At 64.7% G+C, this 105314-nt stretch carries 133 protein-coding genes and 3 pseudogenes (1 of these 136 running past the window's edge); 45 read left to right on the forward strand and 91 right to left on the reverse strand.

Annotated elements, in window-relative coordinates; all coding sequences use genetic code 11:
- The coding region (locus tag AUC70_RS18965; protein ID WP_193427326.1) for a zinc-ribbon domain-containing protein at positions 1-299 on the reverse strand (299 nt) is incomplete at its 3' end.
- Positions 300-436: 137 nt separating this feature from the next.
- Here AUC70_RS18965 and ftsE point away from each other — a divergent pair.
- The gene (ftsE, locus tag AUC70_RS14620; RefSeq protein ID WP_069445538.1) at positions 437-1114 is read left to right on the forward strand and encodes a cell division ATP-binding protein FtsE; all 678 of its coding nucleotides are present in this window, start codon (positions 437-439) and stop codon (positions 1112-1114) included.
- A gap of 11 nt (positions 1115-1125) precedes the next feature.
- Positions 1126-1275, forward strand: a complete 150-nt coding sequence (locus tag AUC70_RS17260) for a hypothetical protein (RefSeq protein WP_158007468.1) — start codon at positions 1126-1128, stop codon at positions 1273-1275.
- Positions 1276-1336: 61 nt separating this feature from the next.
- On the opposite strand, the gene AUC70_RS14625 is transcribed toward AUC70_RS17260, so the two are convergent.
- Positions 1337-1651, reverse strand: coding sequence for a hypothetical protein (locus AUC70_RS14625; RefSeq protein WP_069445539.1), 315 nt, complete (start codon positions 1649-1651; stop codon positions 1337-1339).
- A gap of 132 nt (positions 1652-1783) precedes the next feature.
- Between AUC70_RS14625 and AUC70_RS14630 the strand changes: the two genes are divergently transcribed.
- From AUC70_RS14630 to AUC70_RS14650, 5 genes are all read left to right on the forward strand, one after another.
- Positions 1784-2119: a cell division FtsX domain-containing protein gene (locus AUC70_RS14630; RefSeq protein WP_069445540.1), complete on the forward strand. Its 336-nt coding sequence runs from the start codon at positions 1784-1786 to the stop codon at positions 2117-2119.
- Between the two features lie 89 nt (positions 2120-2208).
- Entirely contained in the window at positions 2209-2661 is a 453-nt protein-coding gene (locus tag AUC70_RS18220; RefSeq protein WP_069445541.1) for a hypothetical protein, read from the forward strand.
- Positions 2634-2924: a YdcF family protein gene (locus AUC70_RS18225; protein ID WP_069445542.1), complete on the forward strand. Its 291-nt coding sequence runs from the start codon at positions 2634-2636 to the stop codon at positions 2922-2924. The genes AUC70_RS18220 and AUC70_RS18225 overlap by 28 nt, the downstream gene beginning before the upstream one ends.
- A gap of 6 nt (positions 2925-2930) precedes the next feature.
- Complete coding sequence (locus AUC70_RS14645; RefSeq protein ID WP_069445543.1) at positions 2931-3656, forward strand: lysophospholipid acyltransferase family protein; 726 nt, start codon at positions 2931-2933, stop codon at positions 3654-3656.
- A 180-nt stretch (positions 3657-3836) separates the two neighbouring features.
- Positions 3837-4235 (forward strand): hypothetical protein, encoded by a 399-nt coding sequence (locus tag AUC70_RS14650; RefSeq protein WP_141702161.1) that lies wholly within the window; start codon positions 3837-3839, stop codon positions 4233-4235.
- 63 nt (positions 4236-4298) lie between these two features.
- Here AUC70_RS14650 and phaR read toward each other — a convergent pair.
- Positions 4299-4909: pseudogene (gene phaR / locus AUC70_RS14655) on the reverse strand (polyhydroxyalkanoate synthesis repressor PhaR).
- A gap of 227 nt (positions 4910-5136) precedes the next feature.
- Here phaR and AUC70_RS14660 point away from each other — a divergent pair.
- Together AUC70_RS14660 and phbB are read left to right on the forward strand one after the other, a co-directional pair.
- The gene (locus tag AUC70_RS14660) at positions 5137-6318 is read left to right on the forward strand and encodes an acetyl-CoA C-acetyltransferase (RefSeq protein ID WP_069445545.1); all 1182 of its coding nucleotides are present in this window, start codon (positions 5137-5139) and stop codon (positions 6316-6318) included.
- A gap of 155 nt (positions 6319-6473) precedes the next feature.
- A complete protein-coding gene (phbB, locus tag AUC70_RS14665; RefSeq protein ID WP_069445546.1) occupies positions 6474-7196 on the forward strand; it encodes an acetoacetyl-CoA reductase in 723 nt (240 codons plus the stop codon).
- Here phbB and AUC70_RS14670 read toward each other — a convergent pair.
- From AUC70_RS14670 to gloB, 3 genes are all read right to left on the reverse strand, one after another.
- Positions 7193-8284, reverse strand: a complete 1092-nt coding sequence (locus tag AUC70_RS14670; RefSeq protein ID WP_069445547.1) for a linear amide C-N hydrolase — start codon at positions 8282-8284, stop codon at positions 7193-7195. The genes phbB and AUC70_RS14670 overlap by 4 nt on opposite strands.
- A gap of 87 nt (positions 8285-8371) precedes the next feature.
- Positions 8372-8815: a cupin domain-containing protein gene (locus tag AUC70_RS14675; protein ID WP_244505656.1), complete on the reverse strand. Its 444-nt coding sequence runs from the start codon at positions 8813-8815 to the stop codon at positions 8372-8374.
- Positions 8815-9585 carry a hydroxyacylglutathione hydrolase gene (gloB, locus tag AUC70_RS14680; protein WP_069445548.1) on the reverse strand — a complete coding sequence of 257 codons (771 nt, stop codon included), beginning with the start codon at positions 9583-9585 and terminating at the stop codon, positions 8815-8817. The genes AUC70_RS14675 and gloB overlap by 1 nt, the downstream gene beginning before the upstream one ends.
- A 143-nt stretch (positions 9586-9728) precedes the next feature.
- On the opposite strand from gloB, the gene AUC70_RS14685 reads away from it, so the two are divergent.
- The gene (locus AUC70_RS14685) at positions 9729-10514 is read left to right on the forward strand and encodes a methyltransferase domain-containing protein (RefSeq protein ID WP_244505657.1); all 786 of its coding nucleotides are present in this window, start codon (positions 9729-9731) and stop codon (positions 10512-10514) included.
- Here AUC70_RS14685 and metW read toward each other — a convergent pair.
- Complete coding sequence (metW, locus tag AUC70_RS14690; RefSeq protein ID WP_083241630.1) at positions 10461-11099, reverse strand: methionine biosynthesis protein MetW; 639 nt, start codon at positions 11097-11099, stop codon at positions 10461-10463. The two genes, AUC70_RS14685 and metW, sit on opposite strands and share 54 nt — an antisense overlap.
- 2 nt (positions 11100-11101) lie before the next feature.
- Complete coding sequence (gene metX, locus AUC70_RS14695; RefSeq protein WP_069445550.1) at positions 11102-12304, reverse strand: homoserine O-acetyltransferase MetX; 1203 nt, start codon at positions 12302-12304, stop codon at positions 11102-11104.
- Between the two features lie 230 nt (positions 12305-12534).
- Between metX and hisC the strand changes: the two genes are divergently transcribed.
- From hisC to AUC70_RS14710, 3 genes are read left to right on the forward strand one after another with little or no spacing between them, the layout of a single operon-like run.
- Complete coding sequence (gene hisC, locus AUC70_RS14700) at positions 12535-13665, forward strand: histidinol-phosphate transaminase (protein WP_069445742.1); 1131 nt, start codon at positions 12535-12537, stop codon at positions 13663-13665.
- The gene (locus AUC70_RS14705) at positions 13662-14588 is read left to right on the forward strand and encodes a prephenate/arogenate dehydrogenase family protein (RefSeq protein ID WP_069445551.1); all 927 of its coding nucleotides are present in this window, start codon (positions 13662-13664) and stop codon (positions 14586-14588) included. The genes hisC and AUC70_RS14705 overlap by 4 nt, the downstream gene beginning before the upstream one ends.
- The gene (locus tag AUC70_RS14710; RefSeq protein ID WP_069445743.1) at positions 14572-15144 is read left to right on the forward strand and encodes a gamma-glutamylcyclotransferase; all 573 of its coding nucleotides are present in this window, start codon (positions 14572-14574) and stop codon (positions 15142-15144) included. Before AUC70_RS14705 ends, AUC70_RS14710 begins: the two co-directional genes overlap by 17 nt.
- Here AUC70_RS14710 and AUC70_RS14715 read toward each other — a convergent pair.
- The 4 genes from AUC70_RS14715 to mtgA all read right to left on the reverse strand — a co-directional run bounded on the left by AUC70_RS14715 (position 15141) and on the right by mtgA (position 18270).
- On the reverse strand, positions 15141-15785 hold the full coding sequence (locus AUC70_RS14715; RefSeq protein ID WP_342022755.1) for an EAL domain-containing protein: 645 nt from the start codon (positions 15783-15785) through the stop codon (positions 15141-15143). The two genes, AUC70_RS14710 and AUC70_RS14715, sit on opposite strands and share 4 nt — an antisense overlap.
- A complete protein-coding gene (locus AUC70_RS14720; protein ID WP_069445553.1) occupies positions 15674-16801 on the reverse strand; it encodes a diguanylate cyclase domain-containing protein in 1128 nt (375 codons plus the stop codon). The genes AUC70_RS14715 and AUC70_RS14720 overlap by 112 nt, the downstream gene beginning before the upstream one ends.
- A gap of 359 nt (positions 16802-17160) precedes the next feature.
- Positions 17161-17346, reverse strand: coding sequence for a 50S ribosomal protein L32 (rpmF, locus tag AUC70_RS14725; RefSeq protein WP_069445554.1), 186 nt, complete (start codon positions 17344-17346; stop codon positions 17161-17163).
- Positions 17347-17448: 102 nt separating this feature from the next.
- Positions 17449-18270: a monofunctional biosynthetic peptidoglycan transglycosylase gene (gene mtgA / locus AUC70_RS14730; protein WP_244505658.1), complete on the reverse strand. Its 822-nt coding sequence runs from the start codon at positions 18268-18270 to the stop codon at positions 17449-17451.
- A 77-nt stretch (positions 18271-18347) separates the two neighbouring features.
- Between mtgA and AUC70_RS14735 the strand changes: the two genes are divergently transcribed.
- The gene (locus AUC70_RS14735) at positions 18348-19289 is read left to right on the forward strand and encodes a polyprenyl synthetase family protein (RefSeq protein ID WP_342022599.1); all 942 of its coding nucleotides are present in this window, start codon (positions 18348-18350) and stop codon (positions 19287-19289) included.
- On the forward strand, positions 19286-19978 hold the full coding sequence (locus AUC70_RS14740) for a DUF1345 domain-containing protein (protein ID WP_069445555.1): 693 nt from the start codon (positions 19286-19288) through the stop codon (positions 19976-19978). Before AUC70_RS14735 ends, AUC70_RS14740 begins: the two co-directional genes overlap by 4 nt.
- A 3-nt stretch (positions 19979-19981) precedes the next feature.
- On the opposite strand, the gene ispG is transcribed toward AUC70_RS14740, so the two are convergent.
- From ispG to AUC70_RS14780, 8 genes are all read right to left on the reverse strand, one after another.
- Positions 19982-21274, reverse strand: a complete 1293-nt coding sequence (ispG, locus tag AUC70_RS14745; RefSeq protein WP_069445556.1) for a flavodoxin-dependent (E)-4-hydroxy-3-methylbut-2-enyl-diphosphate synthase — start codon at positions 21272-21274, stop codon at positions 19982-19984.
- A 63-nt stretch (positions 21275-21337) separates the two neighbouring features.
- Positions 21338-21688 (reverse strand): hypothetical protein, encoded by a 351-nt coding sequence (locus AUC70_RS14750; RefSeq protein WP_069445557.1) that lies wholly within the window; start codon positions 21686-21688, stop codon positions 21338-21340.
- Between the two features lie 7 nt (positions 21689-21695).
- Complete coding sequence (locus tag AUC70_RS14755) at positions 21696-22709, reverse strand: metal ABC transporter substrate-binding protein (protein WP_069445558.1); 1014 nt, start codon at positions 22707-22709, stop codon at positions 21696-21698.
- Positions 22710-22744: 35 nt separating this feature from the next.
- Positions 22745-23611 (reverse strand): metal ABC transporter permease, encoded by an 867-nt coding sequence (locus tag AUC70_RS14760; protein WP_069445559.1) that lies wholly within the window; start codon positions 23609-23611, stop codon positions 22745-22747.
- On the reverse strand, positions 23608-24363 hold the full coding sequence (locus AUC70_RS14765; protein ID WP_069445745.1) for a metal ABC transporter ATP-binding protein: 756 nt from the start codon (positions 24361-24363) through the stop codon (positions 23608-23610). Before AUC70_RS14765 ends, AUC70_RS14760 begins: the two co-directional genes overlap by 4 nt.
- Positions 24364-24398: 35 nt before the next feature.
- The gene (locus AUC70_RS18460; protein WP_256385619.1) at positions 24399-24521 is read right to left on the reverse strand and encodes a hypothetical protein; all 123 of its coding nucleotides are present in this window, start codon (positions 24519-24521) and stop codon (positions 24399-24401) included.
- Between the two features lie 62 nt (positions 24522-24583).
- Positions 24584-25018, reverse strand: a complete 435-nt coding sequence (locus tag AUC70_RS14775) for a Fur family transcriptional regulator (RefSeq protein ID WP_069445561.1) — start codon at positions 25016-25018, stop codon at positions 24584-24586.
- 33 nt (positions 25019-25051) lie between these two features.
- Positions 25052-25879, reverse strand: coding sequence for a helix-turn-helix domain-containing protein (locus AUC70_RS14780; RefSeq protein WP_244505659.1), 828 nt, complete (start codon positions 25877-25879; stop codon positions 25052-25054).
- A 59-nt stretch (positions 25880-25938) separates the two neighbouring features.
- On the opposite strand from AUC70_RS14780, the gene AUC70_RS14785 reads away from it, so the two are divergent.
- The 3 genes and pseudogenes from AUC70_RS14785 to AUC70_RS14795 all read left to right on the forward strand — a co-directional run bounded on the left by AUC70_RS14785 (position 25939) and on the right by AUC70_RS14795 (position 28935).
- Positions 25939-26922: an MBL fold metallo-hydrolase gene (locus tag AUC70_RS14785; RefSeq protein WP_069445562.1), complete on the forward strand. Its 984-nt coding sequence runs from the start codon at positions 25939-25941 to the stop codon at positions 26920-26922.
- 50 nt (positions 26923-26972) lie between these two features.
- Complete coding sequence (locus tag AUC70_RS14790; RefSeq protein WP_069445563.1) at positions 26973-27494, forward strand: O-acetyl-ADP-ribose deacetylase; 522 nt, start codon at positions 26973-26975, stop codon at positions 27492-27494.
- Positions 27491-28935 (forward strand): annotated as a pseudogene (locus tag AUC70_RS14795) (cryptochrome/photolyase family protein). Before AUC70_RS14790 ends, AUC70_RS14795 begins: the two are co-directional and overlap by 4 nt.
- A 3-nt stretch (positions 28936-28938) precedes the next feature.
- Here AUC70_RS14795 and AUC70_RS14800 read toward each other — a convergent pair.
- Positions 28939-29145: a hypothetical protein gene (locus AUC70_RS14800; protein ID WP_069445564.1), complete on the reverse strand. Its 207-nt coding sequence runs from the start codon at positions 29143-29145 to the stop codon at positions 28939-28941.
- Complete coding sequence (locus AUC70_RS14805) at positions 29090-30127, reverse strand: glycoside hydrolase family 3 N-terminal domain-containing protein (RefSeq protein ID WP_069445565.1); 1038 nt, start codon at positions 30125-30127, stop codon at positions 29090-29092. Before AUC70_RS14805 ends, AUC70_RS14800 begins: the two co-directional genes overlap by 56 nt.
- A 148-nt stretch (positions 30128-30275) precedes the next feature.
- On the opposite strand from AUC70_RS14805, the gene AUC70_RS14810 reads away from it, so the two are divergent.
- Positions 30276-30863 carry a hypothetical protein gene (locus AUC70_RS14810; protein WP_069445566.1) on the forward strand — a complete coding sequence of 196 codons (588 nt, stop codon included), beginning with the start codon at positions 30276-30278 and terminating at the stop codon, positions 30861-30863.
- Positions 30864-30928: 65 nt separating this feature from the next.
- Positions 30929-31423: an anthrone oxygenase family protein gene (locus AUC70_RS14815; protein WP_069445567.1), complete on the forward strand. Its 495-nt coding sequence runs from the start codon at positions 30929-30931 to the stop codon at positions 31421-31423.
- A gap of 10 nt (positions 31424-31433) precedes the next feature.
- Here AUC70_RS14815 and AUC70_RS14820 read toward each other — a convergent pair whose 3' ends face one another.
- The 6 genes from AUC70_RS14820 to AUC70_RS14845 form a co-directional block, all read right to left on the reverse strand.
- Positions 31434-32090 (reverse strand): lysophospholipid acyltransferase family protein, encoded by a 657-nt coding sequence (locus tag AUC70_RS14820; RefSeq protein ID WP_206599409.1) that lies wholly within the window; start codon positions 32088-32090, stop codon positions 31434-31436.
- Between the two features lie 20 nt (positions 32091-32110).
- A complete protein-coding gene (locus AUC70_RS14825; protein ID WP_083241633.1) occupies positions 32111-33067 on the reverse strand; it encodes a phosphatidate cytidylyltransferase in 957 nt (318 codons plus the stop codon).
- On the reverse strand, positions 33064-33672 hold the full coding sequence (locus AUC70_RS14830) for a CDP-alcohol phosphatidyltransferase family protein (RefSeq protein WP_069445569.1): 609 nt from the start codon (positions 33670-33672) through the stop codon (positions 33064-33066). The genes AUC70_RS14825 and AUC70_RS14830 overlap by 4 nt, the downstream gene beginning before the upstream one ends.
- 24 nt (positions 33673-33696) lie before the next feature.
- Positions 33697-35268, reverse strand: coding sequence for an inorganic phosphate transporter (locus tag AUC70_RS14835; protein WP_083241634.1), 1572 nt, complete (start codon positions 35266-35268; stop codon positions 33697-33699).
- Positions 35269-35372: 104 nt separating this feature from the next.
- The gene (locus AUC70_RS14840) at positions 35373-35798 is read right to left on the reverse strand and encodes an NUDIX hydrolase (protein ID WP_069445570.1); all 426 of its coding nucleotides are present in this window, start codon (positions 35796-35798) and stop codon (positions 35373-35375) included.
- Positions 35795-36463: an arylesterase gene (locus AUC70_RS14845; protein WP_141702178.1), complete on the reverse strand. Its 669-nt coding sequence runs from the start codon at positions 36461-36463 to the stop codon at positions 35795-35797. Before AUC70_RS14845 ends, AUC70_RS14840 begins: the two co-directional genes overlap by 4 nt.
- Positions 36464-36567: 104 nt before the next feature.
- On the opposite strand from AUC70_RS14845, the gene AUC70_RS14850 reads away from it, so the two are divergent.
- The 3 genes from AUC70_RS14850 to AUC70_RS14860 all read left to right on the forward strand — a co-directional run bounded on the left by AUC70_RS14850 (position 36568) and on the right by AUC70_RS14860 (position 40783).
- Entirely contained in the window at positions 36568-37281 is a 714-nt protein-coding gene (locus AUC70_RS14850) for an ABC transporter ATP-binding protein (protein WP_069445572.1), read from the forward strand.
- Positions 37278-39854 carry an ABC transporter permease gene (locus AUC70_RS14855; RefSeq protein ID WP_083241636.1) on the forward strand — a complete coding sequence of 859 codons (2577 nt, stop codon included), beginning with the start codon at positions 37278-37280 and terminating at the stop codon, positions 39852-39854. Before AUC70_RS14850 ends, AUC70_RS14855 begins: the two co-directional genes overlap by 4 nt.
- 170 nt (positions 39855-40024) lie before the next feature.
- Positions 40025-40783 (forward strand): Bax inhibitor-1/YccA family protein, encoded by a 759-nt coding sequence (locus AUC70_RS14860; protein ID WP_069445573.1) that lies wholly within the window; start codon positions 40025-40027, stop codon positions 40781-40783.
- A 279-nt stretch (positions 40784-41062) separates the two neighbouring features.
- On the opposite strand, the gene AUC70_RS14865 is transcribed toward AUC70_RS14860, so the two are convergent.
- The 52 genes from AUC70_RS14865 to AUC70_RS15110 all read right to left on the reverse strand — a co-directional run bounded on the left by AUC70_RS14865 (position 41063) and on the right by AUC70_RS15110 (position 77485).
- Positions 41063-41446 (reverse strand): DUF2794 domain-containing protein, encoded by a 384-nt coding sequence (locus AUC70_RS14865; protein ID WP_083241665.1) that lies wholly within the window; start codon positions 41444-41446, stop codon positions 41063-41065.
- A 336-nt stretch (positions 41447-41782) separates the two neighbouring features.
- Positions 41783-42574: a DNA adenine methylase gene (locus AUC70_RS14870; RefSeq protein WP_069445575.1), complete on the reverse strand. Its 792-nt coding sequence runs from the start codon at positions 42572-42574 to the stop codon at positions 41783-41785.
- A 146-nt stretch (positions 42575-42720) separates the two neighbouring features.
- A complete protein-coding gene (locus AUC70_RS14875; RefSeq protein WP_069445576.1) occupies positions 42721-43515 on the reverse strand; it encodes a DUF4376 domain-containing protein in 795 nt (264 codons plus the stop codon).
- On the reverse strand, positions 43515-44993 hold the full coding sequence (locus AUC70_RS14880) for a hypothetical protein (protein WP_069445577.1): 1479 nt from the start codon (positions 44991-44993) through the stop codon (positions 43515-43517). Before AUC70_RS14880 ends, AUC70_RS14875 begins: the two co-directional genes overlap by 1 nt.
- A 9-nt stretch (positions 44994-45002) precedes the next feature.
- Positions 45003-45518, reverse strand: coding sequence for a hypothetical protein (locus AUC70_RS14885; RefSeq protein ID WP_069445578.1), 516 nt, complete (start codon positions 45516-45518; stop codon positions 45003-45005).
- Positions 45519-45535: 17 nt separating this feature from the next.
- The gene (locus AUC70_RS14890; protein WP_069445579.1) at positions 45536-45994 is read right to left on the reverse strand and encodes a hypothetical protein; all 459 of its coding nucleotides are present in this window, start codon (positions 45992-45994) and stop codon (positions 45536-45538) included.
- A gap of 15 nt (positions 45995-46009) precedes the next feature.
- Positions 46010-47032: a hypothetical protein gene (locus tag AUC70_RS14895; protein WP_069445580.1), complete on the reverse strand. Its 1023-nt coding sequence runs from the start codon at positions 47030-47032 to the stop codon at positions 46010-46012.
- A gap of 27 nt (positions 47033-47059) precedes the next feature.
- On the reverse strand, positions 47060-49264 hold the full coding sequence (locus tag AUC70_RS14900; protein WP_069445581.1) for a phage tail protein: 2205 nt from the start codon (positions 49262-49264) through the stop codon (positions 47060-47062).
- A complete protein-coding gene (locus AUC70_RS14905; RefSeq protein ID WP_069445582.1) occupies positions 49261-50214 on the reverse strand; it encodes a hypothetical protein in 954 nt (317 codons plus the stop codon). The genes AUC70_RS14900 and AUC70_RS14905 overlap by 4 nt, the downstream gene beginning before the upstream one ends.
- Before the next feature lie 4 nt (positions 50215-50218).
- Positions 50219-50617 (reverse strand): DUF6950 family protein, encoded by a 399-nt coding sequence (locus tag AUC70_RS14910; RefSeq protein WP_069445583.1) that lies wholly within the window; start codon positions 50615-50617, stop codon positions 50219-50221.
- Complete coding sequence (locus AUC70_RS14915) at positions 50614-51207, reverse strand: hypothetical protein (protein ID WP_069445584.1); 594 nt, start codon at positions 51205-51207, stop codon at positions 50614-50616. The genes AUC70_RS14910 and AUC70_RS14915 overlap by 4 nt, the downstream gene beginning before the upstream one ends.
- Positions 51208-51867, reverse strand: coding sequence for a hypothetical protein (locus tag AUC70_RS14920; RefSeq protein ID WP_069445585.1), 660 nt, complete (start codon positions 51865-51867; stop codon positions 51208-51210).
- Positions 51867-53759 (reverse strand): phage tail length tape measure family protein, encoded by a 1893-nt coding sequence (locus tag AUC70_RS14925; RefSeq protein ID WP_069445586.1) that lies wholly within the window; start codon positions 53757-53759, stop codon positions 51867-51869. Before AUC70_RS14925 ends, AUC70_RS14920 begins: the two co-directional genes overlap by 1 nt.
- A gap of 3 nt (positions 53760-53762) precedes the next feature.
- On the reverse strand, positions 53763-54083 hold the full coding sequence (locus AUC70_RS14930; protein ID WP_206599410.1) for a DUF1799 domain-containing protein: 321 nt from the start codon (positions 54081-54083) through the stop codon (positions 53763-53765).
- 62 nt (positions 54084-54145) lie between these two features.
- The gene (locus AUC70_RS14935; protein ID WP_069445587.1) at positions 54146-54475 is read right to left on the reverse strand and encodes a phage tail assembly chaperone; all 330 of its coding nucleotides are present in this window, start codon (positions 54473-54475) and stop codon (positions 54146-54148) included.
- Between the two features lie 8 nt (positions 54476-54483).
- Positions 54484-55419 carry a phage tail tube protein gene (locus tag AUC70_RS14940; RefSeq protein WP_069445588.1) on the reverse strand — a complete coding sequence of 312 codons (936 nt, stop codon included), beginning with the start codon at positions 55417-55419 and terminating at the stop codon, positions 54484-54486.
- Between the two features lie 2 nt (positions 55420-55421).
- Positions 55422-55580: a hypothetical protein gene (locus AUC70_RS17265; protein WP_158007470.1), complete on the reverse strand. Its 159-nt coding sequence runs from the start codon at positions 55578-55580 to the stop codon at positions 55422-55424.
- A complete protein-coding gene (locus tag AUC70_RS14945; RefSeq protein WP_069445589.1) occupies positions 55577-56023 on the reverse strand; it encodes a phage tail terminator protein in 447 nt (148 codons plus the stop codon). The genes AUC70_RS17265 and AUC70_RS14945 overlap by 4 nt, the downstream gene beginning before the upstream one ends.
- Positions 56013-56513 carry a phage virion morphogenesis protein gene (locus tag AUC70_RS14950; RefSeq protein ID WP_069445590.1) on the reverse strand — a complete coding sequence of 167 codons (501 nt, stop codon included), beginning with the start codon at positions 56511-56513 and terminating at the stop codon, positions 56013-56015. The genes AUC70_RS14945 and AUC70_RS14950 overlap by 11 nt, the downstream gene beginning before the upstream one ends.
- Positions 56513-56941 carry a gp436 family protein gene (locus AUC70_RS14955; protein ID WP_069445591.1) on the reverse strand — a complete coding sequence of 143 codons (429 nt, stop codon included), beginning with the start codon at positions 56939-56941 and terminating at the stop codon, positions 56513-56515. Before AUC70_RS14955 ends, AUC70_RS14950 begins: the two co-directional genes overlap by 1 nt.
- Positions 56942-56948: 7 nt before the next feature.
- A complete protein-coding gene (locus AUC70_RS14960; RefSeq protein WP_069445592.1) occupies positions 56949-57275 on the reverse strand; it encodes a hypothetical protein in 327 nt (108 codons plus the stop codon).
- Entirely contained in the window at positions 57272-57652 is a 381-nt protein-coding gene (locus tag AUC70_RS14965; RefSeq protein ID WP_069445593.1) for a hypothetical protein, read from the reverse strand. The genes AUC70_RS14960 and AUC70_RS14965 overlap by 4 nt, the downstream gene beginning before the upstream one ends.
- Before the next feature lie 129 nt (positions 57653-57781).
- Positions 57782-58225, reverse strand: coding sequence for a hypothetical protein (locus AUC70_RS14970; protein ID WP_069445594.1), 444 nt, complete (start codon positions 58223-58225; stop codon positions 57782-57784).
- Between the two features lie 48 nt (positions 58226-58273).
- Entirely contained in the window at positions 58274-59179 is a 906-nt protein-coding gene (locus AUC70_RS14975) for a Mu-like prophage major head subunit gpT family protein (protein WP_069445595.1), read from the reverse strand.
- On the reverse strand, positions 59173-59643 hold the full coding sequence (locus tag AUC70_RS14980) for a hypothetical protein (protein WP_206599411.1): 471 nt from the start codon (positions 59641-59643) through the stop codon (positions 59173-59175). The genes AUC70_RS14975 and AUC70_RS14980 overlap by 7 nt, the downstream gene beginning before the upstream one ends.
- Positions 59644-59686: 43 nt before the next feature.
- Positions 59687-60751: a phage protease gene (locus AUC70_RS14985; RefSeq protein ID WP_069445596.1), complete on the reverse strand. Its 1065-nt coding sequence runs from the start codon at positions 60749-60751 to the stop codon at positions 59687-59689.
- A gap of 292 nt (positions 60752-61043) precedes the next feature.
- Positions 61044-61577, reverse strand: coding sequence for a phage head morphogenesis protein (locus AUC70_RS14990; protein ID WP_069445597.1), 534 nt, complete (start codon positions 61575-61577; stop codon positions 61044-61046).
- A gap of 105 nt (positions 61578-61682) precedes the next feature.
- Positions 61683-63227, reverse strand: coding sequence for a DUF935 domain-containing protein (locus tag AUC70_RS14995; protein ID WP_069445598.1), 1545 nt, complete (start codon positions 63225-63227; stop codon positions 61683-61685).
- Positions 63227-63358: a hypothetical protein gene (locus AUC70_RS18465; protein ID WP_280138264.1), complete on the reverse strand. Its 132-nt coding sequence runs from the start codon at positions 63356-63358 to the stop codon at positions 63227-63229. The genes AUC70_RS14995 and AUC70_RS18465 overlap by 1 nt, the downstream gene beginning before the upstream one ends.
- Before the next feature lie 56 nt (positions 63359-63414).
- Entirely contained in the window at positions 63415-65109 is a 1695-nt protein-coding gene (locus AUC70_RS15000) for a terminase large subunit domain-containing protein (RefSeq protein ID WP_069445599.1), read from the reverse strand.
- Positions 65106-65375 (reverse strand): hypothetical protein, encoded by a 270-nt coding sequence (locus AUC70_RS15005; protein ID WP_141702162.1) that lies wholly within the window; start codon positions 65373-65375, stop codon positions 65106-65108. Before AUC70_RS15005 ends, AUC70_RS15000 begins: the two co-directional genes overlap by 4 nt.
- Positions 65363-65524, reverse strand: a complete 162-nt coding sequence (locus AUC70_RS17270) for a hypothetical protein (protein ID WP_158007471.1) — start codon at positions 65522-65524, stop codon at positions 65363-65365. The genes AUC70_RS15005 and AUC70_RS17270 overlap by 13 nt, the downstream gene beginning before the upstream one ends.
- Positions 65521-65715: a hypothetical protein gene (locus AUC70_RS15010; protein WP_069445601.1), complete on the reverse strand. Its 195-nt coding sequence runs from the start codon at positions 65713-65715 to the stop codon at positions 65521-65523. The genes AUC70_RS17270 and AUC70_RS15010 overlap by 4 nt, the downstream gene beginning before the upstream one ends.
- A gap of 619 nt (positions 65716-66334) precedes the next feature.
- Positions 66335-66913, reverse strand: coding sequence for a DUF3486 family protein (locus tag AUC70_RS15015; protein WP_069445602.1), 579 nt, complete (start codon positions 66911-66913; stop codon positions 66335-66337).
- A gap of 3 nt (positions 66914-66916) precedes the next feature.
- Complete coding sequence (locus AUC70_RS15020) at positions 66917-67216, reverse strand: VpaChn25_0724 family phage protein (RefSeq protein ID WP_069445603.1); 300 nt, start codon at positions 67214-67216, stop codon at positions 66917-66919.
- Between the two features lie 2 nt (positions 67217-67218).
- The gene (locus AUC70_RS15025) at positions 67219-67608 is read right to left on the reverse strand and encodes a hypothetical protein (RefSeq protein WP_141702163.1); all 390 of its coding nucleotides are present in this window, start codon (positions 67606-67608) and stop codon (positions 67219-67221) included.
- A 10-nt stretch (positions 67609-67618) separates the two neighbouring features.
- On the reverse strand, positions 67619-67924 hold the full coding sequence (locus tag AUC70_RS15030; protein WP_141702164.1) for a hypothetical protein: 306 nt from the start codon (positions 67922-67924) through the stop codon (positions 67619-67621).
- A complete protein-coding gene (locus AUC70_RS15035) occupies positions 67902-68357 on the reverse strand; it encodes a hypothetical protein (RefSeq protein ID WP_069445606.1) in 456 nt (151 codons plus the stop codon). Before AUC70_RS15035 ends, AUC70_RS15030 begins: the two co-directional genes overlap by 23 nt.
- Positions 68350-69075 carry a glycoside hydrolase family protein gene (locus AUC70_RS15040; protein WP_069445607.1) on the reverse strand — a complete coding sequence of 242 codons (726 nt, stop codon included), beginning with the start codon at positions 69073-69075 and terminating at the stop codon, positions 68350-68352. Before AUC70_RS15040 ends, AUC70_RS15035 begins: the two co-directional genes overlap by 8 nt.
- Before the next feature lie 31 nt (positions 69076-69106).
- Entirely contained in the window at positions 69107-69553 is a 447-nt protein-coding gene (locus tag AUC70_RS15045) for a hypothetical protein (protein ID WP_069445608.1), read from the reverse strand.
- A 1-nt stretch (position 69554) separates the two neighbouring features.
- Positions 69555-69914, reverse strand: coding sequence for a hypothetical protein (locus tag AUC70_RS15050; protein WP_206599412.1), 360 nt, complete (start codon positions 69912-69914; stop codon positions 69555-69557).
- A gap of 19 nt (positions 69915-69933) precedes the next feature.
- Positions 69934-70524 carry a regulatory protein GemA gene (locus AUC70_RS15055; protein WP_069445610.1) on the reverse strand — a complete coding sequence of 197 codons (591 nt, stop codon included), beginning with the start codon at positions 70522-70524 and terminating at the stop codon, positions 69934-69936.
- Positions 70521-70781, reverse strand: coding sequence for a hypothetical protein (locus tag AUC70_RS15060; protein WP_069445611.1), 261 nt, complete (start codon positions 70779-70781; stop codon positions 70521-70523). Before AUC70_RS15060 ends, AUC70_RS15055 begins: the two co-directional genes overlap by 4 nt.
- Positions 70772-71077 carry a hypothetical protein gene (locus AUC70_RS15065; protein WP_069445612.1) on the reverse strand — a complete coding sequence of 102 codons (306 nt, stop codon included), beginning with the start codon at positions 71075-71077 and terminating at the stop codon, positions 70772-70774. Before AUC70_RS15065 ends, AUC70_RS15060 begins: the two co-directional genes overlap by 10 nt.
- Complete coding sequence (locus AUC70_RS17630) at positions 71074-71940, reverse strand: host-nuclease inhibitor Gam family protein (RefSeq protein WP_083241638.1); 867 nt, start codon at positions 71938-71940, stop codon at positions 71074-71076. The genes AUC70_RS15065 and AUC70_RS17630 overlap by 4 nt, the downstream gene beginning before the upstream one ends.
- Positions 71941-71942: 2 nt before the next feature.
- Positions 71943-72620 (reverse strand): GcrA family cell cycle regulator, encoded by a 678-nt coding sequence (locus AUC70_RS15080; RefSeq protein ID WP_069445614.1) that lies wholly within the window; start codon positions 72618-72620, stop codon positions 71943-71945.
- Positions 72607-72861, reverse strand: coding sequence for a hypothetical protein (locus AUC70_RS15085; RefSeq protein ID WP_069445615.1), 255 nt, complete (start codon positions 72859-72861; stop codon positions 72607-72609). Before AUC70_RS15085 ends, AUC70_RS15080 begins: the two co-directional genes overlap by 14 nt.
- 3 nt (positions 72862-72864) lie before the next feature.
- Positions 72865-73881, reverse strand: coding sequence for an AAA family ATPase (locus AUC70_RS15090; RefSeq protein ID WP_069445616.1), 1017 nt, complete (start codon positions 73879-73881; stop codon positions 72865-72867).
- 57 nt (positions 73882-73938) lie between these two features.
- The gene (locus AUC70_RS15095; protein WP_069445617.1) at positions 73939-75888 is read right to left on the reverse strand and encodes a transposase domain-containing protein; all 1950 of its coding nucleotides are present in this window, start codon (positions 75886-75888) and stop codon (positions 73939-73941) included.
- Entirely contained in the window at positions 75885-76388 is a 504-nt protein-coding gene (locus tag AUC70_RS15100; protein WP_083241639.1) for a hypothetical protein, read from the reverse strand. The genes AUC70_RS15095 and AUC70_RS15100 overlap by 4 nt, the downstream gene beginning before the upstream one ends.
- Positions 76389-76394: 6 nt before the next feature.
- On the reverse strand, positions 76395-77204 hold the full coding sequence (locus AUC70_RS15105; protein ID WP_069445618.1) for a ParB/RepB/Spo0J family partition protein: 810 nt from the start codon (positions 77202-77204) through the stop codon (positions 76395-76397).
- Complete coding sequence (locus AUC70_RS15110) at positions 77201-77485, reverse strand: hypothetical protein (RefSeq protein WP_141702166.1); 285 nt, start codon at positions 77483-77485, stop codon at positions 77201-77203. Before AUC70_RS15110 ends, AUC70_RS15105 begins: the two co-directional genes overlap by 4 nt.
- A gap of 546 nt (positions 77486-78031) precedes the next feature.
- Here AUC70_RS15110 and AUC70_RS15115 point away from each other — a divergent pair.
- Both AUC70_RS15115 and AUC70_RS15120 read left to right on the forward strand, forming a co-directional pair.
- Positions 78032-78718 carry a S24 family peptidase gene (locus AUC70_RS15115; RefSeq protein WP_069445751.1) on the forward strand — a complete coding sequence of 229 codons (687 nt, stop codon included), beginning with the start codon at positions 78032-78034 and terminating at the stop codon, positions 78716-78718.
- Positions 78719-78721: 3 nt separating this feature from the next.
- The gene (locus tag AUC70_RS15120; RefSeq protein WP_069445620.1) at positions 78722-78961 is read left to right on the forward strand and encodes a hypothetical protein; all 240 of its coding nucleotides are present in this window, start codon (positions 78722-78724) and stop codon (positions 78959-78961) included.
- Between the two features lie 496 nt (positions 78962-79457).
- On the opposite strand, the gene AUC70_RS15125 is transcribed toward AUC70_RS15120, so the two are convergent.
- Positions 79458-80276 carry a DUF1223 domain-containing protein gene (locus AUC70_RS15125; protein ID WP_083241641.1) on the reverse strand — a complete coding sequence of 273 codons (819 nt, stop codon included), beginning with the start codon at positions 80274-80276 and terminating at the stop codon, positions 79458-79460.
- A 141-nt stretch (positions 80277-80417) separates the two neighbouring features.
- The gene (acnA, locus tag AUC70_RS15130) at positions 80418-83120 is read right to left on the reverse strand and encodes an aconitate hydratase AcnA (RefSeq protein ID WP_244505660.1); all 2703 of its coding nucleotides are present in this window, start codon (positions 83118-83120) and stop codon (positions 80418-80420) included.
- A gap of 305 nt (positions 83121-83425) precedes the next feature.
- On the opposite strand from acnA, the gene ccmA reads away from it, so the two are divergent.
- The 5 genes from ccmA (at position 83426) to AUC70_RS15155 (ending at position 86518) form a co-directional block, all read left to right on the forward strand.
- Complete coding sequence (gene ccmA, locus AUC70_RS15135) at positions 83426-84103, forward strand: heme ABC exporter ATP-binding protein CcmA (RefSeq protein WP_069445623.1); 678 nt, start codon at positions 83426-83428, stop codon at positions 84101-84103.
- A complete protein-coding gene (ccmB, locus tag AUC70_RS15140; protein WP_069445624.1) occupies positions 84058-84768 on the forward strand; it encodes a heme exporter protein CcmB in 711 nt (236 codons plus the stop codon). Before ccmA ends, ccmB begins: the two co-directional genes overlap by 46 nt.
- 93 nt (positions 84769-84861) lie before the next feature.
- Positions 84862-85605 carry a heme ABC transporter permease gene (locus AUC70_RS15145; RefSeq protein ID WP_069445625.1) on the forward strand — a complete coding sequence of 248 codons (744 nt, stop codon included), beginning with the start codon at positions 84862-84864 and terminating at the stop codon, positions 85603-85605.
- Between the two features lie 14 nt (positions 85606-85619).
- Positions 85620-85850, forward strand: a complete 231-nt coding sequence (gene ccmD / locus AUC70_RS15150; protein WP_069445626.1) for a heme exporter protein CcmD — start codon at positions 85620-85622, stop codon at positions 85848-85850.
- Complete coding sequence (locus tag AUC70_RS15155; RefSeq protein WP_069445627.1) at positions 85847-86518, forward strand: DsbE family thiol:disulfide interchange protein; 672 nt, start codon at positions 85847-85849, stop codon at positions 86516-86518. Before ccmD ends, AUC70_RS15155 begins: the two co-directional genes overlap by 4 nt.
- On the opposite strand, the gene AUC70_RS15160 is transcribed toward AUC70_RS15155, so the two are convergent.
- The 7 genes from AUC70_RS15160 to AUC70_RS18670 all read right to left on the reverse strand — a co-directional run bounded on the left by AUC70_RS15160 (position 86515) and on the right by AUC70_RS18670 (position 92247).
- Positions 86515-86958: a MarR family winged helix-turn-helix transcriptional regulator gene (locus tag AUC70_RS15160; RefSeq protein WP_069445628.1), complete on the reverse strand. Its 444-nt coding sequence runs from the start codon at positions 86956-86958 to the stop codon at positions 86515-86517. The two genes, AUC70_RS15155 and AUC70_RS15160, sit on opposite strands and share 4 nt — an antisense overlap.
- A gap of 251 nt (positions 86959-87209) precedes the next feature.
- Positions 87210-87836: a septation protein A gene (locus AUC70_RS15165; protein ID WP_083241643.1), complete on the reverse strand. Its 627-nt coding sequence runs from the start codon at positions 87834-87836 to the stop codon at positions 87210-87212.
- Positions 87820-88785, reverse strand: a complete 966-nt coding sequence (gene ftsY, locus AUC70_RS15170) for a signal recognition particle-docking protein FtsY (RefSeq protein WP_069445629.1) — start codon at positions 88783-88785, stop codon at positions 87820-87822. Before ftsY ends, AUC70_RS15165 begins: the two co-directional genes overlap by 17 nt.
- Positions 88782-90056 (reverse strand): tRNA (N(6)-L-threonylcarbamoyladenosine(37)-C(2))-methylthiotransferase MtaB, encoded by a 1275-nt coding sequence (gene mtaB / locus AUC70_RS15175; protein WP_069445630.1) that lies wholly within the window; start codon positions 90054-90056, stop codon positions 88782-88784. Before mtaB ends, ftsY begins: the two co-directional genes overlap by 4 nt.
- 50 nt (positions 90057-90106) lie before the next feature.
- Positions 90107-90979 (reverse strand): diaminopimelate epimerase, encoded by an 873-nt coding sequence (gene dapF / locus AUC70_RS15180; RefSeq protein ID WP_069445631.1) that lies wholly within the window; start codon positions 90977-90979, stop codon positions 90107-90109.
- A gap of 69 nt (positions 90980-91048) precedes the next feature.
- On the reverse strand, positions 91049-91915 hold the full coding sequence (locus tag AUC70_RS15185; protein WP_342022673.1) for an MFS transporter: 867 nt from the start codon (positions 91913-91915) through the stop codon (positions 91049-91051).
- The gene (locus AUC70_RS18670; protein ID WP_342022675.1) at positions 91912-92247 is read right to left on the reverse strand and encodes an MFS transporter; all 336 of its coding nucleotides are present in this window, start codon (positions 92245-92247) and stop codon (positions 91912-91914) included. The genes AUC70_RS15185 and AUC70_RS18670 overlap by 4 nt, the downstream gene beginning before the upstream one ends.
- Before the next feature lie 112 nt (positions 92248-92359).
- Here AUC70_RS18670 and AUC70_RS15190 point away from each other — a divergent pair, with 112 nt between their 5' ends.
- The 14 genes and pseudogenes from AUC70_RS15190 to AUC70_RS15255 all read left to right on the forward strand — a co-directional run bounded on the left by AUC70_RS15190 (position 92360) and on the right by AUC70_RS15255 (position 104344).
- Positions 92360-93556 carry an amidase gene (locus AUC70_RS15190; protein ID WP_069445632.1) on the forward strand — a complete coding sequence of 399 codons (1197 nt, stop codon included), beginning with the start codon at positions 92360-92362 and terminating at the stop codon, positions 93554-93556.
- A gap of 40 nt (positions 93557-93596) precedes the next feature.
- Positions 93597-93938, forward strand: coding sequence for an SMR family transporter (locus tag AUC70_RS15195; protein ID WP_069445633.1), 342 nt, complete (start codon positions 93597-93599; stop codon positions 93936-93938).
- Positions 93939-94172: 234 nt separating this feature from the next.
- Entirely contained in the window at positions 94173-94583 is a 411-nt protein-coding gene (locus tag AUC70_RS15200; RefSeq protein ID WP_069445753.1) for a hypothetical protein, read from the forward strand.
- Positions 94583-96090, forward strand: a pseudogene (gene ffh, locus AUC70_RS15205) (signal recognition particle protein). The gene AUC70_RS15200 and the pseudogene ffh overlap by 1 nt, the downstream one beginning before the upstream one ends.
- 52 nt (positions 96091-96142) lie before the next feature.
- Positions 96143-96610, forward strand: coding sequence for a 30S ribosomal protein S16 (rpsP, locus tag AUC70_RS15210; RefSeq protein ID WP_069445634.1), 468 nt, complete (start codon positions 96143-96145; stop codon positions 96608-96610).
- Positions 96611-96625: 15 nt separating this feature from the next.
- Entirely contained in the window at positions 96626-97159 is a 534-nt protein-coding gene (gene rimM / locus AUC70_RS15215; RefSeq protein WP_069445635.1) for a ribosome maturation factor RimM, read from the forward strand.
- Between the two features lie 41 nt (positions 97160-97200).
- Complete coding sequence (locus tag AUC70_RS15220; protein ID WP_069445636.1) at positions 97201-98499, forward strand: adenylate/guanylate cyclase domain-containing protein; 1299 nt, start codon at positions 97201-97203, stop codon at positions 98497-98499.
- Between the two features lie 13 nt (positions 98500-98512).
- Entirely contained in the window at positions 98513-99217 is a 705-nt protein-coding gene (gene trmD, locus AUC70_RS15225) for a tRNA (guanosine(37)-N1)-methyltransferase TrmD (protein WP_069445637.1), read from the forward strand.
- Between the two features lie 61 nt (positions 99218-99278).
- A complete protein-coding gene (locus AUC70_RS15230) occupies positions 99279-99602 on the forward strand; it encodes a c-type cytochrome (RefSeq protein WP_141702167.1) in 324 nt (107 codons plus the stop codon).
- Between the two features lie 139 nt (positions 99603-99741).
- Complete coding sequence (gene rplS / locus AUC70_RS15235) at positions 99742-100491, forward strand: 50S ribosomal protein L19 (RefSeq protein ID WP_425283614.1); 750 nt, start codon at positions 99742-99744, stop codon at positions 100489-100491.
- A 183-nt stretch (positions 100492-100674) separates the two neighbouring features.
- Positions 100675-102078 (forward strand): 3-isopropylmalate dehydratase large subunit, encoded by a 1404-nt coding sequence (gene leuC / locus AUC70_RS15240; RefSeq protein ID WP_069445638.1) that lies wholly within the window; start codon positions 100675-100677, stop codon positions 102076-102078.
- Positions 102079-102119: 41 nt separating this feature from the next.
- On the forward strand, positions 102120-102878 hold the full coding sequence (locus AUC70_RS15245; protein ID WP_069445639.1) for a class I SAM-dependent methyltransferase: 759 nt from the start codon (positions 102120-102122) through the stop codon (positions 102876-102878).
- A 347-nt stretch (positions 102879-103225) separates the two neighbouring features.
- A complete protein-coding gene (locus AUC70_RS15250; protein ID WP_069445640.1) occupies positions 103226-103633 on the forward strand; it encodes a metallopeptidase family protein in 408 nt (135 codons plus the stop codon).
- A gap of 135 nt (positions 103634-103768) precedes the next feature.
- Positions 103769-104344: a hypothetical protein gene (locus AUC70_RS15255; protein WP_069445641.1), complete on the forward strand. Its 576-nt coding sequence runs from the start codon at positions 103769-103771 to the stop codon at positions 104342-104344.
- Between the two features lie 28 nt (positions 104345-104372).
- Here the strand turns inward: AUC70_RS15255 and AUC70_RS15260 are convergent, their stop codons facing one another.
- On the reverse strand, positions 104373-104693 hold the full coding sequence (locus tag AUC70_RS15260; RefSeq protein ID WP_069445642.1) for a hypothetical protein: 321 nt from the start codon (positions 104691-104693) through the stop codon (positions 104373-104375).
- A 38-nt stretch (positions 104694-104731) separates the two neighbouring features.
- Positions 104732-105127, reverse strand: a complete 396-nt coding sequence (locus AUC70_RS15265; RefSeq protein WP_069445643.1) for a PH domain-containing protein — start codon at positions 105125-105127, stop codon at positions 104732-104734.
- Positions 105128-105250: 123 nt separating this feature from the next.
- Here AUC70_RS15265 and leuD point away from each other — a divergent pair, with 123 nt between their 5' ends.
- Positions 105251-105314, forward strand: the beginning of a protein-coding gene (gene leuD, locus AUC70_RS15270) for a 3-isopropylmalate dehydratase small subunit (protein WP_069445644.1). The gene runs 542 nt beyond the window's last position; the window shows 64 of its 606 coding nt (coding positions 1-64); it begins with the start codon at positions 105251-105253; its stop codon lies beyond the right edge, outside the window.

A 105314-nucleotide genomic window follows, 5' to 3' on the forward strand; every position in this document is an offset into this window, starting at 1 on the left:
GCCTGCGGGGGCATTGGCGCACTCGAAGGCGCGGCCTGAGGCGGCGGCGGCGCGGCGGCGCCCGGAGGCGGTGGCGGCGGGGACTGTGGCGCGGGCGCGGGCTGTGGCGCGGGGCGCTGAGGCGCGGCCGCTGGCTGCGGCGCGGCTGCAGGCTGCGGCGCTGCGGCTTCCGCCTCCGCAGGCTGCGCCTGCCAGACGTGACTACATTTTGCGCAGCGGACCTTCCGGCCTTCTGGCGGGAAGGCCGCCTTGATCTGGTAACGCGTTCCGCACGCGGGACAAATAATTAGTGTCGCCATTTTGATTGCCGCAATCGCCCACTACACAATGAATATGTGGGACGCCCCATCTGGTTACCCTATACCATTGATACAGGACGGGGAGTTCAGCATAAAGTGCCAGTATTCCGCAATGTTAAGAGGCGCAAGGAAGTCGGGTGATCCGCTTTGACAATGTTGGGCTACGCTATGGCTCCGGACCGGAAATCTTGCGCGATGTCACCTTTCACGTGCACCCAGGCTCCTTTCACTTTCTGACAGGACCTTCCGGTGCTGGAAAGACATCATTGCTGCGTCTTCTTTTTATGTCGATACGCCCCAGCCGGGGCTTGATCTTTGTTTTTGGTGAGAATTTAGCCGATCTAGCGCCTGCGGGACGGGCCGCCCTCCGGCGCCGAATCGGTATTGTGTTTCAGGATTTCCGGCTTCTGGACCATCTGACGACCTGGGAAAACGTAGCCTTGCCGCTCCGCGTCATGGGCAAGACTGAGAGCGACTATGCCGACGACGTGACCGATCTTCTCCATTGGGTGGGCCTCGGAAATCGTATCCACGCCTACCCAGAAACTCTCTCGGGCGGGGAAAAACAGCGCGCGGCGATCGCCCGAGCGGTCATCGGCCGCCCCGAATTGCTGCTGGCCGACGAGCCGACCGGCAATGTGGATCCGGCGATCGGCAACCGATTGCTCCGTCTTTTCGTTGAGCTCAACCGGCTCGGAACGTCCGTAATCATTGCAACGCACGACTATGGTCTGATGGAGCAGCTCGAGGCCCCGCGACTGATGCTCCAGGAAGGCCGCCTTCAGGTCGGCGCCCCTCAACTCAGCGTCCGGTAGGTGAACGCTCCGTGACGTTCCTCAGCGACATCAAGGACTATCCCTGGACGAGCCTGCTCGCAGGCATTCTTCCGGCACGGCTCGCCGCGCGTCTTCCCAAGCGCTTCCAGCGCCCGCCTCCCAAATCGTCCCGCCAGCCTCCGTCGCAGGCCGGGCACTGACGATGGTTATCGCCATCATGACGTTTCTCGCCTGTCTCACAGCCGGTGGGGTCTACATGGTTCACCAATCGGCAAGCGCATGGGTGGACGACATCGCCAGCGAGATCACCATCGAACTCAACCCGCTGGAGACCACGGACATCGAGAAAAAGATGACCTTGGTCTCCCTGTTTCTGGCGAAACAGTCGGGCATCAGCCGCGTCAAACCGATGAGTGCTGACGATTCGGCCAAACTGCTCGAGCCGTGGATCGGGTCGACCGAGGCGCTTTCGGCACTGCCCGTGCCGCGCTTGATCGCGGTGGAAATCGATCGCTCGAACCCGCCCGATATCGAGGCGATCCAGAAAGCGCTCGGCGAAAACTTCGAAGGCGTCACGCTCGACGATCACAGGCGCTGGCAGTCGGAAATCAAACTCATCACGCGATCGACGGCACTTGGCGGCATCGCGGTTCTGGCGCTCGTCGCGGCCGCGACGTCGCCGTCATCATCTCGGCCACCCGCAGCGCCATGGCGACGAATCGCGAGATTATCGAGGTGTTGCATTTCGTCGGCGCCAACGACCGCTTCATTTCTAGCGAGTTCGAGCGGCAAGTTAGGGCTTGGGGTCAGGGCGGGCTCGTCGGCGCGATCGCTGCGGCAATCACCTTTCTGCTCATGCCCCTGCTGGTCAGCCTCCTCGGCGGAGGGGCCGTTACCGAAGCGGAAACCCGCCGTCTGCTAGGAAGCGGCGAACTCGACATCGGCGGATATTTCCTCCTGGCGCTGATTGTCGTGGTCGTCGCGGCGCTCTGCATGGTCACTTCCCGGCTTGGGGTCTTTCGCGTCCTGAAAACCTATGCTTGAACGCGACTGAGCAGGACGTTTCCGATCGGCTCGGTCCGGTCTAGAACCTCCCTGTGCTGCGTGGCGCAATGCCGTATCCGGAGTAGTCGTTGAACGAGACCATCAACATAGACGGCAGCGAGGATGCCAATCCGCGCCCGAAGCACTTCCATCGCTTCCGCGGCCCGCTCGGATTCGTCCGTCTCGTGTTCGACGGAACGATCCTCCTGCTGGTCATGCTGATCATCGGCTTCATCGTCTTCGCCAACGGGCTGGCCCGGGAGCCAAAAGATCCCCCGCATGCCACGGACGGAATCACCGTGCTGACGGGCGGCGTCTCCCGTATCGACGAGGCCATGAAGCTGATGGCCAAGAAAAAAGCCCGGCGTATGCTGATCACGGGCGTAAATCGCGAAACCACGCTCGAGCAGCTCAAGCTCCTCACCCCGGAGGCACTCGCTATTTCGACTGCTGCGTCGATATCGACAAGGCGGCGCTCAACACGATCGACAACGCGACGCAAACGGCCCGTTGGGTGGCGGAGAACGGCTATGGGTCCGTGATCGTGGTCACCTCCAACTATCACATGCCGCGCGCGCTGGCCGAGCTGGAGCGTGCGATGCCGGGAATCGTGCTCGTTCCCTATCCCGTTGTGGACAACAATGTCGAAGTGGCACGCTGGTGGGAATTTCCAGGTACGACCAAGCTGCTTCTGTCGGAGTACCTGAAATATCTACCGGCTCTCGGCCGGCTTTGGGCGACCAACCTCGCCCGTGTCGCGCTGCCGGGAACCTCGGTGCCGCCGGCCGACGAACCTGAACCGTAGGCCTCGATGTTTCGCTCCGTCGTTTTCGGAATTCTGTTTTACGTCACGACCGCGCTGTTCGTGGTGTTCGGATTTCCGTTCTTCTTCACACCGCGCCGGTGGTCCATGGCAGCCTTGAAGGTCCATGCCCGGACCGAACTCTGGCTCCTGAAACATATCGTCGGTCTCGATTTCGAAATCCGGGGTCTCGACAAACTGCCCGAGCCGCCGTTCCTCGTCGCGTCAAAGCACCAATCGGCCTGGGAAACTTTCGCGCTCATTCCGCTTTTTCACGACCCGGCGCTTCTGATGAAACGCGAATTGTTCTGGATCCCGTTTCACGGTTGGTTCTCCTACAAATTCGGGATGATCCCCGTCGACCGGGACAAAGGCCCCGCCGCGCTGCGCAACATGCTGCGCCATGCCAAGGATCGCATCGCCAAAGGCCGGGAGATCATCATCTTCCCCGAAGGCACCCGCCGTCCGCCCGGCGCGCCGCCCGCCTACCACACGGGGATCGTGCTCCTCTACAACGCGTTGGACGTGCCGTGCGTCCCCATCGCCTTGAATTCAGGGGTATTTTGGCCCCGCCGCACCTGGCGGCGAAAGCCGGGCACCGTCATTGTGGAGATCCTCGATCCCCTGCCGCCGGGCCTGCCCAAGGCCGAGTTCATGAGCCGTCTGCAAGAGGCTGTCGAGACCGCTTCGGACCGCCTCCTGGCCGAAGCCAACGCCAAGACCAAAATCCGTTAACCCCTTGTTAACACTTAAAAGCTTGCGCCCCAGGCCGCCAAGTTCATATTTTGTTCTACCTACACATTGAGGCGGCGAAAAGCTTGAATTTTCGATCGCTCAACCCATTTGAGTTAGAGTCGCCAAGGTTAACGGGACAAGATGTCGATGTGGACGAATTCTTCAGACGCTTCCGAGTTTGTGTCTTCCGAAAACGGGACCTACGGCCCGTCGGACGAGCCGGCACTCGTTTGCGCGGAAGCAGCTTTCGACCAAGCCTTCCACTATTGGCGCGGGGCATCGGGACGCCGTTATCTTCACAGCGTTTATTCGCTCGTGGGGTGTCCGGCGCTGCCGCAGGCCAATTTCATCTTGGTCCGCCGTCATGACGACGGGTCGCGTGAGGCGCTGGCCTTCGGTAACACGAAGGACGACGCGATGTCGCTCAATCTCGCCCGCCTGCGCCATGAAGGCGCGAAGATCGGTGCGAATGAGGTGCATATCCATCTTCTGGCCGACACGGCCCGGGCCCGCAGATTCGTCGAGGCGGACCTGACCGCGGCGCATCTGCACCAGCCTGCTACGTCCGAAGCGGCGTAGGCTTTGTAGCTGCCCAGCCCCAACTCATTTCCGGATTCGTGTTTCGTGGAAGACTACGACGCGCTAGGTGCGCGATAGTTTCTCCAGCCGCTCCTGCATGGCCTGTAGCTCGGCCTTAAGCGTATCGATGTCGTCTTCGCTGCTCTCAGACTCGGAAGAGGACTTGGTGGCGCTTTCGTCGGATATCTGTTCCACGCGCGTTCCAACCGCATCGGTGCTGAAGGGCGTGAACATCCCGAGCGCCTTCTCGAGGCCGCGAAGTTCTTGCGCACCTGCTCCTGCATCACATCGAAGGCCACGGTCCCGAACGTATCGGCAAAGTTGCGCCGGTACTTCTCCTGCTGCTTGGTGAGGGAGTCGAGACTGAATTCGAGATAGGAGGGAACCAGCATCTGCATGCCGTCGCCGTAGAACCGGATGAGCTGACGCAAGAAGCCGATGGGCAAGAGGTTGGTCCCGCGGCTCTCCTGTTCGACGATGATCTGGGTCAGCACGGCATGGGTCAGATCCTCGCCGGTCTTCGCGTCGTAGACCACGAAGTCGCGCTCGGCGCGCACCATCTCGGCCAGATCTTCCAAGGTCACATACGTGCTTGTATCGGTGTTGTAGAGCCTCCGGTTGGCGTATTTCTTGATGATGACCGGCCGGTTCTCCTGGTTCGCATCCCTAGCCACGTGTCGTTTTCTCCTTAACCCCAAGGGTGCCCGGAATTCCCGCGGACGGTTCGAAGACCACCCCCTGGTAGTTGACGCTATGTCGCACGTGCGAAAATAAGTACCACGTTAGGCGTATTCCGCACCAGAGACTTTGACGGAAGCCTTAATTCGAGGGGCTTGTTTGTCTTTCCAGCCGCACTGCGCTGCGGTATGACCCAAGGGCGAGTTTCAGTCGGGAGGACAGAATGAAAGACGCAGATATCGTGATTGTCAGCGCGGCGCGGACGCCCGTCGGAGCTTTCGGCGGTTCCCTTTCCAGCGTTCCGGCCCACACACTGGGCGAGACGGCCATTCGGGCCGCCCTTGAACGTGCTGGCGTCGATGCCAGTGACGTGGACGAAGTGATCATGGGCCAGGTGCTCACGGCCGGCGAAGGTCAGAACCCGGCGCGGCAGGCGGCGATTGCCGCGGGCGTGCCCAAGGAGGCCACCGCGTTCGGCATCAACCAGGTCTGCGGTTCGGGCCTGCGCTCAGTCGCCCTCGGCGCTCAGCAGATCGCCACGGGCGATGCGGAGGTCGTGGTTGCGGGCGGTCAGGAAAACATGAGCATGGCCCCCCATGTCGCGAACCTGCGCAACGGCTACAAGATGGGCGACGTCAAGTTCATCGACTCGATGATCAAGGACGGCCTGTGGGAAGCCTTCAACGGCTACCACATGGGCAACACCGCCGAGAACGTCGCCAAGCAGTGGCAGCTGACCCGCGACGAGCAGGACGCCTTCGCCGTTGCGTCGCAGAACAAGGCGGAAGCGGCCAAGAAGGGCGGCAAGTTCAAGGACGAGATCGCGCCTGTGACCATCCAGACCCGCAAGGGCGACGTGGTCGTGGACGAGGACGAGTACATCCGCGAAGGCGCCACCATCGACAGTGTCGCCAAGCTGCGGCCGGCCTTCGACAAGGAAGGCACCGTGACCGCGGGCAACGCCTCGGGCATCAATGACGGTGCTGCCGCGGTGGTCCTGATGTCCGCTGAAGAAGCCAAGAAGCGCGGTCTGACCCCGCTTGCCCGCATCGCCTCCTGGGCGGTCGCCGGCGTCGATCCCACCATCATGGGCACCGGCCCCATCCCCGCCTCGCGCAAGGCGCTGGAGAAGGCCGGCTGGAAGGTCGCCGATCTCGACCTCGTCGAAGCGAACGAGGCCTTCGCCGCGCAGGCGCTGGCCGTCAACAAGGACATGGGCTGGGACGGCGACAAGGTGAACGTCAATGGCGGCGCCATCGCCATTGGCCACCCGATCGGCGCATCGGGCACGCGCGTCCTCGTCACGCTCCTGCACGAGATGCAGAAGTCGGACGCGAAGAAGGGCCTGGCCACGCTGTGCATCGGCGGCGGCATGGGCGTAGCTATGTGCCTGGAGCGCGACTAACCCAACGCTCTTGAGCTTTGAGACGAATTCGTGTGGGGTGGCCTAGGCTGCCCCACACGTCGATTTGGCCTTTGCCCAAATTGGTCCTTGTCTAAATCGGGCTCGGGATCGGCCGTTGAAGAAACAAGCGCCAAAGTGCGCAAAGGGAGGATGCTATGGGAAGGGTGGCTCTGGTCACTGGTGGTACGCGCGGCATTGGCGCAGCATGCAGCAAGGCGCTGAAAGACGCGGGCTACAACGTCGCCGCCAGCTATGCGGGCAATGACGACGCCGCGAACGCGTTCAAGGCCGAAACCGGTATCCCGGTCTTCAAATGGGATGTCGGCGACTATGCCGCCTGCGAGAAGGGCGTTGCCGCTGTCGAGGCCGAAGTGGGCCCGGTCGAAGTGCTGGTGAACAACGCCGGCATCTCCCGCGACGCGATGCTGAATAAGATGACCCCTGAGCAATGGTCGGAGGTCATGCGCACCAATCTCGACTCCGTGTTCAATGTCACCCGGCAAGTCATCAACGGCATGCGCGACCGCAAGTTCGGCCGCATCATCTCGATCTCCTCGATCAACGGCCAGCAGGGCATGTTGGGCCTGTCCAATTACTGCGCCGCCAAAGCCGGCATGATCGGCTTCACCCGGACGCTTGCCCTGGAAGGCGCGCGCAAGGGCATCACCGCCAACGCCATCGCACCGGGCTACGTGGCCACCGAATTGCTTTCGGGCGTTTCCGAAAAAGTGATGGAAGCGATCGTCGGCCAGATCCCGGTCGGACGCCTCGGCGAGGCCGAAGAGGTCGCCCGCTGCGTCGTGTTCCTGGCTGCGGACGAAGCCGCCTGGATCACCGGCTCGACGCTCACCATCAATGGCGGTCAGCTCGCGGACTAATTGCTAGGCGCTGATTCCGCTTCGAGAAGTTGCGCGCTCCCGTCCTCGGCCATGCGGTCGAGGACGGTGAGTGGCATCACCCTCACCCCGCCCGCAGCCGATAGGCTGCCAAGATCGAATGCCGTGTAGTTGATGCCGGCATAGGTCCGCAAGAGAAGCTTCTTCCTGCCAAGGTCGGTCAAAGCCGTCCACGACGTATATTCACTTGCGGCCAGCCCGGCGCTTGCCGCGCCGCCGCCAGCCTCGATACCGCCGCTCCCGCCGCGCACATCGACCGTGATCCCTTTCGGCCTGTCGAAATTGTTCATGACATGAGCGAGCGTCATGATGGCATCGTTCGGGGCCGACACCTTGTCGGCAAATTGCGCGTAGTAGGCCGCGCGCACGAAGCGCCCCACCGACGTATTGGACGCCGGCAACCCCTCCGTTGCGATGCCCGAATCCGGCTGGGCGACCTGAAGCGCGCCGAACTGGCTTTCGGACCGGTCGACATTCGAGAGAAAGGTGTAGTTGTTGAGGTTGGTGAGGTGCCACGAAAACGCCGGGCCGTTCGTCATGACCCCCACGGGATTGTCGTAGACGGACTGCGCGCCGCCTGAGAACTCGACCACGATCGAGGCACCGGTCCGGTCGTGCAGAACGTAGTGGAACGGCGTCATGGCCCCGCCGAGGATCGCGAGCGGCGCCAGGAGAACGGGCTGGTTCGCAAGGGCCTCCTTGACGTCCGCGACCGTCGCGAACTGACCGAGAGTCCAGGAGCCGAGATCGACGGCCGACAAGGCCGCCTTGGTCTTCTCGAACGCGGCCTGCGTCCCCGCCGCCCCCGGATAGGACAACGCGCTGAAGGTCAGGCCTTCGCTGTTCAACCCCTCGACGATCTTCAGATCATCGGGCGCGAACGGAACCGTGACCGCAAGAACAGGATAGACCGTCTTGTATTGCAGCGGCGCACTGCCCTGGACCGTGGATTCGTAGCCTTGGCCCGCCGGCAGGTACGCGATCTGGTAGGGCATCTCCATGGGTAGTTCGAGCGTGCGTCCTGCATAGGCGTTGCCGTTCGCGTCCCGATAGAGAAGAGCCGTGCACATACGTGATTTCCTTTCGTCGTCGGTCGGCGTTCGGCTACGCATACGCCGGAGCGGGGCGCGCGACCGAACATCAACCTGTTGGGTCGTTTACGGCTCCCAGCCTTCGGGGGCCAGTTCGAAACCCTCGAACTGAAAGCCGGGCGCGACGGTGCAGCCCACGAGCGTCCACGGCCCAAGACTTCGCGCACTCTGCCAGGCATGAGCCGGCACGATGCCTTGCGGATGCTCGCCGGCGAACAGATCCGGCCCCAGAGTCAGGTCCCGCACCGCACCGTTCTCGTCGGCGATCTTGAGCGCCAGAGGCGCGCCGGCGTACCAGTGCCAGGTCTCGACCGCATCCACCCGATGCCAATGAGAGACGTCACCCGCGGCCAGAAGAAACAGGATCGCCGTCGAATGGGCGCGGCCGTTGGTCCCCACCTCGTCGCGGAAGGTCTCCTTGTACCAGCCGCCTTCCGGGTGCGGTTCGAGTGCGAGATGGGCGATGATCTCTTCGGCGCTCGGCACGCGCGACACGGACGCCTCGGCCACTAGAACATGTCCTTGCGGTCGCGCACCTCGGCGAAGACGGCCTCCAGCGGCGCGCCTTCCATTCCGAGCCGGGCTTGGATCTCGGGGCTCGAGGCCCGCAGGAACGGGTTGGTGGCAAGCTCCTGCCCGATCGTGGTGGGTAGGGACGGACGGCCATTGGCGTCGTTCTGCGCGACTTCGGCGGCACGAGCCTGCAGGGCCTCGTTCTCCGGCTCGATGGTCAGCGCGAACCGGCAATTGGCGCCGGTATATTCGTGGCCGCAGAAGACCTTCGTCTCCGGCGGCAATCCCGCGAGCTTCGACAAAGAGGCCCACATGGTCGGCGCATCGCCCTCCAGAAGCTTGCCGCAGCCGACGGAGAACAGCGTGTCGCCGACAAAGACCGCACCCTCATTCGGGAAATAGTAGCTGACGTGGCCGCGCGTATGCCCCGCCGTGTCGATTGACCGTCGCGTCCGCGTGGCGACCGAGACCGTATCGCCTTCCTTGACCTCCACGTCGAGCCCCGGGATCAGACCAGCCTCCCGCGCGGGTCCATAGACGGTGCAGCCGGTCTTGTTCTTCAACGGCCCGATGCCCGCGGTATGGTCCCCGTGATGATGCGTCACCAGGATGTCGGTGAGGGTCCAGCCCTTCTGCGCGAGCGCGGCCTGGATCGGGCCGGCCTCGGGCGCATCGATCGAGGCGGTCGCGCCCGTCTCGGGGTCGTGGATGAGCACCCCATAGTTGTCGGCGCGGGTGGGAAACTGGAAAATCTCGAGCTTGGCCATGTTGGTCTCTTGGATGTCGGTCTCTTGGATTCTAGTCGAACGGGCCGGGTCGTTTCGCCGGGGACCCTACTCCGGCACCGGCACGATTGAAACCGCCCGGCGCGCGAACCAAGTCTAAACGCACCAAGGATAGACTGGACGCCATGCATCTCGACGCGATCGACCTTCGGAATTTCTATGCCCGCCGCATCGGCCTGATGGTGCGGCGTCTGTTGCGCCCGCGATTCCGGGCTTTTTGGCCCGATGTCGAAGGCTTGCGCGTCTTCGGCCTCGGCTATGCTTCGCCCTATCTTGCCGAATTCAGGACGCAAGCCCTGTGCACGGGCGCGCTCGCCCCCGTCCGCCTCGGCGCCCTGCCCTGGCCCGAGCGGGCCGCGTCGCATACGGCCCTCGTGGACGAGACCGAACTGCCTTTGGACGACGAAGCCGCCGACCGCATTCTCCTGGTGCACATGCTGGAGTGGTCCGAGCATCCCCATGCCTTGCTTCGCGAGATCTGGCGGGTGCTCGCTCCCAACGGCCGCATCCTCGTGGCGGTGCCGAACCGGCGGGGACTTTGGGCACGCATGGATTCCACGCCCTTCGGCTATGGCAGCCCGTTCAGCCGCAGCCAACTCACCCGACTCCTGAAAGACGCCATGTTCCAGCCCGAGAGCTGGCACTACGTCCTCCACCTGCCGCCCTTCAACTGGCGCCTCTTGACCCGCTGGCCTGACTTCTGGGAGCGGGCAGGCGATCTGCTCTTGGCCTGGCCTTTTCGGGGGTCATCGTGGTGGAGGCCACGAAGCAGGTCTATGCGGCGCGCTGCGCGCGAGCCGGTCCGCAGGATGCGGCGGCGCGTGATTCCCGTCCCGGCCGGCGCGGTGACGCCGCGCCTAACGCGAGAGCAGGAAGACGGCTTGCTCGCCGAAGAGATTCTGCGCCGATAGAGGCATCGACACGAGCTTCGTGCCGTTGGCGTTGAGCGCGACGACGCGCTCGACCTTCGCGCCCATATCCTCGCACAGCGCGAGGAAGTCCTTGATCGTGCAAAGATGGATATTAGGCGTGTTGTACCAGGTCTCCGGCAGCGTGTCGGTTTGCGGCATATGTCCGCCGAACATGAGCTGTGCCCGCACGCTCCAATGACCGAAATTCGGAAACGAGACCACGACCCGTTTGCCAATCCGCAAGAGCTGCTCGAGCACGTGCCGCGGGTTGCGGGTGGCCTGGATGGTCCGCGACAGGATCGCATAGTCGAAGGCCATGTCCGGATAATAGGCGAGGTCCGTATCCGCATCACCCTGGATTACCGAAAGGCCTCGGGCCACGCATTGGTTCACGCCGGCCTGGCTCAACTCGATGCCGCGGCCGTCGACGCCATGCTTCTCGGACAGGATGCGCAGCAGCGTGCCGTCGCCGCAGCCGATATCGAGCACCCGGGAACCGGGCGCGATCATCTCCGCGATGAGTAGAAGATCGACGCGGGCCGTGTCGGCGGACCGCAATGCCGGCGGATTGACGGGCGCGTCCATCGTCATGACCCCGTGCTTGCGTCGTCGAGCCCGCGCCTGCGGGCGGCCGCGCTCAAGAAGCCGCGCACCGTGTCGAACAGCTCGGGCTCGTGCAGCAGGAAGGCATCGTGCCCTTTGTTCGACTCGATCTCGACGAAACTGACATTGGCCGCCACCGCGTTGAGCGCATGCACGACCTCGCGGCTCTCCTCCGTCGGAAACAGCCAGTCCGACGTGAAGGAGATCAGGCAGAAGCGCGTCTTCGTCCCGGCAAAGGCGTTTGCGAGCACGCCGCCGTGGTCCGCGGCGAGATCGAAATAGTCCATGGCCCGCGTGATGTAGAGATAAGAGTTCGCGTCGAACCGGTCGACGAAACTCATCCCCTGATGGCGAAGATAGCTCTCTACCTGGAAGTCCGCGTCGAAGCCGAAGGTGACTTCCTCGCGGTCCTGCAGATTGCGGCCAAACTTCGTGTGCAAGGCGCGATCCGACAAATAGGTGATGTGCGCGGCCATGCGCGCAACGGCGAGACCCTTGCGCGGGTTCTTACCCTCTTCGAGATAGTGGCCGCCGCACCAATCGGGATCGGCCATCACCGCCTGGCGGCCGACTTCATGGAAAGCGATATTCTGCGAGGAATGGCGCGCGGCACAGGCGATCGGGATCGCGGAGAACACACGGTCCTTATAGGTCGCGGCCCATTCGAGCACCTGCATGCCGCCCATGGAGCCGCCGATGACGCTCAGCGCCTGCTCGACGCCGAGATGATCCAAGAGGCGCGCCTGGGCCCGCACCATGTCGCGCAGCGTGATCACCGGAAAATCCGGGCCATAGGGGCGCCCCGTCACGGGATTGAGCGAGCTCGGCCCCGTCGAGCCCATGCACCCGCCAATCACGTTGGGGCACAGCACGAAATAACGGTCCGTATCGATGGGCTTGCCGGGCCCGACCATGGTCTCCCACCAGCCCGGCTTGCCCGTGACCGGATGCGGATTGGCCACGTGCTGGTCGCCCGTCAGTGCATGACAGACGAGCACGAGGTTCGACTTGTCGGCGTTCAGCGTGCCGTAGGTCTGGTAGGCGACGGAAAAGGGCGCAAGCACAGCTCCGCTGTCGAGTGGGAGGCCCTCACTCGCCGGGAAATGCACCACTTCGCTATGGGGATCGGTAACCTGCTGCCGCCGTTTGAGTTCGGCGAAGCTGTCCGCTCCCGGAGTCTCGTTCATCGTCGTAATGGCCTAAACAGAACGGTTTCGACGCAGGCAGACAAAAGACCGTGCGCCCACCCTGACAAGGTGACCTGGAATTATACAATGCCGGGTTAGTTATGGCGTCATGAGAGTCAATCTTTTCTTTGCCTTGCTTAAGAAATCGCCGTATGACAAGCCCTTCGCAGGGTTTTGAGGCCCCAATAAGGAGCAGACTTATGGCTGCCGAACCGATGGCTGCCAAACGCATGGCCGCGAAAATTACGCGCGCGACGACCGCTCCGGCCCCACGGCCGGGCATTCTCGACATCGCACCCTACGTGCCGGGTACGAGCGCGCTGCCTGGTGCCGGGCCGATCGTGAAGCTGTCGTCCAACGAGACACCGCTCGGGCCGAGCCCGCAGGCGGTGGAGGCTTACCTCAACGAAGCGCCGCATCTGTCGCGCTACCCCAACGGCTCGGCGCAGCCCTTGCGCGAAGCGCTGGCCGCCGAGCATGGCCTCGATGCGGCACGGATCGTGTGCGGCGCGGGCTCCGACGAACTCCTGAACCTGCTGGCGGCTGCCTATCTCGGCCCGGGAGAGGCAATCTACACGGAGCATGGCTTCCTGGTTTACAAGATCGCCATCATGGCCCGTGGCGCGACGCCGGTTGTCGCCCCGGAGACAAACCACACCGCGGACGTGGACGCGATTCTTGCCCGGGTGACTCCGTCGACGCGCATCGTGTTCCTGGCGAACCCGAACAATCCCACCGGAACCTACCTCCCCTACGCGGAGATAGAGCGGCTGCACGCGGGCCTGCCCGACGACGTGCTGCTGGTGCTGGACGCTGCCTATGCGGAATACGTTCGGAAGGACGATTACGAGGCCGGCGCCGCGCTCGTTTCGGCAAACGACAACGTGGTCATGACGCGGACGTTCTCCAAGATCTACGGCCTCGCCTCCTTGCGGATCGGTTGGGCCTACTGTCCCGACGCCATTGCCGACACGCTGAACCGCATTCGCGGGCCCTTCAACCTGACGGGCCCCTCGATCGCGGCCGGAGTCGCGGCCGTCGGCGATCGCGCGCATCTGGCGGCGGCGATCGCGCACAACGAGGCGTGGCTCGGCGACACGGCTGCAAAACTTGAAAGTCTCGGCCTCAAGACGACGCCGAGCGTTGCCAATTTTCTGCTGGTCCATTTCCCGGACGTGGCGGGCAAGACGGCGCGTGAGGCCGATGCGTTCCTGCACGAGCGCCGCATCATCCTGCGCCGCGTGGAGGAGTATGGATTCCCCCATGCCCTGCGCATGACCATCGGAACCGAAGCCGAAAACGCGGCCGCGCTCGAAGCGCTGAGCGCGTTCATGGGCGCCGAATCCACAGGCGCTTCATGACGGAGCCTCTTTTCGACAAGGTCGCCATCGTGGGACTGGGTCTGATCGGCTCGTCCCTTGCGCGCGGCATCAAGAAGCACGGTCTTGCCACGACCGTCACCGGCTTCGACGGGTCGGCGGACGTGCGCGCGCGGTCGCGCGATCTCGGATTCTGCGATTCCATCGCCGAGACCGTCGACGAGGCAGTTACAGGAGCACAGCTCGTGATCCTCGCCGTGCCCGTAGGCGCCATGGCGGCGGCGGCGCAATCCGTTGCCCCACATCTCGCCGACGGCGCGATCGTCACCGACGTGGGCTCCGTGAAGGCCGCCGTCGTGCGCCAGGTCGCGGACGCTCTCCCCGACCACGCCGCGTTCGTTCCGGGCCATCCGGTGGCGGGCACGGAACACTCCGGCCCCGAGGCCGTTTTTGCGGATCTGTTCGATGGACGCTGGTGCGTCGTCACGCCCTGCGCGCGCTCGACCGACGCAAGCGTCAAGAAGGTCGTCGCGCTTTGGACGGCGCTCGGTTCGACCGTCGAGACGATGACACCCGAGCATCACGACATCGTCCTCGCGATCACGAGCCACATTCCGCATCTGATCGCCTACAACATCGTCGGCACGGCCGCCGACCTGGAAGACGTCACGCAGTCCGAGGTCATCAAGTTCTCCGCCGGCGCTTTCCGCGACTTCACGCGTATCGCCGCCTCCGACCCGGTCATGTGGCGCGACGTGTTCCTCAACAACAAGGAAGCGGTCCTCGAAGTTCTCGGCCGCTTCTCCGAAGACCTCGCCGCGTTGCAGCGCATGATCCGCTGGGACGACGGGCAATCTCTGCAGGGTCACTTCGCCCGCACGCGTGCCATCCGGCGCAGCATCATCGATGCGGGCCAAGATACCGCCGACGCCGATTTCGGCCGGCCGCATGGGCATGACGACTGAGGCCGACAAAAACGCTCTCTGGGTTTTCGGCTATGGGTCGCTGATGTGGCGTCCCGGCTTTCCATTCGATGCACATAGCCCCGCGCGCCTCGAGGGAGCGCATCGGGCCCTGTGCATCTATTCGGTCCTGCACCGGGGTACACCGAGCGAGCCTGGTCTCGTCCTCGGTCTTGACGAGGGCGGCCGATGCGAGGGCGTGGCCTTCCGCGTCGAGCCAGGCGCCGAGAACGACACGATCGCCTATCTGCGCCAGCGCGAGCAGGTGACAGACGTGTACGTGGAGACCTATCGCGAGATTGCGCTGGCAAACGGGTCGGGCCAAAGCGTCAGGGCGCTCACCTTCGTAGCCGATCCGACCCACGCCCAATATGCAGGCGCACTCGACCTCGAGGCGCAACTGCGCATCGTCCGGGCCGGCAGGGGGCAGGCCGGGCCGAATATCGACTATGTCCTAAACACGGTCGAACATCTGGAGAGCTTGGGCACGCACGACCCGCTGCTGTTCGCGCTCGCCGAACGGCTTCGGAAAGAGATCGACGAGGAGCCTGGCGGCTAGCCGGCAGATTTTCTCGGCGAGGCCGTCTTGTCGTCGTGCAGTTCGGGCGCTCCGAAGAAATCGCCCTGCAGATAGGACACCCCGGCCTTTTCGAGGAGATCGACGGCACGCTCGTCGCCGACCCACTCGCCGACAGTCTCGACGCCGAAGCGATGGGCCAAATCCAGAAGTGTCTGAACGAATGTCTCGTCATTCGAATTTTTGCCGATGTTCTCGATGAACGATCCATCGATCTTGACCATGTCGACACCGAGGTTGCGCAGCGAGCGGAACGAGGCGTATCCGGCCCCGAAATCGTCAAGCGCGACCCTGCAGCCCGCCCGCTTCAATGCGGTGACGAAATTGGCCGTCGCCTCCATGTCCGAAACGGCGGCCGTCTCGGTGATCTCCACGGTCAGGCGCTCCGTGAGCTTCCGGTCCTTGCCTGTAAGCGCCTCGAGTGCATCGATCCAATGCCGGTCGGTCGTGGACAGAGCCGAGACATTGAGGGCGAGTTTACGGGTCGGCACGGAACGTAAGAGATCGATTGTCAGCTCCAGCGCGCGATGATCGATGAGCTTCGCCAATCCAAGCTCCTCCGCTGCCGGAACGAACTCGCTCGCGTCCAGAACCGATCCGTCCGGCAGCCGCAGCCGCAGCAGACATTCGTAGATTCCGGATCGTGGCTGCCCGAGGTCACGACCGGCTGAAGGGCGATGGCAATGCGGCGATCGTTCAGAGCGCGTATGACTTCGTCGGCCATGGCGATGGTGCGCTTGCGCTCGGCCTCGCGCGGTGACGACGGATCGTAGATATAGAATCGGTCGCGGGGATTGACGCGGGCCATGTCGGCCGCCTGCATCGCGCGCCCGATCGCGTCTTGCGTGGACTGCGCATGGTCGGGCAGCAAGATGACGCCCACGAACACGGCAACGGCAACGGCGCCGGAGCGGGTGCTCGCGATGTCCCGCTCCACGCAGGCGATCATGCGCCTGGCGACGGCAACGGCTTCGTCGGCGTCACAGCCATGCAGAACGATGCCGTACTTGTTCGAGGAAAACCGGCCCAGGCAGTCGCGGCCCCGCACGGCGGTGGCGAGACGCTGGCCGACGATGGAAATGACCTCATCGCCGACGTCGTAGCCATAGGTTTCGTTGATGCGGGTGAGATCGCTGACGCCCACGAGCAGGAAGGCGCCTTTCGTGTCTCGGCCGGCGCGGCCGGACAGGAGCTGAGAAAGCATCCCGGTCAGTTCCGCGCGCGACGGAATGCCGGACGGCTCTGCGCCAGCGGCCACCGATTGCGGACGGCTGCGGCGGCGGCGTTCCGCGGCCACCCGGATCGTGCCCTCGGCCCGAACCGGCTCGCCCCGAGCGTCCGTGATGCAAACGCCGCGTTCCTCGACCCAGATTGTAGCCTTTCCACGCCGCCCTTCCGGCATGAAGCGATACTGCAGCGCATAGGGGATGGACGCATTGGCGGGTGCCTTTGCAACGCGCCTTACATCATCGTAGCGGGCTGCCGCATGCTTGGGATCGATATGCAAGGCGAATGCGCGGCCGCGCACAACGGCGCCAATATCGATGCCGCCCAACACGGCGCAGGCGTTCTTGGCCCAGTCGATTCGGTCAGACGCGAAATCCCAGCAATAGGCCGTGGTCTGGAGGCGATCCAGCACCTCTTCGAGCTCGCGTGCGGCTCATCGCCGGATGCCGCTGTGGTCTCGGATCTATCCATTGGCCTGCCCCTTACGCGTGCACCTGCGGCGCCTCTTACGGTGTGTTGGGCGCTCGTTGCTTGTCGAACAACGCTAGTCGGCAAGGCTTAAGAAGCCGAAAATCGGTGAGGGACAACGGGCGCATTCGCGGCCCAAACTAGGGGGCGCAAGGGCGATTCCGGCCGGTTTCTGGGGGTTTGGTTAGCGAGACCCTACTGGAGAAGGCGCAACGGAAGCCAAGTTTGGGCCAGGCAAGCAAAAGAGCTCCGGCGCCACGGCACCGGAGCAAAAAAGTTCGCAAGACCCAAGAGCTTACGCTCTTATGCCTCGTCCTTGATCGTGATTACCTGGCGGCCACGATAACGGCCCGACTTCAGATCGATGTGATGCGGACGGCGAAGCTCGCCGGAATCCTTATCCTCGACATAGGCCGGGGCCGTGACAGCGTCGTGGCTCCGCCGGTTGCCCCGCTTCATGCGAGACACTTTTCTCTTTGGAACAGCCATTTCTTTGAACCTCTTGGCGCCACCGCCGTTCGCGGGGCACGTCGTTGGGCGCTCTTATAGTCACAAATTCCGCTGCTGACCAGGGCCGATAGCCGACCTTTTTCATGGATTCAGCACGCAATCCGCCCGCTTGGCGATGTAGGGAAGCCGTTTCTGCACCGCATTGGCCACCACGCGATGGGTCCGGTTGGGCCGCGCGGGATTGCGGACTTTCGGCTTCGGGAGCGTGGTCGCGAGGAGCACGGCCTCGCGCTGGGTGAGTGCCGAAGCCGGTTTGCGGAAGTATTTCCGGCTCGCGGCCTCGACCCCGAACAGGCCGGGACCGAATTGAGCGATGTTGAGATAGACCTCCAGCACGCGCTCCTTCGGCCAGATCGTGACGAGCGCATAGGCCAAGGGCACCTCGAGCGCCTTGCGCAAATAAGATCGGAATTCCCAGAGGTAGATGTTCTTGGCGACCTGCATGGGGATGGTGCTGGCGCCCCGGGCGGGCTCCAGATTTTTCGCGGACTCGAGGACCTGGCGCACGGCGGCCCAATCCACGCCCTGGTGGCGGCAGAAATTGCCGTCTTCGCTCGCGATGACCGCCAGCCGCATATGGGGCGAGATCTTCTCGATCGGCACCCACCGCCGCTGCAATGTCTCGCCGCGAAGCTTCTCTATCACCATGACCGACGTGATGGGCGGGTTCACAAAGCGAAACAGGACGAGGCTGGCCAGGACGACGCCCACCACAATCAGAAAAGCGATCCCGATGCGCCGCAGCCATGGGTGCCGTTTGGCCCATGATTTTTTGCCGCGAGATTTCATCTGGCTCGGCTGCAGGGCAGTTGCGTCGGGAGCCTTGCGGACTTCTGGCGTGGGGATGGCATTGCCGGTCTCGGAGGTGGGCGCCGCGGGTTCTTGGGTTTCATTGTCCTGCATCGAAGGGCGTTCTAGCGCCCAGCGGTGATGCGATCAATTTGCGGCGACAGAAAGCCTCAGCTATCCCTTCGCCCGTCATGAGTTTTAGATTCGAGATCGACCGCGTCGCCGACCAGGTTCAAGGGCGGCTTTCCGTCCTCCTGGGCCAGGACGAGCCCGTGCCAGGGCCCGGCGCTGACGCAACGGCGCCGCTCGCCGAAGCCATGCGCTATGCGGCGCTTGGCGGGGGCAAGAGGTTGCGGCCGTTTCTGTTGATCCAGGCGGCTCGGCTGTTCGACGTGCCGGAGGACACCGCACTCGAGGCGGCCTGCGCGCTCGAATGCATCCATTGCTACTCGTTGGTCCATGACGACCTGCCGGCGATGGACGACGACGCACTGCGACGCGGGCGCCCCACGGTGCATATCGCCTTCGACGAAGCCACCGCGATTCTCGCCGGCGACTCCTTGCTGACCATCGCCTTCGAAATCATCAGCGCCCCGAAATGCCATGACGATCCCGCCGTCAGAGCCGAATTGACCTACCTGCTGGCCAAAGCCAGCGGCTGGCAAGGCATGGCTCTCGGGCAGGCTCTGGACCTTGCCGCGGAGCAACAGCCGTTCTCGCCGCAGGAAACAACGGCCATGCAGATGCTGAAGACCGGGGCGCTGTTCCGCTTCGCCTGCGAAGCAGGCGCCGTGCTGGGGCGGGCCGATCCCGCGAGCCGCGAAGCCCTGATTCGCTTCGCAAGCGCCTTCGGCCAGGCGTTCCAGCTCGCGGACGACCTTCTGGATGCGGAAGGAGACGCCGCCGCCATGGGCAAGGCCGCCTCCAAAGACGCTGAGCGTGGAAAGGCCACGCTGGTCGGGCTGCTCGGCATCGACGGCGCCAAGGCGCATCTGGCAGGACTCGTCGCCGAGGCCGAAGAGGCGCTCGCTCCTTTTGGCGGCAGAGCGGCGATGCTGATCGACGCCGGCGCGCTTCGTGGCCGAGCGGAGGTCTTGAGCGGGCACGCGAATCCGGCTCGAATGCGGACATGAGCACCACGCCATCGCCGCGACGCCGATTTCGGGACACGCGGGTGTCGCGCTTCCTGCAAGCCCGCTGGCGCCTGATGTTCGCCACGCTCGTCTGCGTCGCGCTGATCGCGCTACTGCCAGACGACTTTCTGCTCGTAACCCGGTTTCTGATTGGCTGGGACGCGGGCGTGGCGCTTTATCTGGTCCTCGTGACCGTCATGGTCCTACGATCCGACCCAGGACGGATCCGCCGCGAGGCCGATCTCCAAGATGAGGGGCGTATCACCATTCCCGTGCTCACGGTCATCGCGGGGATGGCGAGCCTCGGTGCCATCGTGTTCTGGCTTCGCGCGGCCAGCGCCAGCGGCTCGGCCCAGCCGCTCTACCTCGCGCTGATGTTTCTGACCACGCTGCTGTCTTGGCTGTTCATCCACACCATGTTCGCCCTCCACTATGCGCACGAGTACTACACCGAGCGCCGTGGGCAGGGCGGCGGCATGCGCTTTCCTGAGACCGACGACCCCGACTATTGGGACTTCGTCTATTTCTCCTTCGTAATCGGAACCTCCACGGCCGTGTCCGACGTGGCAATCACCTCATGCACGATCCGGCGGACGGCCACGGCTCATGGCCTCGTGGCATTCGTCTTCAATGTGACGATGATCGCATTGACGGTGTCGATCGCGGGCGACGCGATCTCGATCAAGTAGCGCCTATTCGGCTGCCGTGGCACGCGTGTTTTGCGCTGCCTTATGGCCAAGCGAGGCGCTGCCGTACCGCTGCTCGATGTAGTCGAGCACCATCTGCTTGAACTCGGCGGCGGCACCCGGCCCGCGCAAGGTGGTGACCTTCTTGCCTTCGACGAAGACGGGCGCGGCCGGCGTCTCGCCGGTGCCGGGCAGTGAAATGCCGATATCCGCGTGCTTGGATTCGCCCGGTCCGTTCACGATGCAGCCCATGACCGCGACGTTGAGGTTCTCGACGCCGGGATACTGGCGCTTCCACACCGGCATCTGATCGCGAATGAAGTCCTGAATGTCCCGGGCCAGTTCCTGGAATGTGGTCGAGGTGGTGCGGCCGCACCCGGGGCACGCCGCAACCAGGGGCACGAAGGCCCGGAAGCCCATGCTCTGCAGCAGTTCCTGCCCCACCTTGACCTCGAGCGACCGGTCGCCGCCGGGCTCTGGCGTCAGCGAGATGCGGATCGTATCGCCGATGCCCTGCTGCAACAGGATCGACATGGCCGCCGACGAGGCCACGATGCCTTTCGAGCCCATGCCGGCTTCGGTGAGGCCCAGATGCAGCGCGAGATCGGAGCGCTCGGCGAGCATGCGATAGACCGCGATGAGATCCTGAACTGCCGAGACCTTGGCCGAGAGCACGATCTTGTCGGCTCCCATACCGAGGTCCTGCGCACGCGCCGCAGACAGCAGCGCCGACTGCACCATGGCCTCGTGCATGACCTCGCGCGCGTCCTTCGGGTTTGCGCTCTCCGCGTTCTCGTTCATGAGCTGCGTCAGCAGTTCCTGGTCGAGGCTGCCCCAATTGACGCCGATGCGGACCGGCTTGTCGTGCTTCAGGGCGATCTCGATGATCTGGGAGAACTGCTTGTCGCGCTTGTCCTTGAAGCCGACATTGCCGGGATTGATGCGGTACTTTGCCAGCGCTTCCGCGCAATCCGGATTTTCCGCCAGGAGCTTGTGGCCGATATAGTGGAAATCGCCGATCAGCGGCACGTCCACGCCGCGCTTGTCCAGTTGGGCACGAATGAGCGGCACCGCCGCGGCCGCTTCTTCCCGATCCACGGTGATACGGACGAGTTCGGAGCCGGCGCGGGCGAGCGCCTCCACCTGGGTCACGGTCTGCCCCACATCGGCCGTGTCCGTATTGGTCATGGACTGAACCACGACCGGGGCGCCGCCGCCCATGGTCACGTTGCCGATTTTGACCGCTACGGTTTGTTTGCGTGCGATGATCGTCACATCGATCTCCTCAGGAGGCAGGATACATCACATTTGCGACGCCTGCGCTAGACTGGGACCCCTGATCGGTCACCTTGTCCGGTGCGCTCAAGTGGCTCCGCGCCTTCGCCAGCAAAGAAACGCGTCGGCGAGAAGTGCCGCCGATGCGACCGCCGCCGCCGCTACGAGCGCCGTCGCGAGGTCGGGCTTCCGGTCCGGGGTCAGCACCTGGGCAGCCTCGAGGCCGACCGCGATGGGGAGCAGCACCGCCGCCACGCGCATCGGCCGAGGGTAGGCCACGCAGGCGAGAAGCGTCAGGCCGAAGAACCCTAGAAAGTGCTCCACCAGCCAGTGCAGCCCCAGCCTCACCTGGAAATCGGCCGGACCGAGGGCGGCATAGGTCAGCCCCGCGCCGAACAGCACAAGCAGGACAACCAGCCAACGCCGCGCTCTGGTCACCGTCTCCTCAAGAGGACAGTGCGGCAGTCAGCGTCCCGACATTGTGCTTGAACATGTCGAGATAGGTCGGGGCCGAGCCGTCCGGTCCGGAAAGCGCGTCCGAATAGAGCGTCCCGCCGATCTTTGCGCCGGATTCCTTGGCGATCTGCTCAAGCATCTTGGTGTTGGTGATGTTCTCCAGGAAAACCGCGGGGATCTTGTCCTCACGGATCTGGCGAATGATCTTGGCCACGTCCTTGGCCGACGGTTCGCTGGCCGTGCTCACGCCCTCGGGAGCCAGAATCTCCAAACCATAGGCGTCGCCGAAATAGCCGAACGCGTCGTGGCTGGTGATGATCCGGCGGCGCGACTGCGGCAACGCATCGAGCGCCGTCTTCACCGCCGTATTTTCGGCCTTCAGGGCCGCGAGATATTTATCCGCATTGGCCTCATACACCGCCTTGCCGCCGGGATCAGCGGCAATCAGCCCGTCACGGATATTGGCGACGTAAATCTCGCCGTTGGCGAGGTCCTGCCATGCATGCGGGTCCATGCCCCCGTGGTGATGATGGTCGCCTTCGGCATGCTCTTCGTGATCGTCGTCCTGATCTTCGTGCTTGGCGTGCTCCTCATGATCGCCGTCGTGATCATGCTCGTCCTCAGCATGCTCGTCATGATCCTCGTGCTTTTCGTCCATCTTGCGCGGCTTGACGCCTGTGCTGGCGACAACGGTGGCCCCCTTGAAGCCCGAAGACGTCTCGAGCCGTTCCATCCAGCCCTCGAAGCCGAGGCCGTTGACGAAGAAGACATCCGCCCCGGCCAGCTTCTTGGCGTCGGCGGGCGTGGGACTGAACTCGTGGGCATCGCCGTCGGGACCGACGAGCTCGGCCACTTCGACGCGGTCGCCCCCCACGTTCTTCACCATGTCGGCGAGAATGCTGAACGAGGCGACGGCTTTCACCTTGTCGGCCGCCTGCGCGGAGGACGAGATGCCAAATGCGAGCGAGGCGGCGGCGAGAATGGGTATCAATCGGGAACGCATGATCGGAATACTCCGTGTGATGATTGTTGAGAGGACTAGGCTTCCAAGTGTCTGCGCGGCATCAGCCTCCAGAGTGCGCCGCCCCGCGTACCCGCAAACATCGAGAAGAGATAGAACACGCCGCAGGCCAGAATAACGGTCGGCCCTGTCGGCGCGCTGAAATGATAGGAGATAAGCAGCCCGGCGACGCTCGACACGAAAGCGACCGTGATGGCAACGGCGATCATCCCGCCCGCGCCATCCACCCAGAACCGCGAACTGATGGCCGGGAGCAGCATGATGCCGACGGCCATCAACGTCCCGAGCGCCTGAAACCCAGCCACCAGATTGAGCACCACGAGCACCAGGAAGATCAGATGCGTCGGTGAACTCCAGCGGCTCACGGACCGCAAATAGTGCGGATCGAAGCACTCGAGGACCAAAGGCCGATAAATCACGGCCAGGGTGATGAGCGAAACGGTGGCGATCGAGGCGACGAGAAGCAGGGCTGCATCGTCCAACGCAAGCACCGACCCGAACAGCACATGGAGCAAGTCCACATTAGTGCCGTGTACGGAAACCAGGAACACGCCAAGCGCCAGCGAGAGCAGATAGAAACCGGCGAGGCTCGCATCCTCCCGGATGACACGCGAGCGCGCCACCGAGCCTGCCGCCACGGCCACCGCGAGACCCGCGGCGAAACCACCGAGGCTCATGGCAAAGAGCGAGAGGCCCGCCAGTAGATAGCCGAGGGCGGCACCCGGCAGGATCGCATGGCCCATGGCATCGCCCATCAGGCTCATGCGGCGCAGCATCAGAAAGACTCCGATCGGCGGCGCCGTCATGGAGATGGCGAGGGACCCCACCAGCGCGCGGCGCATGAAGGCAAACTCGACAAACGGTTGTACGAGAGCATCGATCATGCGGTTTCGCGTGCCTCGTCGTGCTCGCAGATCGCAGCGCGCTCATTGTAACTCTCGTTGAACTGGCGCGAGAGATCGAGGTTGACCGGCGTGAGCACCTCCGGCGTCGGCCCCCAAGCCAGAACCTCGCGTGCCAGCAGCAGGGTTTGCGGAAAATACCGGCGCACGAGTTCGATATCGTGCAGCACGGCAACGACCGTCCGCCCCTCCGCGTGCCAGCGTTCGATCAGGCCGATGAGATCGGAAATGGTCCTGGCGTCGACCGCGCGGAACGGCTCGTCCAGAAGAATGACCTTCGCATCCTGCAACAGGAGCCGCGCGAACAAGACACGCTGAAACTGTCCCCCCGACAAGGCGCCGACGGGGCGTGCCGCCAGTCCCGACAAATGAACAGCCTCAAGCGCTTCGTTGACGCGCGCGCTTCCGGCACGGTCGAGCCCACCCGAGGCGCCGATCTCGCGCCACAGCCCCATCGCAACGCAGTCGAAGACGGAAATGGGAAAGCTGCGGTCGATTTCGACCACCTGGGGCAGATAGGCGATGTCGTGCTTGAGGTGGCCATGGAGATCGATGCGCCCGCTGAGCGGCTTCAACTCGCCGACCATGGCTTTGAGCAGGGTGGATTTGCCGGCCCCGTTCGACCCCACAACGGCGAGAAGCGCGCCTTGCGCCACGTCGCCGGTAATGTGGTGCACGGCCGGGTGGCGGTCGTAGCCGAGCGTCAGGTTCTCGAAGCTGACCGCCGGTGCCAACGTCGTCGCAGACGGTACCTTCTCGGAGGGCGCCCTCACTGCAGCGCCCAGAGGACGGCGAGCCAGAGCACGGCAAGCATCAGTGCGACCAACGCTAGCCGCTGGCCCGTCGATGCGCGCAACAGCGAGAAGCCCGGTGTGTAGGCGTGAAGTTGCACGCTTGGCTGTGGCTCCAAGGAGTCATCCCGTGGCACGGCGACGGCCCTTCCGAAGTTGTTTTCTAGGCGGGCGCGGCCTGTGCGGGCCTGCACGCCTCGCACAACCCGGCGATCTCCAACGTAACCTGCTCAGGCGTGATCTCGGCGGGGGCGAGGCCGAGCAGCCGCGCCTGTTCCTTCTTCCCGAGGGGAATCTCCACGACCTTGTCGCACGCCCGGCAGATCGCAAAAGCGAACCGCCCGTCGCAGGCGCCATGCCCGCAGGCGATGAAGGCAGAGCGCGATTCGAGCCGATGCACCATGCCCTTCTTCATCAGATCGTTCAGGGCGCGGTAGACGGTCGGCGGATGCGCGATTCCCGATTTCCGGACCCGGTCGAGAATGGCGTAGGCGCTCATCGGCTCGCCCGCTTCGCGCAGACAACCAAGGATCTTCGTCTGGTTGGGCGAGAGCTTGGGGGTAACGCCCGAGCCGGCATGATGATGGGCTGCAGTCATATCGATGATATAACATAACAGCGCCGTGTTGCGTCAAGGGAGAATACCGGCGGCACAGGCACGCCCTCTAGTTGGCGGTCGGTCGCTGCCGTCGGCGCGCATTGGCGAGCCCGTGATGCGGCGGTGCACCGAAGATGCGGCGGAACTCCGCGAAAAATGCGGCTGGTCGGAGAAACCCGCCGCATGAGCCGCATCCGTCAGGTTCGATCCGTCGAGCACGGCAGAGATGGCCGCCCGCATGCGGCACCAGCCACGGTAGCGCCGGTACGGAACCCCGACCTCCTGTGTGAAGAGATGCTGAAAACGCGAGGCGGACAGCTTGGCGACCGCCGCTGCGCTGTCCGCGCGATCGAAAGCCAAATGGTCCTGGCGGAGACTGCGCAACACGCGCCGGACACGCGGATCGATGGCCCCGGCACGCGCCTCTGCGAAGCCCGCGAGATCCTCCAGAGCTTCCGACAGCCAGGCGGCGCTATCGCTGTCCTCGAACGATTGCCGCAAGACGGATACCTCGCCGCCTTGGCCGACGAGAGCCCCCTGCTCCGATCGTGCCGGTCCCACGAGCCGGTGCATTTCTCCCACCGTGAGCCGCCCCGGCTCTGCATAGAGCACCGCGAGCGGGGAGCCGCCCATATCGAATTCGTAGGGAAGTCCCGCAGGCACGACGGCACTGCGGCAGCGCTGCCAGGCGCCGTCGCCAATGCGCAGCGAGAAACGCTCATACAGTCCGGCGAGGAAAACGGGCACGCTGTGGCTGTGGCGCGCATTGCGCCCAAGGGCGCCGGCGAACAGCGATAGGCCCTCGCTCACATGCCAAACCGGCTGGGCATCAGCGGCGCTTGTCGTAGCACGTTCGTTCAAGTCCTTGGCGCCTTCCCTCCAATACCATCCGCGGCTCATTGATACGGAGGAAAACGCGCATGTCGACCCTGGACCTTACCCGCCGCCACTTCTTGACGGGCGCAGGCACAGCAGCTGCAGCGGCGCTTGTCGGCGTGCCGGGTCCCGCGATGGCCGCCGCGCCGATGCTGGGCCCGGTCGTGCCCAAGATCTATAGGTTCAAGCTCGGCGGTTTCGAAGCGACGATGATCGCCGACTCGGATGCCTTCGTTGACGGTCCCTGGCCGCTTATCGGCGGCAATGTCGAGCAGTCCGAGGTGGCGCAGGTCATGAATGCGAATCTGCTCCCCGCGAACAAGTACCAGCCCGGCTTCACGCCGATGGTGATCAATACCGGCAAGGAAGTGGTGATCTTCGACACCGGCAATGGTGAACGCGGTTTCGTCCCGCGCCCCAATGGCGGTTGGCTGGCGCAGCAGCTTGAGCCCGCGGGCTTCAAGCCCGAGCAGATCGATGTGGTCGTTCTCTCGCACGGCCACCCGGATCACATCGGCGGTCTCGTCGAGAACGGTAAGCTGCTTTTCCCCAACGCCCGTTATGTCACGGGCGCCGTCGACTACGACTATTGGAGCAGCGACCGCCCCGCCGGAGACCTGGCGCAACAGGCAGCTCTCTATCGCGACTATGTCGTCCCTCTGGCGGAGAGGACCACGTTCCTCAAACCGGGTGACGAGGTCGTGCCAGGCATCCGCGCGATCGAGGCGTTCGGCCACACGCCCGGCCATCTCGGTTTCGACATCGAGAGCGACGGCAAGCGGCTGGTGTTCTGGGGCGACTGCGCACACCACCAGGTCGCATCACTTGCGCGGCCGGACTGGCATTGCGTCTTCGACATCGACAAGGAGCAAGCCGCCAAGACCCGTGCCCGGATGTTCGACATGGTCGCGACCGATCGCGTCGCGGTCAGTGGTTTTCATATGCCCTTTCCCTCGCTGGGCTATGTCGAACGGCGGACGGATGGCGGCTACCGCTGGCTTCCACATTCCTATCAACTCAAGGTTTAATATCCCGATCGTGACTTGATCCGGGGGCGCTCTCGGCCTGCAATGAGCGCATGGGAAGCCGGATCGCGATCATCGACGCGGACATCACCACGCTCGACGTGGACGCCATCGTCAACGCCGCCAACGAGGCGCTGGCGCCGGGCGGCGGGGTCTGCGGCGCGATCCACCGCAAAGCGGGCTCCGAACTCGCAGCGGCCTGCGCCGCAATCGGTGGCTGCCCCACGGGAGAGTCGAGACTCACACCGGGGTTCGGCCTGCCCGCCCAATACGTGATCCACAGCGTGGGCCCCATATGGGGTGGCGGCGAGCGCGGCGAAGGTGCAAAGCTCGCGAGCTGCTACCGAACAGCACTGCTCCTTGCCGCCGAAAACGGTCTTGGCTCTATTGCCTTTCCGGCCATCTCGACCGAAATCTACGGATTCCCGTCCGACCGGGCAGCACTGATCGCCCTGCGGACCGTCCGCGAGACCTTGCCGGAGGTGCCCGGCGTCGCACGCGTGGTGTTCTGCTGCTTTGGAAGCGAGTCCCGCGCGCTGCACGAAGCCGCGCTGGCTGCCACCGGGGACGCATGAACGCAGACGCGACACGCCCGGCAATCGTTTGGTTCCGCAAGGAGCTGCGCCTCGCCGATCACCCCGCGCTGACCGCTGCCGTGCAGGCAGGCTTACCCGTCCTGCCACTCTACATTCACGACGTCGAAACGCCTGGTGCTGTGCGCCCCGGCGGGGCATCGCGCTGGTGGCTGCATGAAAGTCTCAAAGCGCTGGATGCATCGCTGTCGGAGCTTGGAGGCGCGCTTGTCGTGCGGGCCGGACGGACACGCGGCGTCTTGACCGAGATCCTTCGCGAGACAAACGCCACCGCGATCCATGCCACGCAAAGCTATGAGCCGTTCGGCACGCGATGCGAGGCCGATGTCGATGCCCTGTGCCGCAAACATGGCGTCGAGTTTCACCTGCATCGCGGGCGGCTTCTCTTTGCGCCCGAGGACGTCGTCACCAAGGACGGCCGCCCCTACCGTGTGTTCACGCCGTTCTGGAAATCCTGTTTTGCCCAACCCGCGCCTCCTACCCCCGGCGCGACACCTAAACTGAACAGCTTCGCGGAAGCGCTGAGCCTGCCCCTGGCCGCGTTGAAACTCCAGCCGTCGCGACCCGATTGGGCCGGCGGCTTGCGGGCAACATGGACCCCCGGCGAGTTGGCCGCGCAGGAAGCGCTTACCGAATTCATCGACGTGCGGATCGCGCCTACGCCACGCAACGGGATGCCTTGCCCGGCACGCCAACGTCGCTCCTTTCGCCATACCTGCATTTCGGCGAGATCAGCCCGGCGCAGGTCTGGCACGCGGTCTCCCACGCGATCGACGCGGAGGGCGGCGCCATCGAGAAGGGGGCGAACGCCTTCCTGCGCGAGATCGGCTGGCGCGAGTTCTCCTACCACCTCCTGCACAGCTTCCCGGACCTGCCCCATGAGCCCCTGCGGCCGGAATTCAAGGACTTCCCCTGGCGCGACGACAAGAAGACGCTGACTGCCTGGCAACGCGGCCAGACGGGCTACCCGGTTGTGGATGCGGCCATGCGCCAACTTTGGGAAACAGGTTGGATGCCGAACCGCGCGCGCATGGTCGTGGCGTCGTTCCTCGTGAAGCATCTACTCCTGCCCTGGCACGTCGGCGCGGCTTGGTTCTGGGACACGCTGGTGGACGCCGACCTCGCCAACAATTCGGCGAGCTGGCAGTGGGTGTCCGGCTGCGGCGCGGACGCGGCGCCCTATTTCCGCATCTTCAATCCGATCCTCCAGGGTCAGAAGTTCGATCCCGAAGGCGAGTATGTGCGGACCTGGGTTCCCGAACTAGCGGAACTCCCGGCGGACGAGATCCACGCGCCCTGGGACGTTCCGCCAACCGTCCTAGCGGCCGCGGGCGTGGTGCTGGGGAAGGACTATCCCGAGCCGATCGTCGATCACGCGGCCGCGCGGGCGCGCGCCCTCCGCGCCCTCGAAAGCATAAAATAGCGCTCACCAGGCCCGCGGCAGCGTATCCGTCTTGAGCTGATCCTTGAGCCGCACGATCCGGCCATAGGCGTCCTCGATACGCTTCTCGCTCAGGCGCCCATCGCAGACGGCGTCCGAGAGCGCCCGGTGAATGCGCCGGCCGAACTCCGGGTCGTCACGCTTGATGTTGGAGAACACCACGATATCGGTGCCGGCTTTGAGCGCCCGCACCGCGCTCTTCCGGCGTGAAGCGCTCGCGTATCGCGCCCATCTCCATGTCGTCGCTGACGATCACGCCGTCGAAGCCGAGCCCGTTGGGAGCCCGCAGCGCCTCCACCGCCTTGGCCGACAGCGATGCGGGCAATCCTTCCAGGTCGCTGAAACGCGGGTGATAGAGATGGCCCATCATGACCGCATCGAGCAGGCCTTGGAGCTCGAGGCGCCTATAGGGATCGAGTTCCTCGTCGCGCCAGGTTTGCGACACGTCCGGGAGCGTGCGGTGGCTGTCGACGGAACTCGACCCGTGCCCCGGGAAATGCTTCGCGACGGTTGCGACATTCGCCGCATGGTGCGCATTCACGAAGGCGGCGGCCATGGGCGAGACGATGTCGGCACTGTCACCGAAGCTGCGCCCCCGCGCGCCGATCACGGGATTGTCCGGGTTGGTGTTCACGTCGACCACGGGGCCGAGATTCATGTTGAAGCCGAGCCCGGCGAGCTCGACCGCCATTTGCCTGTAGATCTCCTCGGCCACGTCCTGCGCATCAAGACCGAGATTGCCGCCGACCAGCTTGGCCGACGGGAACCACTCGAAGCCCTTCCTGGCCCGAAGGCGCTGGACCGCGCCCCCCTCCTGATCCACGGCGATGAAGGGCGGCAGATCGAACCGGGTACCGCGCAGTGCATCGATCAGCGCCTTGAGCTGGGCCTTGTCGGCGATGTTTTTCGGGAACAGAACCACGCCGCCAATCGTTCCATCGCGCAACTGCGCCGATACGGCCTCAACGCCAAGGTCCCCCGTTTGCCGTCCGGGAAAGCCCATCATGATGGTTTGACCGATCATCATGCTGAGCCGTTCCGATGCGCAATCGTCCACGGCGACCGCATGCGGAGAGCCGGTTTCGCCGGTCGCATAGTGTCGGTCCGCCGCGGCAACGCGGGGGGCAAGAATGCAGACCGAGAGCAAAGCCACCGCGAGAAGCGCGGGCGCCATGTTAGGGATAAGGCAGGATCGCATTGGCATCGGAGCCGAATTTAAGGGCGAATCTTGCAAGGAATTTGAATAGGGTGCCGCGCGAACCAAGAGCGCGGGCACGCCGCTTCACCCCGCCGGCGAGAATACAACCATGTGGATGAGTAGAATGAACTACAAATCGATCGGGTCGCTCGCGGCCATCTGCGCTCTCCTCCTGACGATTGCCAGCAGCGCGAGCGCCCAGACCGAAACACCGGACGAGACTGCGGCGGAGACGGACGTAGGCGCAGGCGAAGAGACCGGTGCGGAAGCGGCCCCCGAAGCCACTCCCATTTCCGACGAGGACTTCGCTAAGAGCCTGGTCGGCAAGACCTACACGGGCAGTTTCGAACTCGACGGCTGGACCAATGTTGGCGGCGGCCTCGTTCTGCCACCCTTTTACGTACAGCACTACAGCCGCGAGGACGGCACGGTTCTGGTGCTGACGGCCAAATCGGCTGAGGAGGACGGCTCATCCTCGGATTTCGAGATCACCGATGCGCTGACCACCGACAAGCCGCATAAGGGGTATACCTTCTCCACGGCCTGCATGAAGGGCGAGGACTTCACGCTGCGCTATATGGGCGAGGCCAGCGGCAAGGATGGGGCGGAATGGTGGACCAATCTTCGCAAGGCTTGGGAAATCGATGTGGAGACCGGCAAGATCTCATCCGTCAATGCGAGAGGCGTGAAATGCACCAACCCCAATTGGTAGCGGACTCTCCGTTTTCAGCCCCGCCAACGGCCGTTAGCAAATCCGACGCATGACCGAATTGTTTCATGACTGAACTGCTCTTTGTACTGACATTGGGCGCCGCCTTGTGCACGGCGCTGCTCGCCGGAACCTTCTTCGCCTTCTCCATGTTTTTCATGCGGGCGCTGGGCGGCCTTGCGGCGGAGCGGGGGATCGTCGCCATGCAGGCGACCGTTCTCGCCATCAAGAAGCCGATCTTCCTGGTCCTCTTCTTTGGAACGGCCCTGCTGTGCCTTGTGCTCGGCGTCACGACGATCTTGGCTTGGCGTGAGGTCTACGCACATTACGCCTTCGCGGGCGCGGCCTTGTTTCTTGTCGGCGGTTTCGGCGTCACCATGCTGCGCAGCGTGCCGCTGAACAATGCGCTGCTCGCCTGGTCGCCGGACAACAAAGACGTCATCGAGCGGTGGCGCCGCTACCGCCTGAACTGGGTGCGCTGGAACCATGTGCGCGCTATCTCGACGCTCCTGGCGTGCGCCTGTTTAGTCCTGGCGCTGGCCGGCATGGGACTGCCGTTCTGAGCGCACTGGACTAGTCCCAGTCCGGCACCGTTTCTGCTGCCGCGAGCGCGGCCATGCGCGCTTCATAAGCCGTCATAAACTCCCGCCGGGATTGAGCACCGTCGAATTCCCCGCCGAACAGCGCCTCGCCCACGCTGACGGTGCAGTTGAACGGCACCAGCAAGGACGACCCGCGCGGCAGCGCCTTGCCGAAGCCATGCATGTAGACGGGCACGACGGGAACGCCGGGACGCGATACGGCCAACTGGCCGACGCCGGTCTTGAACCGGCCCAGCGCCTCCGGTTCGCCGCGCGAGCCCTCCGGGAACAGGATCAGGATCTCGCCGCGATCAAACGCCTCCTCGAGCGCGGCAAGCGGGTCGGCGCCCTTGCGGACTTTCGCACGCTCGAGCGGAATGATCCCGACGACGTCCCGCGCGAACCAGCTGCGCACCTTGCCGGACAGAAAATAGTCCGCCGCCGCGACGGGACGCAGCTTCGGCAGGAGCGACAACGGCATCAGCGACATCAAAGCCAGCGTATCCAGATGGGAGTTGTGATTGGCCGCGATGATTGCCGGCCCTTTCGTCGGGAGCCGCTCGCGATGGCGGACGGTAAGGCCGAGCCCCAGCAGGATCGCGCCGCGCACCACGACGCCGAAAAACAGAAACCGCAGGATCCTCGTCATGACTGTCATCGCGGCTCGGACTACGGCGTGAAGAAATAGCGGAAGAAATGGAAGAAGGCGGGCGCGGCATAGGTCAGGCTATCGACCCGGTCGAGAATGCCGCCATGGCCGGGGATCAGCCCGCCGGCGTCCTTCACACCCAGATCGCGTTTGACCGCCGAAATATTGATATCGCCGAGAAATCCAGCAACGCCGATGACGCCACCGGCGAGCGCCGACCATGCGTGATCCATGGGCGTCAGATACGGCCCCACGAACGTTGCGACGGCGACGGTGGTTAGCACACCGCCGATCAACCCTTCCCAGGTCTTCTTCGGGCTCACATGGGGCGTCACCTTGTGCCGCCCGAAAAGCTTGCCCCAGACATACTGGGCCACGTCGTTGAACTGCGCCAAGACCACGACGAAGAACAAGAGCCCGACGCCGCCCGCGACCGGATTGTGCACCTCACCCGAGACCAACAGCATGGCCAGGTGACTGAGGCAGAAGACCGTGAGCATGAGCCCCCAGGACAGGGTCCCCACCGCCCGCAGGAAATTCTGCGTCTCGCCGCGCAGCGCCATGAGCGCTGGAAACAGCAGAAACATCCACACCGGCACGAACACGAGGAACATGTTGTACCAATCGATGCCAGCCCAAAGATATTGGATCGGCACGGCGAGATAGGCGAACAGCAGCAGCCCGCGATCGATCCGTCGCGTTGGGATGAGCGACAGATATTCCTTCAAAGCGAGATAGGAGATGATCGCGAGGAACACGATCGCGACGATCTGGTTCGCGGCGATCGCGAAGGTGAAGGCCCCGATCATCCACCACCACGAGGCCGTGCGGTCGATCAGCTCCCGGTAGTCGCCCGAACCGCGCGCAGAGAGCACGAGCACGATTCCCGTCGCAACCACCAACACCGCCCAAACCGCAAGAGTCGCCACAACCACATGCTGCGGCAAATCGAAGGTAGTGCCGAGCCACTGAATCATTGCGCGGCCTCCGCGAGGGCCCGGCGCGCGCGATTCCACACGGTGAGAATAGCGAGCGCCAACATCGCGGCGAGAACGAGCGTCGTCCACAGGCCGGGCGTCAGGCCGATCCCCAGCAACACCGCCAGCGCACCGAAAGCGAAGGCCCGGTCGCTCTTGCCGAACGGCCCGTCGTAGCGCCGCGAGGCCCCGATCATAGGCCCCAAGACGCCGACCATCTCCGCGATGACGCTCACAATGACCACAAGCACCACGAGGGGCGCGTTCACCCCGGCGATCAAGGCGAAAGGCAGATACAGGGCCGCGTCCGACACCACGTCTGAGAGTTCGTTGAATAGAGCGCCCACAGGGGTCTTCTGGCCGTGCTCCTTCGCCATGATCCCGTCGATCGCGTTGAGCGCCATGCGGACGAACAAGGTGATCGGCAGCAGAAGAAGCGGCCAGCGCGCGTCGGGCCACAGTGCAATCGCCGCGCCTTGGGCCACACTGAGGATAAGCGCGGCAAGCGTCACGCCGTTGGCGGTCGCTCCGATATGCACGAGACGGCCGGCGATCGGCCGGAGCAGTGCCTGAAATCTCGGCTTCAGATCGTAGATCGTGGCCAATTCGGTCGAACGCCTCCCGCGCTATCAGCGAATCCAGTCGATGGCAGTATAGATCAGCGCGGCGATGCTCGCGGCGCATGGCACCGTGACGGCCCATGTCGCTACGATCCCGATGACGTGCGAGCGGCGCACAAGCTTGCGCCGGCGCATCTCGTCCGGCGTCGCAGGCAGAGCGGACGCCGAGCGGCGTCCCTTTTTCGTGAGGATGTAATAGCGCCGGCGGCGGCTATAGCGCGCCGCGTATTCCCGGAAGAATCCGATGCCGAACACGGCGCCGACGACGGTCTGCGTCGTCGAAACAGGCATCCCGAGTTCGGAGGCGACAAGGACCGTGAGAGCGGCTGCGAGCGCCACGCAAAAAGCCCGCATCGGGTTCATTCGTGTGATTTGCTCGCCCACCACTCGGACGATTCTCGGCCCGAACAGGAACAGGCCGAGACTGATGCCGACCGCACCGATAAGCATGACCCAGAGCGGAACCCCAGCGAGGCCCAAGAGTTCCGGCCGGCCGGCGTTCTCCAGCACGGCGGCGAGCGGCGCCACGGCATTTGCCACATCGTTCGAGCCATGCGCGAAGGAGAGGAGACAGGCCGCGAAGATAAGCGGTGGACGGAACATCTGCCGGACGTTCTGATTGCGGTTCTCCATACCCTCGGACTGTGCATACACCCAGGGCCCCGCGAGCAGATAGACAAGCCCGAAAACCGGCACACTCACAAACAGGACCACGTGGTGCCCCAAGCCCCAGACGTCACCGAAGACGTTTAGCGAGATGAAGGCAAAAAACACCGCCGCCATGAGCGCGACGAGAACGGGCACCCATCGGCGTACCGCCGCGATCTTGTCGGGCTTGTAGATCATGTTGATCTCGATGAAGGCGACGAGACAGGCCGCGATGACGGCGCCCGCAAGCGGCGACAGCATCCAAGCGGCAAAAACCTCAGCCACCACCCGCCAGTCGATCGCGGTCGATCCGAGCCCGATAAGCCCCGCACCGAGAACACCGCCGACGATCGCGTGGGTCGTCGAGATGGGCGCGCCCACATAGGTGGCGAGGTGAACCCACAAGGCCGCGGCCAGCATGGCCGACATCATGACCCAGACGAAGACGTCCGTGTTCGGCAGAAGTGCCGGATCGATCAAACCTTCAGATATCGTCTCGACCACGTCGCCGCCGGCAATCAGCGCGCCGGCGCATTCGAAGATGGCCGCAAGCGCGAGCGCCCCCGTCATGGTGAGTGCGCGGGCGCCCACCGCGGGGCCGACATTGTTCGCAACGTCGTTGGCGCCGATCGTCAGCGCCAGATAGCCGCCGATCACGGCGGCGAGAACCAGCACCAGTCCCGTTTGACCGGTCACGGCGTGACTGTCCGCGAGGAGACCGGCCGCCAGCAGGAAGGCGAAAGTCGCAGCGAGAGCGATGTAGTTGCGGGAGGCCGCGCGCGTCGCCTCCTCGAGCCGCTCGATCTTGCGAAGGTCTTTGTCCAGCGGCGTGCCGGGCTCAAGCGCGCGGCGACGGAACGAGGCGGCGCCAACGCGCAACCGGACGACCCGGTCCGCACGTTTTCTCTTAGCGCCGTTTCCCTTTTCCGCCATGCACCCCTACCCCCGGCTTGGCCAATCCATCCATCTGGGCATTCGAGCACACGGACTCAATGGCCTCGCGGCGCGCCGCGAGGCGAAATCCCCTGCCGTTTCGGTTACCTACGCGGCCTTGAGATGGAAAACGCTGCGCAACAATGACGCCAGTTCGCGTCCGCGACAAGTGATGCCGCTTCATCTGGCGAGGCCCAACGAACCTTACGGGAATTCTTCTCCTGCCAGTCTGCCTCGTGCGTCTTGACGCTCAGCCGGTATACGTCGACGACGCATTTCGCCCAGGAATAGAAATGCAGCCGCTTGGTGTAGGTGTACGAACCGATCGGCGTCTTATCGATCTTGCCGGTGACACCCGCCTCCTCGGCAGCTTCGGTGGCGGCCAGTTCACTGTCGGGCACGCCCTGCTTCGGCCATCCTCGTGGAATGGTCCAACGGCCGCGGCCACGCGTGGTGATGAGAAGCACCCGCGGACCATCCGGGGTCTCCACAACAGGCAACGCCGCGATTTGTTTCAATGGCTCGCTCATCCGTCCTCGTCTACTTGGGACGCAACCAACAACGCCTCGACCTGGGGCAAGATCTTGTCAACGATGACGGTGACACCCTTTCCGTTCGGGTGAATTCCGTCCTTCTGCATCAAGTCCGCGTTGAGCGCGGCCCCTTCGAGAAAGAAGGGATACAGGGGTACATTATACCGCTCGGCCAGGGTCGGATAAATCGCACCAAAGGCGGTTACGTACTCTTTCCCCAGATTCCGCGGCGCTTCCATACCTGCCAACAAAACAGGCAACTTCTTTTCCTGAAGCTTCTCTAGGATCTCCGCCAGCGCCGCCTTGGTGGCATCGGGTGGTAGCCCCTGGAGGGCATCGTTGCCGCCCAGCTCGACAATGACGGCGTCCGTATCGTCGTCCAGAGCCCAGTCGAGCCGCCGCAGCGCCTGTGTCGTGTCACCGGACACGCCAGCATTCACCACGCGAACATTGTGGCTGCGCTTTCGCAACGCTGTTTCGAGTTGCGATGGGAACGCTTGATCGTTCGGAAGGCCGTAGCCCGACGTCAGGCTGTCTCCGAAAGCCACGATCACGGTCTCGTCTTGATCCGCCTGCACGTTGGCGGCAAGGCAAACCATGCCGATCCACCCCGCCGCGAGGAACGCAGCGAGAGGGCGAAAACGAACTTTTGCGCGTTTCATCATTTCGACCTGTTTGGCCCTACTCTATGCCGCTACGGTACGGGCTCGCATTATCGCGCCCGCATTCTCTCAGACGCAATGACACCCCGAGACCCTTTCCGACCATGGACCAGACCCTGAGACAGCCCCACGCGATAGAGCTTGAAGACGTTCATGTCACGCTTCCATCGCGCGCGGGCGCCGTGGCGATCCTGCGCGGCATCGATCTAGATGTCTCGTTGGGCGAGGCTGTGGCGGTCATCGGCCCGAGCGGCTCGGGCAAGTCCACGCTCCTGATGGTCACGGCCGGCCTCGAACGAGCCACATCCGGACGCGTGACCGTGGCCGGCACGGACCTCGGCACGCTCGACGAAGATGGATTGGCCCGCCTGCGCGCCAATAAGATCGGGATCGTGTTTCAGTCCTTCCATCTCGTGCCCACGATGACCGCGATCGAGAATGTTGCGCTCCCCATGGAGTTCCTCGGTAAGGACGATGCGATGGATGCCGCCCGCGAGGCGCTCGAAGAAGTCGGGCTCTCCCATCGGACAACGCATTTCCCGGGTCAACTATCCGGCGGCGAGCAGCAGCGGGTTGCCATCGCGCGGGCGCTGTCCACGCGGCCGACCCTCATCCTCGCCGACGAACCCACCGGCAATCTGGACCTTGCGACCGGCGCCTCGATGGATCTGCTCTTCACGCTGAAAGAGCGGACGGGCGCCACGCTGCTGCTCATCACCCACGACCGCGAGCTCGCCACGCGCTGCGACCGCATCGTGAGCGTGGCCGATGGACGGATCGTGGACGACGGCGCGTCCGTGAGCGCAAGCGTATCGTGACGGCGCAAGCAACACTCGCCGACATGCCGTCGTCCTCCGGCAACCGGTCACTGGCGTTGACGATCGCTTTGCGTGAATTGCGCGCAGGCGCGGGCGGTCTCGCCGTATTCGTCCTGTGCATTGCGCTCGGCGTCGCGGCCGTCGCGGCGATCGGATCGCTGGCTGCCTCCTTCGACAAGGCGCTCGCCAATCAGGGGCGCCTGCTGATCGGTGGCGATCTGTCTTTCGAGGTCGTCCATCGCCAGGCAACGGCGGAAGAGTCAGCCGCGCTCCACGACCTCGGACAGATTTCCCAATCGGCGAGCTTCCGCGCCATGGCGCGCGGCCTGGACGCCAAGAGCGCGCTGATCGAGGTGAAGGCCGTCGACGGCGCCTACCCGCTCTATGGAGAGGTGAGCGTGATCGAGCCGGAAGCTCTCGGCCCCGCCTGGCGGGAACCGGGCACCGTGCTGGTGGAGCCGATCCTGCTGGAACGTCTCGGACTGAAGATCGGCGACACGCTGAAGATCGGCGAGGCCACGACGAAAATCGCCGGCACGCTCGGCCAGCAGCCCGACCGGCTCGCCGACCGCCTGTCCTACGGCCCCAAGGTTCTGATGTCGCGCGACACGCTGGACGAGACCGGGCTCGTGCAACCCGGCAGTCTCATTCGCTGGACCTATCGCGTAAAGCTGCCGAACGACGCGGGCACGGACCGCAAGAACCTGGATACGGTGCGCAAGGCCATGGAAGCGGCGTTTCCGCAAAGCGGCTTTGCCATCCGCGACTGGACGGACCCGGCACCGTCACTCCGGCGCGACGCCAAACGCTTCACCCAGTTCATCAATTTCGTCGGACTGACCGCCCTGCTCCTCGGCGGCATTGGCGTCGGCAACGCGATCCAGAGCTACATGGCGAAGAAACGCGACGTCATCGCCACGTTCAAATGTCTCGGGGCCACAAGCGGCCTCGTGCTCAAGGTTTATCTGATTCAAGCGGTGATGCTGGCAGGGCTCGGGATCGTCATCGGCCTGGCGCTCGGCGCGTTCGCGCCGGTTGCGATCGCGACGCTCTACGAAGACGCCCTGCCGCTGCCGCTTGCGGTCGAGCCTCATCCGATTCCGCTCATCGTCGCCGCGCTCGCGGGCCTCCTGACCATGGTCCTGTTCGTGCTGTGGCCCCTGGGCCGTGCCAGTCTTATTTCGCCGGCAAGGCTCATGCGGTCCGGACTCACGGACGAGCGGACACGCTCCGCGACGCCGTTCGCGATCGGCTCGGCCGCGGCCGGGCTCGCGCTGTTCGTGCTGGCGATCGCCTCGAGCGAAGAACGCCTCGTCACGGCGGCGATCTCCCTTGGCATCCTCGTGGCGTTCGGACTGCTGCTCGGCTTCGGAATTCTGGTGCAACGCTATGCGGCCAAGCACCGCCGCACGAAGCACCCGTCGGTTGCGCTGGCCTGGGCCAGCATCGGTGCGCCGGGGTCGCTCGCCCGCGCCATCGCCGTTTCGCTGGGCCTCGGACTCGGGCTCCTGATCGCCGTGGCCTTGATCCATGGTTCGCTGCTCACCGAGATCGAAAGTCATGTCGAGGTCGACGCCCCCGCCTATTACTTCCTCGATGTGGAGCCGGACGATCTCGCGGCGTTCGAAAAAACGGCCAAGACCATCCAGCCCGACGCCAAGATGGACAACGCGCCCATGCTGCGCGGGCGCATCGTCGAGCTCAAAGGCGTGCCTGTCCACGAAGCCGAGGTCTCGCCCGATACACGCTGGGTCATCTCCGGCGACCGCGGCCTGACCTACACGGACAGCGTGCCCGGTGCATCCGAGATCGAGGAAGGCGAGTGGTGGCCCAAGGACTATGACGGACCGCCGCTCGTGTCCTTCGACGGCGAGCTCGCGCGCGGCCTCGGGCTCGAACTCGGAGACATGGTCACCGTCAACATTCTAGGCCGCAACGTGGAAGCCAAGATCGCCTCCATGCGCAAGATCGACTGGGAATCGCTCGCCATCAATTTCGTCATGGTGTTCTCGCCGAACACGCTGCAAGGCGCGCCGCACCGGCTGGTCACCACGCTCGAATTGCCGAAGGGCTCGGCACCGGAAACAGAAGCAAAGATCATCCAGGGCTTGGCCGATCGCTTCCCGCTCGTGACGGCCATCAAGATCGGCGACATCGTCGACGCGGCGAAGTCGATGCTGGCTAAGCTCATGGCCGCGATCAGCGCAACGGCGGGCTTCACCTTGCTGATCGGCGCCGCAGTGCTCGCGGGCGCCGTATCCGCCGGCCAGCAGCGCCGGACCTATCTCGCCGTGCTGTACAAGACGCTCGGCGCCACGCGCCGGCAGATTCTGGGCGCCGAACTCATCGAGTTCGGCCTGCTCGGATTGGCGACCGCCGTTCTCGCCGTGATTATCGCCACGGTGACGGCCTGGGCGCTGTGCACCTTCGCATTCGACATCACCTTCGTCTTCGATCCGTGGGCAGCCCTTGGAACCATCGGGCTCGCGCTTGCCTTGGTCTTGTCGGTGGGGGCGATCACGACCTGGCGCGTACTTTCGGTCAAGGCGGCGCCTTATCTGCGGGCGGAGTAGAACGGCGACGCGATCGGAAACCGGCGGGAAACCGATAGAAGTTTCCGATTGCCGGGTCACGATCCCATCATCTTGCGGAAATAGCCTGAAACCCCCATATTTCACGCAAATGCGGCGTTGGCCGCGACGAAGTACGACCAACGAAACAACGGAACAAAGGACCCAATTTCATGGCGGAACTCGACAGACGTTATGAGCAGACGGTCGGACGCGCCGATGCGGGCGTGATCGACCAGGGGCTGCGCGCCTACATGCTCCGCGTCTACAACTACATGGCCTCCGGCGTGGCAATCACCGGCGTGGTCGCTTATGCGGTCTACGCGATGTCGGTGGTGACGGGCGCGGACGGCTCCATCACGGGGCTCACCTCGTTCGGCAACCTCATGTTTGCCAGCGCCTTCAAGTGGGTCGTGATCTTCGCGCCGCTGGCGATGGTGTTCTTCCTATCGTTCAAGATCCAGACCCTAAGTGTCGGCACGGCTCAAATGCTGTTCTGGCTCTTCGCAGCGCTCATGGGCGCTTCGATCTCGTCGATCTTCCTCGTCTATGCGGGCGAGAGCATCGCTCGGGTGTTCTTCATCACGGCCGCCGCCTTCGGCGCGCTGTCCATGTGGGGCTACACCACGAAGAAGGACATTTCCGGCTGGGGCTCATTCCTCTTCATGGGCCTGATCGGCATCATCATCGCCTCGCTCGTGAACCTGTTTATCGGTTCGACGGCGCTGCAATTCGCAGTGTCCGTGATCGGTGTGCTGGTGTTTGCCGGCCTCACCGCCTACGACACGCAGCAGATCAAGGAGATGTACAGCGTCCAGGATGACGGGACCGTCGCCGGCAAGAAGGCTGTGATGGGCGCCCTTCGGCTCTATCTGGACTTCATCAACCTGTTCTTGATGCTGCTGCAGCTCTTCGGGTCGAGCCGCAACTAGATCTCAGCGGCCCTATTTCAGGCTGCACAAATGCAGAGAAACGAAGCCCCGGCGACACCGCCGGGGCTTTTTTCGTTGCAAAATCAGGGGTTGCACGATTGCGCCGCCACAGACGGCCGAAGTCTTGAAAAACCGCCAATCGTCGCCAGATTCTGAATTCGCGCCGGGCATCCCTCCCCGTCGCGAGGTTCCCCCCGTACGGAACCGGAGAAGCCCCGAGTCCCCCCCGTCTCCGGGGCTTCTCTACTGTCCGCTGATAGAGATTAGGCGGCTGGACCGTCAGGCCTTCACCACCCGCAAACCCTTGTCCAGAGCCCGCAAAACGCGGCTCAGATCGTGGCCGCGCTTGAGGATCAGCCCGGTGGCCGCCACCACGCTATAGGCACCCTGGCGGCGTGCCAGTTTGGGGGTCTTTTCGATACGGTAGAGCGGCATTTCCGAGGAGCGCCGGAAGATCGAGAAAACGGCTTTCTCCCTGAGCATGTCGATGGCGTAGTCGCGCCACTCGCCGCTCGCCACCATTCTTCCATAGACACTGAGAATTTGGCTGAGTTCCGCACGATCGAAGGCAATACCTTCGCGCCGCGCCGCCACCTCTGCTCCGTATGATTCGCCGCCGGCCACACGTGCCAGCGGCAAGACTATCGGCTCCGTTTCGCTCAACACGCGCCTCCTGTGACGGAACCGTCATGATGACCGTGCGGCAGGTGAATATCAAGCGACTCCCGCGCCACAGGAGCAGCCGCAGTGCTTGTAACAAAACGTAACAGAAATCACAGTTCCGCCCCGTTTCAGTCAACGGCACGCCCCAGAAATCCTTAGGATATCGAGAGTTGCCTTATGGCCCGGTCCTAGTCGAGGGATCTCGGAATATCAGCCCCCCAGCCCCCCGGGGTCTTTCGCGGGGGCCGGGCCGTTGTTTTCAGTGGCACTACTGTAGCCGGACGCTTGATTTCGGAGTCCGGGACACTTGAACCTGTAGCACGTTCAAAAGGCAACCTAGCCCCGGCCGGTGATGATCAACTCGCCGGCCGGGTGGCCCCCTCCCCCCTGGATTGAATAGTTGACCGTCACGGGCGTTTTCCGGGCCCACGAGAAGGCGTCGCGGATCTCCGGCACGTCGTTTATCGACAGGATGAAGCGTCCTCGAAGGGCCTTCAAACGGTCGCTGAGGGCCTCGAATTCGGCCCGCTCGAATAGCCCCCTCCCGTAGATATGCTCCGTGCCCCAATAGGGCGGGTCGAGATAGAACAGCGTCCCCTTGCGGTCGTAGCGATCGAGCACCTCGGCCCAGCCCAGACACTCGATAATCACGCCCGACAGGCGCTCGTGCAGCTCTTCCAGGACCGGACCCAACTTGGTCACGTCGAACGTGCCCGGCCGGCCGACGGAGACTCCGAAATTCTGCTTGTCGACCTTCCCGCCATAGGCCGTGCGCTGCAGGTAGAGAAAACGCGCCGCCCGCTGCAGGTCGGTCAGCGTCGTCGGGTCCGTGCGCGACAGCCGTTCGAACTCGCGCCGGCTGGTGAGCTGGTAGCGCAGCATGTCCATGAACGGCACGTAGTGCCGCTGGAGGATGCGGAACAGGTTCGCGACCTCGCCATTGGCGTCGTTGATGACCTCGCACTTCGCCGCCTGGCTACGCCGAAAGAAGATGCCCCCCATACCCACGAAGGGCTCCACATAGGTCTCGTGTGGCGTCCGCTCGATCATGGCCACGAGGCGCCCTGCCAGGTTCCTTTTGCCGCCCGTATAGGGCGCTGCCGGCGTCGCCGGCTTAACGTTACGCATCACTCAGGCTTTCCCTCGCGCGCGCCCGAGTCAGCATCGTCCCGCCGCCGAAAGGCGGTGGCGGGAAGCGTTGTGTCATGCTGCGCTTGGCGGGGTGTTATCTTGGCGGATGCCCCCGCTGCCGGGCTTGCCCGGCCCCGTCTCCCCTACGCCGGCACGCTGGGCCAGCGCCAATCCTCGTCGAAGTCGTCCGGAATCGGGTCCATGTCCTTCAGGTCCCGAGCGGCAATGATGACCTCCGAGGCCCAAGGCATGACGCGCTGTGCGAACAGCGCGAAGGCTTCTGCGGCCGTCAGCCCCACCTTGGCGTTGTCCATGGCAATGCCCTCGAAGGTCGGCAGCGGCGACACCCCCATGGCAATCGAAATACCCGCGTTCGACCCAATGGCGTTCCACTTGGCGATGCTCTTGTCGTCGCAGGCCCAGGACTTCCCCGTGACCGGATCAGCGAAGCCCTCGTTCAGGCGACGGTCGCGCTCGGCGTCGATCTTGGGCCGGAGCACTGCCGCCCGCTTTTCGGCGTCCTCCGCCCACTCGCCGGCTTCCGGGTCCCACGTGTCGTATGGGCCGGGTTCGTCCTTCGTCACGTCATCGGGCAATGGCCCCAATTCGTTGTGCGTGATCGACGACCCCATGGGTGCGACCAGGTTGTCCTCTTCGTCGAGGCGATCCGCCGTCAGGTAGACGGTCAACGGCAGGCGCACGCCCGTTTCGGGGTCGCGCGGCTGGTGATCCTCGACCTGCACCCAACCGCCCTCGATGAAGCAGCGCGCGTGCCCGTCCACTTCGTCGGGGGGCGCCATCGTCGTTGCATTCGCCGGCACGCCATAACGGCTGGGATCGGCGTCTGGTAAATGGCGCCGGGTCCAAACAACTTGCGCCTCGCGCGGATTGCCGGGCAGCAGCTCCCCGGTCTTCGGGTTGTAGGTCCAGATTTCCATTAGCCGAGCCTCATTTGCTTGGAGACATAGTGGTTGACCGACCGCACTTCCGAGTTCGCGGACAGGTACTTCGTTGTCTCGCCTACGGATGCGTCGAGAAAGAACGCATTTACCCTGGTGCCGCCGCTCGTTGAGGCACTCGAACCCACAGCTCCGCTAACACCAAATGCTCCAGTAGGCCCTTGAAACGGGATACCAGAACCTGCCGCAACGACAGTACCCTCGATATTCGGCGCACCGTCGATCTGTCCCGTGCCGGGGTAGTCGCCGATTTGGCCGTCACCGGCACGCGCCGAGCGGCCGGCGGCGTCGGGGTCGACACCAGCGCCGTTGTCCCACACGCGGTCGAACATGCCGCGCCGGTCAGTCAGGATCAGATCGCTGCCAGAGACCATCCAAGGGTTCCGCGCCGCACAGCGCGGGTTGTCGACAGCGCCATTCGTGATCGTCGAGCCGTCCAGGAAGATGAACCCAGGGCGCGCGACCGCATCGTAGTTTTCGACGATCTCGCCCGCCGGCGTTTGCGCCGTGTAGAGGTCCAGGAATTCGATGGGATCGGCGTCCAGCGTGCCGCCTTTCGCCGACATGCCTTGATAGATCAGCCCAGCATTCAACTGGCCTTCCTGCACCGTGACGAAGGCCCCACAATGGGCATCGAATGTCCCATAGGCCGGGGCACGGGTCATCGGCACACCGGCGCCATTCCAGACATAAATGCCCACCTCGGCCGGCGCGTCCTGCAGCCAGGCAAGGACCGTCTCACCGGCCACCATCGCCACGTCATCGATGGCAGCGCCCGGCGCGTCTAAGTCGATGTCGCCCGTCGCGGCAACGCGCACGGAGAACCCGAGACCGTCCTTGATCGTCGCCAGTGCCGTCGGGCTTTGAAGCGCCCTCGAAAGCCCCTCGAAGACGAAGGCAGTCCCCGTGCAGCGAACAATGCCGTCAAGGCCGTTCGCCACGACCATGGTCGCGCCGCCGTCGATCAGCTCGGCGCCGTTCGGGTCGATCGTTACGGCGCCGCCCGCCGCTACAACATGGCAGAACCAGTCGTTGCCGACAGTGGCCGCCGCCGGCAGCGACAGCGTGAGGGCGTCCGACGCAACGAACACCTTGCCGCGATCCTTGAAGGTCGCCGCGTAGTTCGCGGCCAACGGCTTCAGCTCGCGCGATACCGACCCCGCGTCGCCGACAAACCGGACCACGGCCGTGCCGGACAACGCGATCTTGTCCGTGCCCACGGAGCCGCTAATCTTCGAGACGATGACGTTGCGGGTGAGAAGGCCGGTCGTGGCGTTGTACGTGCCCCACCCAATTTCCATGTCCGCGCCGTCATCGACGCGATAGATGGGCGTGTCCCCCGTGACGGCGCCGGCCTCGACAGGCGTCAGAAAATTATCGTCATAAGCGGCGCCGGTCGTGATGGACCCTTGCCCGACCGTCGCGGTGAACACCCGCACATTGTTGAAGTAGCGCATGCGTTTCTCCTAGCTCGCCAATGCCTGCACGCGGGACGGCTGGCGGCGCGCGCCGACCTCCGGCGTGAACGCAGTCAGCTCGACCACCAACGGGTAGGGTTGCGAGATTGCGACACCGGTCACGACGCTAGGGGGCGGCACAATCAGATTGAGCCCCGCCGGCCGTGTGAACGTGTTTGCCTCGCCGCGCCCGGTGATCTCCGCCTCTGCCAGCGCCGGCTCCGCCTCTCGCGTTTGTTCAATGCCCATGTCGATCAGGGCGCCGACAGTGCCAATCTCCGGCGTCGGGCCGATGACCTCAATGGCTATCGGCGCTGCCATGCGGATGTCGACGCCCGTTAGAAGTTCCGGGGCGGGGGCGGCGACGGCGATGTCCAACGGCGCCGGCTGCTGGATGAGCACGCCAGCACTCACTTGCGGCGCAGGAGCGATAATCTCCAACGAGGCGAGCGGGACTAGGGCCGCCACTCCCTCTTCAGAGAGTTCGCCGAGAGCAAATTCCGCGATGGCGCCGAAACTGTCCATGGCTCCGGGTCCGCTCCCTATGCCGGCGGCGAATAGTTGAAGCGAAGGATTCCGTTGATGTGCCAGCGGACCTTGAACGCCGTGCTTTCGCCTGCTTCCTGCGCGCCGCCGAAGTCGCAATGGAGGAAGGGCACAAGGACCCCGCCGCCCGCGTCGTAGTAGACGACGAAGGCGGACGCCGGACCGATATTACCGCCCACGGCAATTTTCGAAATCTCGTCACCAGCGAACTTCGCGTCGTCGGTCGTGTCGACTGTCACCGCCGCGCCGGTTATCAGCTCGCCCCCTTCCGTCCAGCCGTTGCCGTGGACCTCATGGGCCGCGTCGACGCCGGCCGCTTCGTCGAGCGTCGTATGGGCCGCATCAAAGGCCGGTGCGGTCGCTGCCAGCAACATGACGTAGAGGCCATCCAGGTCGACCTCCTGGTTCGCCAGCAGCTTCGGCGTGTGGTTGTAGAGGCGGTAGGTGAAGGCCATTGACGGGCTCCGTTGCTATATGCTGTTTCTAAAGCCTGTGACGGTGATGTTGGCCCCGAACGCTTTCGGGTCGGCCGGATCGGGCGCCAGGATGTGCAGCTCCTGCCCGGCCTCCAACGCGAAGGCGGCAGGCGCCGCGAAGACGCCGATCTTGGCGTCGGCCGCGAACGTGACAGTTCCCACCTCCACAGATTCCGCCAGGATCAGTTCGCCGCTCGCATCGAACGCTGTGGCCGGGTCTGCCACCTTGCGGATGGAAAAGACGGCCTCGTTCTGCGGCGCAACGCGCACTCTTGCCTTCGACAGGAGCAGGCCCGCGTCGAACTCCACGTCGGTCGTGAAGAGGAACCCTTCACCGATGAGTTCGCCGCTCAGGAGGCTCCCTGGCACGCTGTAGGCGATGTCGTACCGGTCGCCGCCACCGGGGCCGCGATAGGCAAACGGCCCCGCCCACGTGCCTTCGGCCGGCGAGCTGCGCACGTACCATACCTCGGTGTCTTCCAAGAAGACGGTGAAGCCCGCATCCTCGTCGTCGTAAGCATCGCGCCCGGCCAGGTTCGCGACATAGGCGCTGAACCTCAGATTGATCGTGAAGGCGTCCCATGTGCCGGCGACCTTGAAGTAGAGCAAGCGCGTGGTCGGATCGTACCTGAAGTCGTTGTCGCGCCCTTCCGTATCGAGAGGCGTGCCGACCGTGACAAGGCCCATGCCCTTGCCGGCCAGCCGCTCCATAAGATCGGTGAACCCTTCCGCGAGTGCCCCGCCGTCGCGCAGAATGTTGACCTCGTATGCTTCGCCCGCTTCGGGGTCTGCGGTGGTCGGGCCTTGCCACGGCGCCGACAGTTCCGCCGTGAAGTCGCCCGGCCGGTCCTCTTCGTCCGCCGCGCTGGGATCGGATGCGATGAACGCCAGCACCTGCCCGACGCGCAGGAGGCTCCCACGACGCAGGATCGTGGACCAGGCGGTGCCAATGCCGGTGATGGTCGTCGACCCGTTCTCCACGGCGATGGTGCCTTCAGAGTACAGTGCAGGGATCATTGGTCTGGCTTCTCCTTCGTTGGTCGATCAGGCGCGCGGCAGCATCGAATAGAGGTAGCCGCTCGCGGCAATCGTGACGCCGCCCGGAATGGACGCCCTCACTTGAAGCCGGATCGTGTGGTTGCCGTTCGGCACCGAGCCGGGCCGAAAGCCGACCGACATGGGGATAGTGAAGGCGCCGCCCGTTGCGATCGTCGCGACCACCGATGTCTGGAACAGGGCCGACGAGGTCCCACGCAGGATGCGCCCTTCGATGTCCGCCGCCGACTGGCTGGTCGACCCGCCCAAGGACCCGGAAATAATGCCGAGGAACATCACGCCCCGCGTGCCGCTGTCCTTCTCAATATTGATCGTGCAGAGCGTTCGCCACGTCCCATTAGCGGCGCCCGACGCGCTGCCGGAATCTGCGTCCGACTGCGTGATGCCGTTCGTCACGATACGGTCGGCGGTGATCGTCCCGGCTTGGATCTTATTGGCCGTGATCGCGCCCGCCGCGATGTTGCCAGCCTGCACGGCGCCGGCGGCGATCTTCTCCGCCGTGACGGCGTTCGCCGCGATCTTCGATGCAGTCACGCTGCCGTCCACAAGCGCATCGCCTTGCACGCCGATATTGCCGGCGATCTTCACGGTGTCGTCCTGCACTTCCAGGATCGGCGCGAAGCCGGTGGCGGTCTGGACGCGGAAGGCCGTCGCCTTGATCGTCGCCACGGAACCGACGCCCGCAATAACGTCCAAGAACAGGGCGGCCGAGTCCTCGCCGTACGCGCCGGCCGCCGTCTTTGCCTCCAGCGCAATCCGCGCGGCAACGCCCGTCGGCGCCGCGTGCGCAATGAGACGGAACAGGGCGGACGCCGCGCCTTCCCCGTTCTCGGCGAAGACCTGGCCGAACAGCGTGGCGAGTGCGTTGTGCTTATCGTCGACCTCCGCAATCTGCCCTATGAGCGACGCGGCCGCATCGTCCAGCGCCGCCTCGACACTCTGGATCGCCGCCGCGCGCGCCTGCTTCTCGGTGACCACCTCTTCCGACACGACATTGACCGCCGCGCCTTGGGTCGCCTGGTATGCCTGGTCCTGGTCGTCGAGCTTGGCGATTTGACCCAGCAAATAGTGGGCGAGGTTCGTCAGGTCATTGACCAGGGCATCGCGCACGGTCGCGATGGCCGCCTGCGAGGCGGTGTCGAGCTGCGCCATGCGCGCGTTCACGGCCGCGTTGAAGTCGTTCTGGCTGAAGCGGATGTCCGGCGTGACAACGGGAAGCCACGGCGTGGTCTCGGTGGCCCAGCCGTTGAAGCTTTCGAACTGCGCCTTCACTTCGTAATTCGTCGCCGGCTGCAGGTTCACGATCAGCAGCTGCCCGGCTGCCGGCTCGTAGGAGAAGGCGTAGCCAGGCTCGTCCACTTGCCCGGCGATACGGTAGGCCACGCGGATGGCCGTCACGTCCGCATCGTCGGGGTCGTCCCACGACACGCTGACGGCCGGGCGCACCGTGTTGTTCGTCCCGACATTGGCGACGCCGGCGACGGCGAAGGACCCGACTTCCTTGGGCGCCGGCCGGTCCACGTCCAACACCCCGTCCGGCTCTTCGATCAGGTCCGTCTCCGGGTCGAAATCGTAGTCGTCGTGGTCGATCTCCAGCACGGCGGCAACGCTGTCGAGCGAGTGGTCGTCGGTGACGTGTTCGACCTCGAACAGCTTGTCCTCATAGCCGTTGTGCTCGCTGGTCCACTGCAGCACGTCGCCCGGCTCAACACCCCACGCGGACGGCGGGAGCGGCAAGTTGTGCCGCCGCTCCTTGGCGGCGTTGTTCAGGAGCTGTTGCTGGAGACGCTGGAAGTGCTTGCCCGACTGAACCACGGGCACATCAAGGTCGGCGCCCACGCGTCCGTCCGCGCTGATGCGCGACGCGTCGAAACGCGGGGGCCCGACGCGCGTGATCCAGCCGTCTTCGGGGCGCGTGTACGACCCGCTGATATAGTTCACGCGCTCGTCCAGCGGCCGGATCGGCTTCGCGGTCTCGGCCTCGTCCGCGCGCAGCACGCCGTCGTCCATCGTCAGGACGGGGAGACCAGGCGCCCCGACATAGAGCTTGTAGACGCCGCCGATCTCGAAGAGCCGGCCACCGCACGCCTTCAGTATTTCCTTGATGACCTCCAGCGGCTCGGTGTTCAGCGCGATCTCGCAGCCGCCCCAAAACTGCGGCTCGCCGTCGACGAGCGCGTCTGCCTCGTTCATAGCGGCGATCCACACGTCCAAGGGCAGGTCCGCCGCGTCGCGCCGGCGCCGTAGTAGAGCACGCGCGCGTCCGTGTGGTCCTTGACGTAGAGACCCCGCAGGATGTTGTAGGCGATCAGCGGCAAGTTGCGGCTGAACTCGTGCGTCTCCAGCAGCTCGAAGCGATGCTCCCCCGAACCGCCCACGGTCGAGTCCTTGCGCGGGTCGTAAAGCTTCGCGCCGTCGACCACGAAGCGCCAGCGCATCCGGCCCGGCACCTTCTCCTGGTCGTAGATCGAATGGGTGCGGACATAGGCGCGCCCCCGGCCGACCATCTTGTTCGTCCACGGACGCTTGCTGTGCAGCCCGAGCTTGGAAACCGCATAGGAATCCGCGGTCGTCTGCGAGCCGTCGAAGAAGCGCAGCGCCAGCTTGCCGTCGTAGCCGTTGACCGGTTGTCCGCGCGACCCGGACGAGGCCGCAAGCGTGACCCTTTGCCCGTCGATATAGGTCTGCACCAGGCCCGTGCAGGGAAGGTCGCTGATAGCGATTCCTTCGATCAGGTCGGAATTGTCGATCTCCCCTCGCGAGCCATACGTTTCGGCGTAGAAGAGCGACCCGCCCGTAACGAAGCGGCCGACGCCGAAGGACTGCGGAATGTCCGCATCGACACGGATGTCGAGCTGCACGCCGCCCGCCTGGACGGAACGCGACACGCCCGTCTCCGTCCGCTGCGAGGCCGTGTCGATCTTCGCGGGCTTCGGCGGGTCCGGCGCCAGCAACTGGTTCGCCACGTAGCTGACGCCGACCGAGATAAGAATCCCGCCAACCGCCGTTGCGACGGCGGCGGCCGTGCCCGTCAAGCCGACGAAGGCGACAATCGGGGCGACGAGAAAACCCGCATGGGCCTCGACCGTGCCGACCGTGAGCAACACGGCCGCGAAGACAAGGGCAATCAGGACCCGTCGCATCGAACTATTCCACACGGAACGCGCGCTCCACTTTCATTCGCGAGAGCTGCGCCAGGCCCTGTTCGCCCCTCGCCACCAACATCGCGCCGCAGATGACGCCGAGGCCGTCCGTGCCATCGGCATTGCGGAACCAGCCCCAATCGCCGTCGCACGCGGCCGACGGCGCAATCTCGGTCGCGACCGACGCGGCCACGTCGGCCATGTCCTTCCAGCCGCTGCGCACCATCACGCGCTGCGCGCCGCGCGCCGTCGAGTACCGCCCGCGCAAGTGCGAGACAGGGTCCTGCCCGGTCAGGGCCTCGGCCACACCGGCGCACCACGTCAGGCAATCCGACACGCCCCACTCGAAGGGCGTTTGACGCTCCTTCGCGAACAGTTCGAAGATCCGTCGACGGGTCGTCATCGTGGGGCCTTTCTGCCGAAGTAGATGGGCTTCTCTCGCTGCAGCGCCGTGTAGCGGTAGAGGTCGTCGTCGGGGTCGCGGTCGTGCGCCGGGCCTTGGGCGCGCGTGTCGTGCCGGCGCAGCGTCAGGACGCGCGAGGCGGACTCGCAGGTGAGGACGATGCGCGACTGGCCACCCGCTTCCGGCGTGACGATCTCCGCGTCATCGATGCGACCCCGGAACCGGGGAATGAGCGGCCCGACCAGCTCGCGCGTGTCGGGGTTGAACAGGCCCGTCTTCAGCTCGACCGGCCGCTGCGCGATCGTCGACCCGCGTACCAGCGCTTCCGCGTCGAAGTCGATCCCCGTCAGCGTGATGGACAGGCCCGGAATCGTCATGTCCCCCACGAAGGTCAGCGCCCCGAATCCGATGACCGAACCCGAACCGTGATACACGCGCCCCTCGACCTCCACGTCGCCTGCGTCCGTCCAGAACCCGGCCGGGTCCGGCGTGACCCCGTCGAGACCGAGCGCGTCGACCCACAGGAACAGGCGGCGCGCCACGAGGTTTTGCTCGAGCGCCGTTCGTTGGGCCGTCGTGAGGTCCAGCATCTAGAACAACCTCTGCATGGCGTCGAAGCTGACAGTGGTGAAGTGCGGCGGCGTCTTGGGCGCGCGGTAGCTGCCCGGCACGATGATGAACTCGGCCGACGCCCGGTAGAGCGAGACGGTAGCGGCCGCGCTCCAGCCCGTGCGCACATAGGGCGCGACTTCGACCGTGACGGCGCCGGCGCCGTCGGCGGCGTCGCCTTGCACGATCATGTGCAGCGCGCGCTTCGCGTTGCCCGCGCCATAGTCGAACGACAGATAGTCACCTTTCGACAGGACAAAGCCAGGCGGCAAGTCCTCAAGCGCGACGAGCGTGGCGGACGGCACATCTGCAAGTGTGCACTCGCCCGTGAAGGGCTGCCCGCCCACCTCCAGGCCGTCGAAGCCGTCCACATAGGCCAGCGGGAACTCTCGCATCTTGTCGTAGGCATAGAAGCTGTGGAACGACAGCAGCGAGGCGTAGAAGGCCCGGACCGCGCCGGCCTCGGCCGGGGCCATCTTGTCCGTCTGGAACGACGCGCGCCACAGTGTCGGCCCCAGCTCCTTCGCAATGACCTTGCCGGACCGCAGCGGCGTCAGCTCGGCCATCGGCTCGGGATCGAAGGACAGGCCGATCAGCGGCGCGTCGTGAAGGAAGTCACGCGGATAGCTGAGCGGGATCATCACAGCGTCCTCCGCGAGCGCGCCTCGGCCACCGTCTTGACGACGATGGACGGCAACGATTGCTTGAGGTCCGCGACGGCCGACTCAAGGCGAGCGACGGCGCCGTCGTCCGCACCGCGCGCGTCGATCGATACCGGGATGGAGACCGATGGTCCGCCACCGCTCCCAGCGTTCGGCACGATGGCACCGCCTCGGCCGGGCACGAAATACTCCGGACCACGTTCGCCAACGAGATAGGCGCGCCCGGTTTCGACAGGACCGCCCACGGCACGGGCGCCGCCGAACAGCGCTCCGATCAATCCGCCTGCGGCCGGACCGCCTGCGCCCGTACCGAAGGCCGATGCCAGCGGGCCTTCTCCGAGAAGGCTTGCCTGAAGCGCCATGCGCGCCAGGAGCTGCAGACTGTTGGCGAGTGTGTCTTGCCAACTCTCCTGCTGGAGAATGAGCCCGTCGAAGGCGTCATAGGCAATGTCGCCCATGGCGCCGATGCTGTTGTTGAAGTTCTCCTGTGCCGTGCGCGCTTCGTAGAGACGCGCCGTCTCGTCGGCGATCTGCTGCCCCATCTGCGAGCTGATGTCGACGCCGGCCGCGCGAAGATTGTTCGCTACTTCCCGCTCGGCATTCGTCGCCGCCAGGAGGTCCGCTTCGAACCGGACTTGATCCAGCACGCCAGCCGCTCGCTCTTGGATGCGCGCCCGCTCGTCTTCCAGCTCCTTCGCACGTTCCAGCGCCTCTTGTTCGCGCACCAGCTCCCGCGTCGTATCGGCGATGGAGGCACCCATTTCGGTGTTGAGCTCCACGCCCGCGCGCTTGAGGTTGTTGTAGACCTCCTGTTCCTCGTTCGTGCGCCCCAACTGTTCGCGCTCGAATTCGAGATCCTTCAGGATGCCAGCAGCCACCTTCAGGCGACCCAGTGCCCGCGCGGACGCCTCGGTGTCGCCGCTTAGTCCCTTGGCCGCGTCACGCGCCTGATCCAGTGACGAAGCGACTTCGTTGGCGTCGTCGGTCATGTCCAGAAGATCGGCGGCAACGTCCCTGAACGGCGAATCCTCCGGCAGCGCGTTCGCGATGCGAACGACCTCTGCTCGGAACTCGCGAACGTTCGGCGTGCCCTCCCTTATGGAGGCATTCCATTCGTCGATCACATCAAGGAACGGACCGACACCGCCCAGCCCAGCGGCGAACGGTCCTTCACCGGGGGCCTGCTCGGGCAGCACGAAGTCAATGCGGCCGCTCGCGTCGGCCAATGCGCGTTCCAGCTCCCGCACGTTCTGCTCGGCGCTGAACTGCAGCGCCGCGACGGTCTCGCGGCCATAGTCCTGCGCACCCTCCGCCGCCTCGCGATACTTCGTCGCGATCCGGTCAATGAGGTCTTCATGCGCTTCCAACTGCACCTGCACGTCGACCCCGGAACGCAGGAAGGCTTGCGCGGCGGCGGCGGCGGCGGCGATGGCGACGACCGCGAGGTTAAGCGGGTTCGTAACGAAGGTGGCAATCCCACCGCCGATGGCCGCGAGTGCCCCCCGGATGTTGCCGCTCGGCCCGAATATCTGGCTGATTTGCGAACCCTGCTGAACGATCAGCGTGAACGGGTTCTGCTGGCCCGTGGCGAGGCCCTGCGCCAAGTCTTGAATCTGAAACTGCAGGTTTTGCATCTGGCCGGCAGCGAGGCGCGCGCCTTTGCTCGCGCCGCCGAAGAACTCTGTGCCGCGATTGCGCGCCCTGGTGAACTGTTCGCCGGCACCGCGCGCCGCGCCGCCGACGCCGCCCAGCTTTCCTGCCGCCGCCTCGGCCTGGTCTCCCATGACGACCAGAGCCGTGCCGGTTTCCTTCGCCGCCTTGGCCGCACCCTTGGCGTTGCCGTCGATGACCAGGCTGACACGCATCGCCATTCCCTACGCTCCCTTCCGCGCGTTCAGCGCCTCGACCGCCGCACCTTCCATCACCTGGAGCGCCGCGAAGAGGTCTGGCGTCAATTCGATCCCCGCCGCGTCGAGGCCCGCACACACGCCTTGATAGTCCAGCCCCACGAACAGAAGCCCTCCATACCCGGCGACCGCACGCCATTGGCTCGCTACGACGATGAACGCCTGGACCGCTTCGACATTCTCGGCAAAGACCCCTTCGTCTTCCCCCGCCGGCGCGCCGCCGCGAAGTTCTGCGGCGATCTCCGCTTGGACCGCCGCACTCGCCCCAAACCGGCGCGCGTCTTCCAACGCCTCTTCCGGCGCGTCACGCTTCGAAAGGCCGCCCGAGACATAGGCCCGCGCGGCCCATTTCAGTTTCCCCGCGCGACCTTCGTCACGGCGGCGTAGTAGGCATTGGCGAGCCCGGCCCGCGCATAGGGCAGGCTCAAGACCGCCGCCTTCACCTCGTCGTTGAACTCAAGCGGCTTGCCGTCTCCGTCCGCCAGGTCGTCGAGCCGGTCCACGGCTGCATCCAGCATGTCGCGCGTGCCTTGCTCGGTGGTCATGTTGAACCCGGCCAACGTCTCGGTCTTCAGCACCTTGAACGTGGCCGTCAGCGTCTCGTCCTTGTGCCCCCCATCGACCGGCACTTTGATCGTCACCGGGATGGTGAATTTCGGCTCGTCGATAATCTTGAACATGCGCGCTCCTACGTGAGGGTGAGGGTGAACTGGTCGTTGCCGTCGACCGGCAACGGGGTAAGACGCAACGGCCATTCCAACGTGTCCTGCTGGTTCTCGTAGCCGGTCAGCCGCGCCAGCTCGCAGGCGGGCGCGGCCAAGGCGACGATGCGGCCGGCGACCGTGCCGTGGGTCAGCGCCAACGCCTGCGGCGTCTGCGCGACGGCCAGTGCGAACGGATCGAACGTGGTCAGCGGCAGCGCTTCGACGGTGGCCGTGATCTGTTCGGCGCGGTCGACGATGCGGATTTCCTCGCGGCCGATCAGAAGGCGCGGCTGCACGTCGTTGCCGAGGTCCAGCTCGAACGACCGCATGACGAACGCCTGGCCGCCGAGCGTGAACACCGGCGTGTTTGCCGTCGTCGCGACCTTCGGGGCCTGCCAGGCGGTGAAGTCCGGCACGGCCTGCGCCAGCTCAGTGGGGTTCGCGAAGAGCCCCGTCAGTGACCAACGGATGACCGGAACGCCTTGCGCGTTGACGCTCATCTGCGCCGTCCCCCGGCAGCCGACGATCTTGTGCAGCGTCTCGTCGATCCAGACATAGAGCGTGACGCTCTCGTGGTCGTCGGTCACGGGCGAATAGACGACGCTCGTGTCCGGCGTCACCACTTCGGCAAGCCCGCAGGCCCGCGCCAGCACGCCCCAGGCCGGCGCCGTACCGGCCGCTCCAGAGCCGACCAGCTCGGTGCTGCCGTTGAACACGGCACGAAGCCCAACCTTGAACTGGCTCTGCGCGCCAAGGTAGGGCCGCTCCAGCTCGCGGCTCACGTCCTCGCCTTCCATGGGCGACAGACTCACGTCCGTCATCAGCATGGCGTTGGCGCCGGCCGGAGTGGGGTCCGTGCCGTAGGTGCCTTCCATCTTGGCCAGGATGACCTTCTTGCGCCATTTGATCGGTTCCGCCATGGCTACTTTCCTTTCGTGTCACTCGCGGCCGGCCGCTTGGCCTTTGCCTCGGTTGTCTCGGTTGCTGCAGAGACCGGCTTCATCGCTTCGCGCGGCGCGGTCTGCGCGACGCGTCTAAGCTTCCCGGTCTCCTTGTCCTTCACGTAGCTGCCGCCCTTCATGGTCGTTCGATCCTCAATTGTGCTCTGATGGAAAAGTCCAACTGGTAGGTGACCGTGCCGGCCGTCAGACTGACAAGCCGCCCACGGTCGAGCTGGAACACGCCCTGAACGTCAGGCAGGTCCGGCGCCCAGCCGGCCAGTGCGAGAATGACGGCGGCAATGAGCGGGTCCTGTTTGTCCAGCGCACGGCCGCCGCGCACGTCGCCGGCCGAATTCGTCATGAGCACAACGCCCACGATCTCGTTGAAGTCCTGGCGGTAGAGCCCCGTCGCGGCGTCGGGCTCGCTCCCGCGCAGGCCCAATGGGAGCACGAATGCAGCGGGCATTACTTGCGGCAGGTTCCCGCCATTCACGAGCGCCGCCAGCTCCCCGGCCGGCGCGACTCTGCGCTGCAGCGTGGGGATCTCCGCATCCAACCTCTCGATGACGGGATTAACGAGCATCGCCGCCCTCCAGCTCGACATACTCCTCGGCGATAGCGACCAGCTCGGCTTCGTCTTCTTCGTCGATCCCAAGGAACGGGCGCGCCGGGATCGTCACCTGCTGCGTGAAGATTTCGCGGTCCCCGACGAAGAAGCGCAGCGCCTGCGCCGTCTTCGGACGGATGGTCGCCCCGAGCTGGTGAACCGCGGCCTGGATCGCGTTGGTGCCTACCTCTACGTGATCGTCGGACGCATCGAACGTGATGGAGCCGACCAGGAACCCGCTGTCGACGAGCGTTTTGCCGCCTTCCACGATGGCCCGGACCGACGGCGGCCATGGGTTGCCGTCCGGGTCGTGCCCAAGCTCGAAGCGGCGTTGCGTCGACGTGACGAGCGAGGCGCCCATGGCTTCGAACATCGGCTTCGGATGCTCAAGACGCGCCAGCAACGATTCTAGCGCGCTTAGCGTGGCGTCCTTGCCGTCGATGCGTATGGAGAAGCCGTCCGCCATCAGATGAACCCCTTCAGGTTCTCCGGGGTCAGCGGCCGTTCGCGATCCGTCGTGCGCACGCCCGCATCGCCGCTGGCAGCCGGCTCGATGCCTTCGACGGGGAGGCGGATCACGCCACGGCTGATGTCCTTCAGCTTGGCGAGCGCGTCGTTGTAGTCGTCCTTGACCTTCTCGTCCGGGCTCCGAACGTGAAGCTTGTAGAAGGCGATGGCCGAGGCGATGTCGACCAGCAGCGGCGGGGTCTCCGAAAGGGGCAGGCTGTAACGCCCCTTCAAATAGCCGTCGATCACGGCGTCAGCGTCGGCCAGCGCGCGATCGATCACGTCCGCGTCGACCACGCCCGTCGCCGGCACGGCGCGGTCGGTCAGGTCGACCAGGGACCGCTCCCCGAACCGTTCCGCCAAGATCGCTTGCGTGGTGTAGGTCATCGATGCGCTATGCCGCCTCGGTCGCGCGCCGCAGCTCCTGCGCCGGTGGCAGTTCCCCGGAATCGCACGCCAGGTCCGGCATGCCTTCCATGGCTGGGCCTGTGACGCGCTCGGTCGCCTCGTCAGGCTGCGTGGGCGTCGTCACGGGCTCGCCGATCGGCGCCTCGGTCCAGGACACGGCGCGGTAGACATGGAAGCGTTCGCCCGGCGTCTCTTCCGCACGCTCGCGTGCGTTTTCGTGGGCGTCGTGGAAGTTGAACTTCTGCACCTCGTTGTTCTCGGTGTCCCAGGTCGGCTCGGCTTCCTCGCCGCAGACGATGTAGTGATCCTTCATTTCAGCTCCCCATGAACGGCTAAGTCGAGAATGGTGACGAGCGCGACAGGGTCGGCTTCGCTGACGCCGATGACGCAGCCCTTGCGCGCGAAGACGACGCGCGCGGCGCCGTCGTGGACGAATGCAACGGACTCGTCGGATTGCGGCACGACAAGCCCGTCGCGATGAAGCTTGCGCAGGAACACGCTGTGCAGCGCCTCGTCCGCCCTTACGGCGACGCCGCCGCTTTGTGGCAGCGCGTCGAGCATGTCCTGAACGCGAAGATCGCAGGGCTCGTCAGCCCGTGCACTCACGAGCCCCGCCAAGACGGCGGCCAGGAAGGCCGCGCTGATTAAGGCGCCAAGCGCCGAGAGTTTCCTTGCGTGTTTGACGAGCACCGGGAGTCTCCTTACCGCCGCAAGACGGCGGCGAATGAGAGTGTTGGCCCGCGCGCTAGGCGCCTACGGTCGTGCCGTTCCCAAAGGGTGCTGGGGGCCTTGCGAGCCGTACCAGACGGGCCTCTCTGGCTATTCGAAGTCTTTGCTGGCGACCAAGACCGGGTCGGCCATGATCGCCTCGAACTGCTCCTGGGTGATCTCGCCCGCGCGGATCGTGACCGGCTCCCGGCCGAACGACAGCCCGGCGCGGCGCCGATGATCCTGCTTTGCCGTGACCTTTAGGACCGGAACGGGATCGCCCTCCCTCGGCTCGGTGGGGCTGTCCGCCTTCGCGGGATCTTCGTCGGCCACGGGCGAGGGGTCGGATTGCTCGCCCTGCGGCTTGCTCTCCGTCCCCTCGCCCGCTCCCGGCGCGACCGCATCTGTCTCGGTGGGGGGCGGCGCGGAATTGGCACCAGCGCCGCCCGCCGTGGGCGTGGCACTGGAGGGCTCTTCCGGTGCCTTGCCTTGCTCTTTCGTCTCGGGCTCCGGCTTCGTCGCCGAGGCTTTCGACTTGGTGTTGTTTCGCGCCATTGTGGCCGTCTCCTTCGATTAGGGGTTAGAGGTCGGTCGCGATGCGCCCTATGCCAGCCACGGCACGACGAGCAGCTCGGCGGTGCCCTTCCACTCGTTGGTCTCGCCGCCCGCCGCATTCTCGCTGTTGAGAAGCTTGAGCCCCGCAGACTCGTTGGACGGACCCACCACCAGCAACGGCTTCACACCGCCAGACAGGAGGCCGAGCGGCCGGCCGTAGTCGCCCTTCATTCCCATGAGGCCAGTACGCGCGGCCTTGTAGTAGGCGCTGGTCAGCGCCTGCTTCGAGCCCCAAGCGAACTGCCACAGACCCAGGCCGACATTGTTCCGCGCATCGACGCCGTACTGGAACTCCTTCTTGCTGAACACGTTCTCGTCCGTGAGCTGGTCGCGCGCGACGAACTCGAAGTCCTTGCGCTTCTGGAAGATGACCGGCTTCAATGCACGGGACACATCCAGCAAGAACCACGGCTGTCCCGCGCCGCCGTCGGTATTGGCGACACTGGTTTCCTTGCCGTCTGCGTCCAGCACCGGGTGATCCGTGTCGAAGAAGTACTGACCATCGTAGCAGGCGGTCGAAAAACCATCCTTCAGCAGGCTGAACGTCAGAAGGTCCGGGTGGGCTTTGGTGGCCCGACCCATTTCCTGGAAGAGCGGGTTATAGATGCCCAGGCTGTCGTCCTCGATGTGGTTCCGGTTGACGCCAAGCGTCAGCTCGAAATCCTTGTTCTTGATCGCATAGTCGTGCTCCATGAGGTTCTGCACGACACGATCCCCAAACCACTCGCGGACCATGGGAATCTGCCCCATCCAGCCGTACTTCTCTTCGCCTCTTGTCGAGGGCACCACGGTTGCCACGCGCTCATACTGAGACGGGGCTACGTCGAAGGCGTTCTGGAAGAGCGTCTTGAACCCGACCCGGAGGCTCTCAAGGTTCTTGTTCGTAACTAGCATCGCGTACTGTTCCTTTCTGCGCCGCTAGCCGAGATAGGCGCGCAGCTTGGTTTCGTCGAACTCGACCCAGACACCGCCATTGGCGTCCACGTCGTGAATGAAGCCGGCCGCGACCGCGTGCTCGTCCCGTCCGTCTTGGCGACGGTCTGGTCGTCGACCACGTAGGCGACCTTCCCGATGTCGGCGATGGCGATTTCGTCGCCACCCTCGGAATTCTCGTAGAGGAAGATGCCTGGACGGATGCGAACGCTCAGGTCGCCGTTTGCGCCGGACGCGTTGTCCACCTCTTCCTCAATCCGACCGATGCCCACGAGATTGAGCGCCGTTGCGCCCTTCGTGGCGTAGCCGGCCGCGTTACGCATCGCGATGCCGCCCTGGAAGAGCACCGTCGCGGCGGCGACGGCGAGTGCCCGAACATCCCCCGCTACCAGCGGGGTGTTCCGGCCCTTGGTCAATGCAGTCATGCTGTCGTCTCCTTACGTGCTTGAGCTTTCCAAAGGGGCGCGCCTACGCGGATCGCTCCGCGTCACGCGTCTCCTTGAACTTGTCTTCGGGAATGCCGAGCGCTACGCAGACATCTTGCTCGGCGCTTTGAAGCGCCACGCCGTCTTTGTCGCCGGGCAACGTCGGGATGATCGCGCCGCCATCGAGCACCGGCAGCGCCGTCAGCTCCTTCTCGACCGCCTCCGGCTCTTTCATGTGCCGGGCGATGTAGTGGTCGCGCACCGCCTTGACGCCGACGCGGCCTTCCTTGATGCACCCGTCAACGAACGCTTCCGCCTTGCTCTTGGCGATGCCCGTCTGCAGCTCAGTGAGCTTCGTTGCCGTGTCCTTCAATTCGGTCTGCAGCGCCGTGACGGCTTCGTCCTTGCTGCCGGCCTCCTTCGCGTTCTCGTTCAACGTCTCGACCCGGCCGAGAATGGCAGTGCCAGTCGCACCCTCTCCCAGCCCCGCCGCCTTGCCGATGGGGTTGAGCGCCGACTGCACCGCCTTGGTCACGTCGACCTTCTCAGTCGCTTTGGCCACGGCCGCCAGGACGGCGTCCTCGTCCGCGTCCTCCGCAAGACCCAGCGCCTTGCGAAGTTTGCCCATGAAGTCCATGTCGCTTCCTTCCATGTTGAGCGCGACCATGCCGCGCAGATTCGGTGTGTTGGTGAGAGCGGCGCGCTCAATCGTCAGGACGTTGAGCTTCTCGTCGTGGGTGATGACGGGAGATAGGAACCGGTAGGCGCGGTCGGCCATCAGCTCGCGGCCGGCCTTGGTCCATTCGACCTTGCCCCAAATGCCGTCAGCACGGGTTTGCATTTCGACGATCCAGCCGCGCGCCGGCGCCGGCTCGTGTGTTACGGCCGCACGGTCAGTGGCGTGGTTCTCGTCGATCGGCCACCGGTCGCCCGACTGCATCGACGCGGCGATGATCTTTTCGGGCTCGTTGACGCGGTACGGGCCACGGCTGTCGACCGTCTGCAGCTCGCCAAGCGGAATGAGCTTGATGTAGTCGGGGACATCCGCGCCCTTGGCCAGGCCAAGGTCGATGGAAAATGCCGCAAGGGTTGCGTTGGGCTTCGTCATGCCGCCACAATGCCCACGCGGGGGGCGGCTGTTGGCCCTGAAAGTTTTCGGGCCCATTGGCGCGAACTAGCCGCGAACCGGCCCCATAGCGCCTCCAGGGCGCAAATCAGGGTCTCCGAGCCATCCCTATATCGATTTTGAAGGCGCTTCAAAGCCCATTGAAGGCCGATTCCCGGAATTCCGGTATGCCCGGACGGCCAAAGGGGCTTCCGGCGCTCTACGGCCCGTTTCGGCGGCGCGGGCTATCGCTCCAGATTTTGGGGTGTATGGCGGCCCGGAGGGGCGCCGGGATTTAAGCGGCGCGCAGCCGCTCCCAGGCGATGCCTACGTTGCCCTCCCAGCCCTTGTCGGGCGGGATCGTTAGCGCCGGGTCATCGTCCGGTGTGATCGTCCAGCCGTAGCGCTTGAGGTCGCGCGGGCCGACCGACTGAACATAACAGCGACAGCCAAAGCCGTTCGGCGTGTAGTGGGTCAGCCAGAAGCGATGATCGACAGGCAAGACGATGCCGTGCCATTCGCGGTGCGTATGCCGTACTTTGTGATCCCCGGCCGTCACGTAGCGTAAATAGGGCCGCAAGGTCTTGACGCGCTGGATTTGAGCCCAGCGGCCGGCCGCATGGGCATTGGCCGTTTGCACCCTATAGACCAGCTCGGCGTGCCAGCCCGGATTGTCGCCCGGCGCCATCCAGCCATAGCGCTCGATGATCCGCAGATAATCGTCGCGGAACGACTCCAGCGAACGGCCCTCGGCCATCGCCTGGCGCACGGCTTCCAGAAGATCGCGGCGCATATCGTCCGCCGCCTTGCGCGCGGCGCCTTCCGCCACAGCTCTAGCCCCGCGCAATATGCGCAGCCACTCGTCCTCGTCGATCCCCAGCAGATCGCGCAGGAACGCTATGGCTTCGTCGAAGAGACCCCGCTAAAGGACGGTTCAGCCATTGGCGCCTGCGAGGTCCTTGCGGCCGATCAGTTCCGCGAGCGCAAGCGCCTTTTGCATGGCCTCCTGCAGATCCTCAGACGGCAGGTCGAGCCGCGCCAGTTCGCGCTCGATCGCGTCAAGGTCGGCCGCGTCCGCGACGATCCCCGCTATGCGTTCCAGCATCGCATCCACCGGCGGCGTGCCGCTGACGCGTAGTGCGGCCAGCGCGTCGTCCAGCTTAGGCGCGGTTCGCGCGCTCTGCGTTGCCAGCGCCGGTTCGCCGGCCGGCGCAAGCGGCTGTTGCGCGGCTGGCGCGGTCAGGACTTCGTCGCCTTCGTTCGGTTCCGACCAGCCGAACTTGTCGCGCACCTCCTGCATCGAGACGCGGAAACCGAGCGGCACGAGCTTCTGTAGCGTGTCCGCCGCCATGCTCAGGTCTTCTTCGTCGGGCCGCGCGATGACCAGGCGCGGGTAGGCTTTCTGCGGCCCGAATTCCAGATCGATCCACGGCCGCACCAGGTCGCGGTTCAGAATGGCCGACAGCGCGCGTGCGTCGGCGCGCTCGATGTCCTCTTGCACCTGCCGGTGTTCCTGGCCCACGGCGTGACCGCCCGCGATCGCATCTGTCGTGGCCGTCTGGCCCAGCACCGCCTTCGATACTTGCTGGTCCAGCCAGTCGCACCGTTCCTTGTAGAGCTGCGCGCCCTGGCCAACGTTCTTGGACTCGATGAAGTCGATCTCCATGGACGCCGGGATGATCGCCGCGCAGTCGCCCGCAATACTCGCTACGGCGCGGTAGAGCGTGTCCTTGTCCTTCGGGGTGGCGTTCGCATCGAACTTGCCGACCCGCACGGGCTGACCGAAGGTCTGCGTGAAGATCGACCAGTCGCGCTGCGTATAGGCTTTGAACATCCACGCCCACGCGACGAGCCGCGCCAGGCCCGAGCGGATCGGCAGGCCGCTCTTTGCCGTGATCGTTGCCACGATGAATTTGAACGGCGGCAGCGGCTTGTCACCCTCGTTGTCGCGCAGCAACGGCGTGCGGCCGTCCGCGCGGCTGAAACTGAACCAGCGCGGGTCGCGCCACTCCAGCCGTTCGGGACGCCATTGGCCAGCGCTCGTGTCCCAAATGATCTCCGTCGCGCTGAAGCCCTTGCCGACCGCGTCGAGAATATGGAACAGCTCGTCTTGCAGCTCGTCGCGCTTCAGCCATTCCCGCACCATGTCCGCGTGGTCGATCGACGCCTGGTCGTCGCCGGCCGCGTCCACGCCGATCTCAATTTGCGCAACAGACCGCTTGCGCGTGCCGAGCACGCCCACATAGTGCGGGTCCTTCTCTTCGACCTGTTCCGCCAGCTCCAAATAGCGCAGCGGGTCGCCCTGGTCCGCCTCGCGCAGGATGGATGCAAGCCGGACGGGGTCCAGCCCGTCCGTGGGGTAGCCGGTTAGATGCGAGCGCACGCCGGTCAATGACGGGCCGGCAATCTCTTCTTTGAGCACGGCCCGTTCGATAGGGCGCCCCCACTGGTCCACGAGTGTCGGTGTCCGCTCTGCCATCACAAGGACTCCTCATTCACCTTGCCAAAGAGATTGAGGTCCGCCTCGCCACGCTCCTGCAGCGTCTTCACAAGGCGGTCGGAGACCAACATCGCCTCGTAGTCGTTGAGGCATTCACAACGGATCGTCACTGTGCTGCCGTCCCGAAGAATTGCAATTTCTGCCGGCCGTCCATCTACCAATGCCATCACACACGCCCCCGGATCATTGCGCCGAGCGGGGATCTCCACCAGCCCCGGTTCGGCCTGTCGTCATCGTCATGGTTCGGACGGTCGAAGCCGCCCGGCCGCGCGCCGCTACCCCCTCGGTCGCTCGGCACGGCGCGATAGCCGTATTCGATCACGTCGGCTTCGGCCGCGGCCACTGCCAACATACCGGCGATGGCCGAGTCGCCGTGCCGCTTGCCGCCGTCAGCACCGTCCGTCTCCGCAGTGTCCGGCACCTTAGCGATCCCGCGCACCATTTTCAGGGCGCGGAAGTCTGCCTTCACGTCCGCGTCCCTCGGTAGTTCGATGGTGCGCTCTTCGAAGCGCGTCTTCAGCTTGGGCGAGTTTTCGAGATACCAGGCGTTGGAGAGCATCACGGCTTCGATCCGCGTTGCGCCGAACTCTTGCTGCATGCGTTCGGCGACGTACTGGCCATTGCCGCGCGCGTCGTGCTTGCCATTGGCGAAGCGGGGCAGCCGTTTCGTCACGTACTTGCAGAGTTGTTCCTGTTGCCTGAAGGGAACCTTCCGCAGTTCGATCATGAAGGGCGCACGCAAGACGAGGTCACGGCCTTCCGCCAAGGGGAGATACACGGACAGATGGCCGGTGCGTCCGAAGTCGAACCCGTAGGAGTGCCGCAAGCGTTCGTCGAGCCGCTTCAGCTCCGGCGCGACATTCTCTTCCAGCCAATCGTCCACGTAGTCCGTGCGGTACGCGTCGGGCTTCAACGTGAAGTCATCGGCAAAGGTCAGCCGCAAGACCTTGGCGTCCGCCGTCATGCACGTTTCGATGAGCGCACTGGACAGGTAGACCCCGCTGCCTTGAGCGGGAACGCAGTCCAGCTCTTCGGCCGCGTCGGACCTGTAGTTGGCCCGTATGCTCGCGCGCCACTTCGCTTCGCCTTCCGGCGTCCATTCGATCCCCCGCACGAGGCAGATGCGCTTGTACAGCCCTTGCTCAATGGCTTCGTCGAACGTCGTTCGAACGACCTTCCCCGGCCGCTTCCCGGACCGGACTTCTTCGATGAGCTGCGCGAACGGATTGTCCGCGCCGTTGTGGGTCGAAATGACCAACACCTTGCCGCCCCAGATCAGGAACGCGAAGGCTGCCTTCAGCAGCTGCGCCGCGTTGTCGTGGAAGGCGAACTCGTCGAGGATCACGAGGCCCTGTCGGCCGCGAAGGGTGCGCGGCGCCGACGACAGCGCCTTGATCTCGAAGCCAGACGCAAAGGTGATGCGGAACGCCTTGATGAAGCGATCCGCTCCGTCCTCGTCCTTATCCTCGAACAGGAATTCCTCGACCTCGGCGGCAACGTGCATGAACGCCCTGGCCACATGGCGCAGGCGCGATGACTCCCGCGTCATATCGAGATTGTAGGCGAGATAGAGCACATCCATGCCGCCCGCCGATCGCTGCGCACCCGCTCTCAAGACCGCTGCAGCACCCATGCCCCACGTGGCGCCGATCCGGCGCGACTTCTCGTCCACGACGACATCGTAGTCGTCGACGGCTTGAACCCGCTCCCGCTGGTAGGGCAACAGGATCGCCGGCAGGTCTTTGCCTTCGAGCTGCGGCGGCAAGCTCTGCAGCATGTCGCGCCGGTGCGCGGCCCATTCCTCTTCGGTGATGGGGCCTGCGTCTGCGTCGGCGATGCGTGTGGTTTCGAGGCCCGTCATCGCACCCCCTCTACCGGCCGGCCCAGCGCCTTTGCCGCCTCACGCGCGGCCCGCTCTTCTCCCAGCCACGCGCGGTCGTCTTCCATCCGTTCTTGCAGCCTATCGGCAAAGCCTTGCCCGTATTCCCGCGCGACGGCCGCATAGAAGCCAGCGCGCTTCTCCGATGTACAGGCCAACGCCTCAAAGGCCAGTTGATCGATACGAGTCGCACCGCCACCGCGTTCGCGGATGCCCGGCAGCTCCATCGGCGCTTCTACTTCGGCCATTTCACGCGCTCCCGTGTTCCCTCGACGGTCTTGCGCAGCCCGTCCGCGACGGCCTTGCCGTGCTCGCGCTCGACCTTCGCGTAGAACGCCTTGCGTTGCGGCTTCAAAAGCCGCTTCGCCTGCCGGACCAGATCGTCGATCGTGCTCATAGCCACGTAGCCCCCATGACGACCACCAAGACCATCAGCGCTATCGCTATCGCCAGGCCGAACCCGGCTCCTCCGAGTGACGACTGCGCCAACCTCTCCATTTCCGCGCGATAGCGGAGGAGGTCTTTCTGGTAGTCCTCCCAGGACTGTTCGGGACCGCGCGGCGGCGGCGGGTATGCGGGCATAGCCATGTTGATTAGCGCTCCTTCCTCATGCCAACCCCGATTCTTCAAGGAAGGCTTCGAGCCCGACGGGCTGGGCGCTCGCATCGAACGACGCCTTGATCTCGTCCCAGTGCCGCGCCCGCTGCTGCCACATCGCGTAGCATGGGACTCCGCCGTGGCCTCGTCCATGCGGCCTTCAGAGAGGGCCCGGCGCAGACGGTGTTCCACGGTCCGTTCCCGCCGCCGCAATTGCCTGTAGCGCTGCCTCATCGGCGGCGGCACCCGTTTCCAGTGCTTGCCGCAGATGATCTCCGCGTCCGGGCCGTATCGATCGGCGGGCGCGGTGCGCCGGCAGCCCTCCACAATGCACGGGATGCGATCGCCGCTCATGGGCACCCCCAACGATCACCCCGCCCGCGGCGCTTCGCATCCGGGATCGCGCTCAAGGGGTGGTAGGTCTCTTTAGCCTCGCCTGCCCGGCGCGCATCGCCCGGAATGGGATCGCCGAACACCCGCCCGGTTAAGTCTCTCGTGTCGACGGGAATCAACGACCTTCGGCGCGCCAGCTCTCGATCCGGCAGCCGCGCGCCCTCCCCAAGACGAATGCCGTTGATACTTCCGCTGTAGACGGTTCCCTTGCGGCCGGTCACGACGCACCCCCGACGCCGAGGATCTTCGACTTGATCGTCTCGACCGTATCTGCGGAGAGTCCTTTTTCCTTCGCCACGACGTCGATGGCCTTGTTCGCCTTGGCGCTGAACTCGGCTTCAACCTCCTTTCGACGCCGCGTCGAAACCGTCTGCGCTTGCACCGCCGCCTGCAGCGCGCGCGCAAGCTCCATTGCGCCCTTCGGGGTGATGGGCTTGTCGCCGGACGCCTCCAGCAACTCGAACACCAGCGTCTTGATGGTCTCGGCAACCATGATGGTGAGATTGTCGGAGTCGCCCGGCTCCATATTCTCCACGAGCACCGCCGTGATCTCGCGGGTCTCGTTCTGCCGTCGCCAGGCCGCCGCCTTACGCACGCTGTAGCGGTTGAAAGCGGACGACGATACGGGCTCCAGGCCGAGATCGGCCAGGCGCCCGTTGAACTCCTGCAGGATGTCGATCTGCAGCCGCTTGCGCTCGTATAGCTCGTTGAGCGCCCACTGAATGGCACTGTCCGCCGCCTCCGGCAGAAGTTCGATGGACGAAAGACGGCCCCGGCCGCGACGGCTCTTGGCCATGGGCTACACCTCCGGGCCGGGGCGCGCCACGCCTTCGAGAATGGACCGGCGCTGCACGTGGTCGAGGCCGGTCTGTGTCAGCACCGCGACGAAGACCGTGCCTGCCTCGACCAGGCGCACGGCCCCCAGCGCTTCGAGCGCCCGCAGCTGCGTGCGCACATAGTCGCGGCCAACATTGTGGCCGAACGAGTCGAGAAGCGTCTGCAGCAACGTCTCGTTCAGCGCGTGGTCGGTCTCCCTCGCGAGCCCGCGCAGGATGACGAGGCGCGCATCGGCTGCCTTGTGTTGAGCAAAGCCATCCATCGTCAGCCTACCGATCCTTTGTTTTGCAACAGCCATTCTTCGACGCGCTTGCTGCTTGCCAGCGACGCGCCGACCGACGCACTAAGCCCCTTCAGGTCGCCTTCGATCCGCGCGGTCGACAACGCCAACTCATGGAACGAATCCTTGGTGGGCAGCTGCCCCAGGTCCCTCTCGACCGTCACCAGGCGTTCGCGCAATTCGTGGCGGCTGCCTTCGCCCCTGCGCTTGTGATCCGCCAGGTCGTCTTCGACCCGTTTGATCCGCGCATTAACCGCGTCCATTTCCTTCCTGCGCGCGCCGGCAATGTACGTGTAGGCGGACCCCGCCAGCGACGCGACCGCCATGACCAGCGTCACCACCGGCCCGATGAAGTCTAGGATGCCTCCTTCCACAGCCTGCCCCCTAACGCGCGTTCCTGTACGCACTGACCTGCGCGTCGCTCCACGCGATCACGCCGGTCAGGCAATTGTTCTGGCGCCGGCCGTACTTCACCGCCGCCGCGTAGGCCAGTTGGGCCTCGCGGTAGGGCAACTCGCGATTGGGCACGTCAAGGTGCTGCTTTGCGCAGGTCCGGTACTGCTGCGGCGCGCGCTCCAGCATCACGGCGGGATTGATCGTGCCCGTCGTCTTGCAGCCGGCTAGCCCGGCCGCGACGCACGCCGCCAACATCGCCGCGCAGACGCCTCTAACGAAGCTTGTCGACTTCATTCAGAAACTCCTCAGACCAGCCGCAATCCTGCGGCACGGGTTGCTGTTCGATCCTCGCGCGCAGCTCGGCCATGACGGTCGCGTTGTGCGCCGCCGCCTCTCGCCCCTTCTCCATGAAGTCCGTTAGCTGCGCGTTGGTCGCGCGCTCGGCTGCGAGCGCCCGCGTCTTCTCCACGAGCCTCGTTGTGAGCTGAACAATCTCGGCTTGCGCCCGCGCGTCGGCCATGCTGTCCACAGCGTCGGCCGCGTACAGCGCGACGATCACCACGGCGCAGACGGTCGCCGCTGCCACATAGCCGAACGCGCGGCCAACGAAGGCCACCAAGAGGCCGACGCCAAGACCGAGCACGGCAGCAAGGATGTAGGCGAACACGCCCTGGACGAGGCCCAGGAGCCCGGAGACCAACGAAACGTTGGGCAGCGCACTAATCATCCCGCCCCCCTGCCGCTATGACGGTCCACGTGTTGAAACCAACGACACCATCGACCTTGAGCCCGTGCGCTTTCTGGAACTGCCGGACGACCGCGTCGGTGCCCGGCCCGAACTGGCCGTCGACAAGATTCATGCGCAAGCGCTGCTGTAGGTGCTCGACCCAGAAGCCTGCGGAACCACGCCGGAGCACGGGCCGGTCCGCCGGCGCGATGTCGTCGGGGTTCGGTAGCGTGACGGGCTCCGACAGGCCCTCAATGCAGAGCTTGCGTTCGCTCTTGCGGCGGTTGACGAGCCCCTGGACGACGCGACCGCCCGCCTTGTTCCACATCAGGAAGGCATCGCAGGCGCCGTAGTGATCCCCGGCGTTCCAGCGCCGCACGACGCTGGACCTGCAGAACCCGCCTTCGCCGATGTTGTACGCGAGGCTGAGCATCGCGACGTAGGTCTTCATCGGGACTTCGTCGGGAGAGGTAAGACAACGGCGCAACGCGCGTTCGTGGCGCGTCAGCCCGCTGTCAACGAACATCCGGTCGCATTGCTCCCTGGTGAAGCGCATACCGGGCTTGATGCCTTCGGTCTCGCCGAAGCAAGCCGTCCACACCCCGACGACATCCTTGTAGGAATACAGGCGCAGCCCCTCGTACCCTCCGATGATGGAGATAGCGAGGATCGCGAGCGCGGTCAGTGCTCCGGTCGGTCCTTTGAGGCGCGTTCCCATGCGCCGAATATGAGCGTGTAGTGGAGGCCGGTTAGCCCTGAACGTTTTCAGGGCCAGGTTCCAGGAAAAGGTCCTGTTGCCGGGGATCGCGTCCTAGTCGCTTCTTCGCCTTGCGCTGCTGCACGGCGCGTTCCGTGTACCCCGACGCCTCGACAATCGCAGCCGTGGTAGCGCCCTCGGCGATCATACGATCGGCAATTGCACGACGTTGTGCAACCAGCCCGGCCGGCCCTTGGGGAATATCGACTTTCATCCCGCCGCCACGCTGGCCGGCCGCGAAGTGCTTGCAGATACTCTCCGCCGCCTCACGGCCGACCGCCAGCGTCAGCCAGTGCCCCTCCGATGCTGTTCCTGGGATATGGACGCGCATCCCGCCCTTTTCCTTCGCGACCTTCATCGCCGCCTGCAAGCCCGCGACGCGCGCGATCTCCGCCAGCACATCCGGCAGATAGTCGTATGTCGCGGCTGGCTCGGTCACGTCAGGCGCGCCCCCGGATCACGTGCGTGAGGCTGTCCAGGGCCTTCCCGTCGCCGCGGTACACATAGCGCACCGTGTAGTCGCCCCTGGGGTTCATCCAGAGGCCGATCGAACGGAGTACATAACCGCGTGAAAGCCGGTCGTCGTGCTCGTCCTCGATGATCGCGAGAAGATGTCCGCGCACCTCGCTGGTGACCTCGACGGGCCGTTTGCGAAGGCGTCTGTTGGTGCGGCGGGCCATCGGACTAGAGGCCCACTGAGGTGGGAGCATGCACGTCTTGGTTAGGCACGTCGGGTTGTTCTCCCGATAGCTACCCACGTCCTGCTTGGTGCACCAGCGGCCGGCGACTACAAATTGCATCCCCAGGCGCGCGCCGTTCCTATTCATCGCCATAACGCTTGCTCCTTTCCGCGCGGTCGCGCAGCTCGGCGCCCAGCTCCTGCATGAGCGCGTTTAGGTCTTCGGGAAGGGTGTCCGGCCAGGGCTCGCCCAAGAGCCGGTGCTGGGCCGCGAGCACGCAGCACTTGGGGTCGTCGAACTCGTCCCAGCGCACATTGGCGGCGCGGGCTATCCAGCTCTTGAGCCCCTCAATGGCTCTGGCCGCTTCGGCAGGCTCGCGAAGCCACCGCGTGTGGTCGATCCCCGTCTGGCGCTTCACGAACGCCAGCAAGGCGCTGTCGCGGTTGTTTCGCGTCAGGCCCAGGTGCCATGCGGAGATCCACAGCGCTTGCAGCTTGGGTGCGTAGGGACCAGGCAGCCCTCGCTTGCGCGGGGCCCCTTGAGCGGGCTTCGAGAGCTTCTTGAGGCCGTCGATAATTCCGATGGCCTGGCCGTTCGTCAGCTTCTTCGACGACCGGTGCCCCGTCTCCCGCTCCAGAAAATCGCGGTAGGTGTCGTCGTCCATGCCGGCGCGAGACTTCAGCGTATGGATGGCCTTAATCTGCCCCTTGCTGATCGCGGGCGCGGTCATGGCTTCAGCCCCCGACCTGGACGCGGCACCACTTCAAGGCCCGGCTGGCGCTTCAGCGCCTCTAGAACGTCCGTGGTGTGTGATTCCGCGGTGCGTTCAATCTCGGCCAGCAACTCCCCCAACCAGAGGTCCGCCGCCCGCTGGAACAGCGTCTGATCCTGCCTGCGCAAGCTGGCGTAGAACTGCAGACAGAGACCGGCGACTTCGTCGCCTTCCTCTTGCGCACGGTAGAGCGCGTCTAGGACTGTCAGCCCCATAGCGTGCCGCCTCCCGCTACAAACTCGGTCAGGAGCCCGCGCCCCTTCGCGCCGGCTACGATCCTGCGGATGGCCTCCTGCGCAGTCATTCCGTGGGCCTCTGCGATCTCGGCGACCGCTTCGACCGTGTCGTCGCGATGGAAGCCCACGAAGAGCTTCCGCCCGTGCGCCTTGATGGTGGCAACGTCGTCACGGTCTTTGCCGATGACGGCTCCGATTTCCCGCTTCGACATCCCGGCTGCGTCCATGGCCAGGACGGCTGCCGTGACGCTCTTGTGGTCCCCGACCTCTCTCATTTCTGCCCCCGGCCTTCAGCCTTGGCGATTGCCGCGTCGATGAACCACTCCACGGGGGCGCCGTCGCCCGACTGCATGTCTGGGTGCGACCGCCGGCAGTAGTCGATGCAATCGCGAGCCAACTTCAGGGCATCAAGCAGCTCAGGCGCTGCCGCGATCAGCGCGGCGTTGGCTTTCACCTCCAGGATGCGCTCTTCGCCGTGATGCGCCCCAATCCGGTGCACGCCGCAAATGCAGACGCCTGTGCCTTTCTGGTGAACGCGAAGAAGACGCCCGTTGCTGACGACCCAGGCTTCGGTGTGTGTCGTGCTCCGGCCATCACCCGCGCCCTCCCTGTTCCGCTTCGCCGTCCGCCTGCAGCTCGGCTTCGAACGGCTCCACAACGAACTCTTCGCCGGCCGACTTGATCGTGACGCCTGGAACGGTCTTGGCGGTCTCGGGGTCCGCCAGCATCGCTCCTTGTTGACCTCTTCCTTCGTGCGGATGAACTTCGTCAGATCGAGCTCGTGGAGACTCGCGAGGATGTCGTCGATCTTGCGCAGGCTCACCGATGGGGGCAGGTTTCGCCATTTGACGGTGCCGGACCCCAAGGGGACCGTCTTCGTCCTGCCGTTGCGCGTCAGCTCCGACCGGTGCGCTTCTGCCCAGATTTTTAAGCCCTCAATCGCCGCGACCACCTCATCCGACAGGGGCTTGGCTTTCTCGTTTGCGGCTTCCTTGATCTTGGCGAGCTCGTCGTTCATGTCGGCCTCGATACGGGCGAGCAGCCGGCTCTTCACACCGACGGTCAGCACCATCTTCACGGCCTCTTCGCGGGATTGCGGCACGACAACATTCGCGCCACGGGTCTTCTTCCGTGCCATTCCTAGTTCTCCAGCTTGGTTGATCGATTGAAGTGGTGGGGGCAGAACGAGCGCGCTCGCGACGGCAGGGCGTGCGCCCCGTCGTAGGTTGCCGCTACGGTCCTGGCACCGCAGGCCATGGCGCCCTCGGGCGCTTTCGGGTCGTTCAGCACCCAGCGGCACTGCCCGTCGTCCAGCTTCAAAAACGGCTTTGCCGTCTCCGGCGTCGGCTCTGGCGCAGCGATAGCCAGTGCCCGCCGCGCACGCCGCGTCCCGCCCGGCCGGCCAAGCCGAGGCCGGTGGGCGCCAGGCAGGTCACCGCGCGCAATCCACTGAGGTCGCATGTTCTGGAGCTTCAAGCTGACCGCATGTGCTGTGATGCGCCCGTAGCCCCTGTCTATCTCGTTCAGCGCCTCGGCTTTTTGGACATGGGTCAGCGAGCCTGCACGCTCCTGCTCCAGCAGCAACTCCTTCCGGGCCTCTGTCCACGGCGACAGGTACAGCTCCACGGGGCGTGTTGTGATGTACTTCTTGCCCCGTAGCCTGTTCAGCTTTCCTACGACTGCGTTGCGCGTCACCGGCCCGCACTCGGGGTCGACGTGGCTGAGGTCGCGCGCTATCTGCGCCATTGACCAGCCCTTCTCGTCGAGCGCCTTCAGGCGCTCGACACGCGTTTCCGACCAGGTCTTAGGCAGTGACATTGCTGCCTCCCTCGTCCTGGCTCGCGCGCGGGCGCAGGTAGACGACGTTGTCGACCTGCTTGGCCGGGGCCAATTCGCTCGTGACGACGACGGGCGTGTTCTCCAGCGCCATCGCGTCGTCGACGGCCCGTTCCAGACACGCCCGAAAGCACGCGACGCCTTCGAGCGTGAATTCTGCGCGGCCCTCGGCTAGTTCGTTGAACCACGCGCTGAGCGATTGAAGATCGTGTGAGAGAGCCATGGCCTACAGCTCCCCCCCGCGCTCTTCCCAGGCGCGCCGCACGTCTGCGGCGGCAAGCTCGCGCCGCTCGCCCGCCGCGTACATCCACGCAAGCTGCAGGGTCTTGCTGATCTGCGAGAGCGCACCGGGCTTCATGCCGATTCCGCGACACAACTTAACGATGGCCTCGTCGGTGATACCCCAGGCATCCACGATGGCGGCAACGTCGCCCGCCGTTGGGTCCATCCGCCTAAAGCGCATCCCGACACGGCGATGAATCTGCGCCTGGTTTGCTTTCCCCTTGGCGATGCTGAAGCGCGTGAAAACGTCTTCGTTGCCCATGAGGGCGAGGCCGACCCCGAACTGATCGAAGAAGTATCGAAGCTGGTTCACCGCATCGTCGAGCAGGTGTTGCGCTTCGTCGACGATGAGCAGCGTCTTGCGGCCGTTGCGGCGCAGCTTGTCGCCGAGGGCGCGGTCCAGATTGGCCGGGTTCTTCTCCGGCACGTCCAGCGCCACGCGAAACTCGTTCATCATGCCGTGCGCGGTCTTCGTGCTCGGGCGCATCGTGACCATGTGGACGTGCGGTCGCGTCTTCTGCAGATGCTGCGCGGTCATGGTCTTGCCCATGCCCGCGCCCGCCGTGACGATCACGATCTCCGGCGAAAGCTGCGCGTACAGGAGAATGTCCCTAATTCTGGCGCTGGTCGGCGTCTCGACGAAGCCAGGTTGCTGAGGGATCAAGGCTTCGGTCGCAGAGTCCTCGTGCAGGCTATCCAGCCATGTTTCGATGTCGTCGTTGACGTTTCGGATCGTCCCTTTGTAGTTCCCGTCGTACCACTGCGAGAGCTTGCTGGCCTTAACGTCCGCCCGTCGCGAAACCTCCGCCTTGGTCCATCCATGGCGGCGCGCCACGTCCGCAACGCGCGTGGTCAGCGCTCTCCAGCGCTGCAGCTCTTGTGACGACAAGCCATCGGGTTCGAAGCGAGGCTCCGCCCAGCCCGGTTGCAGCTCTGTCGCTTGTGTTTCGTTCGCGCTCATGGGAGTCTTCCTTTTGCTAGGAGCCCTTCGGGCTCGTCCTTTGTTTGGGCGTCGAGGTCACGACTCGGCGCCCTTCTCCTTTCCGGTTGGGAACTGCAGCACGTCGCCACCGCTATCCATGGCGGCGACGGCACGACCGAAACTCGTTGACGCACGCTCGTTGTCGGTCGCGTCGACCTCTGCAGGGCGTGGCGTCTCATTGACCGCGAGCCGCAAGACGCTGGGCTCCGGCTTGTCATCGTCAGGCGGCGCATCGCGAAAGAGGCGCGCCAGTTCGTCGAGGCTCATGCGGTTTTCGAGGTCCAGACACTCACGTTGCCGCTTCAGCCACGCGCGCCGCATCCGCGCGTGCTCCTTCGCCTTGTCGATGTCGGCAAACCCGCTGGCCTCGATACAGGGCGCGGTGGCGATGAACCGTCCGTCTAGGGAATAGACCGCAACGCTCGATAGGAGGTCGTCTGGATCGAAACGGACAACGACCTTGCGGCCGGCCACGTCGACGAGCTGATCGGCCCAATACCGATTCCCGGCCAACTGCACTTCACCCGTGGGCTTCCGCGCCGTGACGCCTTCCGCCGCCATCAGGAACATGCGCAATTGCGCTTCGGTCGCGCGCGTCACAAGCGCCCGCTCGAGCCCGTCCTTGAATGTCTCGAAGAATGAGCGTCCGTGCGCCACCGCCGTCCGCCGCCCGTCACGTCGGTTATGGCGTGCGATCTCTGCGGCGACCAGCTTGCGGAACTCTTCGAACGGAACCGCCTTCGCGCCGTAGTTATCCGGCTTTGCGTCGGGCCTGTTCCCCGTGTAGGCGCCCTGGCACGCCGGATGTTTGGCGATCTCTTCGCAGAGGTCGCGGAAAGCACGCTCGATAGGCTTGGCTTGCCCGTGGTAGGGCGTCGTCCAATGGACTTGGACGCCTACCGCCTTCAGGAGGCCGACGGGCTCGTCGTCTTTGATCTTGAACCGAAAGCGGTTCGCCATACCGCCCGTGAGCCATTTGCTCGCGAAGGCCCGGCCGTTATCCAGCCACGCTTGCTCGGGAATGCCCCAGCTTTCCATCATATCGGCGAACGCGCCGCGAACCGCCGTCCAGTTCTCCGTCTTGGCGAGCCGATGCCCGACGATCATGCCGGAATAGAGGTCCTGAACCGCCACCATGAGCGGGCGCGACACCTCGCCATCCGGCCACTTCACGAACACGTCGAAGCGGTGTCCATCGGCGTTTACGGCTTGCATGGCCATGAACCCCGAACGGTCCCGCGTCTGATGCGGGAAGATCGCCTTGGCCGTATCGCGACCGCCGCGCGCCAAGACCCTCGCTCCGCGCGGCACCTCCCGGTTGACGCGCCGCTGCAGCGTCTTGGCGCTCGGGATCGGTGCCCAGCCGTGTTGCTCCGCCGCTTCCTTCATGCGGCGGTAGCAGGCTGTGAATGACGGTTGCTCGGGACGCAGATAGTCGGCTTTCAGGAATGCCCACGCCTCGGCGCTGCACTCGACCGTGGAAGTGCGACCCGCATGGCGCGGCGCGAGCACGGGCAGCCAATGAGCTTCGTCCAAACCCTCGACAAGGCGCAGCCAGCTCCACAGCGTCGTCGCCGAGACGCCATGGTCCGCAGCCGCCAGCGCTACCGCTGTCGTCGCGTCGATCCCGCCCCTGCGGAGGTCGCGCACCTGTTTGACCGCTACCAGGCGCTTCTCCGCCTTGTCGCGTACTCCCTTCGGCAGCCGCTCGAAGCGCGCCCATAGTTCCTCGGCCTTGGCCTGTTCGTTTCTGTCCGCTTCGCTCTGCGCCCCTTGTTGCGCACGCGCCAGGACGCGGCATTGAACGTCCGTAGGCAGAAGCGTGTAGTGATATTCCCAGCCGCCGCCCTGTCCGCTCTTCAGCCGCGCCCGAGCGGCGTCGTCGCGCCATCCATGGCGTTCGATGTAGCGGCCCAAGGCGCGCTCGTCGGTAGGCAGAGCGCCCGCGCCGACCTCGACCAGGTCTTGCACCGTGACCCAAGTCATGAGCGGCCTCCGCGCGCGCCCCGGTTCCGGACTTGAACCGGCTCGCGGTTCAGCTCCTTCTCCAGCCTCCGCCGCTGTTCGACGAGCGATTGTTCCTGCTGCCGCAGATGCCCCAACTGCGCGAGCTTCGCCTCGCGATCCTCAAGAACGAGCAGCCCGTCGTCGCTTACCAGCTCGTCCCAAAGCCACTTGGCGCCCGTGACGCGCACGAACGCCACGAACCGAACAATCCCGATGTCGTGGTCCGGCTTGGAGGCTGCGGTGTAGGTGTAGAGTGCGTCTTCCGTCAGAGGACGGCCCGTCATTTCGGCGATCCGCGCGGCCACGATTGGCGCCGAGTCGTCGCACTCCTTCAGCGCACGCGACATCGCCGTCTTGATCCGCAGCGACAAGTCGACCGGGCGCGCGCCCACGGCCGGACGCCGCAACGGGAAATATGCCTCGCCCTGGAACAGGTCGTCGGTGTTCCCGCATCTATTGCGCCGCTTATCCCGTGCCATGGCCCGCTAGCCTTCCTTGACGAGGGTGGCGTTGATGCGCTTCAGGAACCGCTTCTTCACGTCCGCAGGCGCGCGCTCCCACGCCTTCACGAGGGTCTCTAGGGCTTTGGTCTTCTGTGACGGCTGTTTCGCCGTGCCGTCCAGGATCGCTCGGGCTCCGGCCACGTTCGCGGCCTCGCCCTGCTGCAGCAGCTTGGCGACACGGGATTGAAGGGGCTTGTCGAGCGCCGCTAGGGCGCGAAGCTGAGACTCGTTGTCCGCTATGGGCAGGCCGCGAACGAGGGATCGGGCGTCCGCCGTTAGCCCGTTGTGCACCTGGACCGCCCGCTGGATTTGACGGGCGGACAGGCCGGTCTTCTCCGAGGCGGAATCAGCAAACGACAAAATGTCGTTTGCTGCGTTCTGGCGCGCCTTGCCGCCTGCCACGCCGCGTTTCGTCTGCGGATAGAGCCGTTCGTAGACCGCCTTCAGCTCCGCAAGATTGCTCGCGCGGTCCAGCGCCGAGAGTTCGCGACGCCCAACGTTTTCGAGAATTTCCTGGACCCGCTCTTCGTCCGCGGGCGACTCGGTCTCCGCTACAAAGATGTCCGCGCGGATCGTGGGCATGCCGTTCTTCTTGGCTGCCTCCAAGCGATGTTCGCCCGCAGTGAGCTTGTAGGTTCCGTCGCCGAGGTCGCGAACGCCAATCGCGCTCTGCTGCCCTTCGACCTTAATCATGGCCGCAAGAGCGGCGACCCATTCTTCGTCGATTTCGCGCAGTCGGTTGCCTACAACGATGTCCGCAACAGGAACCTCGCGTTGCTCTACGAACTTCATGTGTTCCTCGCTTTCGGTGGGATCGACGCGGCCACGTCTGATGCGAACAGCGCCGTGGCGAAGACGCCCGCCGCGTATCGCGGGAACGCCGTGTCGCTGAAATTCGATTGGGGCATGCACAGGAACCGGCTACCGATCTTGGCCGTGGCGTAGAGGTCACCGCATGCCATCGTGCTGACGACCACCACGACCTGGTTCCGCAGGGCTCGCGGCAGCTCGTTCAAAATCAGGATCGCGGTTCTTTGTTCTCGTTCCGGTGACCGCACTGGTTTGTGCGTCATTGCCTCAAGGCGCCGCTGTAGGGCGTCACGCTCGGCTATGAGGGCTTGGTGTTCTTGCAGCGACACGACCGTCATCAGCGTGCCCTCCCCAAGGAAAAAAAGGGCCCGGCCTGCACCCGAAGCAGGCCGGGCAGGGGGAGGAGACCCGGTTGTCTAGAACGGCGTGTCGTTTCGACTAGTCGGCGAGCTGCGCGCGGTGTCATCGTTGCACCTCCGGCGCCCAACGTTCGGCGTAGAGGTTCTGCAGGAGGTCTTTAGTGATGTACGGGGCACCACATTCCCGACCCGCCGTAGCAAAGCGATCCCACCACGCCGGCGGGATCGAGTTGCGGTATTTCATGCGCCCGCGTGGCCGGTCTTCAGGCGCAGTGCCTTGTCGGTCTTGGCCGGTCCGCCCAGCGCGTCGATGACTTCCGCGAAGGTTTTCGGCTCGGTCTTGGGCTCGTGAATCATGACGGCAATCATTACACGATGTAATGACCGCAATCAACACGGCACGTAATGACTATGGCGTTACACCAAGTAATGGCACCGGAGGCCGTTGCATTGGGCGAAGAGAAGATCAGGCAGGAACAGGGGCGGCGGCTGACCGAGGCGCGGAAGGCGGCCGGCTACAAGTCCGCGCGCGAGGCCGCCCTGATGAACGGCTGGAATGAGAATACCTACCGGGCCCACGAGAAGGGCCGGCGCACGATCGGCCTGGACGACGCCCAACGCTACTCCCGCCGCTTCCATAGCCGAGGCGCCGCGTGCTCTGCGCAATCCCTCTTGTTCGGCGACGACGCCCCTGACGGCGACGACAGGCCCGGCCGGCACATTATCCCGATCATGGGGTTCGTCGGCGCCGGCGGCGACATCGAGCCAGACTATGAGCAGGTGCCGCCCGAAGGGCTCGACCAGATAGAGCTGCACCAGCCCTGCGGCCTGGCGCGCGACCCCATCGGATTCCGGATACGCGGAGAATCCATGATGCCCCGCTACAACGACGGCGAGATCGTCATTGTCGAGCGCGACCAGCCATACGCCACCGACTCGATGATCGGCCTCGAAGCTGTCGTTCGAACTGCCAAGGGCAATCGCTACCTGAAGCGCATCAAGGTCGGCAGCCGGCGCAATACTTTCGACCTTGTCAGCCTCGGCGCCGTCGCCACAATGGAGAGCGTGCGCATCGCCTGGGCTAGTCCCGTCTTGATGATTATTCCAAACGTCGGCTTGCGCCGGAAAAGGCTCTGACCCATGCGGAAGCTCGTCGTTACGGTCGCCCTAATTGTCGCCGCCTCGGCCCTCGTCTTCTGGATCGATCACGGTCGACGCGCCGAAGCGGACCGGCAGGCCAGGTGCGCCGACTATGAGCTGCGCCTAGCTGCCTTCGAGCACGGGCAGGTTACTGGCGACTATGATGCCAAAGGCGAGTCTCGATCCGGGTTGGAGTTCCGGGTATCTCGCTGCCGTCAGGCCGCCAATCCCGGCCCCTAATCGCCGACGATTGGCCGTTTCGCAGAGCCAGACTTCGCATTCCGCCTCGATTGCCCAGCGTGGCCGCTCCGCGTTCGTTTTCTGCCATTTTCGGGACTTGGTGGTCGCCCTGGCCGAAGAATGGCACAAAGCCACTCTTGGGAGCTGTTGACGGCCGTTCCAGGTCCTATGCCGTCGAAACGGGGCGCGCCGCGAAACTCGCGGTTGAAGGCCATTTATGGCCGTTTTGAAGCTATTTTGACGGGCCGCGCCAGCAGCGCGCCGATTCCGGGTTCTAGTGTCCCGCGCTCCGCCCAGTGCGGAATCAAGTGTCTAGCGCCGCGTTCCGCCTAGACATCAAACAGTGCAGGAAAAGCGCCGTTTTCCAGGGCGTTTCCGTCTAATCCCGGTTAATTCCGCCTGTTCCCGCCTTTACAGATTCATGTGTCCCCTCACAACTACAAAGGGCCGGCAAACGCCGGTCCTTTGTTTTTGGGGCCAGGCGATCCTGAAAAACTTATTGGGGTTTCGGCTCGAACATCGCGGCGCCGAGGATGGGGCCCGCGCCTTCCACCTGCAGCAGCGACACGAGGCAGTCGCCGCCAATGCCGTGCAGATCCTTCAGCGGCAAGCGCAGTGTCGTCGGCTCGCCCTTCCACATCCCAACCGGCATCAGTTCGCGAACCGGATGCGAGTACGTGATCGTCTCACCGCGGTTCTCGCCGCGCGTGATCTTCACCGTCTCCTCGTCCTTCGCCACCGCCAGCCAGACAGTCGCCTGACGCATGTCAGAATTCTGGGGCGCGCTGCCAATGTCGACCAACAGACTGTCGCCCTCCGCGCGCATCGACATCGGCACCTTCACGTCCTTGAGCCGCCGCTCCGCAGTTCGAATGGCCATCTCGATGGCCGCTTCGTTGGCACCGTTCACGTGGTCGATGCCGTCGACCACCATTTGCGGCGTGTAGACCTTGCCGTCGCCGCGGGCCATCGCATAGTCGCGCTGCCGATCGCTGTTTTCGGGGCTCGAGAGCGTGTCGTGCCAGCCGAGGTAATTCCAGTAGTCCACGGCGAACGAGAGCGTGATCACGCCGGGCTTCTTCCGCAACTCATCGAACAAGGCGTCGGCGGGCGGGCAGGACGAGCAGCCCTGACTGGTGAAGAGCTCCAGCAGAATTGGCGTGTCGTCCGCGCCGTCGGTCGCACCGGCCGCACCCGTATCTTCCGTGTGTCCCACGGAGGCGGCGGCGCCCAAGCCCAAGATCGCGAACGCCAACGCGCCGCTAAACCGCAACAGGGATGTTCTGGAAATGGCAATTCTCATGGCTGACAGCATGCCGGAATCCAGTTTGATTTTCTGGCAAAATCAGATCGCGCGCAGTCACAACTCGGTGACCTCATTCCACGGAACTACCGGAAATTAAGGCACCGAATTGTGTTCGCGTATACGCGTCTTCCAGGCTGGGGCACAAGAGCCTTAAGCCGCCTCTTTCACAAGACCGCGCAGCACGTAGTGCAAGATGCCCCCGTTACGGAAGTAGTCCAGCTCGTCATACGTATCGATGCGGACCAGCAACGGAACGGTTCGCGTCTTGCCGTCCGGATAGGTGATGGCGGCCTCGACGATCTGTTGAGGTTGGATATCCGCGAGGCCCTTGAGCGTCACGGTCTCGTTGCCGACGAGCCCCAGCGTTTCCCACGACGCATTGTCCGTGAACGTCAGCGGCAGCACGCCCATGCCGATCAGGTTGGAGCGATGGATCCGTTCGAAGCTCATGGCAATGACGGCGCGCACGCCCAAGAGACGTGTGCCCTTGGCGGCCCAGTCACGCGACGAGCCCGTGCCGTACTCCTTGCCGGCGAACACCACCAGCGGCACGTTCTCGGCCTTGTAACGCATCGCCGCGTCGTACATGGCGAGCCGCTCCCCGGACGGGTAGTGCACGGTAACGCCGCCTTCGCGCCCCGGCACCATCTGGTTCTTGATGCGCGTGTTGGCGAACGTGCCGCGCATCATCACCTCGTGATTGCCGCGCCGCGAACCGTAGGAGTTGAAGTCCGCCGGAGCGACGCCGTGTTGGGTCAGATAACGGCCGGCAGGGCTGTCCGCCTTGATCGCGCCCCGCGGCGAGATGTGGTCGGTCGTGATCGAGTCCAAGAACAGGCCAAGCACGCGCGCGTCCTCGATGTCCGTTAGCGGCGCGGGGTTCATGGTCATGTCGGCGAAGTACGGCGGCTCCTGCACATAGGTCGATGACGTGTCCCACTGATAGGTGAGTCCGCCTTCGACAGCGATGGCCTGCCATTCCGGGTCGCCCTTGAACACGTCGCCGTAGCGCTCTTTGAACATGGACTTCTTGACCGCCTTGCGCACGAGCTTCGCGATCTCCTTTGAGGACGGCCAGATGTCCTTGAGATAGACCGGCTTGCCGTCCTTGCCCGTGCCGATCGGCTCGGTCGTAAGATCGATCGTGACCGACCCTGCCAGGGCGTAGGCGACCACGAGCGGTGGCGAGGCGAGATAGTTCGCCCGCACGTCGTTGTTCACCCGGCCCTCGAAGTTGCGGTTACCCGACAGCACCGAGGCCACGGCAAGACCGTTCTCGTGGATCGTGCGTGAGATCTCGTCGGGCAACGGTCCGGAATTGCCGATGCACGTCGTGCAGCCATAGCCGACGAGATTGAAGCCCAGCGCGTCGAGATCCTTCTGTAGTCCCGCCTGCTCCAGATAGTCGGTGACCACCTGGGATCCCGGCGCGAGCGAGGTCTTCACCCAGGGCTTCACGGTAAGCCCCTTCTCGACCGCGTTACGCGCCAGCACGCCGGCACCCACCATCACATAAGGGTTGGACGTGTTCGTGCAGGACGTGATCGCGGCGATGACGACGTCGCCATGTCCGAGGTCGTAATTCTTCCCTTCCACTGCAGCTCGCTTATCGGCCTCGGCGCCCTTGCCGTATTCCTGATCGAGAACCTTGGAGAACGCCGGCGCCGCGTTGGTAAGCGCCACACGATCCTGAGGCCGTTTCGGGCCCGCGATGGACGGCACCACGTCGGACAGTGTGAGCGACAGCGTGTCGGTGAAAACGGGATCGGGCGTGTCTTCCTTGCGGTACATGCCTTGCGCCTTGGCGTAGGCCTTCACCAGTTCCACGCGGGAGTCCTTGCGCGCCGTTGCTTCCAAATAAGCCAGCGCCTCCTTGTCGACGGGGAAGAAGCCGCAGGTCGCACCGTATTCCGGGGCCATGTTGGCGATGGTCGCGCGGTCCTCGAGCGGCAGATTGTCGAGGCCCGAGCCGTAGAATTCGACGAACTTTCCGACCACGCCCTTTTCACGCAGCATCTCGACCACGGTGAGCACGAGGTCGGTAGCGGTCACGCCTTCTTTGAGTTCGCCCTTGAGCTCGAAGCCGATGACCTCGGGAAGCAGCATGGAGATCGGCTGGCCGAGCATGGCCGCTTCCGCCTCGATGCCGCCGACGCCCCAGCCGAGAACCGCGAGCCCGTTGACCATGGTCGTGTGGGAGTCGGTGCCGACGAGCGTGTCCGGGTAGGCGATCGTCTTGCCGTTCTCTTCCTTGGTCCACACCGTCTGGGCCAGATATTCGAGATTGACCTGATGGCAGATGCCGGTTCCGGGCGGAACGACGCGGAAATTGTCGAACGCGCCGGCGCCCCAGCGCAGGAACGCATAGCGTTCGCCGTTGCGCTCATATTCCTTGTCGACGTTGAACTTGAAGGAGGCGCCCGACCCGAAAGCGTCGACCATCACGGAATGGTCGATCACGAGGTCGACCGGGGCCAGCGGATTGATCTTCTTTGAGTCGCCGCCGAGCTTGGTGACCGCATCGCGCATGGCCGCGAGGTCGACCACCGCGGGCACGCCCGTGAAATCCTGCATCAGCACGCGCGCGGGCCGGAAGGCGATCTCGCGGTCGCTGCGCTTATTCTGAACCCATTCGGCCAGGGCGCGGATATCGTCCGAGGTGACCGTGCGCCCATCCTCGTGCCGCAGGAGATTTTCGAGCAGCACCTTCAAGGAGAAGGGCAGCTTGCCGACGCCGTGGAGTCCCTCCTTCTCCGCGACCTTCAGATCAAAATACTCGTACTCGTGCTTACCGACCTTCAGAGTGCGCCGGCACTTGAAGCTGTCGAGCGAGGTCAAAACAGCCGATGTCAATGAAATCTCCTTTACGAGCCCAGATGGTGGGCAAGTCCCAGCAAATATGTGCGTCTCGGCCAACTGAATGCAAAGACGCAGCCAATTGCGTCTAGCCGCATCGCCAAGAGGGCTCAAATCAGCCCTTGCGCCCCCGATTGAGGATATTTCCCAGCCGGCAGCGCGTCTTGGCCTTTGGTTACACGCTTTTCCGCAACTATAAAGACCCTTGCAACGACCAGACAATGACGCGAAGAGACGCGCTTTCCATCGCCGCGGCGATCTAACCTGCCGAAATTTTGCGCAACCAGGCTGCAGACCGTTTTATGAGCATCCCCTTCTCCGTAAACCTCAAGGCGCATGACGTCGCCTGCGACCGAGGCGGACGGCGCCTGTTCGAAGGGCTGTCCTTCGACCTCGCGCCCGGTGACGCTCTCCTGGTGCAGGGTCCCAACGGCACGGGCAAGACCAGCCTCATGCGCCAGATCGCGGGCCTGCTGCCGCTCGCAGGCGGAGAGATCACGGCGGCGGGCGCCGAGATCGATGTGCCGGCGGCCGAGCTTTGCCACTATGTGGGACACCTCAATGGGGTCAAAGCCAGCCTGAGCGTGCGGGAAAACCTGACTTTCTGGACGGACTTTCTAGAAGGCGACGCCGCACGGGGCGAATTCGAACGGGGCGATGTGGATGCCGCGCTCGATGTTTTCGGGCTGACGCCGATCGCCGATATCGCAGCCGGGTTTCTCTCCGCCGGCCAGAAGAGAAAGCTGGCTCTCTCGCGGCTATTCGCCTGTCCGCGCCCGATCTGGCTGCTCGACGAACCGTCGGTCTCCCTCGACACCGTGTCCGTAGCGCGCCTCGGCAAGGCCATCGAGGCGCATGGGCAAGCTGGCGGCATCGCCATCGTCTCGACCCATGTCCCGCTGGGCGGAGCCTTCACCCATACGCTCGATCTGCAATGCCAGAATCCTGGCGAGGTCCCTGCCGAGGAAGGCGCGACGTGAAGGCCGCACTCGCTCTTCTTCGGCGCGACATCGCGCTCGCCTTCCGCGAAGGGGGTGCTATCGGCGTCGCGCTCGGCTTCTATCTGGTGGTCGTGGCCATTGCCCCGTTCGGCCTTGGGCCGGACATGAATCTCCTCGCGCGCGTCGCGCCGGGACTGTTGTGGATCGCGCTACTATTGGCGGCGCTGCTGTCCGCAGACCGCATCTTTCACAACGACTACGAGGACGGGTCCCTCGACGCGCTGGCCATGGGGCCTCTCCCGCTCGCCGCGGTGGCCGCATCGAAGTCGCTCGCCCATTGGGTGACGACATGCGTTCCCCTCGCCCTGCTCGCGCCGGTCCTGGGGCTGCTGCTCAACTTCCCGATCGACGCGATCCCGATCCTTGTGCTGGCCATGCTCGTCGGCACGCCAGCGGTCAGCTTCATTGCCGGGATCGGCGCCAGTCTCACATTGGGGCTACGGCGCAGCGGGCTCCTGCTCGCCCTCCTCGTGCTGCCGCTCTATGTGCCCGTGCTCATTTTCGGCGTGTCCACCATCTCCGCCGCGGTCACGGGCCCCGGATCGCCCTGGCCGCCCTTCCTGATGCTCTGCGCGATCAGCCTGGCCAGCATGGTTCTGGCGCCGCTCGCCGCGGCGGCGGCCCTGCGCAACAGCTTCCGCTAGAGCAGCAATCGGCCATGTTTTCGGCACACCTTTCCGTTTTTTCATGGCGCTTCTGCTTTGCGCTTTCCGGCCAAAGCCACTAGATCAGCAACGATGACATTCTCACTGACCAATCTCGCCAACCCGTCGCGCTTCTTGACCTTTGCAGGCGCCGTGATTCCCTGGCTCGCCGCGTTGACGGTGATATTGCTCGGGATCGGCCTGTACCAGGCGTTCTTCGTGGCGCCGACCGACTACCAGCAAGGCGAGACCGTCCGGATCATGTACATCCACGTGCCCGCCGCCTGGGTCGGCATGGGCTGCTACGCGGTGATCGCCATCGCGGCGCTCGGAACCTTGATCTGGCGTCACCCGCTGGCCGACGTGGCGGCGAAAGCCGCAGCGCCTATCGGCGCCACCTTCACCCTCGTGATCCTGGTGACCGGCTCGCTTTGGGGCAAACCCATGTGGGGTACCTATTGGGTCTGGGATGCGCGGCTGACGTCGCTGCTCGTGCTGTTTCTGCTGTATCTCGGGCTGATCGCCCTGTGGCAGTCGATCGAGGATCCGGGACGGGCCGGGCGCGCGGCCGCCATCCTAGCGCTGGTCGGAGCCGTCAACCTGCCCATTATCAAATTCTCGGTCGACTGGTGGAATACGCTGCATCAGCCCGCGAGCGTGTTCCGCGCCGGCGGTCCGACCATCGACCCCGCGCTCCTCACGCCCCTCTTCGTGATGGGAGGCGCGTTCCTCGCACTCTTCGTGCTGCTGCACCTCATCGCCATGCGCGCTGAAATCCTGCGGCGCCGGGTGCGCGTCCTGCAACAAACCCAAGTCGCGCAAGCGGCCTTGTCGTAGACGAGGACCCATCCATGCTCGGTCTCGGACCTCATGCCAGCTTCATCATCGGCGCCTACGCGGTGGCGTTGGTCGCGTTGGGCGCGCTCACGATCGCGATCATCGCGGACGACCGCAAACAGCGCCGCCTCTTGGCCGACCTCGAGCGTCAAGGCATTACCCGCCGCTCGGCCGCAAGACCAAGACCCGCTGCGACGCCGACCGTGACACGCACGGCCCCGTCGGATGCGAAGGGGGCCACGTGACCGGCCCTCGAAGCTCCGACGGAAAAGAAGCAGCGGCAACGCAAGCGCCGCCAAAGCGCCGGTTCGGCGTTCTCCTGCCATTCGTCATCTTCGCTGCCATTGCGGGGCTGTTTTTCGTCGCGCTGAATTCAGGCGATCCGTCGAACCTGCCGTCGGCGCTGATCGGCAAGCCCGTGCCGCAGTTCGACCTGCCACCGCTGGAGGCAGCCGATGCAACGCCCGGTTCGGCCAATGACGTGACGTCTGCGGCGCTCGGCAGGGGCAAGCCTGCCGTCATTCATTTCTTTGCATCCTGGTGCGGGCCGTGCCGGGAGGAACATCCGGATGTGATGGCGCTTGCCGAAGCGTTGCGCGCACAAGATCCGGACATTCAGTTCTACGGCATCAACTACAAGGACGACGCGACCGCCGCCCGCCGGTTCCTCGGCGGTTACGGCGATCCGTACACGCGCATCGGCGTCGACCGCTCCGGACGGACGGCCATCGACTTCGGCGTCTATGGCGTTCCGGAGATCTACGTGATTTCTGGCGACGGAACGGTTGCGCTCCGCCATGCGGGGCCGCTGACCCGAGATGTCGTCGAGGCGAAAATCCTACCGCTCATCCGAAATGGCGCGGCGTCCGCGGAGGCAGGTCAACGGCCGAGTGAAGACGAGCCGTCAGGCTAGGCGTCGTCTCCAGCGGCCACGATCGTGGCCAGCGTCTGCAGAAACTCGTTCCGTTTCGTCGCGCTGAGTCCCGCCAGGAGCCGCGAGTCGGCCGTACTTGCAGCAGGCTTCGCCTTGGTCAGCGCTTTCGTGCCCTTCGCGCTCAGCTTGATCGCGTAGGCCCGGCCGTCTTCCTTGGCGCGCTTGCGCTGAATGAGGCCGCGCCCAAGCAGCCGGGCGACGATGTCGGCGAGGGTCGAGCGATCGATGCCGGTGCGCGCGACAAGCTCCGCCTGCGGCAGTCCCTCTTCCTGCGAGACGGCGGTGAGGACCGCGTACTGCCGAGGCGTGAGCCCGCTCTTCTTCGCCTCTTCGGCAAAGATGTCCGCCGCCCGCTGACCGGCGCGATGCAACAGATGCGTCGCAGAGCTCTCGAGCGGATTCTTAGATTTCGTCGTCATATGGACGTTCCCCGTGTGAAACGGCGCCTCATCCCAAGTCCACTGTCCTCGGACCTTCCGGCGCCTGATGTTATAGATCGCAAGCACACACCCGGTCGCACCATGCGGCAACGGGACATGCTGTCACCCCGAAACAAACCTCAGAGTACGCTTCCTGCAGGAGACAAGCCGCACACTGAGCGCCTCATATCGGCACCGCGCGCGCATCCTGCAAGTGCCAACGCGGCTGGATCCGTACGAAATGCGCCGTCTCAATGCTGTTGCGAGTTCTCTTCCACGCCATAGCGCTGCATCAGCGGCACTTGGGACATGGCAAATAGGAATGTGATCGGGAGAAATCCGAAGGCTTTGAAACTTACCCATGTGTCAGTCGAGAAACTGCGCCACACAAATTCATTGAGCACGGCCATGGCTACGAAGAATATCGCCCACCGTATTGTCAGTTTACGCCAACCTTCCTGCGTCAGATTGAATACGGGACCAAACAATAGGGCGAGCACGGGCTTCCGTGCGAACAAGCCGCCGATCAGCAGTATGGCGAACATCGTATAGACGATGGTCGGCTTGAGTTTGATGAACGTGTCGTCGTGCATGTAAAGCGTCAAACCGCCGAAGGCGAGAACCAGACCCGCACTGACGACCGGCATCACCGGAATCTTCCGGTACAGCCACCAGGCAAGGCCGAGAGAGATGATCGTCGCCACCATGAACGCCGCGGTGCCGGCAAAAATGCCGTAAGCCGCGTTCACACCGAAAAAGACAAGCAGCGGTCCAAGCTCGATCAGGAGCTTTCCGGCGACGGATTGCTCCGACTCCTTGCCCTTCTTGATCTCGGTCTTCGGTCCCGGCTCCGTCGTGGCCTCAGGCGGCTGCGTCATTCTCTTGGTCTGCTCCTGCAATTGCGCGCGCGTAGTCATGCGCATCGAACGGCTCGAAATCTTCAATACCCTCACCGACACCGATGGCATTTATGGGGAGACCGAACTTCTCCGCGATCGCCACGACTATGCCGCCGCGCGCCGAACCGTCTAGTTTGGTCACGACGAGATTGGTGACACCTGCGATTTCACGAAAGGTTTGGACCTGACTCAGCGCGTTCTGTCCAGTGGTGGCATCGAGCACGAGCAGGACCGTGTGCGGCGCGTCCGCATCGAACTTCTTCAACACGCGAACGACTTTCGCCAGTTCGGCCATCAGGTCGCCCTTGTTGTGCAAGCGCCCCGCCGTGTCGATGAGCAGGACGTCGGTGCCGTTGTCCTTCGCCCGCTCGAGCGCTTCGAAAGCCACACCGGCCGGGTCTGAGCCGACATCCCGTGCAACCACTTCGGCACCAACACGCCCGCCCCAGATCTTCAGCTGATCGATGGCGGCCGCACGGAACGTATCGCCGGCGGCGAGCAGAACGGTCTTGCCGCTCTTGACGAACTGATGGGCGAGCTTGCCAATCGTGGTCGTCTTGCCCGTTCCGTTGACGCCGACCACGAGGATCACGTGCGGCTTGGCATCGGCATCGAGTTCGAGCGGCTTCGCGACCGGCTCCAGAACTTGTGCGACCTCTTCTGCCAGAACGGCGCGCACGTCGTCCGCGGTGATGTTCTTGTCGTGGCGCCCGGTCGACAGGCGATCGCGTATGCGGTCGGCCATGGCGAAACCGAGATCGGCCTTGAGTAGAACTTCCTCGAGCTCGTCGAGCGTCTCTTCATCGAGCTTTCGCTTGGTGAGAACACCGGTGAGGTTTTCACCCAGCGCGTTGGACGTGCGCGATACGCCCGCCTTGAGCCGCGCGAACCATCCCTTCTTCTCTTCGGGCTTCTCCTCGCCGCTCACCGCAGCGCCTCCGCAAGCCACGCGGCGCCGTCGTCACCGGCAACCACGCAGTTGACCAGGGCGCCGGCGCTCGCCGTGCAAGGATCGACGCGGACAGGGGTGAAATCGGGAGAGCGACCTTGATGCTCCGTCTCCATGAGCACCTGGATGCGGCGCCCCTTCGCTCCCTCGAGATGGGATTGCAGGGCGGCCGTGCCCTTCTCCCGCAAGGCCCGCGCTCGCTCGGCGATAACCTTGCCGTGGACCTGGGGCATGCGCGCGGCGGGCGTGCCCTCGCGCGGCGAGAACGGGAAGACGTGCAGGAAGGTCAGGCCGCAATCGTCCACCAGCGCGAGCGAGTTCTGGAACATGTCGGCCGTTTCCGTCGGGAACCCGGCAATGATATCGGCACCGAACACGATATCCGGGCGCACACGTCGCATCGCCTCGCAAAACGCAACGGAGTCCGCCCGCGCGTGACGCCGCTTCATCCTCTTCAGAGTGAGATCGTCGCCCGCCTGCAAGGACAGGTGCAGATGCGGCATCAGCCGCTCTTCCTCGGCGATGGCCGCAATGAGATCGGGATCCGCTTCGACGGAATCGATCGACGAGAGCCGAAGGCGCGGCAGCTCCGGCACAAGCTTGAGCACGGTCCGCACAAGCTTGCCCAGCGTCGAAGCGCCCGGTAGGTCCTTGCCGTAGGCCGTCATATCGACACCGGTCAGCACGATCTCGTGATAGCCGTTCTCCACGAGGCGGCGGACCTGCGCCACGACTTCGCCCGCAGGCACCGACCGCGACGGCCCGCGTCCATATGGGATGATGCAGAAGGTGCAGCGATGATCGCAGCCGTTCTGGATCTGCACGTAGGCGCGTGCACGGCCCCCGAAGCCGTCTATCAGATGGCCCGCCGTCTCCGTGACCGACATGATGTCGTTGACCGAGACCTTTTCCGTATCGTCCGTGCCGAGACCGACCAGGCCGAGGGAGCGGTACGTCCGCGCCTCGAGCTTTTCCTGATTGCCGATGACGCGATCCACCTCGTCCATCTGAGCGAACTGGTCCGGATCGATCTGGGCGGCGCAGCCGGTGACCACGATCTTGGCATCGGGGCGCTCGCGGCGCGCCTTGCGGATCGCCTGGCGCGCCTGGCGAACGGCCTCACCGGTCACCGCGCACGTGTTGACGATCACCGCGTCGGCAAGGCCGGCGGCGTTCGCGTGCTCGCGCATGACTTCGGACTCGTAAGAATTGAGCCTGCAGCCAAAGGTGACGATGTCCAGATCCGACATGTGGCGGCTTCTAACAGAATTCATCCAGTGTGTCAGACACGTTCAGTGTCTCAGACACCTTGCGCTTCCGAGCCGAGCAGCTCGGGCGGCAATGTGCCCTCGAAATCCAGCGAGTAGGGGCCCGTCATCAGCACATGACCGTCACCCTCGCGCCACTCGATCACGAGATCCCCGCCCGGCAGCGACACGGTGACCTTCCGGTCCGTCAGGCCGCGCCGCACCGCCGCCACGGCGGACGCACAGGCCGCGGTGCCGCAGGCGCGGGTAAGTCCCGCGCCCCGTTCCCAGGTACGAAGGCGGACATGGCCCTCGTCCAGAACGTGCGCGACCGAGATATTGGCGCGCTCGGGAAACAGCGGATGGTGCTCCAGCATCGGCCCGATCCGGCCGAGATCGATCGTCTCGACGTCGTCGACGAAGAAGATCGCATGCGGATTGCCCATGCTGACCACGCCCGGCGAATGCAGCACCGGCGCATCGATCGGCCCGGCCTGAAGTTCGATACAGCTCGTGTCGTGGAACTCCTCGGCCAGCGGAATCTCGTCCCAGGCAAGGCGGGGTTCGCCCATGTCGATGGTGACGAGACCGTCCGCGCCCGCATAGGCGCCGAGCACCTGATCCTCGGTCTCGATGGTCACCGTAGGGCGTCCCAGCTCACCGGCTACGACGCCCGCCACGCAGCGCGCGGCGTTGCCGCAAGCGGCCACCTCGCCCCCATCGGCATTCCAGATGCGCATGAACACGTCGGCCTCTGACGACGGGTCAAGCGCGATCAACTGATCACAGCCGATGCCCGCCGCACGGTCCGCAATCGCGCGCACCGCATCGGCCGGCAAGGCAAGATCATCGTGACGGCGATCGATCACGACGAAGTCGTTCCCGAGGCCGTTCATCTTGCGAAAGCTATGCGTCGTGGCGCTCATCGTCTCCAATCCAAAGGTTCCTGCTCTCTATAGCGCCGTCGGCGGCAATGCCGCTAGGCCCGCTCGCAGCTACCCCTGCTCAATCGGGCGAAGCGCCAGAAAGGCGATCAGGGCCAAGCCGGCGAACCCCGCGCCGGTCAGGAACGTGGCTTCCGGCGAGACGGCATCCCAGAGGATCCCGGCAACCAGGCTCGCCACCAGCGTGGCGATCCCGGCGGTGAGGCCGAAGACCCCGAAAGCCGTGCCGCGAAGCTTGGCGGGCGCAGCGTGGGCCACCAGCGCCGAGAGCACGCCCTGCGTCAGTCCCAAATGGAGACCCCAGAGGCCGATCGCAAGGAACACGGCCACGAGGCCCGAGCCGAAGGCCAGCAGCAGATCGGCGGCGATCAGCGCGGCCAGCCCCGCCAAAAGCGGCGGCCGCGCGCCGAACTGGTCCTGGAGCCGGCCCGCCGGATAGGCGGTAAGCGCGAAGACGATGCTCATCACCGCGATGACAGCCGGGGCGAGAGCCAGAGGCAGGCCCTCTCCATAGGCCCGGATGACCAGGAACGCCTCGCTGAACCGGGCCAGGGTGAACACGGCGCCCGCGCCCACCACGAACCAGTAGAAGCGCCCGAGCCCGCCCAGGTCCCGCAGCTTGATGGGAACGCGTTTGGCACCGTCCGCCGACAGATGCTGCGGTCCGGGGTCCCGGACGAAAACCAGAAGGATCGTCACGGAGATCACGGCGGGGATGACGGCGAACCACAACACGGTGCGGATATCGTCGTTGAAGAGCGCCATGAGCCCGATCGCCAGCAGCGGCCCGAGCGTCGCGCCGACCGTGTCGAGCGATTGCCGCAGGCCGAAGGCCGCGCCCCGCTGCGCCGGCGGGGTCACGTCGGCGACCAGCGCATCGCGTGGCGCCCCGCCGCATGCCCTTGCCGATCCGGTCAACGAGGCGGCGAACGAGCGAGCGCAACGGTGCTCGCCAAGGGAAACAGTGGCTTGGTCACCGCCGCGAGACCGTAGCCCGCGACCGCCAGGGCCTTGCGGCGCCGAAGCGTATCGGAGAGCCAGCCCGAGAAGACCTTCACGATCTGGGCGGCTGCCTCGGCAATCCCCTCCACGAGGCCGAGGACGGCGGCACTCGCCCCGAGATTGACGACCAGGAACAAGGGCAGCAACCCGTGGATCAGCTCTGAGGACACATCCATGAAAAGGGATGTGAAGCCCAGCGCCCAGACCGTCGGCGGGAGCGCCTTGCGGGTTGTCGTCGTTGCGCGCACCGGACCTTGGCCTTCGTCGTATCGGGGGGTTTCAAGCGTTGCGGTGGGGGCACTTCTATGGCGTTGTGTCAGTCACTGCACCTTCTTTTCAAAAGACGGAGGCAAATAAGAAATGCTGGGCATTCCGAAACACGACCCCGTTCATGCGCTCGTTCCCCATACGCTCGAAGAGCCGATAATGGGGGCCGAGGCCGGCCCCCTCGGGGGACGCAGCTTCATGGTGAAGGACCTCTTCGCCATCGCGGGCCGCAAGACCGGGAACGGCAACCCTGAATTCTACGCCGCCGCGCCGCCGGCGAAGGCGACCGCGCCGGCTGTCGCCGCGCTCCTGGATGCGGGCGCATCCCTGACCGGCATCACCATTTGCGATGAGTTCTTCTACAGCGTGCTCGGGACCAACGCCCATTACGGCCAGCCCGTGAATCCGCGCGCGGGCCGCTATGTGACGGGAGGCTCCTCTTGCGGCTCGGCCGCCGCCGTGGCCGCGCAGATGTGCGACTTCGCGCTCGGCTCCGACACGGGCGGCTCGATCCGCGTCCCGGCCTCGTTCTGCGGGCTCTACGGGCTCCGTCCGACCCACGGCCGTGTCGACATGAACGGTGTGACGCCGATGGCCCCGAGCTTCGACACGGTGGGTGTCTTGGCGGCGGATGCGGAACTGTTCCGGACCGTCTCCCGGCTCCTGCTGCAGGGTGACGGCCGCGAGACCCCGATCGAGCGGCTCATCCTCGCGACAGACATCGTCTCCGAATGCGAAGCGAGCGTGGACCAGCTTGTCTGGCGGACCCTCGACGCTCTGGCGCCCGCACTGCCCGACGTCCAACACGCCGAAATTGCCGGAGAGACCATCGTCTCCTGGCGGGCGGCGTTCGCCACGATCCAGGGCTTCGAGATCCAGTCGACCCTCCTGCCCTTCGTGAGGGACAACAACGTGGAGCTCGGGCCTGGGATCAAGGAGCGATTCGAGATCGCCGCCGGCATCAGCCCGGAGGATGCCGAGGACGCGCGCCGGGTGCGCCAGACCGTGGCCGCCCATCTCAAATCCATCCTTCAGCCCGGGACGGCGATCGTCCTGCCGACCACGCCGACCCAGCCGCCAGAGCGTAACATTCCCGACGGCGCCTCGTTCGCGGAGTACCGCACGCGTACGCTGCAGAATACCTGCATGGCCGGCCTTGCCGGGCTGCCGCAGATCTCGGTTCCCGTGGGCGAGGCGGCCGGCTGCCCGGCTGGGCTGTCCTTCATCGGCTGGGAAGGCGGCGACGAAGCTTTGCTGGACTTTGCAGTCGGGCTGTCCGACTTGATCTGACGAAAGCCCCAACAGGAAGCCCGCAGGAACCGCCGCCCCAATGTCCGCGCTCAAACCCTACCTCTATCTTGCCGCCGCAATCGTCTTCGAGGTGATCGGAACCTCTTCCCTGAAGGAATCCGAAGGCTTCACGCGCCTCGTGCCCAGTCTCGTCACGGCGGCCGCCTATGCGGCCTCGTTTACCCTTTTGGCCTTCACGCTCAAGACCATCCCTGTCGGGCTGGCCTATGCCATCTGGTCAGGCGTGGGCATTATCCTCATCGCGGCGATCGGCTGGTTCCGTTTCAACCAAACACTGGATACGCCCGCTCTTGTCGGGCTCAGCCTGATCGTCGCCGGTGTCGTCGTCATCAACGCCTTCTCGAAGTCGCTGCCGCATTAGAGCGGGTTCCGGGAGCTTGACTTCCGAGGCGCGCTGACCGACATTCCGCGCGAAATTCATGGCAGCTCGATCCCGAGCCGCCGCCCTTTCCGGGGTCTTGGGCTTTCCAAGATTAGGAAGGGGGGTCAACACCCGTCAGCGCGATGCGCCCACGGGTGCTTTTTTCGTTGCGTACTTGGTTTCGAACCAAGAACGCAAAGCCAGACTTTGGTCCGCAAGATGGAGGCGGATGCAATGGTGTCGAAGCTCAATAGCCGGACTCTTGGCCTGGCCGCGGCCCTCGCACTGACGGGCCTGTCGGTATCGGCCTTGGCCCAGCAGCCTCAGGTTCCGGTGCTCGCGGGCGGCGAGGCGGACTACGACGCCTGCGGCTCGCAGGGCGTGGTCCGGGGCCTCGATCCCAACGGCGACGGCTTTCTGGCCGTGCGCGGCGGACCCAGCTCCAAGTACGGCATGCTGGACAAGATCTACAACGGCATGATCGTCAATCTCTGCGATCAGCGCGGGAACTTGCTCGGCGTCGTCTATTCGCACGAGACCAGGGATTGCGGCGTCGGGACGCCCTGGCCCCGCAGACAAGCCTATTCCGGCCCGTGCCGCTCCGGCTGGGTCTATCGCAAATTCGTTGCGGATTACGCCGGCTGATGTTCGAGACCCTCTCAGATCGCCTTTCCGGAATTTTCGACAAGCTCACGCGCGCGGCGCGCTGAGCGAGGCCGATGTCTCCGAAGCCATGCGCGAAGTGCGCCGGGCCTTGATCGAGGCCGACGTCGCGCTCGACGTGGTGAAGTCGTTCACGGACCGGGTGAAGGCCAAGGCCGTCGGCCAGGACGTGGTGAAGTCGGTGACGCCCGGCCAGATGGTCGTCAAGATCGTCAACGACGAGCTCGTCCGCATGCTGGGCTCCGAGGCCCAAGGCATCGATCTCGCGGCCACGCCACCCGTGGTCATGATGATGGTCGGCCTGCAGGGCTCCGGTAAGACCACCACCACAGCGAAACTCGCCCATCGCCTCACGACCCGCGACAAGCAGAAGGTCATGATGGCCTCGCTCGACACGCGCCGCCCCGCAGCGCAAGAGCAGCTTCGCGTGCTCGGTGAGCAGGCCAATGTCGCCACCTTGCCGATCGTCGAGGGCCAGAGCCCGACCGAGATCACCGAGCGCGCCGTCGCGGCCCGGCTCGGCGGCTTCGACGTGCTGCTGCTCGATACGGCCGGCCGCACCCATATCGACGAAGAGCTGATGGCTGAGACGGCCGCGATCGAGAAGATCGCGCAGCCGCACGAGACACTGCTCGTCGCCGATGCGCTGACCGGTCAGGACGCGGTGAACCTCGCCAAGAACTTCGGCGAGCGCGTCGATCTGACGGGCATCGTGTTGACCCGCGTGGACGGTGACGGCCGTGGCGGCGCTGCGCTTTCCATGCGCGCGGTTTCCGGCAAGCCCATCAAGCTGATGGGCGTGGGCGAAAAGCTCGACGCGCTCGAAGACTTCCATCCGGACCGTATCGCCGGCCGTATTCTCGGCATGGGCGACGTGGTCGGCCTGGTCGAGAAGGCGATGGAGACCGTCGAGGTCGACAAGGCCCAGAAGATGGCCGAGCGCATGAAGAAGGGTGCGTTCGACCTCAACGATCTTTCCGAGCAGCTCGGACAAATGCAGAAGCTCGGCGGCATGGGCGGCGTGCTTTCCATGCTGCCCGGCATCGGCAAGGTGAAGAAGCAGATCGACGCCGCCAATCTCGACGACAGCGTCCTCAAGCGCCAGCAAGCGATCATCAGTTCGATGACGAAGGCCGAGCGCCGGACCCCGAAGCTGCTGAACGCCTCGCGCAAGAAACGCGTCGCGGCGGGTTCGGGCACGAGCGTGCAGGACATCAACAAGCTCGTGAAAATGCATCGCCAGATGGCCGACATGATGAAGGCCATGGGCAAGAAACGCGGCGGTCTGTCGGCCCTGTTCGGCGGCGGCATGCCGCAAATGCCGGCCGATATGCCTGAGGGCGGAAGCCTGCCCCAGGGCGCGGAGTTGCCGGCCAACTTTCCGGGCCTTCCCGGGGGCGGACTTCCCGGCGGCCTGCCGGGGCTACCGGGCGCAGGCCTGCCGCCAGGGCTTCCAGGACTTCCCGGGCAGCGCAAGAAGAAGCGCTGACCCGATCGCAAATGCCAACATCACATCGACTAACACCTAGGAGTAAGAAATCATGTCACTGAAGATCAGACTGTCGCGGGGCGGCGCCAAGAAGCGCCCGTTTTACCGCATCGTCGTTGCCGACTCGCGCAGCCCGCGCGACGGCCGCTATATCGAGAAGATCGGCACGTTCAACCCGCTGCTGCCGCGCGATTCCGACGACCGCATCAAGCTCGACACCGACCGCGTAAAGCACTGGCTCTCCAACGGCGCCCTGCCGACGGACCGGGTGCTCCGCTTCCTGGACGCCGAAGGCCTGATGAAGCGCGAGGCGCGCAACAATCCGGAGAAGGCCAAGCCCGGCAAGAAGCGCCTCGAGCGCGAGGAAGCCAAGCGCGCCGCCGAAGAGGCAAAAGCCGCCGAAGCCAAAGAAGCTGCAGAGAAGGAAGCTGCTGATGCAGCTGCCGCCACCGAGGAAGAGGCCGACGAAGAGGCCACCGACGAGGTTGCCGCTGAGGAAGCCAAAGAGGCTTCTGAGTAAGGGCTCATACGCACGTTGGGCGGCGAGGCAAACCTGGTTCTCCTTGGCGAGATCGGCGCGGCACAGGGCCTGAAGGGCGAGGTGCGCGTGCGGTCCTATACGGAAGAGCCGGCCGACATCGCCGCCTACGGGCCCTTGCGCAATGAGGCGGGCACGAAGACGATTGAGATCGAGCGTGTCCGCGTCACGCCGAAAGCGGTGATCGCACGGATCAAGGGCGTGACCACCCGCGAAGCCGCCGAGGCGCTGAACCACACCAAGCTCTACGTCGCGCGCGATGCCCTGCCGGAAGCGGCCGACGATGAATGGTACGTTGGCGACCTGGTCGGCCTGAAAGCGGTCTCGGCCGAAGGCGGGCCGCTCGGCACGGTCGCGGCAATCCACAATTTCGGCGCGGGCGATATCATCGAAGTCGAACGCACCGAAGGCGGCCCTTCTCTGCTCGTTGCCTTCACGGACGACACGGTTCCTAAGATCGACATCGCCGCGGGTCGCCTGGTGCTGGTCCCGCCGGAAGAGATCGAGGCGTCAGACGACGGCGACGCTTAGCGTCGTGCGGTACGGGCGCGTTACACGGTAGAGTGCTTCCCATGACACCCCGCCCCTCGCCGCAAACAAACAGCCCGGCGCCTCGGAGCCCATCCGACTTACCGATCCTCAATCGGCTGGGTCCGCTCCGGCGCTTCGCCGAGATCGGCATTGCGGGCTACCCGCGCGAGACCCGCATCCGGCTCGCCATCATCAATGTGATGGCCCTGCTGATCGCCTTCACGTCACTGACCTATGTGGCGACCTATGCGAGCTTCGGGGCCATGAAATACTGGCCACTGATCGCGGCCAATCTCGTGCTTGTCGCCATCGCGCTGCTGGCGCCGCTTGCCCACCGCATCAACGACGTCGCGGCCATGATTCTGATCTGGGTCGCCGAATATGCCGCGCTGTTTTTCTTCGTGCGCGAGCTCGGTCACAACTCAGGTATCCAGCTGAACTACATCATCGGCGCGGCGGTCGCCTTCGCGATCTGCGGCATCGGGCATATCCGGCTGGTCGTCGCGGCCGTACTGTCCGGCCTCGCGCTCCATCTTGCGGCATGGTTCCTGTACCCGCCCGGCAGCGCGCGCATCGCGGCGGACCCCGCGCTGTTGCATAACCTCTACATCTCCTCCGCCGTCACAACGTTCGGCATCGTGGCGCTGGTGGTTGGCTATGCCCTCAACAAGGCCGACCGTGCCCGGGCCGAGGCCGACCGGCTGCTTGCCAATATCCTTCCCGAACCCGTCATCGACCGCCTGAAGTCGAACCCGGCCGAGCGCATCGCCGACGCGGTGCCGGACGCATCGGTTCTCTTCAGCGACCTCGTCGGCTTCACGGCGCTGTCCAAGGAGCTCGGTGCGGCCCGCACGGTCGAGATCCTCGACGGGCTGGTCACCGAGTTCGACCGTCTCGCGACCGAGCACGGGGTCGAGAAGATCAAGACCATCGGCGACGGCTACATGGCCGTCGCGGGTGTCAGCCGCGCTCAAGAAGATCATTGCCAACGCCTCGCACGGCTGGCGCTCGCCCTGCCGAAAGTGGTGGCGTCCCTGTCGGAGGCCCACGATGTCGAACTGCGCATCCGCATCGGCATTGCCCGGGGTCCGGTCATGGCCGGGGTGATCGGCGCCGACAAATTCTCCTACGATGTTTGGGGCGAGACCGTGAATTACGCGGCGCGGCTGGAATCGCACTCGCTCCCCGGCGAAATTCAGGTCTCGGCGGCAGTCTGCGACGCCCTTGGCGATAGGTTTCTGCTGACAGAGCGCGGGCCCGTCTCCATCAAGGGCGTGGGGACGCGCGAAACATGGTTCCTGATCGAAGAGGCCGGCCCGGCCCCTGAAGCCACGGCATGATTTGGACAGCTCTATGACCTGGAAGGCGACCGTGCTCACCCTGTTCCCGGAGATGTTCCCGGGGCCGCTCGGCTTGAGCCTGGCGGGGAAGGCGCTTGCCGAGGGCGTTTGGCAACTCGACGCGATCGACATCCGCGACTTCGCCCATGACAAGCATCGCTCCGTGGACGACACGCCCGCCGGCGGCGGGGCCGGCATGGTGATGCGCGCCGACATTGCCGCGGCTGCCATCGATGCCGCCAAGGCCGCGGCCCCGGCTGGCACGCCCGCGATCTACCTGTCGCCGCGCGGGACGCCACTCACACAGGCCGGCGTCGAAGTACTCGCCCATGGCCCCGGCGTGATCCTCTTGTGCGGCCGGTTCGAGGGCCTCGACCAGCGCGTGCTCGACGCGCGCGAGATCGAGGAGGTCTCCATTGGCGACTATGTCCTCTCGGGCGGGGACCTCGCGGCCCATGTGGTCATGGACGCCTGCGTGCGCCTGCTCCCCGGCGTTGTAGGCAATGCCGGCACCCACGACGAGGAGAGCTTTGCCTCCGGCCTCCTGGAATACCCCCACTACACCAGGCCGCGGGAGTGGGAAGGCCATGCCATTCCCGACGTGCTCCTCTCGGGCGACCACGAAAAGATCGCGGCCTGGCGCCGCGAACAGGCCGAAGCGCTCACGAAGAAGCGTCGCCCGGATCTCTGGGACTGGCGCCGCAAAGCTAAATCTTGATCGAAGTCAGGGCGTTGCGGGCCTCACGGCCCAAGCTTCCCTCAAAAATATGGAGTTGGGCATGAAATCGATGACGTTGCTTGCTGCCGTGGTGGCGCTGGGCCTGCCGGGCGAGATTCAGGCTCAAGACGCCGATATCGCGGCCGGTAAGGCTTACGCGGAAGCCGTCTGTTCCAAATGTCACGCGGTGCTGGCGGGCGAGGATCTGTCGTCCGAGTTCGGGGCCACGCCCTTTCAGGAGGTGGCCGAAACTCCAGGAATGACCGAATATGCCCTGTCTGTCTGGCTTCAGACCTCCCATCCGACCATGCCCGATATCGTCTTGGAGCAGGACGAGATGCGCAACGTCATCGCCTATATCCGGAGCCTCGACCGCAGGCCTTGAGGGCGCGGATTCCGCCCAAAAACAATCGACAAACCCCAAATCCTGGGGTAGGAAACCTCCGCTGGCCGCCGAGTATATGCCTTGGGCGGCCTAGAGCGTCTGGAAATTTCAGTTCCGGACGAAAGACCAATCAAAAAGAATGGCGTTCGTCCATGGGTCGCAAACGGCCCGGCAGGCGCCCGTGAAAGGTATCGAGATGAACATTATTGCCGAGCTCGAAGCAGAGCAGATCACCGAGCGCCGCAACAAGCGCAGCGTGCCGGAGTTCGGCCCCGGTGACACCGTCCGCGTCAACGTGAAGGTTGTGGAAGGCGAGCGCAGCCGCGTTCAGGCCTATGAGGGCGTGTGCATCGGCCGCGCCGGTGGCGGCATCCACGAGAACTTCACCGTCCGCAAGATTTCCTACGGCGAAGGCGTGGAGCGCGTGTTCCCCATCCACTCGCCGCTGATCGAATCCATCGAAGTGGTTCGCCACGGCCGCGTGCGCCGGGCCAAGCTCTATTACCTGCGTGGACGCCGCGGCAAGGCGGCCCGTATTCCGGAGCGCCGCGATACGCGCACCGACGCCAAGGGCAAGAAGGCGCACGGCTTCAAGGGCTTCACCAAGCCCAAGGGCGAGCCGGACGATCTGAAACTCATCGCCGGCATTACCGAGGATCTCGAGAAGAAGCTGAACAAGCTCGGCGTCACCAAGTTCGACCAGATCGCCAATCTCAGCGATGACGGTATCGCCTATCTCGCCGACAGGCTCTCGCTCGGCAGCCAGATCGAAGACAACGACTGGAGCTCCAAAGCCGTCGCGCTTCTGGCCGAAACCACGGCCGAAGAAGTCCCGGCGATTGAGGACGAACCGGCAGAGTCCGACACGGCTGAAAAAAAGGACGCGTAGCGTCTTTCAAGAAGGATCGGCCGGGCATCGACCCGGCCGCCCCTCTCCAAAAGCCGATGCTTCTTCGGGCGGCTCTCCTAGGCGCCCCTGACGGGTGCCGTCACAGGCTTGCCGCGCAACTGGAATTTCCGGATTTAATCGCCATCTGAGGCGTGGAAGATCCGAAAGGTTGAGTTCAGATCAATGGCAAAGCCCCGCACGCTCTACGACAAAATCTGGGACGAACATCTGGTCCACGAGGCCCCCGACGGGACCAGCCTCATCTATATCGACCGCCACCTCGTCCACGAGGTCACGAGCCCGCAGGCTGAAGGCCTACGCATGGCCGGCCGCGATGTGCGCGCGCCCGAGAAGACGCTCGCCGTGGTAGACCACAACGTTCCGACCACGGACCGGTCCAAGGGCATCGACGATCCGGATTCGGCCACCCAAGTCGCGGCGCTCGCCAAGAACGCCAAGGACTTCGGCATCGACTACTACCATGAGCTCGACAAGCGCCAGGGCATCGTGCACGTGGTCGGCCCCGAGCAAGGCTTCACCCTGCCCGGCACCACCATCGTCTGCGGCGACAGCCACACCTCGACCCACGGCGCGTTCGGCGCGCTGGCCCACGGCATCGGCACCTCCGAGGTGGAGCATGTGCTCGCCACCCAGACGCTGATCCAGCAGAAGGCCAAGAACATGCTGGTGCGTGTCGACGGCAAGCTGCCCGAGAACGTCACCGCGAAAGACATCATCCTCGCCATCATCGGCAAGATCGGCACCGCCGGCGGCACCGGCCACGTCATCGAATATGCGGGCGAGGCCATTCGCGACCTTTCCATGGAAGGCCGCATGACCGTCTGCAACATGTCGATCGAGGGCGGTGCCCGCGCAGGCCTGATCGCGCCCGATCAGAAGACGTTCGACTACATCATGGGCCGGCCGCGCGCGCCGAAAGGCGCCGCGTTCGAGATGGCGAAGGCCCATTGGGAGACGCTGTTCACCGACGAAGGCGCCCATTTCGACGCCGAGATCGTGCTGGACGCGGCGAACCTGCCGCCCATCGTCACCTGGGGCACGAGCCCCGAGCAGGTGGTGGCCATCGACGGCCGCGTGCCGAACCCGGCTGACATAACGGACGACACGAAGCGTCAGGCCGCGATCCGCGCCCTCGACTATATGGGTCTCAAAGGCGGCGAGAAGGTCACCGACATCGCGCTGGACCGTATCTTCATCGGCTCGTGCACCAACGGCCGCATCGAGGATTTGCGCGCCGTGGCGAAGGTGGTCGCAGGCCAGCACGTCAACGAGAACCTGAACGCGATGATCGTACCGGGCTCCGGCCTCGTGAAGCTGCAGGCCGAGGAAGAGGGTCTGGACAAGATCTTCACCGAAGCCGGCTTCGAATGGCGCGAGCCGGGCTGTTCCATGTGCCTTGCCATGAACCCGGACAAGCTGGCGCCAGGCGAGCGTTGCGCCTCGACCTCGAACCGCAACTTCGAAGGCCGTCAGGGCCGCCTGGGCCGTACCCATCTGGTCTCGCCGCAGATGGCCGCGGCGGCCGCCATTGCCGGGCGCTTCGTCGACATCCGCGAGATGCATTAGCGCAGCCGGTTGGATTCACCGCAGCTTATTGGAGAGGCGGCATGACATCGCTGGTCCAGAAGAAGTTCGGTGAGGCGGCAAGCGACTACGCGGCCTGCGCCGTGCACGCGGAAGGCCCCTCGCTCGCCCGGCTCACGGAACTGATCGACCCGCTTCCGACATGGAGGCAGCTCGACATTGCGACTGGCGCTGGCCATACGGCGCTTGCCTTCGCGCCCGGCATCGCCAAGTCGACCGCGTCCGACATCACGCCGGAAATGCTCGCTCAGGTGAAGCTGCTGGCGAAGGAGCGCGGCCTGACGAATGTCGTCACGCGCAAGGCCAACGCCCAGGACCTGCCCTTCCCCGACACCAGCTTCCATCTGGTGACCTGCCGGCTGGCGGCCCATCATTTTCCGAGACCTGAGAAATTCGTGGCCGAGGCCGCGCGCGTGCTGATCCCCGGCGGCGTCTTTGCCCTGGTGGACAATGTCTCGCCGGACGATGCGGACATCGCTGCGAGCTATAACGCGTTCGAGAAGCTGCGCGACCCCAGCCATGGCCGGGCGCTGTCGCTCAAAGAGTGGTGCGCGCTGATCGACGAAGCAGGGCTGGAGCTCCAGTCCGCCGAGGTGATGGATCAGGACATCGGTTTCGAGGCGTGGGTGGAGCGCATGCGCTGCAGCCCGCAGACCGTGGCGCGTTTGCGCGAGATGCTCGACGAGGAGCCCTTGCGGAGCCTGTTGCGCCCGCGCGAGGCCGCGGACGGCCTCACCTTCACCTTGCGCGAAGCGATCGTCCTTGCGGGGAAGCCGGCCTAGCCGTACCCGTCCATTTCGGGTCGGCGAAGAAGCTGCGGGGCTGTAATCCCAGAAGCACGTCCGGCAGGGCCTGGCGGCCCGCGCAATACCCGTTCCAATCGCCACAGGGCGGCCGGCACCAATTGTTCCAGGCGCCGCAATCGGACGAGCATTCCGCGCCGGCCGGGCATTTCTGCTTGGCGTGCGCCGTCCCCGTGGCGGCCAGCGCCAGCAGCGCCAAACCAAGCCATGCCGTTATGTTGCGGGCCGTCATGGTGGCCAATCTACCACACCTCGCCGGATTTCCCGGCCCGGCCCGCGGCCTCCCCTTGCCATGGGCCCGTGGCGCCCTAAATGCACCAAGAACCATGACGCAGTCACACCACCATCGCGTGCCGGATCTCGCCGATTTCGAAGCGGTCGCGAACCAGACATTCGCGCAGCTCCCGGCCACGTTCCGTGACATGACCCAGGAAGTGGTCATCCGCGTCGAGGATTTCCCGGCATCGGAGGTCCTTGAGAGCCTCCACATTGACTCGCCCTATGGGCTTTTGGGCCTCTATCACGGCATCGATCTCACCCGGCAGAGCGTGCTCGATGTCTCGCCGCTCCCGGAGATGATCTTCCTCTACCGGCGTCCGATTCTGGCCTATTGGCAGACCCGCGACGAAGCGCTCGAAGACATCATCGCCCATGTCTTGATCCACGAGATCGGCCACCATTTCGGCCTCTCCGATGACGACATGGAGCGCATCGAGTCGGAGGCGGCGGGCTAACGCATGGGCGGAACCGCACGGAACTTGAGCGAACGCAAAGCGCCGCGACAATCGGTGGTCATTGTCTAGACACCATTACACATCTAAACTGGGACAAGGATGGGGTTCAAAACGACGATATTGGGGTGCTTGCTTTTGGCTGCCGCTGCTCTTACGGCCGCTATAGGCTGGGGCCAGACGGCAACCGCGCAGGAATTCGTCTTCCGCGGCAATCGGGCCCAGGCGCCCAGCGTCGGCCAATACATGAAGCAGGCCGGCCCCCAGACCAAAGAGGTGCCTCACGGCGCGCTGAAGATCGACGACGTGCCGGTCAATTGCGGCACGCGGCCTACCGTGCTGAACCCGAAGTTCGACAGCTGGGGCGGCGCTTTTCCCGGCTTTCTCATCATGAACACCGCCAAGATTCAGGGGCTTTCCACTCAGGTGAAGCTCTACATCTACTCCCATGAATGCGGGCACCAGTTCATCGGCGCCAGCGAAACGAAGGCGGACCTGTTCGCCATTCGCCGCGGCGTGAGGTGGGGCTGGCTCGATGCCCAAGGCATGGAAGAGATCTGTACCTTTATCTCGAAGCTGAAGGGCGACGCGGTGCATCCGGCGGGCCCGAAACGCTGCACGACCATGCGGAATTACTACCGCGAGCTCGTCAATGGCAGCCAACAGGCAACAAGCTCCGGCTTGCAGCCCAATACGCTCGGGCCGTCCAACTAGACGTCCTCCAGGCCGTCATGTTAGCCGCCTAGAAGATCCAGGCGATCATCAGCCAGAAAATCACGAAAAAGATCAGAAACCCGACAATCGTGAACGGCAGTTCGCCGAGAATGGCGTCCCCGCCAGACGCCACCGCCATCACCAAAATGACGGTCAAGGACACGGCGAACGAGATCAGCGCGGCATTCTTCAATCCCAATCCGGCGGAGAACGGATCGCCCGACCCCATGGCCGCGCCCAAATAGTAGAGCCCGCCAAACCCGAGCAGAACGAGCAGGATCAGCGCGACAGCCACGGCGACGAACAGCTTTGTCGCCTCTTTTCGGTCCTGCCGGTCACCCTCGCCCATAAGCCCTCCGATGTGGTTCCCGATGAACGCGCCGCGTTCTAGTCGTCCAACTGTGAAGCCTGCGCCCGGCTGATCGCCTCGCGCACTTCATGGGGCTCTGGCAGTTCGCCGACGGAGAATTCGGGCTCGTCGCCGGCGGTGGCGATGATCACTTCGCCGACACCGAAAATCCGGTTGAGGAAGCTCTGATTGACCTGAACGGAGCGCACATGACGCAGCGCGACTGCAAGCCGCTCCTTGCTCAAGATGCCCTTCTCGTAGAGCAACTCGTGGTCGGTGACAGTCAGCGATGTCGCCTGGCATTTGAGATACCAGTAGAGCAACAGGATGATGCCGAGGCCGAACACGGCAATCAGCAGCACGCAGAGGATGAAATAGAAGGGGCTGGCCCGGAACATCGCCGGATGAGCCTCGTAAATCACCGTGCCTGCCATGCGCTCGATCTCCCCTCAGGTCCTCAAAGCCCGGCCGCACCGTGCCCCGGCAACAGCGCGGGACTGTGACAGTAGAAACTCTGTCCGGAAAGCTCTATATGGCTCTGCGAATAGAGGTTCATCATGGAAAAATTCACGACACTCACGGGCATAGCCGCCCATCTGCCGATGATCAACGTCGACACGG

The organism is Methyloceanibacter stevinii, from assembly GCF_001723355.1.
Taxonomy (GTDB): Bacteria; Pseudomonadota; Alphaproteobacteria; order Rhizobiales; family Methyloligellaceae; genus Methyloceanibacter; species Methyloceanibacter stevinii.

What these genes read in the sequence shown, in the direction of transcription:
- AUC70_RS14630 (WP_069445540.1), top strand. Translation starts at nt 1,784, where the DNA reads ATGGCGACGAATCGCGAGATTATCGAGGTGTTGCATTTCGTCGGCGCC.
- AUC70_RS14645 (WP_069445543.1), top strand. Translation starts at nt 2,931, where the DNA reads ATGTTTCGCTCCGTCGTTTTCGGAATTCTGTTTTACGTCACGACCGCG.
- AUC70_RS14660 (WP_069445545.1), top strand. Translation starts at nt 5,137, where the DNA reads ATGAAAGACGCAGATATCGTGATTGTCAGCGCGGCGCGGACGCCCGTC.
- phbB (WP_069445546.1), top strand. Translation starts at nt 6,474, where the DNA reads ATGGGAAGGGTGGCTCTGGTCACTGGTGGTACGCGCGGCATTGGCGCA.
- AUC70_RS14670 (WP_069445547.1), bottom strand. Translation starts at nt 8,284, where the DNA reads ATGTGCACGGCTCTTCTCTATCGGGACGCGAACGGCAACGCCTATGCA.
- gloB (WP_069445548.1), bottom strand. Translation starts at nt 9,585, where the DNA reads ATGGCCAAGCTCGAGATTTTCCAGTTTCCCACCCGCGCCGACAACTAT.
- AUC70_RS14685 (WP_244505657.1), top strand. Translation starts at nt 9,729, where the DNA reads ATGCATCTCGACGCGATCGACCTTCGGAATTTCTATGCCCGCCGCATC.
- metW (WP_083241630.1), bottom strand. Translation starts at nt 11,099, where the DNA reads ATGGACGCGCCCGTCAATCCGCCGGCATTGCGGTCCGCCGACACGGCC.
- metX (WP_069445550.1), bottom strand. Translation starts at nt 12,304, where the DNA reads ATGAACGAGACTCCGGGAGCGGACAGCTTCGCCGAACTCAAACGGCGG.
- hisC (WP_069445742.1), top strand. Translation starts at nt 12,535, where the DNA reads ATGGCCGCGAAAATTACGCGCGCGACGACCGCTCCGGCCCCACGGCCG.
- AUC70_RS14705 (WP_069445551.1), top strand. Translation starts at nt 13,662, where the DNA reads ATGACGGAGCCTCTTTTCGACAAGGTCGCCATCGTGGGACTGGGTCTG.
- AUC70_RS14710 (WP_069445743.1), top strand. Translation starts at nt 14,572, where the DNA reads ATGGGCATGACGACTGAGGCCGACAAAAACGCTCTCTGGGTTTTCGGC.
- rpmF (WP_069445554.1), bottom strand. Translation starts at nt 17,346, where the DNA reads ATGGCTGTTCCAAAGAGAAAAGTGTCTCGCATGAAGCGGGGCAACCGG.
- mtgA (WP_244505658.1), bottom strand. Translation starts at nt 18,270, where the DNA reads ATGCAGGACAATGAAACCCAAGAACCCGCGGCGCCCACCTCCGAGACC.
- AUC70_RS14735 (WP_342022599.1), top strand. Translation starts at nt 18,348, where the DNA reads ATGAGTTTTAGATTCGAGATCGACCGCGTCGCCGACCAGGTTCAAGGG.
- AUC70_RS14740 (WP_069445555.1), top strand. Translation starts at nt 19,286, where the DNA reads ATGAGCACCACGCCATCGCCGCGACGCCGATTTCGGGACACGCGGGTG.
- AUC70_RS14755 (WP_069445558.1), bottom strand. Translation starts at nt 22,709, where the DNA reads ATGCGTTCCCGATTGATACCCATTCTCGCCGCCGCCTCGCTCGCATTT.
- AUC70_RS14760 (WP_069445559.1), bottom strand. Translation starts at nt 23,611, where the DNA reads ATGATCGATGCTCTCGTACAACCGTTTGTCGAGTTTGCCTTCATGCGC.
- AUC70_RS14775 (WP_069445561.1), bottom strand. Translation starts at nt 25,018, where the DNA reads ATGACTGCAGCCCATCATCATGCCGGCTCGGGCGTTACCCCCAAGCTC.
- AUC70_RS14785 (WP_069445562.1), top strand. Translation starts at nt 25,939, where the DNA reads ATGTCGACCCTGGACCTTACCCGCCGCCACTTCTTGACGGGCGCAGGC.
- AUC70_RS14790 (WP_069445563.1), top strand. Translation starts at nt 26,973, where the DNA reads ATGGGAAGCCGGATCGCGATCATCGACGCGGACATCACCACGCTCGAC.
- AUC70_RS14805 (WP_069445565.1), bottom strand. Translation starts at nt 30,127, where the DNA reads ATGGCGCCCGCGCTTCTCGCGGTGGCTTTGCTCTCGGTCTGCATTCTT.
- AUC70_RS14810 (WP_069445566.1), top strand. Translation starts at nt 30,276, where the DNA reads ATGAACTACAAATCGATCGGGTCGCTCGCGGCCATCTGCGCTCTCCTC.
- AUC70_RS14815 (WP_069445567.1), top strand. Translation starts at nt 30,929, where the DNA reads ATGACTGAACTGCTCTTTGTACTGACATTGGGCGCCGCCTTGTGCACG.
- AUC70_RS14820 (WP_206599409.1), bottom strand. Translation starts at nt 32,090, where the DNA reads ATGACGAGGATCCTGCGGTTTCTGTTTTTCGGCGTCGTGGTGCGCGGC.
- AUC70_RS14825 (WP_083241633.1), bottom strand. Translation starts at nt 33,067, where the DNA reads ATGATTCAGTGGCTCGGCACTACCTTCGATTTGCCGCAGCATGTGGTT.
- AUC70_RS14835 (WP_083241634.1), bottom strand. Translation starts at nt 35,268, where the DNA reads ATGGCGGAAAAGGGAAACGGCGCTAAGAGAAAACGTGCGGACCGGGTC.
- AUC70_RS14840 (WP_069445570.1), bottom strand. Translation starts at nt 35,798, where the DNA reads ATGAGCGAGCCATTGAAACAAATCGCGGCGTTGCCTGTTGTGGAGACC.
- AUC70_RS14845 (WP_141702178.1), bottom strand. Translation starts at nt 36,463, where the DNA reads ATGAAACGCGCAAAAGTTCGTTTTCGCCCTCTCGCTGCGTTCCTCGCG.
- AUC70_RS14850 (WP_069445572.1), top strand. Translation starts at nt 36,568, where the DNA reads ATGGACCAGACCCTGAGACAGCCCCACGCGATAGAGCTTGAAGACGTT.
- AUC70_RS14860 (WP_069445573.1), top strand. Translation starts at nt 40,025, where the DNA reads ATGGCGGAACTCGACAGACGTTATGAGCAGACGGTCGGACGCGCCGAT.
- AUC70_RS14870 (WP_069445575.1), bottom strand. Translation starts at nt 42,574, where the DNA reads ATGCGTAACGTTAAGCCGGCGACGCCGGCAGCGCCCTATACGGGCGGC.
- AUC70_RS14875 (WP_069445576.1), bottom strand. Translation starts at nt 43,515, where the DNA reads ATGGAAATCTGGACCTACAACCCGAAGACCGGGGAGCTGCTGCCCGGC.
- AUC70_RS14880 (WP_069445577.1), bottom strand. Translation starts at nt 44,993, where the DNA reads ATGCGCTACTTCAACAATGTGCGGGTGTTCACCGCGACGGTCGGGCAA.
- AUC70_RS14885 (WP_069445578.1), bottom strand. Translation starts at nt 45,518, where the DNA reads ATGGACAGTTTCGGCGCCATCGCGGAATTTGCTCTCGGCGAACTCTCT.
- AUC70_RS14890 (WP_069445579.1), bottom strand. Translation starts at nt 45,994, where the DNA reads ATGGCCTTCACCTACCGCCTCTACAACCACACGCCGAAGCTGCTGGCG.
- AUC70_RS14895 (WP_069445580.1), bottom strand. Translation starts at nt 47,032, where the DNA reads ATGATCCCTGCACTGTACTCTGAAGGCACCATCGCCGTGGAGAACGGG.
- AUC70_RS14900 (WP_069445581.1), bottom strand. Translation starts at nt 49,264, where the DNA reads ATGAACGAGGCAGACGCGCTCGTCGACGGCGAGCCGCAGTTTTGGGGC.
- AUC70_RS14905 (WP_069445582.1), bottom strand. Translation starts at nt 50,214, where the DNA reads ATGCGACGGGTCCTGATTGCCCTTGTCTTCGCGGCCGTGTTGCTCACG.
- AUC70_RS14910 (WP_069445583.1), bottom strand. Translation starts at nt 50,617, where the DNA reads ATGACGACCCGTCGACGGATCTTCGAACTGTTCGCGAAGGAGCGTCAA.
- AUC70_RS14915 (WP_069445584.1), bottom strand. Translation starts at nt 51,207, where the DNA reads ATGCTGGACCTCACGACGGCCCAACGAACGGCGCTCGAGCAAAACCTC.
- AUC70_RS14920 (WP_069445585.1), bottom strand. Translation starts at nt 51,867, where the DNA reads ATGATCCCGCTCAGCTATCCGCGTGACTTCCTTCACGACGCGCCGCTG.
- AUC70_RS14925 (WP_069445586.1), bottom strand. Translation starts at nt 53,759, where the DNA reads ATGGCGATGCGTGTCAGCCTGGTCATCGACGGCAACGCCAAGGGTGCG.
- AUC70_RS14935 (WP_069445587.1), bottom strand. Translation starts at nt 54,475, where the DNA reads ATGTTCAAGATTATCGACGAGCCGAAATTCACCATCCCGGTGACGATC.
- AUC70_RS14940 (WP_069445588.1), bottom strand. Translation starts at nt 55,419, where the DNA reads ATGGCGGAACCGATCAAATGGCGCAAGAAGGTCATCCTGGCCAAGATG.
- AUC70_RS17265 (WP_158007470.1), bottom strand. Translation starts at nt 55,580, where the DNA reads ATGAAGGGCGGCAGCTACGTGAAGGACAAGGAGACCGGGAAGCTTAGA.
- AUC70_RS14945 (WP_069445589.1), bottom strand. Translation starts at nt 56,023, where the DNA reads ATGCTCGTTAATCCCGTCATCGAGAGGTTGGATGCGGAGATCCCCACG.
- AUC70_RS14950 (WP_069445590.1), bottom strand. Translation starts at nt 56,513, where the DNA reads ATGGCGGACGGCTTCTCCATACGCATCGACGGCAAGGACGCCACGCTA.
- AUC70_RS14955 (WP_069445591.1), bottom strand. Translation starts at nt 56,941, where the DNA reads ATGACCTACACCACGCAAGCGATCTTGGCGGAACGGTTCGGGGAGCGG.
- AUC70_RS14960 (WP_069445592.1), bottom strand. Translation starts at nt 57,275, where the DNA reads ATGAAGGATCACTACATCGTCTGCGGCGAGGAAGCCGAGCCGACCTGG.
- AUC70_RS14970 (WP_069445594.1), bottom strand. Translation starts at nt 58,225, where the DNA reads ATGGCGCGAAACAACACCAAGTCGAAAGCCTCGGCGACGAAGCCGGAG.
- AUC70_RS14975 (WP_069445595.1), bottom strand. Translation starts at nt 59,179, where the DNA reads ATGCTAGTTACGAACAAGAACCTTGAGAGCCTCCGGGTCGGGTTCAAG.
- AUC70_RS14980 (WP_206599411.1), bottom strand. Translation starts at nt 59,643, where the DNA reads ATGACTGCATTGACCAAGGGCCGGAACACCCCGCTGGTAGCGGGGGAT.
- AUC70_RS14985 (WP_069445596.1), bottom strand. Translation starts at nt 60,751, where the DNA reads ATGACGAAGCCCAACGCAACCCTTGCGGCATTTTCCATCGACCTTGGC.
- AUC70_RS14995 (WP_069445598.1), bottom strand. Translation starts at nt 63,227, where the DNA reads ATGGCAGAGCGGACACCGACACTCGTGGACCAGTGGGGGCGCCCTATC.
- AUC70_RS15000 (WP_069445599.1), bottom strand. Translation starts at nt 65,109, where the DNA reads ATGACGGGCCTCGAAACCACACGCATCGCCGACGCAGACGCAGGCCCC.
- AUC70_RS15005 (WP_141702162.1), bottom strand. Translation starts at nt 65,375, where the DNA reads ATGGCCGAAGTAGAAGCGCCGATGGAGCTGCCGGGCATCCGCGAACGC.
- AUC70_RS17270 (WP_158007471.1), bottom strand. Translation starts at nt 65,524, where the DNA reads ATGAGCACGATCGACGATCTGGTCCGGCAGGCGAAGCGGCTTTTGAAG.
- AUC70_RS15010 (WP_069445601.1), bottom strand. Translation starts at nt 65,715, where the DNA reads ATGGCTATGCCCGCATACCCGCCGCCGCCGCGCGGTCCCGAACAGTCC.
- AUC70_RS15015 (WP_069445602.1), bottom strand. Translation starts at nt 66,913, where the DNA reads ATGGCCAAGAGCCGTCGCGGCCGGGGCCGTCTTTCGTCCATCGAACTT.
- AUC70_RS15020 (WP_069445603.1), bottom strand. Translation starts at nt 67,216, where the DNA reads ATGGATGGCTTTGCTCAACACAAGGCAGCCGATGCGCGCCTCGTCATC.
- AUC70_RS15030 (WP_141702164.1), bottom strand. Translation starts at nt 67,924, where the DNA reads ATGAAGTCGACAAGCTTCGTTAGAGGCGTCTGCGCGGCGATGTTGGCG.
- AUC70_RS15035 (WP_069445606.1), bottom strand. Translation starts at nt 68,357, where the DNA reads ATGATTAGTGCGCTGCCCAACGTTTCGTTGGTCTCCGGGCTCCTGGGC.
- AUC70_RS15040 (WP_069445607.1), bottom strand. Translation starts at nt 69,075, where the DNA reads ATGGGAACGCGCCTCAAAGGACCGACCGGAGCACTGACCGCGCTCGCG.
- AUC70_RS15050 (WP_206599412.1), bottom strand. Translation starts at nt 69,914, where the DNA reads ATGCAATTTGTAGTCGCCGGCCGCTGGTGCACCAAGCAGGACGTGGGT.
- AUC70_RS15055 (WP_069445610.1), bottom strand. Translation starts at nt 70,524, where the DNA reads ATGACCGCGCCCGCGATCAGCAAGGGGCAGATTAAGGCCATCCATACG.
- AUC70_RS15060 (WP_069445611.1), bottom strand. Translation starts at nt 70,781, where the DNA reads ATGGGGCTGACAGTCCTAGACGCGCTCTACCGTGCGCAAGAGGAAGGC.
- AUC70_RS15065 (WP_069445612.1), bottom strand. Translation starts at nt 71,077, where the DNA reads ATGAGAGAGGTCGGGGACCACAAGAGCGTCACGGCAGCCGTCCTGGCC.
- AUC70_RS17630 (WP_083241638.1), bottom strand. Translation starts at nt 71,940, where the DNA reads ATGGCACGGAAGAAGACCCGTGGCGCGAATGTTGTCGTGCCGCAATCC.
- AUC70_RS15080 (WP_069445614.1), bottom strand. Translation starts at nt 72,620, where the DNA reads ATGTCACTGCCTAAGACCTGGTCGGAAACGCGTGTCGAGCGCCTGAAG.
- AUC70_RS15085 (WP_069445615.1), bottom strand. Translation starts at nt 72,861, where the DNA reads ATGGCTCTCTCACACGATCTTCAATCGCTCAGCGCGTGGTTCAACGAA.
- AUC70_RS15090 (WP_069445616.1), bottom strand. Translation starts at nt 73,881, where the DNA reads ATGAGCGCGAACGAAACACAAGCGACAGAGCTGCAACCGGGCTGGGCG.
- AUC70_RS15095 (WP_069445617.1), bottom strand. Translation starts at nt 75,888, where the DNA reads ATGACTTGGGTCACGGTGCAAGACCTGGTCGAGGTCGGCGCGGGCGCT.
- AUC70_RS15100 (WP_083241639.1), bottom strand. Translation starts at nt 76,388, where the DNA reads ATGGCACGGGATAAGCGGCGCAATAGATGCGGGAACACCGACGACCTG.
- AUC70_RS15105 (WP_069445618.1), bottom strand. Translation starts at nt 77,204, where the DNA reads ATGAAGTTCGTAGAGCAACGCGAGGTTCCTGTTGCGGACATCGTTGTA.
- AUC70_RS15110 (WP_141702166.1), bottom strand. Translation starts at nt 77,485, where the DNA reads ATGACGCACAAACCAGTGCGGTCACCGGAACGAGAACAAAGAACCGCG.
- AUC70_RS15120 (WP_069445620.1), top strand. Translation starts at nt 78,722, where the DNA reads ATGCGGAAGCTCGTCGTTACGGTCGCCCTAATTGTCGCCGCCTCGGCC.
- AUC70_RS15125 (WP_083241641.1), bottom strand. Translation starts at nt 80,276, where the DNA reads ATGCTGTCAGCCATGAGAATTGCCATTTCCAGAACATCCCTGTTGCGG.
- ccmA (WP_069445623.1), top strand. Translation starts at nt 83,426, where the DNA reads ATGAGCATCCCCTTCTCCGTAAACCTCAAGGCGCATGACGTCGCCTGC.
- ccmB (WP_069445624.1), top strand. Translation starts at nt 84,058, where the DNA reads ATGCCAGAATCCTGGCGAGGTCCCTGCCGAGGAAGGCGCGACGTGAAG.
- AUC70_RS15145 (WP_069445625.1), top strand. Translation starts at nt 84,862, where the DNA reads ATGACATTCTCACTGACCAATCTCGCCAACCCGTCGCGCTTCTTGACC.
- ccmD (WP_069445626.1), top strand. Translation starts at nt 85,620, where the DNA reads ATGCTCGGTCTCGGACCTCATGCCAGCTTCATCATCGGCGCCTACGCG.
- AUC70_RS15160 (WP_069445628.1), bottom strand. Translation starts at nt 86,958, where the DNA reads ATGACGACGAAATCTAAGAATCCGCTCGAGAGCTCTGCGACGCATCTG.
- AUC70_RS15165 (WP_083241643.1), bottom strand. Translation starts at nt 87,836, where the DNA reads ATGACGCAGCCGCCTGAGGCCACGACGGAGCCGGGACCGAAGACCGAG.
- mtaB (WP_069445630.1), bottom strand. Translation starts at nt 90,056, where the DNA reads ATGTCGGATCTGGACATCGTCACCTTTGGCTGCAGGCTCAATTCTTAC.
- dapF (WP_069445631.1), bottom strand. Translation starts at nt 90,979, where the DNA reads ATGAGCGCCACGACGCATAGCTTTCGCAAGATGAACGGCCTCGGGAAC.
- AUC70_RS15190 (WP_069445632.1), top strand. Translation starts at nt 92,360, where the DNA reads ATGCTGGGCATTCCGAAACACGACCCCGTTCATGCGCTCGTTCCCCAT.
- AUC70_RS15195 (WP_069445633.1), top strand. Translation starts at nt 93,597, where the DNA reads ATGTCCGCGCTCAAACCCTACCTCTATCTTGCCGCCGCAATCGTCTTC.
- AUC70_RS15200 (WP_069445753.1), top strand. Translation starts at nt 94,173, where the DNA reads ATGGTGTCGAAGCTCAATAGCCGGACTCTTGGCCTGGCCGCGGCCCTC.
- rpsP (WP_069445634.1), top strand. Translation starts at nt 96,143, where the DNA reads ATGTCACTGAAGATCAGACTGTCGCGGGGCGGCGCCAAGAAGCGCCCG.
- AUC70_RS15220 (WP_069445636.1), top strand. Translation starts at nt 97,201, where the DNA reads ATGACACCCCGCCCCTCGCCGCAAACAAACAGCCCGGCGCCTCGGAGC.
- trmD (WP_069445637.1), top strand. Translation starts at nt 98,513, where the DNA reads ATGACCTGGAAGGCGACCGTGCTCACCCTGTTCCCGGAGATGTTCCCG.
- AUC70_RS15230 (WP_141702167.1), top strand. Translation starts at nt 99,279, where the DNA reads ATGAAATCGATGACGTTGCTTGCTGCCGTGGTGGCGCTGGGCCTGCCG.
- rplS (WP_425283614.1), top strand. Translation starts at nt 99,742, where the DNA reads ATGGCGTTCGTCCATGGGTCGCAAACGGCCCGGCAGGCGCCCGTGAAA.
- leuC (WP_069445638.1), top strand. Translation starts at nt 100,675, where the DNA reads ATGGCAAAGCCCCGCACGCTCTACGACAAAATCTGGGACGAACATCTG.
- AUC70_RS15245 (WP_069445639.1), top strand. Translation starts at nt 102,120, where the DNA reads ATGACATCGCTGGTCCAGAAGAAGTTCGGTGAGGCGGCAAGCGACTAC.
- AUC70_RS15250 (WP_069445640.1), top strand. Translation starts at nt 103,226, where the DNA reads ATGACGCAGTCACACCACCATCGCGTGCCGGATCTCGCCGATTTCGAA.
- AUC70_RS15260 (WP_069445642.1), bottom strand. Translation starts at nt 104,693, where the DNA reads ATGGGCGAGGGTGACCGGCAGGACCGAAAAGAGGCGACAAAGCTGTTC.
- AUC70_RS15265 (WP_069445643.1), bottom strand. Translation starts at nt 105,127, where the DNA reads ATGGCAGGCACGGTGATTTACGAGGCTCATCCGGCGATGTTCCGGGCC.